109 protein-coding genes and 1 riboswitch (1 of these 110 running past the window's edge) are annotated in these 113,273 nt (G+C 59.6%); of the genes, 49 read left to right on the top strand and 60 right to left on the bottom strand.

What is annotated here, in order from left to right; translation table 11 throughout:
- Window positions 1-63: 63 nt before the first annotated feature.
- The 4 genes from DNK50_RS08305 (at window position 64) to DNK50_RS08290 (ending at window position 3,510) form a co-directional block, all read left to right on the top strand.
- Window positions 64-1,875, top strand: coding sequence for a penicillin-binding protein activator (locus tag DNK50_RS08305; protein ID WP_112193521.1), 1,812 nt, complete (start codon window positions 64-66; stop codon window positions 1,873-1,875).
- Window positions 1,875-2,246, top strand: coding sequence for a YraN family protein (locus tag DNK50_RS08300; protein WP_099584908.1), 372 nt, complete (start codon window positions 1,875-1,877; stop codon window positions 2,244-2,246). The genes DNK50_RS08305 and DNK50_RS08300 overlap by 1 nt, the downstream gene beginning before the upstream one ends.
- Before the next feature lie 92 nt (window positions 2,247-2,338).
- Window positions 2,339-2,932: a phosphoheptose isomerase gene (locus DNK50_RS08295; protein ID WP_007904374.1), complete on the top strand. Its 594-nt coding sequence runs from the start codon at window positions 2,339-2,341 to the stop codon at window positions 2,930-2,932.
- Window positions 2,929-3,510, top strand: a complete 582-nt coding sequence (locus DNK50_RS08290) for a BON domain-containing protein (protein ID WP_032886311.1) — start codon at window positions 2,929-2,931, stop codon at window positions 3,508-3,510. Before DNK50_RS08295 ends, DNK50_RS08290 begins: the two co-directional genes overlap by 4 nt.
- 66 nt (window positions 3,511-3,576) lie before the next feature.
- Here DNK50_RS08290 and DNK50_RS08285 read toward each other — a convergent pair whose 3' ends face one another.
- From DNK50_RS08285 to DNK50_RS08260, 6 genes are all read right to left on the bottom strand, one after another.
- Window positions 3,577-4,341 carry an OmpA family protein gene (locus tag DNK50_RS08285; protein ID WP_112193519.1) on the bottom strand — a complete coding sequence of 255 codons (765 nt, stop codon included), beginning with the start codon at window positions 4,339-4,341 and terminating at the stop codon, window positions 3,577-3,579.
- Between the two features lie 232 nt (window positions 4,342-4,573).
- Window positions 4,574-5,218 carry an MBL fold metallo-hydrolase gene (locus tag DNK50_RS08280; RefSeq protein ID WP_099584906.1) on the bottom strand — a complete coding sequence of 215 codons (645 nt, stop codon included), beginning with the start codon at window positions 5,216-5,218 and terminating at the stop codon, window positions 4,574-4,576.
- A gap of 93 nt (window positions 5,219-5,311) precedes the next feature.
- Entirely contained in the window at window positions 5,312-8,041 is a 2,730-nt protein-coding gene (locus tag DNK50_RS08275) for a LuxR C-terminal-related transcriptional regulator (RefSeq protein WP_112193517.1), read from the bottom strand.
- A gap of 242 nt (window positions 8,042-8,283) precedes the next feature.
- On the bottom strand, window positions 8,284-9,648 hold the full coding sequence (locus tag DNK50_RS08270) for a DUF1329 domain-containing protein (RefSeq protein ID WP_112193515.1): 1,365 nt from the start codon (window positions 9,646-9,648) through the stop codon (window positions 8,284-8,286).
- A gap of 30 nt (window positions 9,649-9,678) precedes the next feature.
- Window positions 9,679-11,553, bottom strand: a complete 1,875-nt coding sequence (locus tag DNK50_RS08265; RefSeq protein ID WP_099584903.1) for a DUF1302 domain-containing protein — start codon at window positions 11,551-11,553, stop codon at window positions 9,679-9,681.
- Between the two features lie 331 nt (window positions 11,554-11,884).
- Window positions 11,885-13,567 carry a fatty acid--CoA ligase gene (locus DNK50_RS08260; RefSeq protein WP_099584902.1) on the bottom strand — a complete coding sequence of 561 codons (1,683 nt, stop codon included), beginning with the start codon at window positions 13,565-13,567 and terminating at the stop codon, window positions 11,885-11,887.
- 251 nt (window positions 13,568-13,818) lie between these two features.
- Between DNK50_RS08260 and DNK50_RS08255 the strand changes: the two genes are divergently transcribed.
- From DNK50_RS08255 to DNK50_RS08245, 3 genes are read left to right on the top strand one after another with little or no spacing between them, the layout of a single operon-like run.
- Window positions 13,819-15,858: a lipase family protein gene (locus DNK50_RS08255; RefSeq protein ID WP_112193513.1), complete on the top strand. Its 2,040-nt coding sequence runs from the start codon at window positions 13,819-13,821 to the stop codon at window positions 15,856-15,858.
- On the top strand, window positions 15,851-16,921 hold the full coding sequence (locus DNK50_RS08250) for a hypothetical protein (RefSeq protein WP_112193511.1): 1,071 nt from the start codon (window positions 15,851-15,853) through the stop codon (window positions 16,919-16,921). The genes DNK50_RS08255 and DNK50_RS08250 overlap by 8 nt, the downstream gene beginning before the upstream one ends.
- Window positions 16,922-16,932: 11 nt before the next feature.
- Window positions 16,933-18,015 carry a hypothetical protein gene (locus DNK50_RS08245; RefSeq protein ID WP_256595575.1) on the top strand — a complete coding sequence of 361 codons (1,083 nt, stop codon included), beginning with the start codon at window positions 16,933-16,935 and terminating at the stop codon, window positions 18,013-18,015.
- Window positions 18,016-18,109: 94 nt separating this feature from the next.
- Here DNK50_RS08245 and DNK50_RS08240 read toward each other — a convergent pair whose 3' ends face one another.
- On the bottom strand, window positions 18,110-18,742 hold the full coding sequence (locus tag DNK50_RS08240) for a LysE family translocator (protein WP_112193509.1): 633 nt from the start codon (window positions 18,740-18,742) through the stop codon (window positions 18,110-18,112).
- Between the two features lie 84 nt (window positions 18,743-18,826).
- Between DNK50_RS08240 and DNK50_RS08235 the strand changes: the two genes are divergently transcribed.
- The 3 genes from DNK50_RS08235 (at window position 18,827) to DNK50_RS08225 (ending at window position 21,666) form a co-directional block, all read left to right on the top strand.
- Complete coding sequence (locus DNK50_RS08235) at window positions 18,827-19,792, top strand: 2-hydroxyacid dehydrogenase (protein ID WP_112193507.1); 966 nt, start codon at window positions 18,827-18,829, stop codon at window positions 19,790-19,792.
- 30 nt (window positions 19,793-19,822) lie between these two features.
- Window positions 19,823-20,821 (top strand): class I SAM-dependent methyltransferase, encoded by a 999-nt coding sequence (locus tag DNK50_RS08230; protein WP_112193506.1) that lies wholly within the window; start codon window positions 19,823-19,825, stop codon window positions 20,819-20,821.
- Window positions 20,822-20,872: 51 nt separating this feature from the next.
- A riboswitch (yybP-ykoY riboswitch) is annotated at window positions 20,873-20,992 on the top strand.
- A gap of 89 nt (window positions 20,993-21,081) precedes the next feature.
- Entirely contained in the window at window positions 21,082-21,666 is a 585-nt protein-coding gene (locus DNK50_RS08225) for a TMEM165/GDT1 family protein (protein ID WP_099587147.1), read from the top strand.
- Between the two features lie 75 nt (window positions 21,667-21,741).
- Here DNK50_RS08225 and DNK50_RS08220 read toward each other — a convergent pair whose 3' ends face one another.
- The 4 genes from DNK50_RS08220 to DNK50_RS08205 all read right to left on the bottom strand — a co-directional run bounded on the left by DNK50_RS08220 (window position 21,742) and on the right by DNK50_RS08205 (window position 23,800).
- The gene (locus DNK50_RS08220) at window positions 21,742-22,560 is read right to left on the bottom strand and encodes a M48 family metallopeptidase (protein ID WP_099587146.1); all 819 of its coding nucleotides are present in this window, start codon (window positions 22,558-22,560) and stop codon (window positions 21,742-21,744) included.
- Window positions 22,561-22,688: 128 nt separating this feature from the next.
- The gene (locus tag DNK50_RS08215; protein ID WP_112193505.1) at window positions 22,689-23,309 is read right to left on the bottom strand and encodes an SOS response-associated peptidase; all 621 of its coding nucleotides are present in this window, start codon (window positions 23,307-23,309) and stop codon (window positions 22,689-22,691) included.
- A 36-nt stretch (window positions 23,310-23,345) separates the two neighbouring features.
- Window positions 23,346-23,606, bottom strand: coding sequence for a putative signal transducing protein (locus DNK50_RS08210; protein WP_112193503.1), 261 nt, complete (start codon window positions 23,604-23,606; stop codon window positions 23,346-23,348).
- An 11-nt stretch (window positions 23,607-23,617) separates the two neighbouring features.
- Window positions 23,618-23,800: a CPXCG motif-containing cysteine-rich protein gene (locus DNK50_RS08205; protein ID WP_099587143.1), complete on the bottom strand. Its 183-nt coding sequence runs from the start codon at window positions 23,798-23,800 to the stop codon at window positions 23,618-23,620.
- Between the two features lie 133 nt (window positions 23,801-23,933).
- Here DNK50_RS08205 and DNK50_RS08200 point away from each other — a divergent pair, with 133 nt between their 5' ends.
- Window positions 23,934-25,097: a 1-acyl-sn-glycerol-3-phosphate acyltransferase gene (locus DNK50_RS08200; protein ID WP_177411508.1), complete on the top strand. Its 1,164-nt coding sequence runs from the start codon at window positions 23,934-23,936 to the stop codon at window positions 25,095-25,097.
- Between the two features lie 33 nt (window positions 25,098-25,130).
- Here DNK50_RS08200 and DNK50_RS08195 read toward each other — a convergent pair whose 3' ends face one another.
- Window positions 25,131-25,388 carry a hypothetical protein gene (locus DNK50_RS08195; RefSeq protein WP_099587141.1) on the bottom strand — a complete coding sequence of 86 codons (258 nt, stop codon included), beginning with the start codon at window positions 25,386-25,388 and terminating at the stop codon, window positions 25,131-25,133.
- A gap of 184 nt (window positions 25,389-25,572) precedes the next feature.
- Here DNK50_RS08195 and DNK50_RS08190 point away from each other — a divergent pair, with 184 nt between their 5' ends.
- Complete coding sequence (locus DNK50_RS08190) at window positions 25,573-25,782, top strand: hypothetical protein (protein WP_099587140.1); 210 nt, start codon at window positions 25,573-25,575, stop codon at window positions 25,780-25,782.
- 56 nt (window positions 25,783-25,838) lie between these two features.
- Here DNK50_RS08190 and DNK50_RS08185 read toward each other — a convergent pair whose 3' ends face one another.
- Complete coding sequence (locus tag DNK50_RS08185; RefSeq protein WP_099587139.1) at window positions 25,839-26,426, bottom strand: YajG family lipoprotein; 588 nt, start codon at window positions 26,424-26,426, stop codon at window positions 25,839-25,841.
- A 194-nt stretch (window positions 26,427-26,620) separates the two neighbouring features.
- Between DNK50_RS08185 and DNK50_RS08180 the strand changes: the two genes are divergently transcribed.
- Window positions 26,621-26,854, top strand: coding sequence for a hypothetical protein (locus tag DNK50_RS08180; RefSeq protein ID WP_099587138.1), 234 nt, complete (start codon window positions 26,621-26,623; stop codon window positions 26,852-26,854).
- Window positions 26,855-27,532: 678 nt separating this feature from the next.
- Window positions 27,533-29,041 (top strand): malate dehydrogenase (quinone), encoded by a 1,509-nt coding sequence (gene mqo, locus DNK50_RS08175; protein WP_112193501.1) that lies wholly within the window; start codon window positions 27,533-27,535, stop codon window positions 29,039-29,041.
- 58 nt (window positions 29,042-29,099) lie between these two features.
- Here mqo and DNK50_RS08170 read toward each other — a convergent pair whose 3' ends face one another.
- The 3 genes from DNK50_RS08170 to DNK50_RS08160 all read right to left on the bottom strand — a co-directional run bounded on the left by DNK50_RS08170 (window position 29,100) and on the right by DNK50_RS08160 (window position 30,583).
- On the bottom strand, window positions 29,100-29,387 hold the full coding sequence (locus DNK50_RS08170; protein WP_099587136.1) for a PA4642 family protein: 288 nt from the start codon (window positions 29,385-29,387) through the stop codon (window positions 29,100-29,102).
- A 92-nt stretch (window positions 29,388-29,479) separates the two neighbouring features.
- The gene (locus DNK50_RS08165; protein WP_112193499.1) at window positions 29,480-29,965 is read right to left on the bottom strand and encodes a hypothetical protein; all 486 of its coding nucleotides are present in this window, start codon (window positions 29,963-29,965) and stop codon (window positions 29,480-29,482) included.
- Between the two features lie 60 nt (window positions 29,966-30,025).
- Window positions 30,026-30,583 carry a hypoxanthine-guanine phosphoribosyltransferase gene (locus tag DNK50_RS08160; RefSeq protein WP_032886291.1) on the bottom strand — a complete coding sequence of 186 codons (558 nt, stop codon included), beginning with the start codon at window positions 30,581-30,583 and terminating at the stop codon, window positions 30,026-30,028.
- 164 nt (window positions 30,584-30,747) lie between these two features.
- Here DNK50_RS08160 and upp point away from each other — a divergent pair, with 164 nt between their 5' ends.
- Together upp and DNK50_RS08150 are read left to right on the top strand one after the other, a co-directional pair.
- Entirely contained in the window at window positions 30,748-31,386 is a 639-nt protein-coding gene (gene upp / locus DNK50_RS08155; protein WP_099587134.1) for a uracil phosphoribosyltransferase, read from the top strand.
- A 2-nt stretch (window positions 31,387-31,388) separates the two neighbouring features.
- Entirely contained in the window at window positions 31,389-32,663 is a 1,275-nt protein-coding gene (locus tag DNK50_RS08150) for a uracil-xanthine permease family protein (RefSeq protein ID WP_112193497.1), read from the top strand.
- 68 nt (window positions 32,664-32,731) lie between these two features.
- Here the strand turns inward: DNK50_RS08150 and hisC are convergent, their stop codons facing one another.
- The 10 genes from hisC to DNK50_RS08100 all read right to left on the bottom strand — a co-directional run bounded on the left by hisC (window position 32,732) and on the right by DNK50_RS08100 (window position 40,788).
- Complete coding sequence (gene hisC / locus DNK50_RS08145) at window positions 32,732-33,784, bottom strand: histidinol-phosphate transaminase (protein WP_112193495.1); 1,053 nt, start codon at window positions 33,782-33,784, stop codon at window positions 32,732-32,734.
- A 3-nt stretch (window positions 33,785-33,787) separates the two neighbouring features.
- Window positions 33,788-35,110 (bottom strand): histidinol dehydrogenase, encoded by a 1,323-nt coding sequence (hisD, locus tag DNK50_RS08140; protein WP_112193493.1) that lies wholly within the window; start codon window positions 35,108-35,110, stop codon window positions 33,788-33,790.
- 128 nt (window positions 35,111-35,238) lie between these two features.
- A complete protein-coding gene (gene hisG / locus DNK50_RS08135; protein WP_099587130.1) occupies window positions 35,239-35,874 on the bottom strand; it encodes an ATP phosphoribosyltransferase in 636 nt (211 codons plus the stop codon).
- 236 nt (window positions 35,875-36,110) lie between these two features.
- Entirely contained in the window at window positions 36,111-37,376 is a 1,266-nt protein-coding gene (gene murA, locus DNK50_RS08130; protein ID WP_099587129.1) for a UDP-N-acetylglucosamine 1-carboxyvinyltransferase, read from the bottom strand.
- A gap of 23 nt (window positions 37,377-37,399) precedes the next feature.
- Window positions 37,400-37,639, bottom strand: coding sequence for a BolA family protein (locus DNK50_RS08125; protein ID WP_099587128.1), 240 nt, complete (start codon window positions 37,637-37,639; stop codon window positions 37,400-37,402).
- Window positions 37,640-37,753: 114 nt separating this feature from the next.
- Entirely contained in the window at window positions 37,754-38,059 is a 306-nt protein-coding gene (locus DNK50_RS08120; RefSeq protein WP_112193491.1) for a lipid asymmetry maintenance protein MlaB, read from the bottom strand.
- Window positions 38,056-38,703 (bottom strand): phospholipid-binding protein MlaC, encoded by a 648-nt coding sequence (locus tag DNK50_RS08115; RefSeq protein WP_112193489.1) that lies wholly within the window; start codon window positions 38,701-38,703, stop codon window positions 38,056-38,058. The genes DNK50_RS08120 and DNK50_RS08115 overlap by 4 nt, the downstream gene beginning before the upstream one ends.
- 11 nt (window positions 38,704-38,714) lie before the next feature.
- The gene (mlaD, locus tag DNK50_RS08110; protein ID WP_003171814.1) at window positions 38,715-39,182 is read right to left on the bottom strand and encodes an outer membrane lipid asymmetry maintenance protein MlaD; all 468 of its coding nucleotides are present in this window, start codon (window positions 39,180-39,182) and stop codon (window positions 38,715-38,717) included.
- Entirely contained in the window at window positions 39,182-39,979 is a 798-nt protein-coding gene (gene mlaE, locus DNK50_RS08105) for a lipid asymmetry maintenance ABC transporter permease subunit MlaE (RefSeq protein WP_099587125.1), read from the bottom strand. Before mlaE ends, mlaD begins: the two co-directional genes overlap by 1 nt.
- A complete protein-coding gene (locus DNK50_RS08100) occupies window positions 39,979-40,788 on the bottom strand; it encodes an ATP-binding cassette domain-containing protein (RefSeq protein ID WP_003171811.1) in 810 nt (269 codons plus the stop codon). The genes mlaE and DNK50_RS08100 overlap by 1 nt, the downstream gene beginning before the upstream one ends.
- A 311-nt stretch (window positions 40,789-41,099) precedes the next feature.
- Between DNK50_RS08100 and DNK50_RS08095 the strand changes: the two genes are divergently transcribed.
- The 10 genes from DNK50_RS08095 (at window position 41,100) to DNK50_RS08050 (ending at window position 48,123) form a co-directional block, all read left to right on the top strand.
- Complete coding sequence (locus DNK50_RS08095; RefSeq protein WP_099587124.1) at window positions 41,100-42,074, top strand: KpsF/GutQ family sugar-phosphate isomerase; 975 nt, start codon at window positions 41,100-41,102, stop codon at window positions 42,072-42,074.
- Window positions 42,075-42,599 carry an HAD family hydrolase gene (locus tag DNK50_RS08090; RefSeq protein WP_058414321.1) on the top strand — a complete coding sequence of 175 codons (525 nt, stop codon included), beginning with the start codon at window positions 42,075-42,077 and terminating at the stop codon, window positions 42,597-42,599.
- An 8-nt stretch (window positions 42,600-42,607) separates the two neighbouring features.
- Window positions 42,608-43,180: an LPS export ABC transporter periplasmic protein LptC gene (lptC, locus tag DNK50_RS08085; protein WP_099587123.1), complete on the top strand. Its 573-nt coding sequence runs from the start codon at window positions 42,608-42,610 to the stop codon at window positions 43,178-43,180.
- The gene (gene lptA / locus DNK50_RS08080) at window positions 43,167-43,700 is read left to right on the top strand and encodes a lipopolysaccharide transport periplasmic protein LptA (protein WP_027604809.1); all 534 of its coding nucleotides are present in this window, start codon (window positions 43,167-43,169) and stop codon (window positions 43,698-43,700) included. Before lptC ends, lptA begins: the two co-directional genes overlap by 14 nt.
- The gene (gene lptB / locus DNK50_RS08075) at window positions 43,700-44,425 is read left to right on the top strand and encodes an LPS export ABC transporter ATP-binding protein (RefSeq protein WP_004372092.1); all 726 of its coding nucleotides are present in this window, start codon (window positions 43,700-43,702) and stop codon (window positions 44,423-44,425) included. Before lptA ends, lptB begins: the two co-directional genes overlap by 1 nt.
- A gap of 197 nt (window positions 44,426-44,622) precedes the next feature.
- A complete protein-coding gene (locus DNK50_RS08070) occupies window positions 44,623-46,116 on the top strand; it encodes an RNA polymerase factor sigma-54 (protein ID WP_099587122.1) in 1,494 nt (497 codons plus the stop codon).
- A 75-nt stretch (window positions 46,117-46,191) separates the two neighbouring features.
- On the top strand, window positions 46,192-46,497 hold the full coding sequence (gene hpf / locus DNK50_RS08065; protein WP_099587121.1) for a ribosome hibernation-promoting factor, HPF/YfiA family: 306 nt from the start codon (window positions 46,192-46,194) through the stop codon (window positions 46,495-46,497).
- 12 nt (window positions 46,498-46,509) lie between these two features.
- Complete coding sequence (gene ptsN / locus DNK50_RS08060; protein ID WP_027604813.1) at window positions 46,510-46,974, top strand: PTS IIA-like nitrogen regulatory protein PtsN; 465 nt, start codon at window positions 46,510-46,512, stop codon at window positions 46,972-46,974.
- Between the two features lie 2 nt (window positions 46,975-46,976).
- Window positions 46,977-47,834, top strand: coding sequence for an RNase adapter RapZ (gene rapZ, locus DNK50_RS08055; protein ID WP_112193487.1), 858 nt, complete (start codon window positions 46,977-46,979; stop codon window positions 47,832-47,834).
- 16 nt (window positions 47,835-47,850) lie between these two features.
- A complete protein-coding gene (locus DNK50_RS08050) occupies window positions 47,851-48,123 on the top strand; it encodes an HPr family phosphocarrier protein (protein ID WP_003216108.1) in 273 nt (90 codons plus the stop codon).
- A 37-nt stretch (window positions 48,124-48,160) separates the two neighbouring features.
- Here the strand turns inward: DNK50_RS08050 and DNK50_RS08045 are convergent, their stop codons facing one another.
- From DNK50_RS08045 to pmbA, 6 genes are all read right to left on the bottom strand, one after another.
- Window positions 48,161-49,054: a ZIP family metal transporter gene (locus DNK50_RS08045; protein WP_112193485.1), complete on the bottom strand. Its 894-nt coding sequence runs from the start codon at window positions 49,052-49,054 to the stop codon at window positions 48,161-48,163.
- Window positions 49,055-49,087: 33 nt separating this feature from the next.
- Entirely contained in the window at window positions 49,088-49,699 is a 612-nt protein-coding gene (locus DNK50_RS08040; protein WP_112193483.1) for a superoxide dismutase, read from the bottom strand.
- 1 nt (window position 49,700) lies between these two features.
- The gene (locus DNK50_RS08035; protein WP_099587116.1) at window positions 49,701-50,129 is read right to left on the bottom strand and encodes a hypothetical protein; all 429 of its coding nucleotides are present in this window, start codon (window positions 50,127-50,129) and stop codon (window positions 49,701-49,703) included.
- 26 nt (window positions 50,130-50,155) lie between these two features.
- Window positions 50,156-51,538, bottom strand: coding sequence for an aspartate ammonia-lyase (locus tag DNK50_RS08030; RefSeq protein WP_112193480.1), 1,383 nt, complete (start codon window positions 51,536-51,538; stop codon window positions 50,156-50,158).
- Between the two features lie 183 nt (window positions 51,539-51,721).
- Window positions 51,722-52,117, bottom strand: a complete 396-nt coding sequence (locus DNK50_RS08025) for a FagA protein (protein WP_099587114.1) — start codon at window positions 52,115-52,117, stop codon at window positions 51,722-51,724.
- Window positions 52,118-52,259: 142 nt separating this feature from the next.
- Complete coding sequence (gene pmbA, locus DNK50_RS08020) at window positions 52,260-53,606, bottom strand: metalloprotease PmbA (protein ID WP_099587113.1); 1,347 nt, start codon at window positions 53,604-53,606, stop codon at window positions 52,260-52,262.
- A gap of 108 nt (window positions 53,607-53,714) precedes the next feature.
- Between pmbA and yjgA the strand changes: the two genes are divergently transcribed.
- Entirely contained in the window at window positions 53,715-54,236 is a 522-nt protein-coding gene (gene yjgA, locus DNK50_RS08015; protein WP_017138246.1) for a ribosome biogenesis factor YjgA, read from the top strand.
- A 45-nt stretch (window positions 54,237-54,281) separates the two neighbouring features.
- On the opposite strand, the gene tldD is transcribed toward yjgA, so the two are convergent.
- From tldD to mreB, 8 genes are all read right to left on the bottom strand, one after another.
- On the bottom strand, window positions 54,282-55,724 hold the full coding sequence (tldD, locus tag DNK50_RS08010; protein WP_099587112.1) for a metalloprotease TldD: 1,443 nt from the start codon (window positions 55,722-55,724) through the stop codon (window positions 54,282-54,284).
- A 16-nt stretch (window positions 55,725-55,740) separates the two neighbouring features.
- A complete protein-coding gene (locus DNK50_RS08005; protein WP_112193478.1) occupies window positions 55,741-56,589 on the bottom strand; it encodes a carbon-nitrogen hydrolase family protein in 849 nt (282 codons plus the stop codon).
- A gap of 63 nt (window positions 56,590-56,652) precedes the next feature.
- Window positions 56,653-60,468 (bottom strand): YhdP family protein, encoded by a 3,816-nt coding sequence (locus DNK50_RS08000; RefSeq protein WP_112193476.1) that lies wholly within the window; start codon window positions 60,466-60,468, stop codon window positions 56,653-56,655.
- Window positions 60,469-60,544: 76 nt separating this feature from the next.
- Window positions 60,545-62,002: a ribonuclease G gene (gene rng / locus DNK50_RS07995; protein ID WP_099587109.1), complete on the bottom strand. Its 1,458-nt coding sequence runs from the start codon at window positions 62,000-62,002 to the stop codon at window positions 60,545-60,547.
- A gap of 70 nt (window positions 62,003-62,072) precedes the next feature.
- The gene (locus tag DNK50_RS07990) at window positions 62,073-62,669 is read right to left on the bottom strand and encodes a nucleoside triphosphate pyrophosphatase (protein ID WP_099587108.1); all 597 of its coding nucleotides are present in this window, start codon (window positions 62,667-62,669) and stop codon (window positions 62,073-62,075) included.
- A gap of 51 nt (window positions 62,670-62,720) precedes the next feature.
- Window positions 62,721-63,209, bottom strand: a complete 489-nt coding sequence (mreD, locus tag DNK50_RS07985; RefSeq protein ID WP_099587107.1) for a rod shape-determining protein MreD — start codon at window positions 63,207-63,209, stop codon at window positions 62,721-62,723.
- Window positions 63,209-64,273, bottom strand: coding sequence for a rod shape-determining protein MreC (gene mreC / locus DNK50_RS07980; RefSeq protein ID WP_194733751.1), 1,065 nt, complete (start codon window positions 64,271-64,273; stop codon window positions 63,209-63,211). The genes mreD and mreC overlap by 1 nt, the downstream gene beginning before the upstream one ends.
- 168 nt (window positions 64,274-64,441) lie before the next feature.
- Entirely contained in the window at window positions 64,442-65,479 is a 1,038-nt protein-coding gene (gene mreB / locus DNK50_RS07975) for a rod shape-determining protein MreB (RefSeq protein ID WP_002555108.1), read from the bottom strand.
- Window positions 65,480-65,689: 210 nt separating this feature from the next.
- On the opposite strand from mreB, the gene gatC reads away from it, so the two are divergent.
- The 6 genes from gatC (at window position 65,690) to DNK50_RS07945 (ending at window position 70,853) form a co-directional block, all read left to right on the top strand.
- Window positions 65,690-65,977: an Asp-tRNA(Asn)/Glu-tRNA(Gln) amidotransferase subunit GatC gene (gene gatC, locus DNK50_RS07970; protein ID WP_003188556.1), complete on the top strand. Its 288-nt coding sequence runs from the start codon at window positions 65,690-65,692 to the stop codon at window positions 65,975-65,977.
- A 16-nt stretch (window positions 65,978-65,993) separates the two neighbouring features.
- Complete coding sequence (gene gatA / locus DNK50_RS07965; RefSeq protein ID WP_112193473.1) at window positions 65,994-67,445, top strand: Asp-tRNA(Asn)/Glu-tRNA(Gln) amidotransferase subunit GatA; 1,452 nt, start codon at window positions 65,994-65,996, stop codon at window positions 67,443-67,445.
- A gap of 10 nt (window positions 67,446-67,455) precedes the next feature.
- The gene (gatB, locus tag DNK50_RS07960; protein WP_099587104.1) at window positions 67,456-68,901 is read left to right on the top strand and encodes an Asp-tRNA(Asn)/Glu-tRNA(Gln) amidotransferase subunit GatB; all 1,446 of its coding nucleotides are present in this window, start codon (window positions 67,456-67,458) and stop codon (window positions 68,899-68,901) included.
- Window positions 68,902-68,998: 97 nt separating this feature from the next.
- Complete coding sequence (locus DNK50_RS07955) at window positions 68,999-69,370, top strand: septal ring lytic transglycosylase RlpA family protein (RefSeq protein ID WP_099587103.1); 372 nt, start codon at window positions 68,999-69,001, stop codon at window positions 69,368-69,370.
- Between the two features lie 59 nt (window positions 69,371-69,429).
- Window positions 69,430-70,476 carry a calcium/sodium antiporter gene (locus DNK50_RS07950; protein ID WP_112193471.1) on the top strand — a complete coding sequence of 349 codons (1,047 nt, stop codon included), beginning with the start codon at window positions 69,430-69,432 and terminating at the stop codon, window positions 70,474-70,476.
- Complete coding sequence (locus DNK50_RS07945) at window positions 70,473-70,853, top strand: carboxymuconolactone decarboxylase family protein (RefSeq protein ID WP_099587101.1); 381 nt, start codon at window positions 70,473-70,475, stop codon at window positions 70,851-70,853. The genes DNK50_RS07950 and DNK50_RS07945 overlap by 4 nt, the downstream gene beginning before the upstream one ends.
- Here the strand turns inward: DNK50_RS07945 and DNK50_RS07940 are convergent.
- From DNK50_RS07940 to kdgD, 5 genes are all read right to left on the bottom strand, one after another.
- Window positions 70,850-71,791: an AEC family transporter gene (locus DNK50_RS07940; RefSeq protein ID WP_112193469.1), complete on the bottom strand. Its 942-nt coding sequence runs from the start codon at window positions 71,789-71,791 to the stop codon at window positions 70,850-70,852. The genes DNK50_RS07945 and DNK50_RS07940 overlap by 4 nt on opposite strands.
- 173 nt (window positions 71,792-71,964) lie before the next feature.
- Entirely contained in the window at window positions 71,965-73,518 is a 1,554-nt protein-coding gene (gene garD, locus DNK50_RS07935) for a galactarate dehydratase (RefSeq protein WP_112193467.1), read from the bottom strand.
- 11 nt (window positions 73,519-73,529) lie between these two features.
- The gene (locus tag DNK50_RS07930) at window positions 73,530-74,894 is read right to left on the bottom strand and encodes an MFS transporter (protein ID WP_099587098.1); all 1,365 of its coding nucleotides are present in this window, start codon (window positions 74,892-74,894) and stop codon (window positions 73,530-73,532) included.
- A gap of 97 nt (window positions 74,895-74,991) precedes the next feature.
- Complete coding sequence (locus tag DNK50_RS07925; protein ID WP_112193465.1) at window positions 74,992-76,437, bottom strand: aldehyde dehydrogenase family protein; 1,446 nt, start codon at window positions 76,435-76,437, stop codon at window positions 74,992-74,994.
- Window positions 76,438-76,491: 54 nt separating this feature from the next.
- Window positions 76,492-77,403 (bottom strand): 5-dehydro-4-deoxyglucarate dehydratase, encoded by a 912-nt coding sequence (gene kdgD, locus DNK50_RS07920; RefSeq protein WP_032886251.1) that lies wholly within the window; start codon window positions 77,401-77,403, stop codon window positions 76,492-76,494.
- A gap of 234 nt (window positions 77,404-77,637) precedes the next feature.
- Between kdgD and DNK50_RS07915 the strand changes: the two genes are divergently transcribed.
- On the top strand, window positions 77,638-78,795 hold the full coding sequence (locus DNK50_RS07915) for a phospholipase (protein ID WP_112193463.1): 1,158 nt from the start codon (window positions 77,638-77,640) through the stop codon (window positions 78,793-78,795).
- A gap of 111 nt (window positions 78,796-78,906) precedes the next feature.
- Window positions 78,907-79,269 (top strand): hypothetical protein, encoded by a 363-nt coding sequence (locus DNK50_RS07910; RefSeq protein WP_112193461.1) that lies wholly within the window; start codon window positions 78,907-78,909, stop codon window positions 79,267-79,269.
- 6 nt (window positions 79,270-79,275) lie between these two features.
- Here the strand turns inward: DNK50_RS07910 and DNK50_RS07905 are convergent, their stop codons facing one another.
- From DNK50_RS07905 to rplM, 8 genes are all read right to left on the bottom strand, one after another.
- A complete protein-coding gene (locus tag DNK50_RS07905; RefSeq protein ID WP_099587094.1) occupies window positions 79,276-80,025 on the bottom strand; it encodes a FadR/GntR family transcriptional regulator in 750 nt (249 codons plus the stop codon).
- Window positions 80,026-80,182: 157 nt separating this feature from the next.
- Window positions 80,183-80,602 (bottom strand): ClpXP protease specificity-enhancing factor, encoded by a 420-nt coding sequence (locus DNK50_RS07900; protein WP_099587093.1) that lies wholly within the window; start codon window positions 80,600-80,602, stop codon window positions 80,183-80,185.
- Between the two features lie 17 nt (window positions 80,603-80,619).
- A complete protein-coding gene (locus tag DNK50_RS07895; protein ID WP_099587092.1) occupies window positions 80,620-81,237 on the bottom strand; it encodes a glutathione S-transferase N-terminal domain-containing protein in 618 nt (205 codons plus the stop codon).
- A 147-nt stretch (window positions 81,238-81,384) separates the two neighbouring features.
- Window positions 81,385-82,161, bottom strand: a complete 777-nt coding sequence (locus tag DNK50_RS07890) for a cytochrome c1 (RefSeq protein ID WP_112193459.1) — start codon at window positions 82,159-82,161, stop codon at window positions 81,385-81,387.
- A complete protein-coding gene (locus DNK50_RS07885) occupies window positions 82,161-83,372 on the bottom strand; it encodes a cytochrome bc complex cytochrome b subunit (protein ID WP_003188526.1) in 1,212 nt (403 codons plus the stop codon). Before DNK50_RS07885 ends, DNK50_RS07890 begins: the two co-directional genes overlap by 1 nt.
- Window positions 83,372-83,965, bottom strand: coding sequence for a ubiquinol-cytochrome c reductase iron-sulfur subunit (gene petA, locus DNK50_RS07880; RefSeq protein WP_099587089.1), 594 nt, complete (start codon window positions 83,963-83,965; stop codon window positions 83,372-83,374). The genes DNK50_RS07885 and petA overlap by 1 nt, the downstream gene beginning before the upstream one ends.
- Before the next feature lie 266 nt (window positions 83,966-84,231).
- A complete protein-coding gene (gene rpsI, locus DNK50_RS07875; RefSeq protein WP_003216038.1) occupies window positions 84,232-84,624 on the bottom strand; it encodes a 30S ribosomal protein S9 in 393 nt (130 codons plus the stop codon).
- A gap of 14 nt (window positions 84,625-84,638) precedes the next feature.
- Window positions 84,639-85,067: a 50S ribosomal protein L13 gene (gene rplM / locus DNK50_RS07870; RefSeq protein ID WP_003171742.1), complete on the bottom strand. Its 429-nt coding sequence runs from the start codon at window positions 85,065-85,067 to the stop codon at window positions 84,639-84,641.
- A 248-nt stretch (window positions 85,068-85,315) separates the two neighbouring features.
- Between rplM and DNK50_RS07865 the strand changes: the two genes are divergently transcribed.
- Window positions 85,316-86,356: an NADP(H)-dependent aldo-keto reductase gene (locus tag DNK50_RS07865; protein ID WP_064450694.1), complete on the top strand. Its 1,041-nt coding sequence runs from the start codon at window positions 85,316-85,318 to the stop codon at window positions 86,354-86,356.
- Between the two features lie 113 nt (window positions 86,357-86,469).
- Here the strand turns inward: DNK50_RS07865 and DNK50_RS07860 are convergent, their stop codons facing one another.
- A complete protein-coding gene (locus DNK50_RS07860) occupies window positions 86,470-87,606 on the bottom strand; it encodes an acyl-CoA dehydrogenase family protein (RefSeq protein ID WP_112193457.1) in 1,137 nt (378 codons plus the stop codon).
- A 220-nt stretch (window positions 87,607-87,826) separates the two neighbouring features.
- On the opposite strand from DNK50_RS07860, the gene DNK50_RS07855 reads away from it, so the two are divergent.
- Window positions 87,827-88,747, top strand: coding sequence for a GlxA family transcriptional regulator (locus DNK50_RS07855; RefSeq protein WP_177411598.1), 921 nt, complete (start codon window positions 87,827-87,829; stop codon window positions 88,745-88,747).
- Between the two features lie 121 nt (window positions 88,748-88,868).
- Here DNK50_RS07855 and zapE read toward each other — a convergent pair whose 3' ends face one another.
- The 3 genes from zapE to DNK50_RS07840 all read right to left on the bottom strand — a co-directional run bounded on the left by zapE (window position 88,869) and on the right by DNK50_RS07840 (window position 92,052).
- On the bottom strand, window positions 88,869-89,963 hold the full coding sequence (zapE, locus tag DNK50_RS07850; RefSeq protein WP_099587085.1) for a cell division protein ZapE: 1,095 nt from the start codon (window positions 89,961-89,963) through the stop codon (window positions 88,869-88,871).
- Between the two features lie 79 nt (window positions 89,964-90,042).
- The gene (locus DNK50_RS07845) at window positions 90,043-91,398 is read right to left on the bottom strand and encodes a tryptophan--tRNA ligase (protein WP_099587084.1); all 1,356 of its coding nucleotides are present in this window, start codon (window positions 91,396-91,398) and stop codon (window positions 90,043-90,045) included.
- A 24-nt stretch (window positions 91,399-91,422) separates the two neighbouring features.
- Complete coding sequence (locus DNK50_RS07840) at window positions 91,423-92,052, bottom strand: alpha/beta hydrolase (RefSeq protein ID WP_112193453.1); 630 nt, start codon at window positions 92,050-92,052, stop codon at window positions 91,423-91,425.
- 147 nt (window positions 92,053-92,199) lie between these two features.
- On the opposite strand from DNK50_RS07840, the gene DNK50_RS07835 reads away from it, so the two are divergent.
- A complete protein-coding gene (locus tag DNK50_RS07835; RefSeq protein ID WP_032886236.1) occupies window positions 92,200-92,637 on the top strand; it encodes a YhcB family protein in 438 nt (145 codons plus the stop codon).
- 96 nt (window positions 92,638-92,733) lie between these two features.
- Here the strand turns inward: DNK50_RS07835 and DNK50_RS07830 are convergent, their stop codons facing one another.
- The 3 genes from DNK50_RS07830 to DNK50_RS07820 form a co-directional block, all read right to left on the bottom strand.
- Complete coding sequence (locus DNK50_RS07830; RefSeq protein ID WP_112193451.1) at window positions 92,734-94,458, bottom strand: ABC transporter ATP-binding protein/permease; 1,725 nt, start codon at window positions 94,456-94,458, stop codon at window positions 92,734-92,736.
- 100 nt (window positions 94,459-94,558) lie between these two features.
- Complete coding sequence (locus DNK50_RS07825; protein ID WP_003171731.1) at window positions 94,559-95,119, bottom strand: response regulator transcription factor; 561 nt, start codon at window positions 95,117-95,119, stop codon at window positions 94,559-94,561.
- Entirely contained in the window at window positions 95,112-96,374 is a 1,263-nt protein-coding gene (locus tag DNK50_RS07820; RefSeq protein WP_099587081.1) for an ATP-binding protein, read from the bottom strand. Before DNK50_RS07820 ends, DNK50_RS07825 begins: the two co-directional genes overlap by 8 nt.
- Before the next feature lie 204 nt (window positions 96,375-96,578).
- Between DNK50_RS07820 and DNK50_RS07815 the strand changes: the two genes are divergently transcribed.
- The 11 genes from DNK50_RS07815 to DNK50_RS07765 form a co-directional block, all read left to right on the top strand.
- Window positions 96,579-97,289, top strand: coding sequence for an SIMPL domain-containing protein (locus tag DNK50_RS07815; protein ID WP_099587080.1), 711 nt, complete (start codon window positions 96,579-96,581; stop codon window positions 97,287-97,289).
- A 188-nt stretch (window positions 97,290-97,477) separates the two neighbouring features.
- Window positions 97,478-100,777: a dermonecrotic toxin domain-containing protein gene (locus DNK50_RS07810; protein WP_162633364.1), complete on the top strand. Its 3,300-nt coding sequence runs from the start codon at window positions 97,478-97,480 to the stop codon at window positions 100,775-100,777.
- A 119-nt stretch (window positions 100,778-100,896) separates the two neighbouring features.
- Window positions 100,897-102,498 (top strand): ABC transporter substrate-binding protein, encoded by a 1,602-nt coding sequence (locus tag DNK50_RS07805; RefSeq protein ID WP_112193447.1) that lies wholly within the window; start codon window positions 100,897-100,899, stop codon window positions 102,496-102,498.
- A 258-nt stretch (window positions 102,499-102,756) separates the two neighbouring features.
- Window positions 102,757-104,385: an ABC transporter substrate-binding protein gene (locus tag DNK50_RS07800; RefSeq protein WP_099587077.1), complete on the top strand. Its 1,629-nt coding sequence runs from the start codon at window positions 102,757-102,759 to the stop codon at window positions 104,383-104,385.
- A gap of 355 nt (window positions 104,386-104,740) precedes the next feature.
- The gene (locus DNK50_RS07795) at window positions 104,741-106,294 is read left to right on the top strand and encodes an ABC transporter substrate-binding protein (protein WP_371926558.1); all 1,554 of its coding nucleotides are present in this window, start codon (window positions 104,741-104,743) and stop codon (window positions 106,292-106,294) included.
- A gap of 170 nt (window positions 106,295-106,464) precedes the next feature.
- Window positions 106,465-107,862: an OprD family outer membrane porin gene (locus DNK50_RS07790; RefSeq protein ID WP_112193445.1), complete on the top strand. Its 1,398-nt coding sequence runs from the start codon at window positions 106,465-106,467 to the stop codon at window positions 107,860-107,862.
- A gap of 79 nt (window positions 107,863-107,941) precedes the next feature.
- Entirely contained in the window at window positions 107,942-109,540 is a 1,599-nt protein-coding gene (locus DNK50_RS07785; RefSeq protein ID WP_099587074.1) for an ABC transporter substrate-binding protein, read from the top strand.
- Window positions 109,541-109,616: 76 nt separating this feature from the next.
- Window positions 109,617-110,627, top strand: coding sequence for an ABC transporter permease subunit (locus DNK50_RS07780; protein WP_003171721.1), 1,011 nt, complete (start codon window positions 109,617-109,619; stop codon window positions 110,625-110,627).
- A gap of 10 nt (window positions 110,628-110,637) precedes the next feature.
- Window positions 110,638-111,549: an ABC transporter permease subunit gene (locus DNK50_RS07775; protein ID WP_003188486.1), complete on the top strand. Its 912-nt coding sequence runs from the start codon at window positions 110,638-110,640 to the stop codon at window positions 111,547-111,549.
- Between the two features lie 10 nt (window positions 111,550-111,559).
- Window positions 111,560-112,528 carry an ABC transporter ATP-binding protein gene (locus DNK50_RS07770; RefSeq protein ID WP_099587073.1) on the top strand — a complete coding sequence of 323 codons (969 nt, stop codon included), beginning with the start codon at window positions 111,560-111,562 and terminating at the stop codon, window positions 112,526-112,528.
- A protein-coding gene (locus DNK50_RS07765) for a peptide ABC transporter ATP-binding protein (protein WP_112193443.1) crosses the window boundary here: on the top strand, window positions 112,528-113,273 show its 5' portion. The gene runs 226 nt beyond the window's last position; the window shows 746 of its 972 coding nt (coding positions 1-746); its start codon is at window positions 112,528-112,530; the stop codon falls past the right edge of the window. The genes DNK50_RS07770 and DNK50_RS07765 overlap by 1 nt, the downstream gene beginning before the upstream one ends.

Below are 113,273 nucleotides of genomic sequence, written 5' to 3'. Positions count from 1 at the left end.
CGCGCCTGGGCCAGTGCTTGGGTACAATTCCACGCTAATTTGATCGGTATCAGGAACACTTACATGATCGCTTGCCTGCGGCTGCTCTCCGCCCTCTGCCTCGCTGCCTTACTGGCGGCTTGCGCCAGCTCGCCCTCGTCCAGCCTTGGCGAACTTCCACGGACCCCGGATGCCAGTATCGAGCAACTGCTCGAACAGGCCACCACCGCCAAGACGCCAGAAAAGGCCGCATTGCTGCGCCTGAGTGCGGCAGACATGGCCTACAAACAGAACAATCCCGGCCGCTCATCGCAGATTCTTGCACAAGTGCCCCTGGATACCCTCAAGCCAGCCGCACAAGTATTTGCCAGCACACTGGCCGCCGAACTGGCCATGGCGCGCAACCAGCCCAAAGCCGCGCTGACGGCCTTGAACCACCCAAGCCTGCAAAGCCTGAAGGATCTGCCGACCGAACAGCAGATCCGCACCGGTACCGTGCATGCCCGCGCTTACGAAGCCGATGGCCAGACCCTCGCCGCTGCCCGCGAGAGGGTCGCGATGGCGCCACTGCTGACTGGCGAGGCCGCCAACAGTAATCACGAAGCCATCTGGACGCTGATTGCCGCACTGCCGGCCGAACAGCTGCAAGCCAGCGGCACCCCGATCCTGGACGGCTGGATCACCCTGGCCCAGGCGGTCAAGGGCGCCGGTACGCTGGAGCAACAACAGGCGGCTATCGACACCTGGCGTGCGCAGAATCCGGGCCACCCGGCCGCCGTGCAGCTGCCTACGCCGCTGACCAAACTCAAGGAACTGGCGAGCCAACCCCTGAACAAGATCGCCCTGCTGCTGCCACAAGAAGGCCCGCTGGCCTCCGTCGGCAAGGCGTTGCGTGAAGGCTTCATGGCGGCTCACTACCAGGCTGAACAAGCCGGCCAGAAGCCGCCGGTGATCGAGTTCTATGACAGCTCGCGCCTGACCTCCATCGACGACTTCTACGCCAAGGCCCAGGCCGCCGGCGTGCAATTGGTTGTCGGCCCACTGGAGAAGCCGCTGGTCAAACAGCTCAGTGCGCGCCCGCAACTGCCGATCACCACCCTGGCGCTGAACTACAGCGAAACCGATCAAGGCCCCGCGCAATTGTTCCAGTTCGGGCTGGCCGCTGAAGACGAAGCCCGCGAAGTGTCGCGCCGTGCCCGTGCCGACGGCCTGCATCGCGCAGCCGCGATGGTGCCGCGTGGCGAATGGGGTGAGCGCGTCTACAAGGCGTTCCGCCAGGACTGGGAAGCCAATGGCGGCACCGTTATGGGTGTCGAGTATGTCGACCAGCCGGTCGCCCTGGCCCAGCAGATTGCCGATCTGTTCCAACTGCGTAAAAGCGAAGGCCGCGCCAAGAGCCTGCAAAGTACCGTGGGCACCGACGTAGCGGCACAACCGTCGCGTCGCCAGGACATCGAGTTCATCTTCCTGGCCGTCACCCCGCAGTTGGCCCAGCAGATCAAGCCGACCCTGAACTTCCAGTACGCCGGCGATGTGCCGGTCTACGCAACGTCCCACGTGTTCAGCGCCAGCGGTGACCGCAACCAGTATCTGGACATGACCAACGTCATGTTCTGCGAAACACCTTGGCTGCTCAACACCACCGATCCGCTGCGTAACCAGGTTGCTGCACAATGGCCGCAAGCCAATGGCAGCCTTGGTCGCCTGTATGCAATGGGCGTCGACGCCTACCGCCTCGCACCACGCCTGGGCCAGCTCAAGGCGCTGCCAGATACACGGGTTGACGGTCTTTCGGGCAACCTGGGTATCAGCGCCAACCAGCGCGTCGATCGCCAGATGCCTTGGGCCAAGTTCGTCGGTGGCGAGGTCCAACGCCTGCCGGACACACCGCGCTGATGCCCGAGCGGACCAGCGCGCAATGCGGCAAGGATGCCGAACTTCAAGCTCTGCAACACTTGCAGCAACAGGGTCTGCGCCTGCTGGCGCAGAACTGGTTGTGTAAACGCGGCGAGCTTGATCTGGTCATGCTTGACGGCGATACAGTAGTATTCGTCGAAGTCCGCTACAGAAAACACGCACAATGGGGTGGCGCGCTCGCCAGTATCGACGGGCGCAAGCGTCAGAAGCTGATACTCGCCGCGCAGTTTTTCCTGCAGAAAGAGCATCGGTGGGCCGACGCCCCCTGCCGCTTCGACGTGGTTGCCATAGAAAGCACACCGTCTGGCAAGGCTGATCTGAACTGGCTCAAAGATGCCTTCGACAGCTGACTCACCGGACATCTTCACCACACACTTTTGCTCTTTGCTTTGCGGGCTGCACATTCCTGTGCCAAACAGCCGCGCTACTTAAGGTCACACAGATGGACATGCAATCCCGAATTCGCCAGCTTTTCCAGGCCAGCATCGACACCAAGCAACAGGCGATGGACGTACTTGCACCGCACATCGAGCAAGCCAGTCAGGTCATGGTCAATGCCTTGCTAAACGAGGGCAAAATGCTTTCGTGCGGCAACGGCGGTTCGGCTGGCGATGCCCAGCATTTCTCGTCCGAGCTGCTCAACCGCTTCGAGCGTGAGCGTCCGAGCCTGCCGGCTATCGCCTTGACGACCGATTCGTCGACGATCACCTCGATTGCTAACGACTACAGCTACAACGAAATCTTCTCCAAGCAGATCCGCGCCCTGGGCCAACCGGGCGATGTCCTGCTGGCGATTTCCACCAGCGGCAACTCGGCGAATATTATTCAAGCGATCCAGGCCGCACATGATCGCGAAATGATTGTCGTAGCATTGACCGGACGCGATGGCGGCGGCATGGCCTCGCTGCTGCTGCCCGAAGATGTTGAAATTCGCGTCCCGGCCAATGTCACCGCACGTATTCAGGAAGTCCACCTGCTGGCGATCCACTGCCTGTGCGATCTGATCGACAGCCAACTGTTTGGGAGTGAAGAATGACCGTTAACCGCCTCGGCCTCTTGGCCATTACGCTGTGCCTCGGCATCAGCGGCTGCAGCACGGCGATCACTGCAACACGTGACACCCCTATTCAGGATGACAAGGGCACCCGCACCTTCGGCAGCAAGATCGACGACTCGTTGATCGAAACCAAGGTGGAAGTCAACGTCGCCAAAGCCGCCACGGATCTGGGCAACGGTGCGTCGCGCATCGTCGTCACCAGCTTCAACGGTGTCGTACTGCTCGCCGGTCAAACCCCGCGGGCCGATCTCAAGGCTCAAGCAGAACAAGCAGCCGCCTCGGTTCAGCGCGTCAAGAAGGTCCACAACGAATTGCAGGTCATGGACCCTATCACCCTGCTGGCCATCAGCAACGACGCGCTGCTGACCACCAAGATCAAGGCACAGATGCTGACCGACAACGCGATCCCTGGCTCGCGGATCAAGGTCGTGACAGACAACGGCATCGTGTACCTGATGGGCTTGCTGACACAGGCAGAAGCCACCCGAGCCTCCAACCTGGTACAGGGTGTATCCGGCGTGCAGAAAATCGTGAAGGTGTTCGAATACATCGACTGATGTAACCGACAGGCACAAAAAAGGGCGCCGTGCATTGATTGCACGGCGCCCTTTTTATTTCGCTGTTTACTGGTACTGCTGGTACGGGTTGCCCTGGAACTGGTTGTTTTGTTGAGGCGCCTGCTGCTGACCGCCGTATTGCTGACCTGGAATTGGCCCAAGGTTGACCTCTACGCGACGGTTCTGGGCGCGACCGTTAACGTCGGCATTGCTGGCAATCGGGTTATCCGGGCCGGCACCTCGTGCGCTCAGGTTGGCACCGTTGACGCCTTGGGAGGTCAGGTAGTTGGCCACGCTCTGCGCACGACGCTGGGACAGGTCCATGTTCAGCTGGCGGCTACCGGTACTGTCGGTGTAGCCCACGATCTGGATGGTGTTCTGGTTGAACTGCTTGAGGGAGTTGGCCAGGTTGTTCAGCGACTGATAGAAGCTGCTGGAGATCGCGTCCGAGTTGGTGGCAAAGGTGATGTTGCCCGGCATGATCAGCTTGATCTGATCGCCTTGGCGCTGCACTTCAACCCCGGTGTTGGCCATGCTCTCGCGCAGTTTCTTTTCCTGTTGGTCGGCGTAGTAGCCGTAACCCGCTGCGCCAGCACCTGCAACCACCGCACCGATCAGTGCGCCCTTGCCACGGTTGTTATGGTCGATGGCAGCACCGGCCAATGCACCGGCCAGAGCACCAAGGCCGCCGTACTTGGCGGTTTTGCTCATACCGCTGGATTCATTATTCGCCTGTCCCTGGCTGCTGCCGTCATAAGGATTAGGTGAAGCGCAGCCGGACAACAGGGCTACGGCGGTGGCGACAACAAGCAGACGACGCGGAGTGAACATGAAGAGAGCTCCTACTTTTGCATTCTGTGGTGCAGAGGACATTGGCAATGGACCAGTGCCGAGTTTTGAACACGACAAATGGCAAAAATTCCGTGACCACTCGCGCAGCTGTAACAAAAGGTTAGCCACATTACCGCTATAGAAAACGTAGCAGACCTCAGCTGAACGCGACCTGCGTATTTGCTACAACAGATTGCCCCTCAGAGAACAACCTCAGCCTGCAGCCATCCCCTCAAGCCCGCACAAATGGATTCTCGCGCATCTCCTCGCCCAAGCGCGTATCCGGCCCGTGACCGGTGACCACCGTGGCGCCCTCGTCCAGCGTGTAAAGCCGCTGTTTGATCGAGCGCACGATAGTGGCCTGGTCCCCACCCCACAAATCCGTGCGCCCCACGCCACGCCGGAAAAGCGTGTCGCCGGCGATCAGCAGCTTGGCATCGGCAAACCAGAAACTCATCGATCCCGGCGTGTGACCCGGCGTATGCAAGGCTACGCCGCAGCCGCAGGCCAATTCTTCGTCATCTTCCAGCCACCGGTCCGGCGACGGCACCGGGGTATAAGGCACGCGAAACATCTGGCACTGCATTTCCAGGTTGTCCCACAGGAACTGATCTTCCTTGTGCAGGTGCAACGTGGCGCCGGTTTTCTCTTTCAACTGGCCGGATGCCAGGAAGTGATCGAGGTGGGCGTGAGTGTGGATGATGCTCACAACCTTGAGGCCCAGCGCATCGAGGCGCGCCAGGATCAGCTCGTGGTTGCCGCCGGGGTCGACCACGATGGCTTTTTTGGTGATGGGATCGCCGATGATAGTGCAGTTGCATTGCAGGGGTCCGACGGGGAAGGTTTCGCGGATGAGCGCGGGCGTTGTGGGTTCCATGGGCAGTCCTCGGGTGCAAATCAAATAGCGCTGAAGTAAACGCACTATTAAAACAGAAGGGGAGAGCTTGCCGCTCCAGCGCGAGTAAACACGCTAGCCAATCAACCTAAGCTCCTGCGCCCGCGCCACCGCCTGGGTGCGTCGCTCCACGCCAAGCTTGCTGTTGATGTGGCTGGCGTGGGTCTTGACGGTGTGCAGTGAGATAAACAGTCGGTTGCTGATTTCCTGGTTGGAGCAGCCTTGGGCAATGAGTTGCAACACGGCCAGTTCCCGGACGCTCAGGGCCTCATGGTTAGGTGACACGTCAGCCGCCACAACGACGGGCAGCAGCACCACAAGGCTCTGATTCAGCACGCCCTGGGGATCCTTGCCAAGTTGCTCGCGCATCCAGTCCGGGTGGTTTTCCAGCAGCCTCTGGAAAGGTTGCAACGCTCCTCCGGCACCGGCCTCAAGCGCTCGCGCCAATACCGGCCGCGCCTTGGCTTCCTGACCGCCGTCCAGCAGCAACTGTGCCTGCTGGGTAAGCGCCATCAAGGCAATCATCTGGCGCCCACTGTCATGGGCCTGTTGCGCCAGTGCGTCGAGCCGTTGCAATGCGGCCTCGGGCTGATGGCGGATGGCATCGAGGGCGGCTTGTTGCAGCCCGATATGTTGCGGCAAATGCGGGTGGAATTCCGGCGCAGCGGCAGCCTGCTCGCCATTGTAGGTCTGCCCCAGCCGCGTCAACCAGGCGTCGGCCAGGTCGGTGCGGCCCTGGGCCAGCCACAGCTCGCATTTGATCAGGGTGATCATCGCCAGGTAGTAGATGGGCGGCACGTCCCAGATATGCATCAAACGTTCGGCCTCGGCGAGCTCGGCGAAGGCTTTGGAGAAGTCATTGCGCCGCCCTTCGAAGCTGGCGATCACGCAATGGCCGATCAGGACGCTGATGTCGCGACAGGCGCGCGCCTCCGCCAGGCCTGCGCGCAGATGGGCGATACCGGCTTCCGGCTGATTGCGCACCAACAGCAGATAACCTTCGTACAACGACAAACGCGCACGTACCGCGTAAAGCCGCTGCGGCGCCAGCCCGTGCAAACGTTGCAGGCCCTGGCGTACTTCATCAAGAGCCCGCAGGATTTCGCCGCGTGCTTGCAATACCCGCGCACGATCGTAATGGGCCAAGGCTTCAAACAACGGGTTGCCGACGCGCTGCGCCAACTCCAGTGATTCGCGGTTCAGCCCACGGGCGCGCCACAAGTCACCATTGGCAATCGCCAGATTGGACAGCGTCGACAGGCACACCAGACGTTGCCCGTAACGCCGTTGCGGCAGACTTTCCAAGGCCTCGCTGCAATAACGCTCAGTCAACTCACGGTCACCCCGGCCACGGGCGATAATCCCGCTCAGCGCCAGCCACTGGGCCAGCATCGACTTTTGCGCCGTGGCCGACGGAGCGGGCAGGAAGCGACTGAGGTAGCCGGACAGTTCTTCCGCAGCATCCAACTGACAGGCCAATCCCAGTGCCCAGCTGTACAGCACGATCAAACGCGGTGTGCTGATCAACAGACTGTCGGGCAAGTCCATTTTCCAGCGCAGCAACATGCCGACATTCTGCTCGGCCAGCAGCTGCTCTTCGGACAGGTTCTGCACCAGGCTGGCCGCAACGTCCAGGTGCCTGGCGCGTAACGCCTGCTCTACCGCCTCGTCGATCAAGCCTTGGCCGTTGAACCAGCGGCAAGCGCGCAGGTGCAGGCTGGCGGCCGGCAGTACATTGCTGCTCGCACGGCGGGTGCGCAGCAGGTCGGAGAATAAATGATGGTAGCGGTACCAATGGCCCTGCTCGTCCAAGGGCACCAGGAAAACCTGGTGGGCTTGCAGGTAACGCAGGATCTCGGCGCTATCATGGGCTTCGCGCACGGCGTCGCACAATTCGCTGCAGAAACGATCCTGGGGGGCCGTATCGAACAGGAACGCCTGCACGTCGGGCGGCAGGCAGTCGATCACCTCTTCCAGCAAATAGTCGCGGATCAGCCCTTCCCCACCGTGCAGGTTTTGCGGCAAGGCGCCTTCGTTGCCAGCTTCGGAAGCCGCCAGCAGCCAGAAGCGCAGTCCCGCCACCCAGCCTTCGCTGCGGCGGATCAGGTTGTCGAGGGCCTCACCGCTCAGGGAACTGCTGTGGCGATCCAACAGCGCCTGGGATTCGGCATGGGTCAGGCGCAGGTCTTGCTCGTGCAACTCCAACAGGTGCCGCGACAGGCGCAAGCGTGCCAGATGCCAGTCCGGGCGCTGGCGACTGGTAACCAGTACCACCAGGCCGTCAGGCAGATGATTGAGGAAAAACTGCAGGCAGCGGTCCAGCACCGGGCCCTGGGCCAGGTGATAGTCGTCCAGCACCAGCAGCAACGGCGCCCGCGTGGACAGATGGACCGCCAGCTCATCAAGCAAGCCATCCAGCCATTCTTCAAAGGCAAAAGGTTGGTGACGCTGGCGCATTTTCAGCAGGCCCAGGGATTGAGCGCCGAGTGCGGGGAAGTACTGCTGCAACCCTTCGAGCAGGCGCTCAAGGAAGCGTCCTGGGTCGTTGTCCCGAGGGTTCAGGCCCAACCACAGGCTTTGCCAGTGGGACGGCAGGCTCTGGCAGAACTCCACCGCCAGCGAACTCTTGCCGAAACCCGCCGGGGCGCTGACCAGCAGCAACCGCCCGTCGAGGCCAGCGCTCAGCCGTTCACACAGGCGGGGGCGCAGCACGTAGCCGTCAGGCAGCGGAGGCCTGTAGAAACGAGCTTCCAGGGTCGGGACTACCACACTGGCAGGCCCATGGATTCGAGACAGATCAGTCATCGCCGGGCTCTTGTAGAAGGCTGTTGTCGGCATTGCAGATGTCCGCAGACTAGCGGTAAAAGCAGCAGGTTTGTAGATCTTTGAAACATTTGCCTGAAAAAGAACTGCGACAAAAAATATCGCGACAAACAAAAAGTGGGAGGGGGCTTGCTCCCGATGGCGGTGGATCAGTCAATGCCCAGGCTGACTGTCACACTGCTATCGGGGGCAAGCCCCCTCCCACATTGGGTTACAGCTGCAGCTTAGCGAACACCGTCCTGGCGCAAAGCCGCTGGAGTGAAGTCGCTGGTGGTGGCGGTGAAGCCGAAGTCATACGCCTGCTTCTCTTCGTTCTTCATGCCCAGGGCCAGGTAGCGGCCGGACTGCAGGTCGTAGAGGGTTTCCAGGGCGTACCACGGTACTTGTTTGTCGTAGTAGTTCTCGGCATGGGCTTCGGCGACGCGCCACAGTTGGCCACGACCGTCGTAGTGATCGATCACCGCGGCTTGCCAGGTGTCTTCGTCGATGAAGAAGTCACGCTTGGCATAGATATGGCGCTGGCCTTCCTTCAAGGTGGCGACCACGTGCCAGACGCGGCGCAGCTCGTAGCGTGTCAGGTCCTGGTTGATGTGGCCGGCCTTGATGATGTCGGCGTACTTGAGCTTCGGATCGTCGATCTTGTAGCTGTTGGAGGCGATGTAGATTTCCTTCTTGCCTTCCAGTTTCCAGTCGTAGCGATCCGGCGCACCGTTGTACATGTCGAGGTTGTCGGAAGTCCGCAGGCCATCGGCGGCAGTGCCCGGCCCGTCATAGGACACTTGCGGCGCCCGGCGCACACGGCGCTGGCCGGCGTTGTAGACCCACGCCGAACGCGGTTCCTTCACCTGGTCCAGGGTTTCGTGCACCAGCAGCACACCACCGGCCAGGCGTGCTGGCGCGGTCACTTGCTGCTTGAAGTAGAACAGCACGTTGCCTGGGTTTTTCGGGTCGAAGTCCTTCATCTTGTCGCGGAACACGAACTGGTCGCGGAAGTACACCAGGCTGTAGGAACCGTTGGTTTGCGGCGTGGCCTGGGTCACCAGGCGGGTCACGCTGCCACCGCGATAACGGGTGATGTGGTTCCAGATAACCTCGACGCCCGTTTTCGGAATCGGGAACGGCACGGCCGTTTCGAAGTTCTCAAGGCCGTTGCCGCCGGACACCAGGTTGGTGGTGGTGGCGTTCTTCTTGATGGAGGCGAACACCTCCGCCGGCACGGTGGCGCCACGATGGGTCGGGTAGACCGGCATCTTGAAGGTTTCCGGGTAACGCTTGAACATCGCGTACTGCCCCGGTGCCAGCTTGTCTTTGTACTGCTCGACGTTTTGCGCGGTGATGGTGAATTGCGGCTGCTCGCTGGCGTACGGGTTGGCGAGGAAACCTTTGGCATCCACTGCACCGGCATTGGTCGGCAGCGGTGACCATTTCGGGATGGTGCCGGCGGCGTTACCAGCCATTTCAGCGCCCATCGGGGTCAGGGAGGTGCCCAGCTTGGCGGCTTCATCCGCCGACACTGCCGCCATGACGTTGCTCGCCAGGATCGACAGTCCAAGCACACCCACGTGCAACAGACTTTTGGTTATTTTCATGTTCTGGTTCTTCCTGAAAATACAGTGTGCTTAGAAGTTCGCGCCGAAGCTCAGGGCGACGAAGTCGCGGTCATTCGACGTGTTGAAGTCGCCACCAAAGAAGTTGGTGTAGGCAAGACTCGCCGTGTAGGTGTTCTGGTATTCAGCGTCCAACCCCAGGCTCACCGCCTTACGACCCTCTTCAAAGTTGCCGCCAGGACCTGGCGAGTAACCACTCACGTCATGGGACCACGCCACGTTAGGCTTGAGGTTCACCCCTGCGAAGACATCCGGGTACTCCCAGATTGCGCGGCCACGGTAGCCCCAGGAAGTGGACGTGGTGAAACCGTCGTTATTGCAATTTGCAGTACGGTTACTGCCGTCGGCGCCAGCACCAGCCCCAGTGATCGTGCCGGTGTTAAGCGCTGCACACAGGGCACCTTGTCCAGGACCATAAACGGGGTCACGCCCGTAACGTGCCTTGTCACGGCTTTCCAGGCCACCTACGTGAGTCACACCCACTTCGCCTACCAACGTCAGGCGGCTTGCCCCCATGACCTGATCGAAAAAGTGCGTAAAGGTTGTCTGGAACTGAGTGATTTCCTTACGACGGTAGCCATTCAGATCCGTGTCGGCAGCCCCTTTAAGCGGAGAAGCTGCACCCAGGCCGATCAACGGCGTGACGCCCGCATAGAGAATGTCGGTTGTGTTGAGCTGCACCGGAGCGTTTGGCCGGTAGCTGAGTTCTCCGCTCCAGGCTGTGCCGGTAGGTAACGTTGTGGAGAAGCTCAAACCATAAAGGCGGATATCCTCGGGGTACTCGACGAAGTAGCTGGAGTTACCCGCGACAATAAGCGGACGAAGGCCCGCCGCTGGCGTAGGTGTCAGAGAGTTGGCCGCTGCATAAGTCGCAGCCGACGCCCCCCGAGCACTGAAAATCGGAGCCCGGCTGTGATAATTCATGAAGTAGGCGCCGAACTCGGTGTCCAACGGCTCGTAGTTATAGTGAAACGCCACGCCGAATTGACCGCTGTCGCGGGCATCGCGATCCGGTCCACGCTTGACCAGCACGCCTTCTTCGTTGACGTTGACCCCAAAGTTATTCAGCAGCGGCAACGCGCCGGGCTGAGTCGCGAGGAACGAACGCTTGCTGAGCAGTCGGAGGTTATCGGTACAGCCATCGGAAATAACATCAGGCTGCGAGAAGAACGTCCCGCAGTTATCCGTAACGGTCTGGTCCCATTCCAACTGATAAAAAGCTTCCGCCGACAAGTTATCGGTCAGGGTTTGCGACACATAGAACATGTTGACCGGAATCAAGCCTTCCTTGATTTCTGCACCCGGACGACGGAATGCGGACACATCAATTGGGTTAACGGAGTTGATGCCGCCGCCAATGAAGGTGCTTTCACCCCAGCTAACGACTTGCTTACCGAACCGCACGTTGCCGGGCTGATCGGCAATGGAATAGTTGTGGTAGATAAACGCATCGAGTATCTGCCCACCGGAAGACTTGGCGCCCTCTTTGCGATTGTTATCGCTGATGTCCTTGAACTCGCGGCTCTCGTCCTTGAGTTCGAAGTCGTACCAGTACTTGCCACGCACAAACACACCGGTATCGCCGTACTTCAGCTCCAGGTCATGAATCCCCTTGAAGATCTTCGAGAACGTTTCGCCACGTTTGAAGTTCAAGTGACCGTCATCGGAGGTCTGGGACAACCCCTTGCCACCGTTGTTGACGCCGATGAGATCCCGGTCAGGCTTGGCTGTCGACCAGCTCGCCCCCACAGAAAGCGACGAGTCAAAACTCCCTTCGATTTCACCGATATTGAAACTGACGCCGAATGCGGGCCCGGCGAGCGTAGAGGCGAGGCTGACGGCCAATGGCAATCTTGCCCGGCGCCAGAACTGGTTTACTGAGGTCATCGACGCTACTCCATGTGCATTATTGTTATGGCAGTGAGTTCTTTTGTGATGCTTGTAACGGCCGGAATACAACGATTCCAATGCCGCCCTGGCAACTGAACCTCCATGGCCCGAAGCGACGCATCCTTGAAAAACTCTGAGTAGGACTATAGCCAGCAGGGGGTACCGCTTGATCCCTCTAAAGTGTGATTCGCATCACCGACCCGTCTGCCACAGCCCTTTCGCCATGTCGGCAAAGGCCGACGCGGAGAGGATGGCTGAAAATCGGCAAATCACAAGTAGAGGCGCAAGATAGAGCATTGCCGTGCCCGAACGGGCACGGCGAGGGGCATCAGAGGGTGGACAGGAAGGTACTGTTGTTGGCCTGCCATTCGATGATGTCGATACGGATACGTTTTTTATCGAGTTTGCCGACACTGGTCTTGGGAATTTCAGTAACAACGGCGATCTGGCTCGGAATCGCCCACTTGCTCAAATGGCCCAATTCCACAAATGGCTTGAGGTGTTCCTTGAGCTCGCGGGCCCCTATCATATGGCCATCATGCACCACCAACAGCGCAAACGGGCGCTCGCCCCACTGCGGATCGGCGATGCCCACCACCGCTACTTCGCGTACCGCCGGGTGACGGCTGACCAGGTCTTCGAGGGCCAGTGAGGAGATCCACTCGCCGCCGGTCTTGATCACGTCCTTGATGCGGTCGCGGATATCGATCACACCAAATGCATCCAGCGTGGCCACGTCGCCGGTGTGCATCCAGCCGCCAGCCCACAGCTCGGCGCCCTTCTGCGGCTCGTTGAAATAACCTTCGCTGAGCCACGGCGCACGCAACACCAACTCGCCCTGGGACTCGCCGTCGGCGGGCAGGAAGTTACCCTCAGTGTCCATGATCGCCGCTTCCACCAACGGTCCGGGCACGCCGGCTTTAATGCGATAGGTGATGCGCTCGTCTTCGCTACCGGCCAACAGCTCTTCGTTGAGGTGAGCGCATGACACCAACGGGCCAGTCTCGGACATGCCGTACGCGGCGGTCAGTTGAATCCCACGCGCCTTCGCCGCCTCATACAGCGAGCGATTGAGTGCGCTGCCGCCGATGACGATTTTCCAGCCGGCAAAATCCACGCCTTGGGCGGCCTTGGCGTTGAGCACCATTTGCAGGATGGTCGGCACGCAGTGGGAGAAGGTGACCTTTTCCTTGCGCCACAGCTCCACCAGGTATTCCGGGTCGTAGCGGCCAGGGTAGACCTGCTTCAGGCCAAGCATGGTCGCCACATACGGCAGGCCCCAGGCGTGCACGTGAAACATCGGCGTGATCGGCATGTACACGTCGTTGGTGCCCAGCAGGCGCACGCTGTCGATGCTGCCCATGATGGTCGCCACGCCGATGGTGTGCAGTACCAGTTGGCGATGGGTGAAATACACGCCCTTGGGATTGCCGGTGGTGCCGGTGGTGTAGAAGGTGGTCGCGACAGAATGCTCGTCGAAATCCTCGAAGTCATACTTGGGGCTGGCGGCGGCGAGCAGGGTTTCGTACTCGCCCACCAGATTCGGCAGCTCGGCAGTCTTTGATTCGCCATCAGTGAGCAGCAGGGTCTTGTCGACGGTAGTGAGCTGCCCGGCGATGGCCTGGTACAGGCCCACGAACTCACTGTTGACCAGCACAAAGCGGTCTTCGGCGTGATTCATGGTGTAGAGAATTTGCTCCGGCGACAGGCGCACGTTGATGGTGTGGATCACCGCGCCGATCATCGGGATGGCGAACATGCATTCCAGGTAGCGATGGCTGTCCCAGTCCATCACTGCCACGGTGTCACCGGCCTTGACCCCGGCTTCGGTCAGCACATTGGCCAAGCGCGCGACCCGTTCGATCAAGGTCGGGTAGGTGTAGCGCAGCTTGTCGCGATAGACGATTTCCCGGGTCTTTTCGTAGCGAGCACCGGACATCAGCAGGCGCTTGATCAACAGTGGATATTGGTATGCACCTTCGGCGGGGGGAATAACACGGGTCTGCAACATACGAATCCCTTTTATGACTGCACGGTCTTGGCTGAACGATCTGCACTGTAGAGCGCTTATGTTTCAGCCAAATCAGCCAAAGGAATGATTTGCAGAGGGGGGGAATGCTAGCGTTGAGCCGCACCAACCCTTTTCTATATACCTTCAGATCAGGAAGTCACCTGCTTTGAAAAGCGAACCTTCCGACATTCGTCACCGATAGCAACTCTTTACGCTTTGGGTTTTCGCCATATCCATTGCTAAGGACCGCCATGTACAACGATCCCATACACCGCACGGACACCCTCAATCCGTACAAGGATTTCATTGGCGGTGAACAGATAAAGCATTGGATCGAGTTCCAGTTGCTGGACGAGCAGGGCGAGCCCTTGGCAAACCTGCCCTATTACGCGAGGAATGAAGCCACTCGCGAGGGTTTTGTACCCGAGTTCGTTGGCTACAGCGATGCCGAGGGCGTGATTCGCATTGAAGGCCTGCATCCGCTGGCCATTACGCTTCTGATGCAGGCCAACCCGCTGGCCGAGCAACTGAAAAACCGTCGCTTGCGTGCCGAACGTGCCGAGCCGCCCCGGCCGGGTATTGGAGACCGCACACCGATGTATGTCCCGCAACGCTCGGGCTTCTCGCCCATCGAGCAGCAGGCGCTCGCTGCCGGGCATGGCTATCACTATTTGCGTATCGGCCAACTCTGCGACAAGTTGCCGACTCTTGACCCGCCTGTGCCAAATCCCGAGCGGCCCCCGGCCTTTCACTTTCCTGAGCCAGGCTGGCGCGGCTTCACCGTCAGCGATGAGGAACTGGACCGTCGCCATGTGCTGGAGGTCTGCCCCTTTCGCGCCTGGTCTCTGGTGTTGCATCACCAGCCTGAGTACAGCCTGGTCAATGCCTACAACCTGGGCTTGATGAGTATTTTGTCGTATAGCAATGGGGATGAGCACGAACTGGGGTCCGTCAAGCAGCTCTTCGAACAGCAATGCCTGGATCTGTCGCGCACACCTAGGGTTTGGGACAACGGCCAGGCTTGGCCCTGTGTCGTGACGGATGTGCCTTTTAGTGATCGTTATGTCACGGTTGAACCCTTGGATACTGGTAAGGCAGATCCACCGGAAGGTCACACTCAGTTGTTTTACGCTATCAGTGCTTCTCAGGTTTTGGTGGCTTGGCGCGGTACTGAAATGGAAGGGGTCGCAGATCTAATTACTGATGCTACCTTTCGTCCTGTGAAGCCCGAGATCGCTGCGGTTTGCGAGCCGAAGGTTCCTTGTCCTGACCTTACTTCTGTGGGCAGTGTGCATCTTGGGTTTCGTGATGCCTTTGAAATGGCGAGACGGGTGTATGCCAAAGATTTGGGCAAGACGATTTTTGAGGATATTGAAAGTAAAAAGCTCTTCATCTGCGGCCATAGCCTAGGCGGCGCACTCGGCCTCATCCACGCTGCCTCGCTGATAGACTATAACCCTCTGCTCTACACCTACGGCATGCCCCGCACCTTCACTCTCCACGCCGTGCAGTTCCTGGGCGACCTATGGCACTTTCGTCATGTCAATGACATGGACGCTATTCCTCGCGTGCCTCCCGAGGCCGCGCTAGACAACTACCTGTATGACATCTACGGCCCTATGGGCCTGCTGGCCGGGTTTAGTTGGTCGCTACGTCAAGCTGCTACCAGCGCCCTGTTCAAGCATGAAGACCCATACAGCCATCACGGTGAGATCGCGTTGTTTCTCCGCACCGAACAACACCAGCAACAAGAATTCACCCCATACCCCGCTTACCGCAGACCTGACGGCTCGCCTTATCGCAGCACGCTCACTTATGAACTGCCGGTAAAAGCCAAGTTGTATTTGGTCCCGAGCCTGAGCGAGGACAGTGATCAGCAGGCTGAGCAGGCCACGCAGCGCCTCAACACCTCCCTGACTGCAGAAAGCCGAGCCAGGTTCTTCCCGCGCTACAGCCTCCCGACGACGTGGCGAATGCCGCGTATTGGCGATCATTACATGTCGCAATACCAACCCTATATCCACAACCAATTACTGGAGTCGATTGACGCCGAGCGCGATCCGTTACTGGAGCGGCAGATAGAAAGGCATAAGTTCGAACAGCAGATAAAGTACTACTACGGGAGCATTCATGCAGACGAATTGGCCCGCAGTCGCATTTTTCTCGACTTGCAGGCTCTGGTAGACCAGGCCCTGCATGTCACCCAGCAAATGGAGGGCGGAGCGGAAGCGCTGCAACGCTTTAATGCCATTGCCGACCCCAAAGCGTATTACGAGAAAATTTATGGTTAAGCCTATCAGTTCGCTAAAAGTCGAAACCGGGTTTACCCGACTGCTCAGTTTCGCGTGTGTGATGTTTTTCAGCCTCAGCGGCTGCCGCCAGGACTACAGCCTGGCGCCGCCGGCCAACAGCGAAACAATAACCGTCACCGTGAAACTGCCCAAGGAACTGAAAACCGAAACCATGTGGGTGATGTATCGCTCGCCCATCTGTAAGAGCATCAGACGCGGCCCCAGCGGCCAACGTATGGAACGGGATGGGCATCAGTCGGTTTACAAGGAACTGGAGCGTCAAGGAGAGAGCGATCTTTACCAGGTGAAGCTGCCAAAAGATGGTGGAGGGGCGTGTCGCTGGCATTTGGCGAATGTGACCTTTGGTGTGGAGTATGCCGATCCAACGCGTTTTGGCGAGAACGTGACTTATGGCGCCGGAGGAGGCGTGGTCGTGATATTTGACTACAACAACCCACCCCGGGGCGGTTTTGGTATCAAAGTTGATGGGGATTTGACGATTAAGAAAGACTACTACCCGTGGATACATGAAAGATTCATAGGTGGGTACAGCAAGACTATAAGTTTGGCGGGCGAGGGTGGTATCTATATTAACTATCATGCATTACAGGCGCGAGAAGTGTATTTCGAGCCTATTTTTCATCCTGCGGTACTGGTTGTTTCAGAAGGGGCAAAAATACACAAAGTTGGAAACTTCATTAAATTCACCTATCCCGACGGCAGCGTCGTAGCTGATGGCCAATCGAAGCCAGACTTCTGGAAACTACAAAGCCTGCGCACAGGACGCGCCCGTGAATGTTTATCGGTTTGGCAATACGAAAGATGTCCAGACCGTCGCCCACGGTTATTACCTGAATGGATTCCGTCCCCTGAAAAGCCTGGTTTCGGGCAGTACCTCATTGTGGATGAGTGGGGTAATGCGCTGCCGATATATGACTATCGACTGGTCGGCGCTGACGGGCGGATTTCCCGTGAAAGGACAACGAATAAGGGGCTCACGCAACCCTTGCCGAGCAGCGTTCATCCCTTGCGCGAAGTTGTTTTCCCTGTTGTATGGAAGTGATGAGGTCGACCATGCCAAGTTCGATTGTCGAGTCCGTGGATGCCGCCAAGCGCAGGCCCATATTGCAGCGCCGGTTAATGGTTTTGTGCGTGATGTTTTTCAGCGTCAGCGGCTGCCGCCAGGACTATAGCCTGGCGCCGCCGGCCAACAGCGAAACAATAACCGTCACGGTGAAACTGCCCAAGGAACTGAAAACCGAAACCATGTGGGTGATGTATCGCTCGCCCATCTGTAAGAGCATCAGACGCGGCCCCAGCGGCCAACGTATGGAACGGGATGGGCATCAGTCGGTTTACAAGGAACTGGAGCGTCAAGGAGAGAGCGATCTTTACCAGGTGGAGCTGCCAAAAGATGGTGGAGGGGCGTGTCGCTGGCATTTGGCGAATGTGACCTTTGGTGTGGAGTATGCCGATCCAACGCGTTTTGGCGAGAACGTGAGCGCTGGAGGAGGTGGCGGTGTGGTCGTGATATTTGACTACAACGACTCACCACGGGGAGGAGCTGATTTCAAGGTTGATGGTGATCTGACGATCAAGAAGGATTACTACCCTTGGGTCGATGAAGAGTTTTTGGGACCTTATAAAAAAACTGTGGGCTTGACCGGCGAGGGCAGCATCTACCTTAGTTATCGGGCTTTACAGGCGCGGCAAGTATATTTCGAACCGGTCATACACCCGGATTTCGTCGTCTATTCGGCGGGGCCAAAGGAAAAAAAAGAGGGAAACTACACCGTTTTCACCTATCCCGACGGCAGCGTCGTAGCTGATGGTCAATCGAAGCCAGACTTCTGGAAACTACAAAGCCTGCGCACAGGACGCGCCCGTGAATGTTTATCGGTTTGGCAATACGAAAGATGTCCAGACCGTCGCCCACGGTTATTACCCGAGTGGATTCCGTCCCCTGAAAAGCATGGTTTCGGGCAGTACCTCATTGTGGATGAGTGGGGTAATGCTCTGCCGATATATGACTATCGACTGGTCGGTGCTGACGGGCGGATTTCCCGTGAAAGGACAACGAATAAGGGGCTCACGCAACCCTTGCCGAGCAGTTTTCACCCCTTACGCGAAGTTGAGTTCCCTGTGGTATGGAAGTGATGAGGTCGACCATGCAGAGTTCGGCTGTCGGGACCGTTCGATTCCGCCAAAAAGAACACCCTAGTCCACCTTAATCTATCGTAGAGAGTTCGACTCACTTCATACTGGTAAACGCCAACTTCACCCCAATCACAATCAAAACCGCCCCCATGGTCCGATCAAACCAATGCCCCATCCGCGCAAACCCGGCGCGCACGCGCTGTTGGCTGAACAGCATGGCCACGAGGCAGAACCACAACGCCGTCGCCACCGCCAGGTACACACCGTAACCCGCCTGTACGGCCAGCGGCGTGTGCGGGTTGATCACCACGGTGAACAGCGACAGGAAGAACAACGTGGCCTTAGGGTTCAAACCATTGGTCACAAAGCCCGCAGTAAACGCGCCGCGTGGTGTGCGCTCGCCCGCTTCACGGTGCAATTCGCCCTCGGCGGCGGGCTTGGCCGGCTGCGCGCGCAGGGCTTTGAAGCCGATATACAGCAGGTACGCGGCCGCCGCCCATTTCAGTGCATTGAACAGCACAATGGACTGGGACACGATCAAGCCGATCCCCAGCAACGAGTAACCCACGTGCAGGAAAATCGCCGAGCCCACACCCAGTGCGGTCCAGGTGCCGGCGCGACGGCCATGGGTCACGCTTTCGCGTACTACCACGGCGAAATCCGGGCCTGGGCTGGCCACTGCCAACAGGTGGATCAGGGCCACGGTCAAAAACTCGGCGACGTACATACTCACTCCATTAAGTAACGGATTATTTCATCTGATAGGCTCGGCAGATTACGCCTTCGAACCCTGTCGCAAAAGGTACAGTTGATGACGAACAATCGCCGCGCCGTCTTCCTTGATCACCCTTCCCTGGACCTGGGGGACCTCGACCTCAGCGGTCTAAGAGACTGCTTCAGCGACCTGCAGTTGTACTCGGACACCACGCCGCAGAATGTGATTGAGCGCCTGCAAGGTGTGCAGGTGGTCATCAGTAACAAGATCGTCCTCAACAGCGAAACCCTGGCGGCCTGCCCGGAACTCAAGTTGATCCTGGTATCGGCCACCGGCACCAACAACGTCGACCTTGAGGCCGCCCGCGCCCAGGGCATCACCGTGAGCAATTGCCAGGGCTACGGTACGCCATCGGTGGCGCAGCATACGATCATGCTGCTGCTGAACCTGGCGACGCGCCTGAAGGACTATCAACGGGATGTGGCCGCCGGCAAATGGCAACAGGCCAAGCAGTTCTGCCTGCTCGACCATCCTATCGTCGAGCTGGAAGGCAAGACCCTCGGCCTGCTGGGCCACGGCGAACTGGGCGGCGCGGTAGCCCGGCTGGCCGAAGCGTTTGGCATGCGCGTACTGCTTGGCGCGATTCCGGGTCGCCCTGCCCGTGCAGACCGTGTACCTCTGGATGAGCTGCTCAGGCAGGTCGACGCCCTTACCTTGCATTGCCCACTCAACGAGCATACCCGCGACTTTATCGGCGCCCGCGAACTCGCACTGCTCAAGCCCGGCGCGTTGGTGGTCAATACTGCACGCGGTGGTTTGATCAACGAACAGGCGCTGGCGGATGCCTTGCGCAGCGGTCACTTGGGCGGCGCAGCCACCGATGTGCTGAGTGTGGAGCCACCGGTCAACGGCAACCCGTTGCTGGCTGATGACATTCCCCGGCTGATCGTCACCCCGCACAATGCCTGGGGCAGTCGCGAAGCGCGGCAGCGCATCGTCGGCCAACTGACGGAAAACGCCCTGGGCTTTTTCAGCGGCGCCCCGCTGCGCGTCGTCAGTTGATAAACTGCGCCCCTTTTCAAGGAGCAGACCATGGATCCGCGCAGTGAAGTACTGCTTCGTCAGGCCGAACTTTTTCAAGGCAACCTGTTGCTGGTGGGCTTGCCCGCCGACGACCTGCTGGGCCGCCTGCCCAACGCCCACGCCTGGTGCTGGCATGCCGGCGATCAGGCAGCGCTTGATGCGCGGTTCCCCGAGCGCAGCCAATTTGGCGTGAACGTGCCGGAGCGTGAGTTCGACGCTGCGGTGATCTTCCTGCCCAAGTCCAAGGACCTCACCGATTACCTGCTCAACGCCGTCGCCGCACGCCTGCCCGGCGCCGAGCTGTTTCTGGTCGGCGAGAAAAAAAGCGGTATCGAAAGCGCCGCCAAACAGATGATCCCGTTCGGCAAACCGCGCAAGCTCGACAATGCACGGCACTGCCAGCTGTGGCAGATCACCGTGGCTAACGCGCCGCACGCGGTGGAACTGGAAAGCCTGGCGCAAGTGTTTGAAGTGCCGCTGGCCGAAGGCCCGCTCAAAGTCGTGAGCCTGCCGGGGGTGTTCAGCCATGGTCGCCTGGACCGTGGTACCGAGTTGCTGCTGGAGCATTTGGACAAACTGCCGAGCGGCCATCTGCTGGACTTCGGTTGCGGCGCAGGCGTGTTGGGGGCTGCGGTGAAACGTCGCTACCCGCACAACAGCGTGACGATGCTGGATGTCGACGCCTTCGCCGCCGCCAGCAGCCGCCTGACACTGGCTGCCAACGGCCTGGAGGCCGAGGTGCTGACCGGTGATGGCATCGATGCTGCACCGATGGGCTTGAACGCGATTCTGAGCAACCCACCGTTCCATGTCGGGGTGCACACCGATTATTTCGCTACCGAGAACCTGCTGCGAAAAGCGGCGAAACACCTGGCAAAAGGTGGCGAAATTCGGCTGGTTGCCAACAGCTTCCTGAAGTACCAGCCGCTGATCGAAGAGCATTTGGGCGTGTGTGCGATCAAGGCTGAGGGCAATGGTTTTCGCATCTACCGTGCCAAGCGCCCCTGATGGCGCTTTGAAAAAGAAGGCTTGCCGAATGGATTTTGCCTAGGCAGAATCCGCTCCGTCCTAGGGGAGTAGTCTCCCACGAGCACCACGCTCGTCCGGCATACGTCAACATACTTGGTCAACAGACCATGGCGTATGCGACCCAGGAGTCCGCACAGACGGACCGGGGTTTGACAAGACCTATGACACGCACACCTTACCCGGGGCGGGAAGGCTGTACGTGTCATAGCCGTGTCGACCCGCCCCTGGAAACTTACCTGATGCTGGATTCATTACTCGTTCCTACCGCAATCGTTGCCTTGGCCGAAATCGGCGACAAGACGCAACTGCTCGCGCTCATTCTCGCTGCTCGCTTTCGCAAGCCCTGGCCCATCATCGCTGGCATCGTCGCCGCGACCCTGGCCAACCATGCGGCCGCCGGTGCCGTGGGTGCCTGGTTTGGCAGTTTCTTCTCCGACGCGGTGTTGCACTGGATCCTCGCGGCGAGCTTCTGCGCCACCGCCCTATGGACCCTGGTGCCGGACAAACTCGATGACGACGAAGCCAGCACCACACGCAAGTTCGGGCCATTCCTGACCACGCTGATTGCGTTTTTCCTGGCGGAAATCGGTGACAAGACCCAGATCGCCACGGTGATGCTCGCCGCGCAGTACCCGGAGCTGTGGCTGGTGATTATCGGCACCACCCTGGGCATGTTGATTGCCAACGTGCCGGTGGTTCTGGCGGGGAATTTTGCGGCGGAGAAACTGCCACTGACGATGATTCGTCGACTGGCGGCGACGGCGTTCTTTGTGTTGGCGATTGTCGCGGTGTACAAGGCCATGCAAAGCAGTGGCTGGATCTAAGGATCCAAGCCTGCAAACCCAATCAAATATGGGAGGGGGACAAGCCCCCTCTCACATTTAGATCCTCATCAAGCCTTAGGACTTCTTGGCCTGCTGGTAGAGCGGCATCACCTTCGGAATCGCCGCCTGCAACGAGGCAATCCGGCTGTCGGACGCGGGGTGAGTGCTCATGAATTCCGGCGGCGAACCTTCCGAAGCCTTGGCCATCTTGTTCCACAGCGTGATGGCAGCGTTCGGGTTGTAGCCGGCGCGGGCTGACAGCTCCAGGCCAATCAGGTCTGCCTCGTTTTCATTGCTGCGGCTGTTCGGCAAAGTCATGCCGTAGTTGGCCACGGTGTCGGCCAGTGCCAGGCTGTCCTGGCCCAAGCCGAACAACGCACCGGCGCCCTGCTTGGCGATCTCGATACCATACGCCTTGGACATTGCCTCACGGCCGTGCTCGCGCAAGGCATGGGCGATCTCATGGCCCATCACCGCTGCCAACTCGTCATCCGTCAACTTGAGATTGTCGATCAATGCGCTGTACACAAAGATCTTGCCGCCTGGCCCGCAGTTGGCGTTCATCTCATCGCTCTTGATCAAATTCACTTCCCACTTCCACTGCGCTGCGTCAGGGCGGAAGGTGGGCGCCTGGGCGATCAAACGCTTGGCGATAGCCTGCACACGCTTGGCGTTGGCACTGGTCTTGTCCAACTGGCCTTTGGTACTGGCTTCACCCAAGGTCTGCTGGTAGGACTGGGCATACATCTGGTCGACTTCCTGACTCGACAGCATGCTGAACATGTACTGCTTGCGCTCAACCCCAACGGCGCCACCGCTGGTGGTATTGACCGACTGACACCCTGCCAGCAACATTGCCGCCGCCAATACGCTTACCGCCACTGTTTTTTTCATCAACACTCGCTCCCTGAAAAACACCCATAAAACATCGCGCGTATCGTAGGCGCTCATTTGTATCGGCGCCAGATACAACAGACGCTTAACCGCTGATTTTCAGATACATCCCACAGCGGCCTTCAGGTTCAGGCCGGCGTCAGGCACTCCGGCCCGTTGAGCTTGGGATCGTTGACCATGTTGGCCAGGACACGCTCGCGCAGCGCGACGGGCTCACTGGCCAGCAAGCTTTGCAGCACATGCAACGGCGTTTCGGGATCAAGCCAGGCGGCCTGCCCAGCCGCGTCCAGGATCAACGGCCGGCGCTGGCTCTGGGCGGCCTGCGTCACCGCAGCAGTGCTCAGCCACACTTGCTCCTGCACCGGATAGGCCTCCCAGATCGCCGCAAAAAACAACGTGGAGCCCTCCCCCGGCGTCAGCCAATAGGGGCGTTTGCGCTGGGTACCGCGCCATTCATAAAAGCCGTTGGCCGGCAGCAGGCAGCGACGCTGGCGGAAGGCTTCGCGGAACATCGGCTGCTCGGCCAGGGTTTCGGCGCGGGCGTGGGCCGGTGTGCGGGAAAGGTCAGTCAGCCAGGGCGGCGTAAGGCCCCAACGGGCGCGGGCCAGGGTGCGCTGGCCGTCGTTCAGGCGCTGGATGAGCACCGAATCATTCGGGGAGATGTTCCACTGGGCCTGCTGGTCGACGGGAAACCCCGGCAAGGCCGCAAAGGCAGGATTCCAGCGAAACAGGGCATAACGTCCACACATGGGGCAACACGACTCTTGGGTAAACCGGCCGACAGCCTAACAGACCAGCACGTCAGGGAAGCTGTCGGGTTCATCGCCGGGCACGGGCTGTGCACCGATGTAGGTGGTGATCAGCTCGCGGGCATCCACGGCCCGGTCGTTGTCCACCTCCAGCCCCAGCAGGCCGAAAATCGGCAGCTCGCCGGTGCCGCCGAGCAAATGCCGCCCCACCAAGTGCGCCTCGATGCCCTCGCTGGCGAGCATTTGTTGCAGCAACTCGCCTTCCATCAGGTTTTCCGGTTCGTAGATTCGCTGCATAGGTTTGCCTGTTATTCGTTTTCGCTGCGGGTTTCGAGCATCCACTCATCACCATGCACCTGCAGGTTGCACGTGATCGGCCTGCAACACACCTGACAGTCTTCTATGTAAACCTGATCACCGCCGGACAAGTCCACCGTCGTCTCGACCTCTTCACCACAATAAGGACAATCGTAGGTCGCAGTTTCCAGCATCGCAGTCTCCCAAGTGACTTGTGCGTATAATCGCCGGTCTATTTACAGGGCTATTGTCCGGCCGGGCCAATTACCCGTACCGCGCCCTGGTATTTCCTTTACTTACCCTAGCCGTTTCTAACAAGAGAGCATGATGGGCGAATTCGATACCATCCGACCTTACAACGACAGCGAAGTCCCGGCAGTGCTGGACCGGCTGTTCAGTGACAAGGCCTTTCTGGACATCCTGACCCACTTCCGCTTCCCGCGCTTTGCCGGCGCCCTGGGCTGGCTGCTCAAGCCGATGATCGCCCGCAAACTACGCCGTGAGTTCGCTGGTGTCACCACCGTGGCGACGCTGCAGGACAAAGTCGAGTATTACGTCGACCATACCATTGACCGGGCGACCGACGGCGTGACCTATAGCGGCGTCGAGCAACTCAAGTCGGGCAGTGCCTACCTGTTTCTGGCCAACCACCGCGACATCGTGATGGACCCGGCCTTCGTCAACTACGCCGTGTACCACGCCGGCCTGCCGACGCCGCGTATCGCCATCGGCGACAACCTGCTGCAAAAGCCGTTTGTCAGCGACCTGATGCGCCTGAACAAGAGCTTCATCGTGCACCGCTCGATCACCGGGCGAAAGGAGAAGATGGCCGCGTTCAACTTGCTGTCGGCCTACATCAACCATTCGATCCGCAACGACTGCCAGTCGATCTGGATCGCCCAGGCCGAAGGTCGTGCCAAGGATGGGGATGACCGCACCGAGTCGGCGATCCTCAAGATGTTCCACGTCAGCCGCAAGGACGAACCGTTTGCCGAGGTGATCCAGTCGCTGAACCTGACCCCGGTGTCCATCAGCTACGAGTACGACCCGTGCGATACGGCCAAGGCCCGCGAGCTGTATATCCGCGCCACCACCGGCACCTACGTCAAGGCGCAGGGTGAAGATGACGTGAGCATTGCGCTGGGCATTACCGGCTACAAAGGCCGCGTACACATCAACTTCGCGCCGCCGATTACCGAGCGCTTCGAAGACACCAAAGTGCTGGCCGTGGAAATGGATCGACAGATTCTCGGCGGTTATCGGCTGTTCCCAGTGCACTACCTGGCGTATGCCCAATGGAGCGACGCCGACCCGCAATTACAGGTGCCAAAGGCGGCCGAGGTGTTCCCGGCGGATGAACTGGCCAAGGCGAAGGCCGAGTGGGAGCGGCGCCTGAATGAATGCCCGGAGGAACACCGGCCATTTCTGGTGGTGCAATATGCGACGCCGGTGCGCAATCAGTATCGGGTGAAGGCCGGAATCCCTCTCTGAACACCGATCAAAAATGTGGGAAGGGGCGGTTTTTTAGATTCGGGTGCTGAGCCAGGATATGGCCAGCCCCAGCCCCAGACAGGCGAAGCCGATCCGGTAAGCCACCCGATGCGCCCGTTCGGTGCGCACATCCAGGAACAGCATGGGCTGATCGATGGCCCGGTCTTCGCTTTGTGCGGTCAACTCGGCCATGGCGCGTTGTTCGCGCAGGCGGGTAATGAACAGAAGCGCCGCACCGGGGCAGGCTACCAATAAAGCCACAGCATTGATCAATAGTGCGGGCAGCGCCATCACAAACCTCAGGAAAACAGTGTCTGGGTATCCGTGCAGATACCTACATAAACGGACAGTGGCCTCCAGCGCCTAAAACACTCCATCCCCCATGGACGGTTAATGTATCCAGTAATTTACAGCGTCACCTGAACGTCACCTTAACAAGCCACTCTGTTGCCCTTCGAACGTTCGGGAGCTTGTCATGCTGCACGCGCACAACCAGGATCGGCTGTATCTGATTGCCCAAAGCGATGAGCAAGAGGCGCTGGTCGGCGGCCTTGCGTTCAACGTGCAGGACCGCCATTGGCTGGTGTATTGCGCCCTTGGCGGGCACCAGCATGCGGACTTGCCGGAGGCCGATCTGTTGACCGGGGTGAGCATGCTGGACTTCTGTATCGACACTGCCGCGTGAAACTGAAGACGAAAAAAAACCGGGCTCATCACTGAGCCCGGTCTTAATCTGGACAGTTACTGCGCGCTGAGCAAGGAACCGATGCTTGGGTCCTTGAACAGGCGGGTCAAGGCGTCACTCAGGACATCGCTGACCAGCTTGGTGTTGGTTTCCTGGTTCGGCGACATGCCGAAGCGCTGGTTCAACGATGCGCCGTAGCGGCCGCTGTAGCGACGGGTACCGGCGGTGACGTCGGACTTGAACGTTGCGCCGATGGCAGCTTCAGTCACGTACAGGCCTTCTTTAGGCGACTGATACTTCAGTTCCGCCAAGGTGATGGTCAGCTGAGGAGCGCCTGGTGCGTTGGCGCTCGGCGTGAAGCCCAGCAGGCGCACGGCCGCTTCGGCCTGGGCCTGCAACTTGGGCAGCACGTCCTGGCCAGTCACCGAGATAAGCGCGGTCTCCGGGTACAGGCCACCGCGAGAGCCCAACGTAGGCGAAGGACGACCATCCACGACACGCACCGACACCGGCTGACCGTGACCTACCGGGGCCAACTGCGTGGTGAGCTTCGGTTGTGGGCTCAGTTGTTGCGGGCTGTTGGCGCAGCCAACCAAGGTCAAACTGGTCACAGTGATCAAACCGAACAACAGGCGTTGCAACATGCGCTTCTCTCCAGAAATCAGGTACCGACAGGCCGGCAGTATAGCGGGGCGCCCCCGCAGGGAACTAGCGTCAGTTACAACCTATGACTCGTCGCCTCGGCAGCGGTTCGCTGTCATTGATATGTCATAGCCGTTACATCGACTCGTCATCCCCACACGGCATGCTTAGCCTCAATCTCAGGAGGGCTCTCGCCATGCAATTTCTCTGGTCACTGTTTACCCGCAAGCCGGCCCTTCGTCAGTTCGCCCGGCTCGATGCACAAGGCCGTTGCCAGGCGTTCAAGGAATGCAGCCAGGCGCCTGTGGGCGACGGTTGGGTGGAAATCGATGAAATCCGCCTGAGCTGGATGCATCACCCGCTCCCCGCCCGTGCCCGTGTAAGCCCACGTCCTGTGCGGTCGCCACGTCACCAGCCGTTGGCCGCCTGACCGAATACCTAATAAAAGTCATAAAACACGCCCATTTCCCTGACGTTCTTCGCTACAATCTCCCCCCGATTATAAGGACGTCTCCTGATCGGGCCTCGCAGCACGTTAATGCCTCGGTATTAACCCCCCAAGAATCGCCCACAGAGAGCCGCCCACACAGATCGAGTGAAGCTGGCGCGCTTGCTGTTTCCTTTGCAAACCACCCGCCTCTACCGAATCTGCCAGAGCTGCCATTGCGCCCGGCCACTGTGCCAGCCCGCGGCAGCCCTTTTTTGAGGTTCACGTCTTCAAAAGAGCGTGAAAAAACGGGTTTTCACAACTTCACAAGAGTGTGGCGAGCAAATGAATAGTTTGGCGTTTGTACAAGCACCATCAGCGTCTGGAACAGCCCAATCACACAGGACCGAGTATTCCTCAATCACCGGAGCTTGAGCCTGTCCGCTACGGATTGATTGCACGAATTGCACGCTTTGACCATAAGTCGAATTGCCACAGGCGCCCATGAATGCGTTCATAGGCGAATGAGGCAGGCAGGAAGCGTGCGCTGACGTTGCAAAGAATTGCGAAACGGACATGGCGATCCTGGCCATGGGTAACCTGGGGCAACACGTGAACCGCCCCGTCACTCCTGGCAGCCATGCCGTCAATTTGGTGCTGCAGATTTTGGAGACGCGTTAAATGGCGCATAACGAAGCAGTCGACGTAGTACTGGTAGGGGCCGGCATCATGAGTGCCACCCTGGCCGTATTGCTCAAAGAGCTCGACCCCGGCCTCAAGCTGGAAGTCGTTGAGCTGATGGATTCGGGTGCCGCGGAGAGTTCCAACCCGTGGAACAACGCCGGTACCGGCCACGCCGGGCTGTGTGAGCTGAACTACACGCCCCAGGCCGCCGATGGCTCCATCGACATCAAGAAAGCCGTGCACATCAACACCCAGTTCGAGGTGTCGAAGCAGTTCTGGGCGTACCTGACCAAAAAAGGCACCTTTGGCTCGTCCAAGTCCTTTATCAGCCCGGTGCCGCACCTGAGCTTCGTGCAGGGCGACAAAGGCGTGTCTTTCCTCAAGAAGCGCTTTGAATCCCTCAGCCAGCACCATGCGTTTTCGGACATGCACTACACCGAAGACCGCGGCGAAATGGCTGAGTGGATGCCGCTGATGATGCCAGGCCGCCCGCTTGACGAAAAAATCGCCGCCACTCGCGTCATGAACGGCACCGACGTCAACTTCGGCGCCCTGACCAACCAATTGCTCGGCCACCTGACCAGCTCCCCGGATGCCCAGGTCAAGTACAGCAAGCGCGTCACCGGTCTCAAGCGCAACGGCGCCGGCTGGACCGTGAGCATCAAGGACGTCAACAGCGGCACCAGCCGTGAAGTGGACGCCAAGTTCGTGTTCCTCGGTGCCGGTGGTGCGGCCCTGCCGTTGCTGCAAGCCTCGGGCATCGAAGAAAGCAAAGGTTTTGGCGGCTTCCCGGTCAGTGGCCAGTGGCTGCGTTGTGACAACCCGGAAGTGGTCAAGCACCACCAGGCCAAGGTCTACAGCCAGGCCGCCGTCGGTTCGCCACCGATGTCGGTGCCGCACCTCGACACCCGCGTGGTGGATGGCAAGAAATCCCTGCTGTTCGGGCCCTACGCCGGCTTTACCACTAAGTTCCTCAAGCACGGCTCGTTCCTTGACCTGCCGATGTCGATTCGTGCCGGCAACATCGGCCCGATGCTGGCCGTGGCCCGCGACAACATGGACCTGACCAAGTACCTGGTCAGCGAAGTGCGCCAATCCATGGAGCAGCGCCTGGAATCCCTGCGTCGCTTCTACCCTGAGGCGAAAGCCGAAGACTGGCGCCTGGAAGTGGCCGGCCAACGGGTACAGATCATCAAGAAAGACCCGAAAAAAGGCGGCGTGCTGCAATTCGGCACCGAGCTGGTCGCGGCCAAGGACGGCTCCCTGGCAGCGCTGCTGGGCGCTTCTCCGGGCGCTTCGGTGACCGTTTCGATCATGCTGGAGCTGATTGAACGTTGCTTCCCGGCCAAGGCTGCGGGTGAGTGGGCAGCCAAGCTGCACGAGATCTTCCCGGCACGGGAGAAAGTCCTGGAGACCGACGCCGAGCTGTATCGCAAGATCAACACGCAGAACAACATCAGCCTGGAGCTGGTGGAACAAAGCAACGAGGCCGAAAGCTACGCTTGAGGCATTGCTGCCATAAAAAAAACGCCCCCCCGGGGCGTTTTTTTATGGCTGGGGAAAATCAGCCGCGGGCGTTTTCGATCAGCTCTATGTACTCAGGCGCATTGCGCTGGTCCTTGATCAGATCAACAAACGTCTGGCCATGCTCATCCTTGCCATCCAGGTCCAGCCCGGCTTCCTTGAAAAAGCCCAGGAACCGCTCGAAATCGTCGATGCGCAGGCCACGGTAGGCCTTGATCAGTTTGTGCAGGGACGGTGAAGTCGCGTCAACCGGCTCGAAGTCCAGGAACAACTTGATCTGATCGTCGCCGATCTCGTCACCAATCACCTGTTTCTTATCTTTACGCATTACCGACTCCAGCCTGCAGACATTTACACGGGATTTGAAGTCTACCTGTGTGACGCAAGCTCCGAAAGCAGTGGAGATCCAAGGTGTTTTGATTATTTGGTGCGGACTGCACCGGTGTGCAGGTCCGCCCAGATATGCCCGTTGGCATAACTGAGGAACTGCACATACACCGTGTCATTGCGCAGCAAATCGACGATCACCCGGTATTGGGCCACCGGATACGACAGCGTCAGCGTCTTGCTCTTGTCATCAAACACCGGCTTTTTCAGGCTTTTGCTTTCGGCATCGAAATTGAGCACCACCTGGCTGATTATCGCGCCTTTGTTCAGGGACTTGCCCTTGAGGCGGATCATCAACGGCGACGTCACCGGGATCGGTTGCTGGTTGGATTGGCGCTGGTTGCCCACCACCACCGCGTACTCGGTGACTTGCAGCAACTGCTGCTGGTCAGGGGTTTCAGTGCGCAGCGTCAGGTCATCCGGCGGCAGGAATTGAGCATGCATCGGCGCCGGAGCGGCGGCCAGGGGCAAACTCAGGGTCAGCGCCAGGACGGCGCACGTGCGAATCAACAGGCTCATGTACAGCTCCAGGCGCGGGGGCCACGCACGATAGCATGACAACCCTGCGCCGGGCCTGGGTCACATGCCTTTGACGGCGTAGATCCCATTGGCGTTGCGCCAGTAGCCTTTATAGTCCATGCCGTAACCGAAGATGTAGCGGTCAATGCATGGCAGACCGACGTAATCGGCTTTCAGGTCCGGACGGGCCTTGCGGTCGTGGTCTTTGTCGATCAGCACGGCGGTGTGCACTTTGCGCGCGCCGGCGTGTTTGCAGAAGTCGATGATCGCGCCCAGGGTGTGACCTTCGTCGAGGATGTCGTCGATGATCAGCACGTCGCGGTCAATGAACGAGACTTCCGGCTTGGCTTTCCAGAACAGGTCGCCGCCGGTGGTTTCGTTGCGATAGCGGGTCGCGTGCAGGTAGGACGCTTCCAGCGGGAATTGCAGGTGGGTGAGCAATTTGCCGGCGAAAATCAGGCCGCCGTTCATCACGCAGAAGACCACCGGATTGGTGTCGGCCATTTCGCGGGTGATGTGGGCGCCGACCTTGGCGATCGCAGCTTCGACTTGCGCTTCGGTGTACAGGCAATCAGCCTCACGCATGATTTGACGGATATGCTCAAGATCAGCGGACATGGCGCTCTCCAAAGGGGTGCTGTGGCAAGAAAAGCGGGCGAAGGTACGCTTCTCATGCGCTCCGAGCAAGCCTTAATGGACTAACGTACTAGATGTCTATAGGACAACACCCTCGGATAGATTAATCTAGGCCGGTTTTTTTGCCCGCCGCCGGAGCCTTTCCCATGCCCACTCGCGAGATCCGCCACCCGCTGATCCAGCACAAGCTCGGCCTTATGCGCCGCGCCGACATTAGCACGAAGAACTTCCGTGAGCTTGCTCAGGAAGTCGGAGCGTTGCTCACTTACGAAGCCACCAAGGACCTGCCGCTGGAAACCTACGAGATCCCCGGTTGGGCCGGTCCCGTACAGGTAGAAAAAATCGCCGGTAAGAAAATCACCGTGGTGCCGATCCTGCGCGCCGGTATCGGCATGCTCGAAGGCGTCCTCAGCCTGATTCCGGGCGCCAAGGTCAGCGCCGTGGGCGTGGCCCGCAACGAAGAAACCTTGCAGGCTCACACCTACCTGGAAAAACTCGTTCCGGAAATCAACGAACGCCTGGCCATGATCATCGATCCGATGCTCGCCACCGGAAGCTCCATGGTTGCCACTATTGACCTGCTGAAAAAAGCCGGTTGCCGGGACATCCGCGCCATGGTGCTGGTCGCCGCGCCCGAAGGCATCGCCGCTGTCGAGAAAGCGCACCCGGACGTGCAGATCTACACCGCGTCCATCGATGAGCGCCTGAATGAACACGGCTACATCATCCCAGGCCTGGGCGACGCCGGTGACAAGATCTTCGGCACCAAGCAGAAGGACGCGTGAGCATGCAGGATGAATTCAACGACCCGCTTTGGCGCCAGATCCTGTCTGGCGCACAAATGCTCTTCGTAGCATTTGGCGCGCTGGTGTTGATGCCGCTGATCACAGGCCTTGATCCAAACGTCGCACTGTTCACCGCAGGCCTGGGCACGCTGTTGTTCCAGGTGGTGACGGGGCGGCAGGTGCCGGTGTTTTTGGCATCGAGCTTTGCGTTTATCACGCCAATCATTCTCGCCAAGGATCAGTTCGGCCTTGCCGCGACGATGGGCGGGGTGATGGCCGCCGGTTTCGTCTACACGTTTCTCGGCGCTGCGGTGAAGATCAAGGGCACCGGTTTCATTGACCGCCTGCTGCCGCCCGTGGTCATCGGCCCGGTGATCATCTCCATTGGCCTGGCCATGGCACCGATCGCCGCTAACATGGCGATGGGTAAAGGTGGCGACGGCGCCGAACTGATCCCCTACAAGACGGCCATGCTGATCTCGATGCCGGCGCTGCTCACCACGTTGATCGTGGCGGTGTTCGGCAAAGGTATTTTCCGCCTGGTGCCGATCATCTCCGGTGTGTTGGTGGGATTTGCCATGGCGTTCTACTTTGGCGTGGTCGACACGGCCAAGATTGCCGCCGCGCCCTGGTTCGCCCTGCCCCACTTCACCGCGCCGGAATTCAACTGGCAGGCGATCCTGTTCATCGTCCCGGTGGCACTGGCCCCGGCGATCGAACACATCGGTGGCGTGATTGCAGTCGGCAGCGTGACCGGTCGCGACTACCTGAAAAAGCCCGGCCTGCATCGCACGCTGCTCGGTGACGGTATCGCCACCACGGCAGCCGGCCTGTTTGGCGGCCCGCCGAACACCACCTACGCCGAAGTGACTGGCGCGGTAATGCTGACCAAGAACTACAACCCGAAAATCATGACCTGGGCGGCAGTGTTTGCCATCAGCCTGGCATTCATCGGCAAGTTCGGTGCATTGCTGCAGAGCATTCCCATCCCGGTAATGGGCGGAATCTTGTGCCTGCTGTTCGGCTCGATTGCTGCGGTAGGGATGAACACACTGATCCGCCACAAGATCGACCTGGGCGAGGCGCGCAATCTGGTGATTGTGTCGGTGACCCTGGTGTTCGGGATTGGCGGGGTATTGGTGGGAACCGGTACAGGTCCGAACGACTTCGGCCTGAAGGGCATCGCCTTGTGTGCGGTCGTAGCGATTGCTTTGAACCTGCTGCTGCCGGGCAATGATGGCTGGAAGAACAAGAAGCCTGACGAACCGCTGCTTTAACTGCCAACGCAAAACCAAATGTGGGAGGAAGCTTGCTCCCTCCCACATTTTTACATCTTCAGTGTGGCTTAGAGCTCACCCAAGCCATCGATCAGCGCCTGGTTCTGCTCCGGCGTACCAATGCTGATCCGCAGGAACTGGGCAATCCGCTCCTGCTTGAAGTGCCGCACGATCACCCCTTGCTCACGCAATTTGGCCGCCAGGCCGGCAGCATCGTGCTTGGGGTGACGAGCAAAGATAAAGTTGGCCGCTGACGGCAACATTTCAAAGCCTTTACCTTCCAGTTGCGCAACCATCTGCTCACGACTGTCGATGACCAACCGGCACGTCCTCTCGAAGTACTCACGATCCTCAAACGCCGCCGCCGCACCGACAATCGCCAGGCGGTCCAGCGGATAGGAGTTGAAGCTGTTCTTGACCCGCTCCAACGCCTCGATCAGGTCCGGGTGGCCCACGGCCAGGCCCACGCGCAAACCGGCCAGCGAGCGCGATTTGGACAGGGTCTGGGTCACCAGCAGGTTCGGGTAGCGATCCACCAGGCTGATGGCGGTTTCGCCACCGAAGTCGATATAGGCTTCATCGACCACGACCACCGAATCCGGGCTGGCCTTGAGGAGCTGCTCCACCGCGTCCAGCGCCAGCACGCAGCCAGTCGGCGCGTTGGGGTTGGGGAAGATGATCCCGCCGTTAGGCTTGGCGTAGTCCGCTACACGAATCTGGAACTGCTCATCCAGTGGCACCGGGTCGGACTGGATGCCGTAGAGGCCGCAGTATACCGGGTAGAAGCTGTAGCTGATGTCCGGGAACAGCAGCGGCAGGTCGTGCTGGAACAGGCCGTGGAAGATGTGCGCGAGCACTTCATCCGAGCCGTTGCCGAGAAACACCTTGCCAGCGTCGACCCCGTAGTACTTGGCCACGGCCTGCTTGAGCAGGTCGCTGTTGGGGTCCGGGTACAGGCGCAGGTTGTCGTTCAACTCGGCCTGCATCGCGGCCAGCGCCTTGGGCGACGGGCCGTAGGGGTTTTCATTGGTGTTGAGCTTGACCAGCTTGGTCAGCTTTGGCTGTTCGCCGGGTACGTAAGGCACGAGGTCCTTGACGAAGGGGCTCCAGAATTTGCTCATGACTTAGTTACCCTTCTCTTCGAGGATTCGGTATTCGGCACTACGGGCGTGTGCGCTCAACGACTCACCACGAGCAAGCACCGACGCGGTCTTACCCAGTTCGGAAGCCCCTTGAGGCGAGCAGAAGATAATCGACGAACGCTTCTGGAAGTCATACACCCCCAGCGGCGAGGAGAAACGCGCAGTGCCGGAGGTCGGCAGCACGTGGTTCGGGCCGGCGCAGTAGTCACCCAGGGCTTCGCTGGTGTGGCGCCCCATGAAGATCGCACCGGCGTGGCGAATCGACGGCAGCCAGGCCTGTGGATCGGCCACGGACAGTTCCAGGTGCTCTGGTGCGATACGGTTGGCCACTTCGATAGCCTGCTCCATGTCGCGCACCAGGATCAACGCGCCACGGCCATTGATCGATTTCTCGATGATCTCGGCGCGGTCCATGGTCGGCAGCAGCTTGTCGATGCTGGCGGCCACCTTGTCGAGGAACTCGGCATCCGGGCTGACCAGAATCGCCTGGGCGTCCTCGTCGTGCTCGGCCTGGGAAAACAGGTCCATGGCGATCCAGTCCGGGTCGGTCTGGCCGTCGCACACCACGAGGATTTCCGAAGGGCCGGCAATCATGTCGATGCCGACCTGGCCAAAGACATGGCGCTTGGCGGTGGCCACGTAGATGTTGCCGGGGCCGACTACTTTATCGACCTTCGGCACGCTTTCAGTGCCATAGGCCAGGGCCGCGACGGCTTGGGCGCCACCGATGGTGAACACGCGGTCGACACCGGCGATGCAGGCCGCAGCCAGCACCAGCTCGTTGATTTCACCGCGAGGGGTTGGCACGACCATCACCACTTCGGTCACGCCGGCCACCTTGGCTGGAATTGCGTTCATCAACACCGATGACGGATACGACGCCTTGCCACCGGGGACGTACAGCCCCGCACGGTCCAGCGGCGTGACCTTCTGGCCCAACACAGTGCCGTCGGCCTCGGTGTAGCTCCAGGAGTCCTGTTTCTGCTTTTCGTGGTAGCTGCGCACACGCGCCGCCGCGACTTCCAGGGCTTCGCGCTGAGGCGCGGTGATGCGCGTCAGGGCCAGCTCCAGGCGTTCGCGGGGCAGAATCAGGTCGGACATGGAAGCAACGTCCAGGCCGTCGAACTGGCGGGTGAAATCCACCAGCGCCGTGTCACCGCGCTCGCGCACGGCCTTGATGATGTCGAGTACTCGCTGATTGACCGAGTCGTCGGACACGCTTTCCCAGCTCAGCAGATGATCCAGATGATGGGCGAAATCCGGGTCGGCAGCGTTGAGTCGGGCAATTGCGGTGGACGTGGTCATAGCGAGGGCCTCAATAGAATTGGCAAAAACTCAGGCGCCCTAAACTAGCAGTCGTTTCCGCTTGGGCACCTGAGAATTCTGGCTATGAGGCGGATAGACGGGCGTAGCTCTTCAGCTACGCGGGTAGGTCAACCGCGGTGTCGAGACTCCACTGCGGTGCGCAGGGTGTCGATCAACGCCTGGATACGAGCGTGCTGCATCTTCATCGACGCTTTGTTGACGATCAGGCGAGAGCTGATGTCGGCGATGAAGTCCTGTGGTTCGAGACCGTTGGCACGCAGGGTGTTGCCGGTGTCGACCACGTCTATGATCTTGTCGGCCAGGCCGATCAGGGGCGCGAGCTCCATCGAGCCGTAGAGCTTGATGATGTCGACCTGACGGCCTTGCTCGGCGTAGTAACGCTTGGCGACATTGACGAACTTGGTGGCCACGCGCAGGCGGCCCTTGGGCTCGACATCACCGACACGGCCCGCGGTCATCAGCTTGCACAGGGCAATGCGCAGGTCCAGCGGCTCGTACAGGCCCTGGCCACCGTATTCCATCAGCACGTCTTTACCGGCGACACCGAGGTCGGCCGCGCCATGCTCAACATAGGTCGGCACGTCGGTAGCCCGCACGATCAGCAGGCGAACGTCTTCCTGGGTCGTGGGGATGATCAGCTTGCGGCTCTTGTCCGGATTCTCGGTCGGCACGATGCCCGCTTCAGCCAGAAGCGGCAAAGTGTCGTCAAGGATGCGGCCCTTGGACAGTGCGATGGTCAACATGGGAAACGTCAGTCCTTCATCAGGCTATTGCTGTCCGGTCGCAAACGGCGCCAGACGCAGATCGAGGCCATGACAGCCTCGATTTGAAACAAATTCAGCATACTGCTTCTTTAATTTGTAGTGAGCGGGCTTGCCCCGCGCTGGGCTGCGAAGCGGCCCTAAAAATCTTGGGAGCGCTTCGCACTCCAGCGCGGGCGGTGCGACGATTCGACAAGCCCGCTCACTACAAACAGCAACTAGCCCGGTACGCGGCGGATTTTAGCGCCGAGCATCTGCAGTTTTTCTTCGATGCACTCGTAACCACGGTCGATGTGGTAGATGCGGTCGATCAGGGTGTCACCTTCAGCGATCAACGCCGAGATCACCAGGCTGGCCGATGCACGCAGGTCGGTGGCCATGACTGGCGCGCCCTTGAGCTTCTCGGTGCCCGTCACGATGGCGGTGTTGCCTTCTACCTGGATCTTCGCGCCCATGCGGTGCAGTTCGTACACGTGCATGAAGCGGTTTTCGAAGATGGTCTCGATCACGGCACCGGTGCCTTCGGCAATCGCGTTCAGCGAGATGAACTGCGCTTGCATGTCGGTCGGGAACGCCGGGTACGGAGCGGTCCGCACGTTAACGGCTTTTGGCCGCTTGCCGTGCATGTTCAGCTCGATCCAGTCTTCGCCGGTGGTGATTTCAGCGCCAGCTTCGCGCAGTTTTTCCAGGACCGCTTCCAGGATGGTCGGATCGGTGTCCTTGACCTTGACGCGACCACCGGTAACGGCGGCAGCAACCAGGTAGGTACCGGTCTCGATGCGGTCAGGCATGACCTTATAGGTGGCGGTGTGCAGACGCTCTACACCATCAATGGTGATGGTGTCGGTACCAGCACCGGCTACCTTGGCGCCCATGGCGTTCAGGAAGTTGGCCAGGTCGACTACTTCAGGCTCGCGCGCGGCGTTTTGCAGGACGCTGCGGCCTTTGGCCAGGGCAGCGGCCATCATGATGTTCTCGGTACCGGTCACGCTGACGGTATCAAAGAAGAAGTTAGCGCCACGCAGGCCGCCTTCCGGTGCCTTGGCCTTGATGTAGCCGCCTTCAACGTCAATGACTGCGCCCATGGCTTCCAGGCCACGGATGTGCAGGTCCACTGGACGCGAGCCGATGGCGCAACCGCCAGGCAGGGCGACTTCGGCTTCGCCGAAACGAGCAACCATAGGGCCGAGTACCAGAATCGACGCACGCATGGTTTTCACCAGTTCGTACGGGGCGATCAGGGTCTTGATGGTGCGCGGGTCGATTTCGACGGACAATTTCTCGTCGATCACCGGCTCAATGCCCATGCGACCGAACAGCTCGATCATGGTGGTGATGTCGTGCAGGTGCGGCAGGTTGGCCACGGTGACCGGGCCATCGCACAGCAGGGTCGCTGCCAGGATCGGCAAGGCAGAGTTTTTCGCACCGGAAATGCGAATCTCGCCATCAAGGCGGGCACCGCCGGTAATAATCAATTTATCCATAAGAATCTCGACGCCTTGGGGGCTCAGGTGCGCTCGGCCCAGGCCGCGCGGCTGAAAAATTTCATAGTGACCGCATGGATGCTGCCATCGGTGATCCACGGGTTCAAATGGGCATAGATCTGCTGCTGACGCTTGACTGGGCTCAATGCCGCCAGTTCATCGCTAATCACGTTCAGCTGGAAATTGCAGCCTTCGCCCTCAACTTCTACGCTCGTATCGGGCAGCTTTCCTTCGAGAAAGCTTTTAACTTCTAGGGCCTGCATGATCAACCTCTATCGGCGCCCAGTGCGCACGGGTCGCACATCATACAAAAAAGCCCCGCGCCTGCGAACCCCGCATAGCAGGACTCTGACGGGGGGCCTCAATGATAATGTGTATTAAGGATGCGCCAGCAGCTCGGTCAGACCCGAAACTTCGGCAATTTCACGCATGTCTTCGGGCAAAGCCCGGATGCTGACCTGCTTTTTCGCCGCTTCGGCGTCACGCATGAAGCACAACAGCAACGACAAACCGACACTGCTGGACTTGGTCACCGCCGAGCAATCGAGCACCAGCGCAGAAGCCGTGCTGGTCTTGATCAGCGCCTGACCCTGCTTGCGCAGGTCAGGCCCGGTGCGGTGATCCAGCACACCGCTGAGGAACAACTCGCCAGCGTCGCCGAGACGAATAGCCGACTCGGTCATTGCGCAGGCTTCCCGGCAGCTTTGTCGGTTTCTTCCTTGGCCTTGGCAACTTCACCGGCCCAACCATTGATGGTCTTGTCCAAGTCGTTGCCATTGCGCTGCATCGCGTCGGCGAACTGATCACGGAACAGCTTGCCAATGTTGATACCGTTGATGATCACGTTACGCAGTTTCCACTCGCCGTTGATCTTCTCCAGGGTGTACTGCACCGGGTAAACGGCGCCGTTGTTGCCCTTGACGCTCATGTTGACGCTGGTGCGATCACCGGATTCGTCACCGGCTGGAGCGACGGTAATACCCTGGTTGTTGTATTCCAGCAGGGCGTTGCCGTAGAACTGGAACAGGCCTTTCTTGAAGTTTTCCTGGAACGTCTGCATCTGCGCAGGTGTTGCCTTGCGCGAGTACTTGACGGTCATGATGCTGCGCGAAATACCCTCGGCGTCCACGACGGGGCCCACAATGGTATTGAGCGCGTCGTAAAACTTGCTCGGATCCTGCTTGTACTGTTCTTTATTGGCCGTCAGGTCAGCCAGCATCTTGCTGGTGGTGTCCTGCACCAGTTCGTGCGCAGAACCTGCCGCGCTGGCCATCAAGGGCAGTGCTGCAAGCAGTACCAGCAGGCCACGTCGCAAGGTAGAGATCATGAACAGATTCCTCATTTGGCGTCTTTATTGACCGTATTGAGCAAAAATTTTCCGATCAGGTCCTCAAGCACCAGCGACGACTGCGTGTCGTGGATGGTCGAACCATCCTTGAGCAGGGCTGTTTCCCCGCCCACGCTGACACCGATGTACTTCTCGCCCAGCAGCCCCGCAGTGAGGATAGATGCAGTGGAGTCGGTCGGCAGATTATCTACCTTCTTGTCCAACTGCATGGTCACTCGCCCGGTGAAGCTGTCGCGGTCCAGATCGATTGCCGTGACCTTGCCGATGGTTACACCGGCCATGGTCACTTTAGCTCTGACAGTCAAACCGGCGATATTGTCGAAGTATGCGTAAAGTTTATAAGTATCGGCGGTGGGGCTGGCCGAAAGGCCGCTGACTCGAAGAGCCAGCAACAGTAAAGCCAGGATGCCAGCCAGCAAGAAAAGGCCGACACCGATTTCCACAGTGCGGTTTTGCATCAGAAATCTCCAAACATCAAGGCGGTCAAAATGAAGTCAAGGCCCAGTACTGCCAGCGAGGCGTACACAACGGTCTTGGTGGTGGCGCGACTGATCCCTTCTGAAGTGGGCTCACAGTCATAGCCTTGGAATACGGCGATCCAGGTCACTACAAAGGCGAAGACGATGCTCTTTATAACGCCATTGAGCACGTCACCGCTAAAGGTCACGCTGTTTTGCATGTTGGCCCAGTAGGAGCCGTCATAGACACCCAGCCAGTCTACCGCCACCCACGAACCGCCCCAGATACCAACCACGCTGAAGATCATCGCCAGCAGTGGCAGGGAGATGAAGCCGGCCCACAGGCGCGGGGCAACAATGTATTTGAGGGGGTCCACGCCGATCATTTCGAGGCTGGACAGCTGTTCGGTGGACTTCATGTTGCCGATTTCGGCAGTCAACGCGGAGCCCGCACGACCGGCGAACAGCAACGCGGTCACCACCGGCCCCAGTTCACGCAGCAGCGTCAGGGCAACCATCTGCCCCACAGCCTGCTCCGACCCGTAGCTGGACAGGATATTGAAGCCCTGCAATGCCAGCACCATGCCGATGAAGACCCCGGAGACCACGATGATCACCAGGGACATCACGCCCACCGAATGCAGTTGCTTGAGCAACAGGCCAAAGCCGCCACCAATGCCACCGCGGCCGAGCAAGGCGTGAAACAGGAAAATCGTCGAACGACCCAGCACCTCGACGATGTCGATGCCCGAGCGACCGAAAAGGCGAACCTTTTCGATAAGAGATGTCTTGCGCATCAGCGCTTCCCCAGAAGATCTGAGCGGTAATCCGCTGCCGGAAAGTGAAAAGGCACAGGGCCATCGGGATCGCCAGTCATGAATTGGCGAATGCGCGGGTTATCGGCGTTCATCAGCTCTTCGGGCGTACCCTGCCCCAGCACCTGGCCATCGCCGACTACATAGAGGTAATCGGCAATGCTCGCGGTTTCTGCGAGGTCGTGGGACACCACGATACTGGTGATGCCCAGGGCGTCGTTGAGCAGACGGATCAGGCGAACCAGCACGCCCATGGCGATCGGGTCCTGACCGACGAAGGGCTCGTCGTACATGAGAATCTGCGGATCGAGCGCAATGGCGCGCGCCAGGGCCACACGACGCTTCATGCCACCGGACAGTTCGTCGGGCATCAGGTCAATGGCACCACGCAAGCCCACGGCCTGCAATTTCAGCAACACAATGTCACGAATCATTTCATCGGACAGCTGGGTGTGCACCCGCAGCGGGAACGCCACGTTCTCGAACACATCGAGGTCGGTAAACAGCGCACCGCTCTGGAACAGCACGCCCATGTGTTTGCGCGCATCGAACAGATCGCTGCGCGACAGCGTCGGCAGGTTCTGGCCGTTGACCCACACTTCGCCGGCGCTGGGGCGCAATTGCATGCCCATCAGCCGCAACAGGGTGGTCTTGCCGCAACCGGACGGCCCCATGATGCCCGTGACCTTGCCACGGGGAATGCGAATATCGACGTTATTGAAGATGCTGCGCGTCCCGCGCTTGAAGGTCAGTCCCTTCAGCTCGACCGCGTAGGCGTTATCGGCACTCATCTAAACTCCTTGGGATGCAGCCTCTCACTCAGACACCACGCATGCGACAAACGTTTGCAACGGCGACGCATATAGATAGCCTCATGGGCTGGGCGGACCGAACTGGCGGCGAACTATATCACTGCTGGTACAACGCGCCCAAGGCCGGAACGGCGCTAGTTCAGTTTCAGGACAGGGAAAAAACGTTGCCGACTGTGTTACTGAGGATCGATCTCAGGAACCCAAAGAACAAAGCCCGACGAACTTGCGTGAGGGAATTGATCATTACCGCTATAATCGCCGACTTTTCGTCAGGCTATACGATTTCAGACATGAGCCAATCCAGCGACCTTATTCAATCCGCACAACGCACCATCCGCCTCGAAGTCGAAGCCGTAGAAGGCTTGCTGGCCCATATCGACGCGGATTTCGTACGCGCCTGCGAGATGATTCTGGCCAGCAAAGGCCGCGTTGTCGTGGTCGGCATGGGCAAATCGGGCCACGTCGGCAACAAGATCGCCGCCACCCTGGCCAGCACCGGGACCACCGCATTTTTTGTGCATCCCGCCGAGGCGAGCCACGGCGACATGGGCATGATCACCAAGGATGACGTCATCCTGGCACTGTCCAACTCTGGCACCACCAACGAAATCGTGACCCTGCTGCCGCTGATCAAGCGTCTGGGCATCCAGATGATCAGCGTCACTGGCAATCCAGAGTCGACGCTGGCCAAGGCGGCCGAAGTGAATCTGAATGTTCATGTGGCCCACGAAGCCTGCCCGCTGAATCTGGCGCCGACTTCCTCCACCACCGCAGCCCTGGTCATGGGCGACGCCCTGGCCGTTGCGCTGCTTGAAGCCCGGGGCTTCACCGCTGAAGACTTCGCATTTTCCCACCCTGGTGGCGCACTGGGCCGCCGTCTGCTGCTGAAAGTGGAAAACGTCATGCACTCGGGCGATGAATTGCCCCACGTCCAACGCGGCACGTTACTGAAGGACGCGCTGATGGAAATGACCCGCAAGGGCTTGGGCATGACCGTGATCCTGGAAGCTGACGGGCGTCTGGCCGGGGTATTCACTGACGGTGACTTGCGCCGCACCCTGGACCGCACCATCGATATCCACACGGCGACCATCGACGCCGTGATGACCCCGCACGGCAAGACCGCCCGCCCTGAAATGCTGGCAGCCGAAGCCTTGAAGATCATGGAAGACCACAAGATCGGCGCCCTGGTGGTGGTCGATAGCGACGACCACCCGGTCGGCGCCCTGAACATGCACGACTTGTTGCGTGCGGGAGTGATGTAAATGACCAGCGACCTGTTGCAACGCGGCAAGAACATCAAGCTGGCGATTTTCGACGTTGACGGCGTGCTGACCGATGGTCGCTTGTACTTCCTCGAAGATGGCAGTGAATTCAAGACATTCAACACCCTCGACGGCCAGGGCATCAAAATGCTGATGGCTGCGGGCGTGCAGACCGCGATTATCAGCGGCCGGAAAACCCCCGTTGTGGAACGCCGAGCACAAAATCTGGGGATTCCTCACCTGTATCAGGGCCGCGAGGATAAACTGGTGGTTCTGGACGAGCTTCTTGGCCAACTCAACCTAAGCTATGAGCAGGTCGCCTACTTGGGCGATGATCTGCCCGACCTGCCGGTCATTCGCCGAGTGGGCCTGGGCATGGCCGTCGCCAATGCGGCGGCGTTTGTTCGCGAGCACGCCCATGGCATCACCTCTGCCCGTGGCGGCGAAGGTGCGGCCCGCGAGTTCTGCGAACTGATCCTGCGAGCCCAGGGCAGCCTTGAAGCGGCACACGCCGCCTACCTATAGAGCGTTTTATGCTGAGTAAAAAGATTCGCAACTTCCTGCTATTCGGGGTCATCGCCGCGCTGCTGCTCGCGGTGGGCTACTGGAATATCAGCCCGGGGCGCTTCCTCGACCAGCCTGCTGCACAGGTCGACGGAGGGGCTATCGACTATTACGCCACCAACGCCTATAGCGTGCAGTTCCTGCCCGATGGCAAGTTGCAGTACGAAATGACCTCGGACAAAGTCGAACACTTGAAGGCCACCGAAGTCACCCTGCTGACCAACCCGGACCTGAACCTGTACCGCGGCACCGAATTTCCGTGGCATGTCACCAGCAAGCGTGGCGAGGTGAACCCTGACGGCACCGAGGTAGAGCTGATCGACTCGGTACGCGTTGCACGCACGGACGCAAAAGACCGCGACACGGTGATTACCAGCAGTCGCATGACCGTATTCCCGCAGAAGCAATATGCGCAGACCGAGCAAGACGTTAGAATCGACGGCGCTGGCGGTGTATCGACTGGCAAGGGAATGAAAGCGTATTTGAAAGAAAGCAGGATACACCTGCTATCGAACGTAAGAGGACAGTATGAGGCTCGTTAAAACTCTCCCTATTTTGCTCGGTTTGGGCGCAGCACTGGGAAGCGTGAGCGCCTGGGCTCTGCCGAACGATAGCCAGCAACCGATCCACATCTCGGCTGACGATGCGCAACTCGATGACAAGCAAGGTGTTGCCACCTATACCGGCGGTGTGATCATCACCCAAGGGTCGATGAAAATCACCGGCAATACCGTGACACTGACGCGCACCCAAGCCGGTGATATCGACGTCGTGACCTCGGTTGGCAACCTGGCTTACTTCGAACAGAAGCAGTCCGCGACCGACACCGGCCCGATGAAGGGCTACGGCAAGACCATCCAGTATCACGCGCAACAGAATCGCATTGTGCTGATCGACCAGGCCAAGGTGCTCAGCCCCGATGGCAACTCCACGGAAGGTGAAAAGATCACCTATGACACCGTGAAACAGATCGCCAACGCCGGCCGCGCCAATGGCAGCAAGGTGACCGCACCGCGTCCGCGTATCGACATGGTTATCCAGCCGAAGAAGAAGGCCGAGTAATGGCAACCCTGAAAGCCCAGCATCTGGCCAAGGCCTATAAAAGCCGTCAGGTCGTGCGCGACGTCAGCCTGTCGATCGACAGCGGCCAGATCGTCGGCTTGCTCGGCCCCAACGGCGCAGGCAAGACCACATGCTTCTACATGATCGTCGGCCTGGTCCAGGCGGATCAGGGTCGCGTACTGATCGACGACCTGGATGTCAGCCACCAGCCAATGCACGGTCGTGCCCGCGCCGGTATCGGTTATCTTCCGCAAGAAGCGTCGATCTTCCGCAAACTGTCGGTTGCCGACAACATCATGGCCATCCTTGAAACCCGCAAGGAACTGGACCGTGACGGCCGCCGCCAGGAACTGGAAAGCCTGCTGCAGGAATTCCACATAAACCACATTCGCGACAACCTTGGCATGAGCCTGTCCGGTGGTGAGCGGCGTCGCGTGGAAATCGCCCGTGCCCTGGCCACTGCCCCCAAGTTCATCCTGCTGGACGAACCGTTTGCCGGCGTCGACCCTATCTCGGTTGGCGATATCAAGCAGATCATCCATCACCTCAAGGCCAAGGGCATCGGTGTATTGATCACCGACCACAACGTGCGTGAGACCCTCGATATCTGCGAAACCGCTTATATCGTCAACGATGGACAACTGATCGCCGAGGGCGACTCCGCTACCATCCTGGCCAATGAACTGGTCAAGGAAGTGTACCTGGGTCACGAGTTTCGCCTGTAAACCCGCCTGTAATAACAAGGCGGTGGCAGGTCGTTTGCCCGATGCGCGGGAGTCAATAAGAACCTCCGGTTTTTTATTGTTACCGCGCTCTAGGCAAAGCCCTCGATATCAGGCATATAATTTGCTTATGTTTGGCGCTCACGCGCCCTGTCGTGGATGGCGCATTGCGCCGGCGAATAAGGTGTTAAGCCCCTGCCATGAAACCATCGCTAGTCCTGAGAATGGGCCAGCAGCTGACGATGACACCGCAGCTGCAACAGGCCATCCGCCTGCTCCAATTGTCGACCCTGGACCTGCAACAGGAAATCCAGGAGGCCCTGGAGTCCAATCCGATGCTCGAACGCCAGGAAGAAGGCGACGACTTCGATAACGCAGACCCGTTGGCCGACAACATCGAGCAAAAACCCAACGCGGACGTGCAGGAACCGTCCTACCAGGAAACTGCCCCTACGGTGGACAACCTGGAGGAAGGCGATTGGAACGAACGCATCCCCAACGAGCTTCCAGTAGATACCGCCTGGGAAGACGTCTACCAGACCAGCGCCAGCAGCCTGCCCAGCAACGACGATGACGAGTGGGACTTCACCACCCGCACCTCCGCCGGTGAAAGCCTGCAGAGCCATCTGCTGTGGCAACTGAACCTCGCACCGATGTCTGATACCGATCGACTGATCGCCGTCACCTTGATCGACTGCATCAACAACCAGGGTTACCTGGACGAGACGCTCGAAGAAATTCTGGAGGCTTTCGACCCGGAACTGGACATTGAGCTGGACGAAATTGAAGCGGTGCTGCACCGCATCCAGCAGTTCGAGCCGGCCGGCATCGGCGCCCGTACCCTGAGCGAATGCTTGCTGTTGCAACTGCGCCAGCTGCCAGCCAAGACGCCATGGCTCGCTGAGGCCCAGCGCCTGGTTACCGACTACATCGACCTGCTGGGCAGCCGCGACTACAGCCAACTGATGCGTCGCATGAAGCTCAAGGAAGACGACCTCCGCCAGGTCATCGAGCTGGTGCAGAGCCTGAACCCGCGTCCGGGCTCGCAGATCGAGTCGAGCGAAGCCGAGTACGTGGTGCCCGATGTAATCGTGCGCAAAGACAACGAGCGCTGGCTGGTTGAGCTGAACCAGGAGTCTGTGCCGCGCCTGCGCGTCAACCCGCAATATGCCGGCTTTGTACGCCGGGCCGACACGAGTGCCGACAACACCTTCATGCGCAACCAGCTGCAGGAAGCCCGCTGGTTCATCAAGAGCCTGCAGAGCCGCAACGAAACCTTGATGAAAGTGGCCACCCAGATCGTCGAGCATCAGCGCGGCTTCCTGGAATACGGCGACGAAGCAATGAAGCCTCTGGTCCTGCACGACATCGCCGAGGCGGTAGGCATGCACGAATCGACAATTTCACGCGTGACCACGCAAAAATTCATGCATACCCCACGGGGTATTTATGAGTTGAAATATTTTTTCTCCAGCCATGTAAGCACCTCCGAAGGCGGCGAATGCTCGTCAACGGCGATCCGCGCGATCATCAAAAAACTGGTTGCTGCGGAAAATCAGAAAAAGCCGTTGAGTGACAGCAAGATCGCTGGTTTACTGGAGGCACAAGGCATTCAGGTCGCCCGTCGAACCGTCGCCAAGTACCGCGAATCCCTTGGGATCGCGCCTTCCAGCGAGCGCAAGCGTTTGATGTGACGGGCGGGCCACAGCGTTCCAGTGACGGGTATTCCTACCCGTCGCTTTATGCACTGGCAACGAAGGAGAAGCTGTATGCAAGTCAACATCAGTGGACACCATGTAGAAGTCACCCCTCCCCTGCGCGAGTATGTCGAGCTGAAGCTGAAACGCCTGGAGGGGCATTTTGACAAAATCACCAACGTGCAAGTCATCATGAAGGTCGACAAGCTTCAGCAGAAAGTTGAGGCGACCCTGCAGATTCCCGGTGGCGAAGTAGTCGCCAATGCCGAGCATGAGGACATGTATGCATCAATTGATGCCTTGACTGACAAGCTTGACCGCCAACTTAAAAAGCATAAGGAAAAGCAGCAGAGCCTTCTTAATGGCACTGGCCGCTAACACCCCCAACCCATGATCCGACTTGAAACCATCCTGACCCCCGGCCGTTCCCTCGTGAACGTGCCGGGCGGCAGCAAGAAGAAAGCCCTCGAACAAATTGCCAACCTGATCAGCAGCCAAGTGCCTGAGCTGGAGATGCAAGATGTCTTCGAGGCTCTGATTGCCCGTGAAAAACTCGGCTCGACCGGTTTTGGCAACGGCATCGCCATTCCTCACTGTCGCCTCAAAGGCTGCGAAACACCTGTCAGCGCCCTGCTGCACCTGGACGCCCCTATCGATTTCGACGCCATCGACGGTGCCCCGGTCGACCTGCTGTTTGTTCTGCTGGTCCCGCAGGCCGCCACCGATGCGCACCTGGAACTGCTTCGGCAGATCGCCAGCATGCTTGACCGCAAGGAAGTACGCGACAAACTGCGCAGTGCCAGCAGCAACGAGGCGCTGTACCAAGTTGTCCTGGATGAGCAAAACGGGCAGTAACCATGCGTTTGATCATCGTCAGCGGCCGCTCCGGCTCGGGTAAAAGCACCGCCCTCAACGTTCTTGAGGACAATGGCTTCTATTGCATCGACAACCTGCCTGCCGGCCTGCTGCCAGAGCTGGCGGAACGTGCTCTGATCCACACCGAGCTGGCGCAACCCCTGGTTGCCGTTTCGATCGACGCCCGCAACCTGCCGAGCCACCTCTCGCGATTCCCGGAATTGCTGGAAGAAGTGCGCGCCAAGCACATCCATTGTGATGTGCTGTACCTCGATGCCGACGAAGAGACGCTGTTAAAGCGCTTCTCCGAAACCCGCCGGCGCCACCCGCTCAGCAGCCCCCACCGCTCCCTGGCCGAAGCCATCGAGGACGAAACCAAGTTGTTGGGGCCGATCATTGACCTCGCCGACCTCAAGATCAACACCACCAGCCTTAACCTGTATCAACTGCGCGATGCCATCAAGCTGCGCCTGCTGAATCAGCCGGAGCCTGGCACGGCGTTTCTTGTCGAGTCCTTTGGGTTCAAACGCGGCATGCCAGTGGATGCGGACCTCGTGTTTGACGTGCGCTGCCTGCCCAACCCTTATTGGAAACCGGAATTGCGTGACCAGTCAGGGCTGGATCTACCCGTAGCCGAGTACCTGGCCGCGCAGCCGGATGTGGAGGAGATGTTTCAGGACATCTCCAGTTACCTGCTCAAATGGCTGCCGCGCTTTGCTGCCAGCAACCGGGCCTATGTCACCATTGCCATTGGCTGCACCGGTGGTCACCACCGCTCCGTATACCTGACCGAGCGCCTGGGCCTGGTACTGCAACAAACCCTCAAGAACGTCCAGGTTCGCCACCGCGACCTCAGCTGAAAGGAACACCTTCGCGATGCCCGCTCTGGAAATTGAAATCATCAACAAGCTGGGCCTGCACGCCCGCGCCTCAGCCAAATTTGTCGGCGTTGCCGGGCAGTTCCCCTGTCAGATCAGGGCAGGGCGTACACCGGAAAGCATGGTCGATGGCAAAAGCATCATGGCAATGATGATGCTGGCGGCCGGTAAGGGCACCAAGATTCACTTGAAAACGGAAGGCGAACAGGAACAGGAAGCGATGGATGCCCTGGTGGCACTGATCAATAACTTCTTTGACGAGGGTGAGTAACCTCACCCTTTGAGGTAGGCGTGAAGCCGCAACGGCTTCACCCCAAGGCAGTATCCATCACCATCATCAAACAAAACCCGATACACAATCCCAGACTGGCGAGTTTTTCATGGCCATTGCGCCGTGACTCAGGGATGACCTCATGGGTCACCACCAACAACATCGCCCCAGCGGCCAATGCCAAACCCAACGGCAACAGCACTTCGGCCAGGCTCACCAACCAGGCGCAGAGCACGGCAAACACCGGCTCCACCAAGCCTGACGCAGCGCCAATCAGAAACGCCCTGGCCCGCGACATGCCTGCCCCGGCCAACACCAACGCAATCACAAGACCTTCGGGCACATCCTGCAGGGCAATGCCCATGGCCAGGCTATCGGCGTCCGGCATGCCACCGCCCGCCGAGACGCCAACCGCCATGCCTTCGGGGATGTTGTGGGCAATGATGGCGAACACGAACAGCCAGATTCGCGGCGGGATCACCGGTTTATCCGGCGTGCCCACCAACATTTCCGGACTGGCGCCGGAGACCTTGCGGTCAACCAGATACAGTCCGAATGCCCCTGCCATGATGCCGAAACTAATCAACCCGCCCGCCCCCCAGGGCGTAAGCCCCAGGCTTTCGGCAGCGGCGATGCCTGGCACCACCAGCGAAAAGGCGGTGGCGGCCAACATCACGCCCGCCCCAAAGCCCAGCAAGGTATCGCTCACGGCCACCGGCATCCGCCGAATCACCAATACAGGAACCGCGCCCAGCGCGGTGCCGAGCGCGCAGATCGCACCGCCCTGCAAGGCGCGCAAGATACGCGGTTGCAGGTCCAGCCAGGCCAGCCCGTGGGCCACCAGCAATGCAGTACCTGCCAGTAGCAGCAGCGAGCCCAGCGCATAACGAAACATCCGCACGCTGCCGATCGCCAGTGTTTCAGTGCCCATAGTCGGCCTTAGATCTTGTTATGGAGGTCAATGTCAGGCCAAAGCAGCCTGATAGCGTGCGGCAACTTCTGGCCAGTTGATAACACTGTAGAAGGCATTGATGTATTCCGGGCGGCGGTTCTGGTAGCGCAGGTAGTAAGCGTGCTCCCACACGTCGAGGCCGAGGATCGGCGTGTTGCCGTTCATCAACGGGCTGTCCTGGTTACCGCTGCTTTCCACGACCAGGGTCTTTTGCGGGGTAACGCTCAGCCAGGCCCAACCGCTGCCGAAGCGGGTCAACGCAGCTTTGGTGAAAGCCTCCTTGAAGCTTTCAAAACCACCGACTTGCTCGTCAATTGCCTTGCCCAGCGCGCCTTCAGGCTTACCGCCCCCCTGAGGTGACATCACCGCCCAGAACAGCGAGTGGTTAGCGTGGCCGCCACCTTGATTGATCACCGCTGCGCGCAGTTTTTCCGGCAGTTGCTGCACGCTGGACACCAGTTTTTCTACCGGCCAGTCGGCGAACTCGGTGCCCTCGACCGCGGCGTTAAGATTGTTGATGTAGGTCTGGTGATGCTTGGTGTAGTGAATTTCCATGGTTTGCGCATCGATATGCGGTTCCAGGGCATCGTAGGCATAAGGCAAGGCAGGCAAGGTGTAAGTCATATCAATGTACTCCGTATTGAGGCGTGGTCGGTTGCGCCGCAGTACCGCCCAGCAAGCGATGGGTGCGCGGGTATTCGCCGTGATCGCTGATGAAATTCAACAGTTCGACGTAAGTCTTGCTGCTCTGGCGCAGGGCCGCTTCCCGCAGTTGCGGGCTCAAGCGCGCGTCCTGCATGGTCTGCAGCAAGCGCTGGTGAATGGCGCAGAGGTACTCGGCGCTTTCCTCAGGCTGATTCAGGCGCAAGTGCAGATCCGCCAGGTTGTGATGTGAAATGACGCAGGCCGCCACTGCTTCGTCGGCATCTGCCCAGCGTTCGAACAACACTTGAGCCAGGGCCAGGGCTTGCAAATAGGCCTCGCGAGCGTCGACCAGTTCGCCCTGCATAAAGCAGCGATTAGCCCGTTCGATCGTGCGTTTCCAGTGCTCCATATGAGCCTCCAAAGCAGAGTCGGTGATTACACGCCGCCGGCCGTAAGCTTTTCCGGATCCAACAGGATTTCCAGTTGGCTACGGGACAAGTCGGTGTGTTCAAGGGCGACATCAATCACTGGACGGCCCTGCTGATAGGCCTTCTTGGCGATTTCAGCAGCCTTTTGGTAACCAATGATCGGGTTGAGCGCGGTGACCAGAATCGGGTTGCGCGACAGCGCTTCCTTGAGCTTGGCCTCATTGACCTTGAAGCTGGCGATGGCTTTGTCCGCCAGCAGGCGACTGGCGTTGGCCAACAGTTCGAGGCTGCTGAGCAGGTTCTGGGCGATGATCGGCAGCATCACGTTCAGCTCGAAGTTGCCGGATTGGCCGGCAACAGTGATCACCGTGTCATTGCCGATGACTTGGGCAGCCACCATGGCAGTCGCTTCCGGGATGACCGGGTTGACCTTGCCGGGCATGATCGAAGAACCCGGTTGCAGGCCTTCCAGCTCGATTTCACCCAGGCCGGCGAGTGGGCCGGAGTTCATCCAGCGCAGGTCATTGGCGATTTTCATCAACGATACGGCGGTGGCTTTCAGTTGGCCGGAAACAGCCACGGCCGTGTCCTGGGAGCCAATCAGCGCAAACAGGTTTTTGCCCGGGGTGAATTTCACATCCGTCAGGCTGCTGAGCTGTTGACTGAAACGCGCCGCGAATTCCGGGTGCGCGTTGATCCCCGTGCCCACCGCAGTGCCGCCTTGGGCGAGGGCCTGCAGGCTTGGCAGCAGGTCTTGTAGATGACCGATATTGGCCTTGAGTTGCTGCGCCCAACCATTGAGTACCTGACTCATACGCACTGGCATGGCGTCCATCAAATGCGTGCGGCCGGTCTTGATGAACGGGTGGACTTCTTCAGCCTTATGCTCGATCACCTGCACCAGGTGCAACAGCGCCGGCAGTGTTTGCTCGTGCAATACCAGCGCCGCACTGACGTGGATGGTTGTAGGAATGATGTCGTTGCTGCTTTGGCCGCAGTTGACGTGATCGTTCGGGTTGACCGCCTCGCCGAGCAGACGGCTGGCGAGGGTCGCAATCACTTCGTTGGCGTTCATGTTGGAACTGGTGCCGGAACCGGTCTGGAAGATATCCACCGGGAAGTGCTGCATGAAGTCGCCTTCCAGCAGACCTTGGGCAGCATCGACGATGGCCTTGCCCTGCCCTTCGCTGATTTGCTTGAGGTCGATATTAACCTTGGCGGCAGCAACCTTTGCCAGGATCAGTGCGCGAATGAACTGCGCCGGCATGCGTTGGTGGCTGATCGGAAAGTTATTCACCGCGCGCTGGGTCTGTGCGCCATACAGGGCCTCGGCAGGTACTTGCAGTTCGCCCATGCTGTCGCGTTCGATACGGGTGTTAGGGTCTGCCATCACTTATTTCCTGTGTCGCGTTGAGGTCTGAAAGCGGGCCAGGCAAGGCGCAGTCCGCTGGTAATGGTTGTTCCCTTGCCAAGGACTGCAACGCAGCCTGGCCCGCTTTCAGACACAACCCGAAGGGCCGGGCCTGCAATAGCGCTGGCCCGGCGCGGCACAGGAAATAAGTGATGGCAGACCCTAATCATCGGAGGATCCTTGCACCAGGTCAGAAACAGAAAGGGAAGGCAGCAATTGGCAGGTCGCCAATTGCCAGGCAAAGGTCTGCCAGCGCTTGAGGCGACAGGCACAGTGGGAGAGTTTTTCCAGATCGCGCAGCGGGCGCCACGCCTGGTCCAGGCAGGTGGATCGCCAATGCCACGGCAAGGCGATATCACTGGCGGTGTCGATCAACAGGCGGAATGACGTTTCGGCGATCGTCCACGGATGGGTTGCGGTGCAACACGCCAGATATCGACCCTCATTGAGGTAATGTTCGATCAGGCGAGGTTCATTGGGATCGAGGCCGCAGCGAATCTGACGACTCATCCAGCGCCAGCTTTCCAGATACGGATCCTCATGCAGGACAGAACTCATGATCCACACTCATTCGGTAATGATATTTATTATTAAATGATATTGAGAATCAAAGCAACGCTGACACAGTAATCCGTTTTCGAGAAGGCATAAAAAAAGCGCGCTATCGACGAGATAGCACGCTTTTTTTGTAACGCGTAGATTAGCTGCCGGCGACAGTCATCCGCTCGATCAATACCGAGCCTGTGCGGATATTACTGCGCAGTTCCAAGTCATTACCCACCGCAACAATCTGCTTGAACATATCGCGCATATTGCCAGCAATGGTCACTTCCTGGACGGCGAACTGGATCTCGCCGTTTTCCACCCAGAAGCCCGCCGCGCCACGGGAATAATCCCCGGTGACCATATTCAGGCCGTGGCCCATCAACTCGGTCACCAGCAGGCCACGTCCCATCCGCCGCAACAGCGCCGCCTGGTCTTCGTCGCCATGGGTCACGAACAGGTTATGCACGCCGCCGGAGTTGGCCGTGCTTGGCAGGCCGAGCTTGCGGCCTGAGTAGGTGCCCAACACGTAGGAAACCAGCTCACCGTTTTCGACGAACGGCTTGGCATACGTGGCCAGGCCATCGCCATCGAACGCCGAGCTGCCCATGGCGCGCATCAAGTGTGGGCGCTCATCGATGGTCAGCCACTCGGGAAACAGCTTCTGGCCGATTGCACCTTCCAGGAACGACGACTTGCGGTACAGATTGCCGCCGGAGATCGCCCCCAGAAAACTGCCAAACAAACCGCCCGCCAACTCCGCCGAAAACAGCACCGGTACTTCGCAGGTAGGCACCGGGCGCGCACCCAGGCGGCTCGCGGCACGCTGTGCAGCGCGCTGGCCAATGCTGACCGGGTCGGCCAGCAATTCACCCTGGCGGCTCACGTCATACCAGTAATCACGCTGCATCTGGCCATTGGCCTCGGCAATCATCACGCAGCTGAGGCTGTGGCGAGTGGACGCATATCCGCCGATAAACCCGTGGCTGTTGCCGTATACGCGACAACCCTGGTGCGTGTTCAATGTGGTGCCATCTGCGTTCTTGATGCGGGCATCAGCGTCGAACGCGGCGGCTTCACAGGTCAGAGCCAGCTCAATAGCCTGCTCAGGCGTGATGTCCCAGGCGTGGAACAGATCGAAGTCCTTCAAGTCCTTGGCCATCAGCGCTTTGTCTGCCAGACCTGAGCTCTCATCTTCAGAGGTGTGCTTGGCAATCGCCAACGCGGCTGCAACCGTCTCGCGGATCGCTTCCGGGCCACTGGCAGAGGTACTGGCCGAGCCTTTGCGCTGCCCCGAGTACAAGGTGATACCAAAGCCTTGGTCGCGGTTGAATTCGACGGTTTCCACTTCCCGCTGACGCACCGACGTCGACAACCCTTGCTCCAGCGACACCGCGACTTCACAGGCACTGGCCCCCTGGCGCTTGGCCTCGGCAAGGATCTGCTCGACTTGTTCCTGAAGTGCCGGTAACGCTTGCGGACCGACGCTTTGGGCTGCACTCATGGTTTTCTCCACTCAAATTCTGCTTTCGGTTAAGGCCATCGAGCGACCGGGCCGGACAAGCGGCCCCCGACTGGTTATCATGGCGGCGTTTCTTTGCGGACTTCCACCATGGTTGATTCTTACGACGACTCCCTCGATGGGGAGAAAAGCAAAACCCAGGTCAAACGTGAGCTGCATGCTCTGGTTGACCTTGGCGAGCGCCTTACAACGCTCAAGAAAGACTTGATTGCAAAACTGCCACTGACCGACGAAATGCGCCGGGCGCTTGCAGACGCACCCAAGCACACCGCGAATATCGCGCGTAAACGGCACATCATGTTTATCGGCAAGCTCATGCGCGATCAGGACACTGACGCCATTCTGGCCTTGCTCGATCAAACCGATGCCTCCACTCGCCAGTACAACGAACGTTTCCATAACCTGGAACGTTGGCGTGACCGCCTGATCTCGGGCGATGACGCCGTGCTGGAGAAATTCGTGTTGGACTACCCGGATGCGGACCGCCAGCAACTGCGCTCCCTGATCCGTCAAGCCCAGCACGAGCAGGCCCATAACAAGGCGCCAGCCACCAGCCGTAAAATCTTCAAATACATCCGTGAGCTGGACGAGACTCAACGCGGACTGCGTTGATGCCCTTCCCCGGGTGGCGATCTTCGCCACCCGAAGCTCCATCCCTTACGACCCCGTGCCACCTACGGTGATCGCATCAATTTTCAGCGTTGGCTGGCCCACACCGACCGGCACCGACTGACCATCTTTCCCGCACATACCCACGCCGCTGTCCAGCGCCAGGTCGTTGCCGACCATCGATACCTTGCTCATGGCTTCCGGCCCGTTGCCAATCAATGTCGCCCCTTTGACCGGCGCGGTAATCTTGCCGTCTTCGATCAGATACGCCTCGCTGGTGGAGAACACGAACTTGCCGCTGGTGATATCCACCTGGCCGCCGCCGAGGTTGGCGCAGTAGATACCGCGTTTTACCGAGGCGATGATTTCCGCCGGGTCGCTTTCGCCACCGAGCATGTAGGTGTTGGTCATGCGCGGCATCGGCAGGTGCGCGTAGGACTCACGGCGACCGTTACCGGTGCGCGCCACACCCATCAGGCGGGCATTGAGCTTGTCCTGCATGTAGCCCTTGAGCACACCGTTTTCAATCAAGGTGGTGCATTCAGTAGGTGTGCCTTCGTCATCGACGCTCAACGAGCCACGACGACCGGCCAAGGTGCCGTCATCGACAATGGTGCAGAGCTTGGACGCAACCATCTCGCCCATGCGCCCGCTATAGGCAGAACTGCCCTTGCGGTTGAAGTCACCTTCGAGGCCGTGGCCCACAGCTTCGTGGAGCAACACTCCAGACCAGCCCGAACCCAGTACCACCGGAAGCGTACCCGCCGGGGCCGGAATGGCTTCCAGGTTCACCAGCGCCTGGCGCAGTGCTTCACGGGCATAGCCCATCGCACGATCTTCGGTGAGGAAATAACGGTAGTCCGTACGCCCGCCGCCGCCATGCCCGCCGCGCTCGCGGCGGCCGTTCTGTTCAACGATCACGCTGACATTGAAGCGCACCAGCGGCCGCACATCTGCCGCCAGGCCGCCGTCAGTGGACGCGACAAGGATTCGCTCCCACACACCGGCCATGCTCACGGTGACCTGTTGGATACGTGGGTCCAGGGCACGGGTGGCTGCGTCGATACGCTTGAGCAGGTCAACCTTTTCGGCACGGCTGATCACTTCAAGTGGGTTATCCGGCGCGTATAACTGGGCCACGTCCTGGGTGCTGAACGCCTGCACCGTGCCATTCTGGCCGGCGCGGGAGATCGAACGCGCCGCACGGGCGGCGAGGCCAAGCGCCTCCAGCGTGATCGCATTGCTGTAGGCAAAACCGGTCTTTTCACCGGATTGCGCCCGCACGCCGACACCCTGGTCGAGGTTGAAACTGCCTTCCTTGACGATGCCGTCTTCCAGGGCCCAGGATTCGGAAATCTGTCCCTGGAAATACAAGTCGGCGGCGTCGATGCCAGGCCCGGCGAGATCGCCCAGCACGGTTTGCAAGCTTTCGATGGTCACGCCACCGGGTGCCAGGAGGTGTTCACTGACTGAGGACAACAACTCGCTCATAGGTTTGGCCTTAAATTCATCGTTCTGAGGCAGGTCGCTGTGCGCCCTGCGAGAAAAAGCGCCGATGGTTGACCACCGGCATGCGCGCCCGTATCGACGCCTGTTCACTGCTATCGCGCTCGGCCAGCAACACCGCTTCGCCTTGATCCTGTTGTGTCAGCACACGCCCCCACGGGTCGACAATCGCGGCATGACCATGGGTTTCCCTTGGCCCCGGATGCACACCGCCTTGGGCGGCCGCCAGCACATAGCACTGGGTTTCAATGGCTCGCGCACGTATTAGCACATCCCAGTGCGCAGCACCGGTCACTGCGGTAAAGGCCGAGGGTGCGGTAATCAATTCAGCTCCCGCCGCACGCAGCTCGCTGTACAGCTCGGGAAAGCGCAGGTCGTAACACACCGTCAGGCCCAAACGGCCGACCGGTGTGTCCGCCACCACCACATTGCTCCCGAAAGCATAGTCGTCGGACTCCCGATAGCGACCCCGGGCATCCGCCACATCCACATCAAATAAATGCAGCTTGTCGTAACGGGCGACGATTTCGCCGCGATCGTCGATCAGCAGTGAGCAGGCATTGGATTTGGCGTGGGGTTGACCGTCAGGCGGCAACGGCAATGTGCCAGCCACTATCCATAAGGTGAGGTCGCGGGCGGCCTGTTTCAACCATGGCAGGATCGGACCTTCGCCCAGAGCCTCGGCGCGACCGATGTCCGCCACGTCGCGGCGACCCATGGCGGCAAAGTTTTCCGGCAGCACCGCCAGCTTGGCCCCGCCCTCGGCGGCTTGTTCCAACAAGCGCCGAGCCTGGGCCAGATTGGCCAGCACGTCGCTCTGGCTGACCATTTGAATTACCGCGAAGGACATGGGCCGACACTCCGTATGGACATTTACCAAAAAAAAGAGAGCCCCATGCTACTCCGCAGGCTCTCAGTTTGGTTTTTCAAATGGCTTGTCGAAGGTGATTTTTGGATCCTTCCACGGCCCTTCCACCTTGTATTGGACGCTGGCAAAACGCGAGACACGGTCACCGATCAGCTTGTCGATCAGGAACAACGCCCCGCCAATGGCGGGCGCGCCGACGATCAGCGCTGCGATCGGCAGGTTGTTGGTCACCGGCAATGTCACCAACAGCTTGGCATCGACGCGATCAGCCACCAGGTCCAAAGTACCGTTGAGTTCCAGGTTGCTCGACGGCCCGGTCAGCGTGATCGGCTCACGAGTGACGAACACACCATCGCTCGCTGCCAGCAGGCCTTTGACCCGGTCGTAACTCAACCCCTTGCCGAGCAGATCGGAGAAATCCAACCGCAGGCGGCGCCCGATGGAGTTGAAGTTGAGCAGGCCGAACACGCGCAGCGCCCGGGCACCCCCTTCCACTTCAACAAACTGACCTTTGCGAAACGCTGCATCCAGGCTACCGGAAAAGCGCTTCGGCCCGACCCAAGCCGGCGAACCCGGCCAACGTCCGTCCACATCCAGATGGAAGTCTTCGCTGGTGACCGTGGGCGCATATCCCCAGCCCTTGAGCACATCGGCGATGTTCTTGCCGTCCAGACGGCCTTTGTACCAACTGCTGCTGGTCCCCGCAGCGCCTTCCCATCCGCCGGCGCCCTTGAGCTGCATGCCCTTCAGGCCCAGGTCCAGATCGCTGAAAGCCAGGCCTTTGGTGGTTGGACGGATTTTCAGCGACCATGCACCCACCAGATCGGGCCCCTGGAACAGTTGCGCAATGGCGATATCCAGCGCCGGAATGTCTTTTGGATCAATGCTGGCCAACGGGTCCGGCGCGTTTTCATCAGCCTGCACCGTCGGGTCCACCGCGGGTAATTTTACGTATTGCAGGTTGACTGCAATCGGCGCGCCCTTGGCATCCGGCAAGCTGACGCTGCCCTTGGCCTGCTGGCTGTCGAACTGCATGCCCCAGGCGGCGGGTTTTCGGTCCAACTGCAGACTGACCTGATCGAACTGAGTGCCCAAACCGGTGAGTTTGCCTATCTTGAAGTCGGCACCGCTGAGCAGTTGCTTTGCACTGCCGCCCGGGTCGTTGCCGGCATACCGGTTGACCAGTTTTTTCCATGGGTCGATGTCCAGCTCCGAGAGCACCCCACGAATACGCAAGCCCTTGGCGGCGGGCAGCACGGCGTCGCCATCGCCGAGGAACAACTCGCCACGGCCATCATTGAATTTGTCCGGCGGCGCGGCAAAGGTGAAATTGGCCAGCTCGCCGTAATCAAACCAGTAGCGGCGCTCGGCGCCCTGCAAGGTCATGCGGAACACGCTGTCACGCCCCTGGCTGGCTGGCATGCCGAACGGCGCCGGCAGGTCCACTGCAACGCCCTTGAGGTTGGAGCTGACCATTAGTTGGCTGTCGGCACCGTCCAGGTTGAGTTGCAACTGGTACGGGATATCGCCGGACACCGGCAACGGCTGGCTGATTTTCAACCAATCCGTCAACCGCTTGACCGTCACCTGCCCCCTGGCGGCGACACGGGTGCTGATATTGCCCGGTTTGCCGTCGGCAAAAATCTGCGCAGTGATCGGCCGATCAAACGCCTGGGCCGTGATTTTCTCGCCACTCAGGCCCTTGGCACTGTCGAAGCGGAAGTTGCCCTTGAGCTGGGTCAGGTCAAGGGTCGGCTCAGCCAGTTGCAGGCGCGCATTGTCGGTCTGGAAATCCACCACGATCTTGGGCTCGATGCCTTTGGCCAGCGGAACGTCCAAGTCCAATTTGCCTTGCAGGTCACCTTCGCCTTTCCAGCCCGCGAAGGTGGAAGCAGTGCCAATCGGCGCTTCCTGGAGAATCTTCAGCCCATCACCCAAGCCGCCGGCAAAACCACCCGTGAGCAGCAGATGGCTTTCCTTGCCGGACGGTGCGTGGGGAATATTGACGTAGATGTCATTGACTTTGGTATCCAGCAACTGACCCTTGCTGGCCAGGATGCGCACGCCGGTCTCTTCGACAAACACCTCACCCTTGACCTTGCTCACATGGGGCCAGCCCGGCTGGAACGCCAATTCGGCGTCATGCACCTTGAAGAACAGGCTGATGTTGCGCGCAGCCGGCAACGCGTCGTGGTTCAGCGAACCCTGGTACTGGAAGAAACCTTGATCCACCGCGCCCTTGAGAATCGCCGTGCGCAGCCACTCATCCAGGGCTGGGCTCAACACCGCTGGCAGGTACTTGGCAGTGAAACGCCCATCGCCGTCGACCATGCCGACCCGCAGGTCCATATAGTCTTCCTGGCTGTGGTCGAAATGCAGGCGGATCAGGAAGTCCGCAGCGATCTTGCCCTCTTCTCCCAGCACCTTGATGTACGGGGCGATCAGGGTGAAGCCTTCTTTGTCCAGCTTCCAGGTCAGGCGCGCATTGGCCTGAAGGTACTGCCAGGGCTTGGCGAAGATTGGATCGAGGTGCAGGGAAAAATCCTTGCTGTCCATGCGCAACTCGCCACCGCCAAGGTCCCCGCTGATGCTGCCGGACACGTTTCGCGCCGCCGGTGCGCCGAAATAGGCGTCGAAGCCGACCCGCTCAAGGTTGGCGGCAAAACTGACTTTTTGATCGGTGGTGTCTTCAGGGCGAAAATCCACCAGCACATTACGTAGCAGGCCGGTGGCCTTCAGATGTTCGAGGGTCTTGGCGAAACCTTCGGGCAGCGGCGCCAGGGCGTTGAGCAACGGCGTGATCGGGGTCAGGTCGAGGCGGTCCGCCTGCAGCTTCCAGACTTCCTGCGCCTTGTCGGTGGCCAGGGTCTGCTGCAATTGCAGGCGCGACTCCCAACGGGTTTCGCCCAGGCTCATCGCCAGCGAATCAAACAGCACCTTAAGGCCGGTATCACTGCGTTGCAGGTAAGCCGTGAGGGCAAGGTTTTCGATGTGCACCGGCTTGCGCTCGGCGTAGCGGCCCTTCAGCTGTGGCGAGTTGAGACGTACCACCGCACTTTGCACAGTGCCTTTGCTCCAGTTCAGCCAGAACTCACCGCCGGCCTTGAACTGCGAAAGTGTCCACTGCTGGGTCAGCCTGGCCGGGATCCACTTGGCCCAGTCGCTCTGCGGCAGGCTGAGGTAGGCCTGAATCTCAGCGTCCTTCCATTGACTGGCACGAATGCGGCTGCGCAGGCTGAGCGCCAGGGGCTGGCCGTCCGGCAAGGTCAGGCGTGCGTCCAGGCGTTGACGGGTGATGCCGGTGTGCAAGCTCAGGCCCACGTAGGTCAATGTGACCGGTGCCTGATCGAACGGTTGCAAGGTGACCTGGCTGTCGAGCAAGGACACGCGCTTGACCATCTGCATGCGCTTGAGTAACTGCTGCGGATCCAGCGGCTGATCGTCCTGCACCGGCAGGCCCTGAAGCGCCCAATGGCCGTCCTTGTCTTCCTTGGCGCTCAGTTGCAGGCCACTGACCTGCAGGTGCGAAAGACGCACCTCACGCGCCATCAGGCTGTCCCAGATAGCCGGCACCACCTCGACCTGATCCAGGCGCAAGGCACTGCTGCCCTCGCCGACCATCACATCATGGGCCAGCAGCACCGGTGCGAAACCGCTCCAGCGCCCTTCAAGGCTGCCGATGTGCAGTGGCATGCCCACCGCCGCCTGGGCCTTGGCTTCGACTTCGGCGCGGTATTCAGCCACCAGCGGGGTCAATTCACGACCCAGGCTCACATACACCGCAGCCAATACCAGCAGCAAGGCACAGAGGCCCAGGCCCCAACGGGTCAAAGCGGCAAAAAAGCGTATCAGACGCTCCATGTCAGGCGACCCTCAAGGCAGTAGGCGGACGGCAGATCAAGGTCTGCCCGTCTCGAAGAAAGAAAGCGAATGGGGATCAGAGCAGCACCACGTCGTATTGTTCCTGGGAATACATGGTTTCAACCTGGAAACGGATCGTGCGGCCGATAAACCCCTCCAGCTCGGCAACGTTACCGGACTCTTCGTCCAGCAGGCGATCGACCACTTTCTGGTTGGCGAGGACTCTATAACCTTCAGCCTGATAAGCCCGTGCCTCCCGTAAGATTTCCCGGAAAATCTCGTAGCAAACCGTTTCGGGGGTCTTCAACTTACCGCGACCCTGGCAACTGCTGCACGGCTCGCACAGCACCTGCTCCAGGCTTTCGCGGGTGCGCTTGCGGGTCATCTGCACCAGGCCCAGCTCGGTTATACCGATGATGTTGGTCTTGGCGTGATCGCGCTCCAGTTGTTTTTCCAGGGTGCGCAGCACCTGACGCTGGTGATCTTCGTCTTCCATATCGATGAAGTCGATGATGATGATGCCGCCCAGGTTGCGCAGGCGCAGTTGGCGCGCAATCGCGGTGGCCGCTTCGAGGTTGGTCTTGAAGATTGTCTCTTCGAGGTTGCGATGACCAACGAAAGCGCCCGTGTTGACGTCGATGGTGGTCATGGCTTCCGCCGGGTCTACCACCAGATAGCCGCCGGACTTGAGCGGCACCTTGCGTTCCAGGGCTTTCTGGATTTCGTCTTCGACGCCATACAGGTCGAAGATCGGCCGCTCGCCGGGGTAGTGTTCCAGGCGGTCGGCAATTTCCGGCATCAACTCGGCCACAAATTGCGTGGTTCGCTGGAAGGTTTCCCGCGAGTCGATGCGGATTTTCTCAATCTTGGGGCTGACCAGATCGCGCAATGTGCGCAGGGCCAGGCCCAGGTCCTCATAGATGACACTTGGCGCGCCGATGGTCTTGATCTGCGCGCCGATCTGGTCCCACAGGCGCCGCAGGTAACGGATGTCCATCAGGATTTCATCAGCACCCGCGCCTTCAGCGGCAGTACGCAGGATGAAACCGCCGGCCTCCTTGATGCCTTCGGCGGCCACGCAGTCGCTGACCACCTTTTTCAGGCGTTCGCGCTCCGCTTCATCTTCGATTTTCAGGGAAATGCCGACGTGGGCGGTACGCGGCATATACACCAGGTAACGCGACGGAATCGACAACTGGGTGGTCAGGCGTGCGCCTTTGGAACCGATGGGGTCCTTGGTGACTTGCACCACCAGGCTCTGCCCTTCATGCACCAGGGCGCTGATGCTTTCTACCGTCGGCCCTTCACGCAGGGAAATTTCCGAAGCATGGATAAACGCAGCGCGGTCCAGGCCGATGTCGACGAATGCCGCCTGCATCCCCGGCAATACCCGCACGACTTTGCCTTTATAGATATTGCCCACGATCCCGCGCTTTTGGGTGCGCTCGACGTGCACTTCTTGCAGAACACCGTTCTCTACCACCGCCACGCGCGATTCCATCGGCGTGATATTGATCAGAATCTCTTCACTCATGGCTGGGTCTCGTTCAGGCGTTTTCACAATAGTGGCCGGTCGCTTAAGGCTGGGCGCTGGTGCAAGGCGTTTAGCGCACGGTAAGGTTTTGCCAACAGGGTATGCCGAATCGGGCAAGCAGTTGCGCGGTTTCGCACACCGGCAGCCCTACAACGGCGGAATAGCTGCCATTGAGACCGGCGACAAACACCGAGCCAAGCCCTTGAATAGCATAGCCGCCCGCCTTGTCCTGGGGTTCGCCGCTGTGCCAGTAGGTTGTTGCTTCTTCGACAGAAATCGCGCGAAAACGTACACGACTGCTTACACATTGGGTTTCACAGCGCTGGCCGTCGGTAAGGGCAATAGCGGTGAGCACTTCATGCTCACGTTCCGCCAAGGCCATCAACATCGCCAGGGCATCGGCCTGGTCAACCGGCTTGCCGAGGATCTGACCGTCCACGATCACTGCCGTGTCAGCGCCCAACACACAGGCGCCCGGCGAATGCTCAAGCGCAGAAAATCCCGCCGCCGCCTTGCCGCGCGCAAGACGCTCGACGTAGGCAACAGCCGATTCATTGGTAAGAGGAGTTTCATCGATAGCGGCGCTGACCACGGTGAAGGGCACACCGATCTGGGTCAGCAGTTCACGCCGTCTTGGGGAGCCCGAGGCCAGATAAAGCGAATTCATTGCAGTCTCTCCCTGTGGGGTTCGATAACCAGGCAGAGCCTCGCAATCCATTCAATTGATTTTATAGCGCCGACTCAACCCACGCAGACCGAAGCTGATCCAGGGCCACAAGAGCGCACTGACCAGGGCTGGCAATACCAGCGCCAGGGTTGGCTGACGGTTACCGGTCAAGGCGCTGAGCCACAGTTGCACCAACTGCGCCAGGCCGAAGATTACCAGGATCACCAGGCACTGCTGCCACATCGGGAACATGCGCAAACGCTGCTGCAACGACAGCACCAGGAAGGTGATCAGGGTCAGGATCAACGCGTTCTGGCCCAGCAAGGTGCCATACAGCACATCTTCCGCCAACCCCAGGAACATGGCCGTGACCATACCCACTTTATGCGGCAGGTTCAGCGACCAGAAGGCCAGCAGCAAGGCCAGCCAGAGCGGTCGCAGGATTTCCATGAATTGGGGCAGCGGGGAAACGCTGAGCAGCAGCCCGACAGCGAATGTCAGCCAGACGATCCAGCCATTGCTCGAATGAGTACCGGCCATTATTCCTCCCTCTGCCGCGTGGTGGCCGGGGCTGCGGCCGCAGGCCTCACAGCAGGCGTCGTGGTGGCGGGTGGTTTCGCCGCTGTCGGTTTCACCGGCGTTGCACTATGGGCCGCTGGTTTGGCCGGCGTGACCACCGGAGCAACTGCCGGAGCAACAGGAGTCGCTACTGCGGGCTTGGGTACGGTCGCAGGAATCACCGGCGCAGTGCCGTTCTTCTTGTCTTCCGCTTCCTGAGCCTGGGCGGCGTCGTTGGCACGCTCTTCCGGCGTGCGGTTGTCGCTGAACACCAGCAGTAGATAGCGGCTACGGTTCAGGGCGGCAGTGGGCACGGCGCGCACAATGGCGAAAGGCTGGCCGGAATCGTGGATCACTTCCTTGACCGTCGCCACCGGGTAACCCGCCGGGAACCGCTGGCCCAGGCCGGAGCTGACCAGCAGGTCACCTTCCTTGATGTCGGCCGTGTCGGCGACGTGACGCAATTCCAGGCGCTCAGGGTTGCCGGTGCCGCTGGCAATCGCTCGCAAGCCGTTACGGTTGACCTGCACCGGAATGCTGTGGGTCGTGTCCGTCAGCAGCAGCACCCGCGAGGTGTAGGGCATCAGCTCGACTACCTGCCCCATCAGGCCACGGGCATCCAGTACCGGCTGACCGAGGACCACACCGTCGCGCTCACCCTTGTTGATGATGATGCGGTGGGTAAAGGGATTCGGGTCCATGCCGATCAACTCGGCCACTTCGACCTTTTCGTTGACCAGTGCCGAAGAGTTGAGCAACTCGCGCAGCCGAACGTTCTGCTCGGTGAGGGCCGCGAGCTTTTGCATGCGCCCCTGCAACAGCAGGTTTTCGGTCTTGAGTTTTTCGTTTTCGGCGACGAGTTCGGTGCGGCTGCCGAATTGGCTGGCCACCCCCTGGTAGAGCCGTTGCGGCAGATCGGTGACCCAGTATGTCTGCATCAACACCAGCGACATCTGGCTACGCACCGGCTTGAGCAGTGAGAAGCGGGCATCGACCACCATCAACGCGACCGAAAGCACGACCAGCACCAGTAAGCGCACGCCCAATGAGGGGCCTTTGGCGAAAAGCGGTTTAATAAGCCGCTCCTCCCAGGCAAATGTTCTCTTTATTCATACGGCATCTAACCGGCCTGGATGCAGATTGAAGAAGATGAACGCCAACAGGCAGCACTGCAAAGTGCTGCCTGCGGGCGAAACATGGAGTAACCAACGATCTTATTCGCTGGAAAGCAGGTCCATGGTGTGTTTATCCATCATTTCCAGTGCACGACCACCGCCACGCGCAACGCAGGTCAGCGGGTCTTCGGCGACGATCACCGGCAGGCCAGTTTCCTGGGCCAGCAACTTGTCGAGGTCGCGCAGCAAGGCGCCACCACCGGTCAGTACCAGGCCACGCTCGGCGATATCGGAGGCCAGCTCCGGCGGCGATTGCTCCAGGGCGCTCTTCACAGCCTGAACGATGGTGGCCAGGGACTCTTGCAGAGCTTCCAGCACTTCGTTGGAGTTCAGGGTGAAGGCACGTGGAACGCCTTCGGCCAGGTTGCGACCGCGAACATCGACTTCGCGCACTTCGCCGCCTGGGTAAGCGGTACCGATTTCCTGCTTGATGCGTTCGGCGGTGGATTCGCCGATCAGGCTGCCGTAGTTACGACGCACATACGTGATGATCGCTTCGTCGAAGCGGTCGCCGCCCACGCGCACGGATTCTGCGTACACCACACCGTTCAGGGAAATCAGGGCGATCTCGGTAGTACCACCACCGATATCCACCACCATCGAACCGCGGGCTTCTTCAACCGGCAGGCCGGCACCGATCGCAGCAGCCATTGGCTCTTCGATCAGGAACACTTCACGGGCACCGGCACCAAGGGCCGATTCACGGATGGCACGACGCTCAACCTGGGTGGACTTGCATGGAACGCAGATCAGCACACGAGGGCTGGGCTGCAGGAAACTGTTTTCGTGAACTTTGTTGATGAAGTACTGCAGCATCTTCTCGCAGACACTGAAGTCGGCGATCACGCCGTCCTTCATCGGACGAATGGCGGCAATATTGCCTGGTGTACGGCCGAGCATGCGCTTGGCCTCGGTGCCGACGGCAACGACACTTTTCTGATTACCATGGGTCCGAATGGCCACAACCGATGGCTCATTCAGAACGATACCGCGCTCGCGCACGTAAATAAGGGTGTTGGCAGTGCCCAGGTCAATGGAAAGATCGCTGGAAAACATGCCACGCAGTTTCTTGAACATGGGGAAAGGACCCTAGGCAACGCGTGGGTAAAAAAGTGCGGCAAACTCTAACAACGACAGGGATTTTGGGCAAGGCGCCAATGTGCTAAATTGGCCGACTTTCTGTGCACCAACCCCCACAATCGCGGCCATATGACCGTAGAAATGCGGTAGTGTTCCGACAATCTAACACACGGACAGCCTCCGTTCTGTTTTCCACTGGAGATTCCCATGGCGCTTGAACGCTCCGACGTGGAAAAAATCGCGCATCTGGCCTCGCTTGGCCTCAATGACGCCGATCTTCCACAGACCACCGCAGCCCTGAACAGCATTCTCGGGCTGGTTGACCAAATGCAGGCCGTGAACACCGACGGCATCGAGCCCCTGGCTCACCCGCTGGAAGCCAGCCAGCGCCTGCGCGCAGACGTCGTGACCGAGCGCAATAATCGCGAGGCCTACCAGTCCATCGCACCAGCGGTCGAAAACGGCCTGTACCTGGTTCCGAAAGTCATCGACTAAAGGGAAAGAGCCTTTCATGCATCACATGACTCTGGCCGAGATCGCCCGCGGTCTCGCCGACAAAACGTTTTCCTCCGAAGAGCTGACCAAGACCCTGCTGGCGCGTATTACTGCGCTGGATCCCAAGGTCAACAGCTTCATCAGCCTCACCGAAGAACTGGCCCTGAGCCAGGCCAAGGCCGCCGACGTACGTCGCGCCAACGGTGAAAACGGCGCACTGCTGGGCGCTCCAATCGCCCACAAAGACCTGTTCTGCACCCAGGGCATACGCACCAGCTGCGGCTCGAAGATGCTCGACAACTTTAAAGCGCCCTACGACGCCACCGTGGTGTCCAAGCTGGCTGCCGCCGGGGCCGTGACCCTGGGCAAGACCAACATGGACGAATTCGCCATGGGTTCGGCCAACGAGTCGAGCTACTACGGCGCGGTAAAAAACCCGTGGAACCTGGAACACGTGCCAGGCGGTTCGTCCGGCGGTTCGGCTGCTGCCGTCGCCGCGCGCTTCCTGCCGGCCGCCACGGCCACCGACACCGGCGGCTCCATTCGCCAACCGGCTGCCTTCACCAACCTCACCGGGTTGAAGCCGACCTACGGTCGCGTTTCCCGCTGGGGCATGATCGCCTACGCATCCAGCCTCGATCAGGGCGGCCCGCTGGCCCGCACCGCTGAAGACTGCGCAATATTGTTACAAGGCATGGCTGGCTTTGATCCACAGGACTCAACCAGCATCGATGAGCCCCTGCCGGACTACAGCGCCAGCCTGAACACCTCGCTCAAAGGCCTGCGCATCGGCGTGCCGAAGGAATACTTCAGCGCCGGTCTCGACCCGCGCATCGCCGAATTGGTGCACAACAGCATCAAGACGCTGGAAGGCCTGGGCGCCGTGATCAAGGAAATCAGCCTGCCGAACAACCAGCACGCGATTCCTGCCTACTACGTGATCGCGCCGGCAGAAGCCTCCTCCAACCTGTCGCGTTTCGACGGCGTGCGTTTTGGCTACCGCTGCGAAAACCCGAAAGATCTCACCGACCTCTACAAACGCTCCCGTGGCGAAGGCTTCGGTGCCGAAGTACAACGCCGGATCATGGTCGGTGCCTACGCCTTGTCGGCGGGTTATTACGACGCGTACTACCTCAAGGCGCAAAAGATCCGTCGCCTGATCAAGAACGACTTCATGGCGGCCTTTGAAGAAGTCGACGTGATCCTCGGTCCAACCACGCCGAACCCGGCCTGGAAGATCGGCGCCAAGACCGGCGACCCGATTGCCGAGTACCTGGAAGACCTCTACACCATCACCGCCAACCTCGCGGGCTTGCCGGGCCTGTCCATGCCGGCCGGCTTCGTCGACGGCCTGCCGGTGGGCGTGCAATTGCTCGCACCGTATTTCCAGGAAGGCCGCCTGCTCAATGTGGCGCACCAGTACCAGTTGAACACCGACTGGCACACTCGCACCCCTACCGGCTTCTGAGGAGAACACTATGCAATGGGAAGTTGTGATCGGGCTGGAGATTCATACCCAGCTCGCCACCCAATCGAAGATTTTCTCCGGTAGCGCCACCACGTTCGGCTCCGAGCCCAACACCCAGGCCAGCCTGGTCGACCTGGGCATGCCCGGCGTTTTGCCGGTGCTGAACCAGGAAGCGGTGCGCATGGCGGTGATGTTCGGCCTGGCGATTGACGCCGAGATCGGTCAGCACAACGTGTTTGCGCGCAAGAACTACTTCTACCCGGACCTGCCCAAGGGCTACCAGATCAGCCAGATGGAATTGCCGATCGTCGGCAAGGGCTACCTGGACATCCCGCTGGAAGACGGCACCATCAAACGTGTCGGCGTCACCCGCGCCCACCTGGAAGAAGACGCCGGCAAAAGCCTGCATGAAGAGTTCAACGGTGCCACCGGCATCGACCTGAACCGCGCCGGCACGCCGCTGCTGGAGATCGTGTCCGAGCCGGACATGCGCAGTGCCAAGGAAGCCGTGGCCTACGTCAAGACCATCCACGCACTGGTGCGCTACCTGGGCATCTGCGACGGCAACATGGCCGAAGGCTCGCTGCGTTGCGACTGCAACGTGTCGGTGCGGCCAAAAGGCCAGGCCGAGTACGGTACCCGCTGCGAGATCAAGAACGTCAACTCGTTCCGTTTCATCGAGAAGGCGATCAACACCGAAGTGCGTCGCCAGATCGAACTGATCGAAGACGGCGGCAAGGTGATCCAGCAGACCCGCCTCTACGACCCGAACAAAGACGAAACCCGCGCCATGCGCAGCAAGGAGGAAGCCAACGACTACCGTTACTTCCCCGATCCGGACCTGTTGCCGGTGGTCATCGAGGACTCGTTCCTGGATGACATCCGCGCCACCCTGCCGGAATTGCCGCCGCAAAAACGCGAGCGCTTCCAAGAGCAGTTCGGCCTGTCGGTCTACGACGCCAGCGTATTGGCGTCCAGCCGCGAGCAAGCCGACTACTTCGAAAAAGTCGTGAGCATTGCCGGCGACGCCAAGCTGGCGGCCAACTGGGTCATGGTTGAACTGGGCAGCCTGCTGAACAAGCAGGGCCTGGAAATCGACGAAGCCCCAGTGACCGCCGAACAGCTGGGCGGCATGCTGCTGCGCATCAAGGACAACACCATCTCCGGCAAGATTGCGAAGACTGTGTTTGAAGCGATGGCCGCGGGCGAAGGCAATGCTGACGAGATCATCGAGAAACGCGGTCTCAAGCAGGTCACCGACAGCGGCGCCATCTCGGCGGTACTGGATGAGATGCTGGCGGCCAACGCCGAGCAGGTCGAACAATACCGCGCGGCAGACGAAGCCAAGCGCGGCAAAATGTTCGGCTTCTTTGTCGGACAAGCCATGAAAGCCTCTAAAGGCAAGGCCAACCCCCAACAGGTGAACGAACTGCTGAAAAGCAAGCTCGAAGGCTGACAGCGGTGAAGGGGCCAAGCCAGATTTCATGCTCGGCTCGGACCTCCTGTGGGAGGGGGCAAGCCCCCTCCCACATTTGATAATGGGGATACCTTGAATGACCCGTTTACTTGGCCTTTTAGCCCTGTTCTCCCTGTTGACCGGCTGCGCCAGCGGCCTCATCAATCCCAACGGCTACGACGAAACCGGCACCGCTTCCTATTACGGCGCCCGGCACCATGGCAAGAAAACCGCCAGCGGTGAACCTTTCAACCAGAACGCCCTGACCGCCGCCCACCGGCAACTGCCGTTCGGCACCCGAGTCAAGGTCACCAATCTCGACAACGACAACTCCGTCGTGGTCCGCATCAATGATCGCGGCCCGCATACCCGTGGGCGCCTGATCGATCTTTCCCGCGAAGCCGCCGAGCAACTCGGCATGCTGCGCAGCGGTACTGCGCGGGTTCGCGTGCAGGCCATGAGCAACTAACCAGGAGGGCTCTGACCATTTTTGGATTATCCACCCTGTCGCCCTGGAGCCTGCTCGAACTGGTCAGCGGCCTTGTGCTGCTGATCGTCGGCGCCGAAATTTTGGTGCGCGCGGCGGTGCGCCTCGCGGCCAGTCTCAAGGTACGGCCATTGATCATCGGCCTGACCATCGTGGCATTCGGCAGCAGCGCGCCGCAGATGACCGTCAGCCTGCAGGCGACCCTGGCCGGCAATACCGATATAGCCGTGGGCAGCGTGATCGGCAGCAGCATCTTCAACATCCTGGTGACCCTCGGCCTGTCCGCGTTGATTATTCCCCTGCGGGTCTCGCGCCAGTTGGTGCGCCTGGATATCCCGGTGATGATCCTCGCCGGCCTGTTGGTGTTTACCCTGGCGGCCAATGAAGAACTGACGCCGGTCGATGGCCTGCTACTGCTGATTGCACTGATCGCCTATCTTGGCGTGCTGCACTACCAGACGCGTCATTCGCGCCGCCCGCGCACGCTGGACACGGTGGCCCGAGCGCCCTGGCTGAGCAGCGTATTGCTGATGCTCGGCGGCTTTCTGATCCTGGTGCTGGCCGGCCACCTGTTGCTCGGCGCGGCGGTGGACGTGGCCAGCGACCTGGGCCTGTCGGAACGCATCATTGGCCTGACGCTGATCGGCGTCGGCACCTCGCTGCCGTGCCTGGCCACTTCGCTGATTGCCGCCCTGCGCGGCGAGCGGGAAATTGCCGTGGGCAACGTGATCGGCAGCAACCTGTTCAACCTGCTGGGCGTGCTGGGGCTGACGGCACTGCTGGCGCCATCGCCGCTGTCGGTGTCGCCCAACGCCCTGGATTTCGACCTGCCGGTGATGCTCGGCGTGGTGGCGCTGTGCCTGCCGGTGTTCTATACCGGTTACCGCGTGACCCGCGCCGAAGGCCTGGTGTTACTGGGGTTGTACCTGGCGTATGGGCTGCATGTGATGGCGTTCACCACCGGCATGCCCCTGGCCACCAAACTCGAAAAATTGATGCTGCATTACATGCTGCCAGCGCTGGTGGTGTTCCTGGTGCTCACCTCGCTGCGCGCCTGGCGCCGCCAACACAAGAGGGAATCGCAATGACCGATCAGAAAAAACCCGGGGTTGAGATGCGTCGCCAGGTCATGGGCGATGTATTCGTCGACCGCGCATTGGGCAATGCCACCGAGTTCAGCCAGCCGCTGCAGGATTTCGTCAATGAACATGCCTGGGGCAGTGTGTGGAACCGCGAAGGGTTGCCGCTGAAGACGCGCAGCCTGATCACCCTGGCGGCGCTGACTGCGCTCAAGTGCCCACAAGAGCTGAAGGGGCACGTACGCGGCGCACTGAACAATGGCTGCACCGTGGAAGAGATTCGCGAAGCATTGCTGCACTGTGCGGTGTACGCAGGGGTGCCGGCGGCGATCGATGCGTTTCGTGCTGCCCAGGAAGTGATCGATACCTACCAGAAAGAAGCTTAGATCCAGCCACCCGCCTGCAACACAAAAATACCGATATTCGTGGTCACCGCCGCCATCAAGGTGGTGATCACAATAATCGCCGCCGCCAGCTCGTGATTACCTTCGGCCGCCCTCGCCATCACGAAACTGGCGGCGGCCGTCGGCGCGCCGAAGTACAGGAACAGAATCCCCAATTCCGGCCCGCGAAAGCCCAGCAGCCAGGCGCCCAGCGTGGCGACCACCGGCAACCAGACCATCTTCATCAGGCTCGCGCTCAGCGCCATATTGCCGCTTTTGCGCAACGCTGCCAGGGACAAGGTGCCGCCAATGCAGATCAAGGCCAGCGGCAAGGTGGTGTCCGCCAGGTATTGCATGGATTTTTCCAGCCAGCCAGGCAGGCCAATCTGAAAATACGCAAACGGCGCCGCCACGATCACGCTGATGATCAGCGGGTTGGCCACCACACTCTTGAAGATGCTCCAGGGGTCGGACTTGATCACCGGGCTGTACACCGCCAGCACAATGGTCGATAGGGTGTTGTAGAACAGGATCACCAGCGCCGCGAGGATTGCACCGAGAGAGATGCCGTAGTCGCCGTACATGCTGGCGGCCAAGGCCAGGCCGATCACCCCGTTATTGCCGCGAAACGCGCCTTGGGTATAGATGCCCCGGTCTTCGCGCTTGCAGCGAAAAATCGCCCAGCCCCAGGCCAACACAAAGCTCACCAGCGTGGCGACGGCGAAATAGATCAGCAGACCCGGCTTGAGCGCCGAGTGCAGGTCGGCATGCAGGATGCCCAGAAACAGCAGCGCCGGCATGGTGACGTTGAACACCAGGGACGAAGCCGTGTGGATAAAGTTGTCGTTGATCCAATTGATGCGCTTGAGCAGCACACCCAGAAACAGCATGGCGAATACCGGCGCGGTGATGGTGAGGGTGGTGAGGAAGATAGCCAGCATGCCGGGGAGAACCTTGGTGAGCGTCGTTAGGTGGCTAATGATAAGCCATACAAACGCGCAGTGCCCGATAGACCACTATCGGGGGCAAGCCCCCTCCCACATTCGACCACATTTCAAAGTTAGAACTCGGTCAAGGTGGGAGGGGGCTTGCCCCCGATGCAGGCGACTCGGTCTCAGGTAATCGGCGCCGGGTTGAACAACGTGATGTCATTGTGCAGCTTGTGATGCTCAGCCCAGGTCTGCTTCTTGCCGCTGGCCACGTCCAGGTAGAAGTGGAACAACTCCCAGCCCAACTCCTCGATGCTCGCGCGCCCGGTGGCAATGCGCCCAGCGTCGATATCGATGAGGTCCGGCCAACGCTGCGCCAATTCCGTACGGGTCGACACTTTCACCACTGGCGCCATCGCCAGCCCATAAGGCGTGCCACGGCCGGTGGTAAACACGTGCAGGTTCATCCCCGCCGCCAATTGCAGCGTACCGCAGACAAAATCACTGGCCGGCGTCGCGCAGAAGATCAGGCCCTTGCTCTTGAAGCGCTCGCCAGGGCCCAGCACGCCGTTGATCGCGCTGCTGCCGGACTTGACGATCGAGCCCAAGGACTTCTCGACAATGTTCGACAACCCGCCCTTCTTGTTGCCCGGCGTGGTATTGGCGCTGCGATCTGCTTCGCCCTTGGCCAGGTAACGGTCGTACCAGTCCATTTCCCTGACCAGTTCCTCGGCCACTTCCTTCGTCTGCGCCCGAGATGTCAGCAAGTAGATGGCATCGCGTACTTCAGTGACTTCGGAAAACATCACCGTCGCCCCGGCTCGCAGCAACAAGTCCGAGGCGTAACCCAGCGCGGGGTTGGCGGTGATGCCGGAAAACGCATCACTGCCGCCGCACTGCATGCCCAGGATCAGTTCGGACGCCGGCACGGTTTCGCGGCGGCGCTGGTCGAGTTTCTTCAGGCGGATTTCGGCCAGTTCCATGATCTGCTCGATCATCTCGGTAAAGCCGTGGCTGGAATCCTGCAGCTTGTACAACCACGGCTCGCTCAGGTCGACCGAGCTGTCGTTGTCGTGCATCACCTGCCCGGCCTGCAATTTCTCGCAGCCCAGGCCGATCACCAAGGCTTCGCCCCCCAGGTTTGGGTTGCGCGCCAGGTTGCGCACGGTTCGGATCGGGATGTAGGCATCCGTCGCGGTAATTGCCACGCCACAGCCGTAGCTGTGGGTCAGCGCCACCACGTCATCGACATTCGGGTACTTGGGCAGCAATTCGTCCTTGATGCGCTTGACCGCATGGTCCAGCACCCCGGTCACGCACTGCACCGTGGTGGTGATGCCAAGGATATTGCGCGTGCCCACGGTCCCGTCGGCGTTGCGATAACCCTCGAACGTAAACCCTTCCAGCGGCGCCTGGGTTTGCGGCACATCAGTGGACAACGGCAAGCTGTCCAGCGGCGGCGCGGTAGGCATGCGCAGTTGATCTTCCTGGACCCAACTGCCGCGTGGAATCGGCGCCAAGGCATAACCGATGGTCTGGCCGTAGCGAATAATCTGACCGCCTTCGGGGATATCTTCCAGGTTCACTTTATGGCTCTGGGGGATGAACTCCACGGTCACCAGGCCGTCCGGGAACTCGGTCCCGGCCGGTACGCCCTGGTCATTGACCACGATCACTACGTTGTCACGCTCGTGCAAACGAATCGAGCGCGGCGAGTCGGCATGTTCAATCAACTGCATCACGGTGCCTCTCAGGAATGCGCTTCGGTTAGGTTGGTCAACTCTGGCCCCTTGCTTGGCGGCTCTTTGAGTACTACACGCTTGATCGGGCCGACGATAACCAGGTAGCTGAACACCGCCACCAGCGCGTTGGCGCCGACGAACACCAGGGCCCATTTGAAGGAACCGGTGGTGCTGATGATGTAGCCGATCACGATGGGCGTGGTGATCGAAGCCAGGTTACCAAAGGTGTTGAACAAGCCGCCGCTGAGGCCGGCGATCTGTTTCGGCGAAGTGTCGGACACCACCGCCCAACCCAGTGCGCCAACGCCTTTGCCGAAGAAAGCCAGGGCCATAAAGCCCACCACCATCCATTCAACGTCGACGTAATTACACGCGATGATACTGCTGGAGACCAGCAGGCCAGCGATGATCGGCGCCTTGCGGGCGAAGGTCAGGGAGTGGCCCTTGCGCAACAGGTAGTCGGAAATCACACCGCCGAGCACACCGCCGATAAACCCGCAGATCGCCGGTAACGAGGCAATGAAACCGGCCTTGAGGATGGTCATGCCACGGTCCTGTACCAGGTACACCGGGAACCAGGTCAGGAAGAAGTAAGTGATGCCGTTGATGCAGTACTGGCCCAGGTACACGCCGAGCATCATGCGATTGGTCAGCAACTGCCGGATGTAATCCCACTTCGGCCCGTCAGTTTTCTTACCTTTGCCTTTGTCCTGGTCCATATCGACCATCGCACCATTGGCGGCGATGTGATTGAACTCGGCTTCGTTGATCATCGGATGCTGGCGCGGGCTGTGGATAACTTTCAGCCAGATCAGCGAGAACACGATGCCGATCACGCCCATCACGATAAACACGTGCTGCCAGCCGAAGCGGTAGACGATCCAGCCCATCAATGGCGCGAACAACACCGTGGCGAAGTACTGCGCCGAGTTGAAGATCGCCGACGCCGTGCCGCGTTCAGCGGTCGGGAACCAAGCCGCGACAATACGCGCGTTACCGGGGAAGGACGGCGCTTCGGCCAGGCCCACCATGAAGCGCAGCATGAACAGCGCAACAACCGCAGTGGAGACGCCAAACTCACCGACGTAGCCTTGCAGCACAGTGAACAGCGACCAGGTGAAGATGCTCAGGGCATAGACTTTTTTCGAGCCGAAACGGTCCAGCAGCCAGCCGCCGGGGATTTGCCCGGCCACGTAGGCCCAACCGAATGCAGAGAAGATATAACCGAGGGTGACCGCGTCGATGCCGAGGTCTTTTTGCAGGCTGGAGCCCGCGATGGCGATGGTGGCCCGGTCGGCGTAGTTGATCGTGGTCACCAGGAACAGCATGAGCAGGATCAAATAGCGGACGTGGGTCGGCTTGGTCGCTTGCATGTAGAAGTACTCCCACTAATTATTTTTTTTGCGGGTAATAGTTATGTGTGTTCAGTGTGGGAGCCGGCAGGCGTCCGGCTCCCACGGGTAGTGCGTGTTACGAGCCGATGTAGCTGGTTTTCACCACGGTGTAGAACTCTTGTGCATAGCGACCTTGCTCCCGCGAGCCATAGGATGAGCCTTTACGTCCACCGAATGGAACGTGGTAATCCACGCCTGCCGTCGGCAGGTTGACCATCACCATCCCCGCCTGGGAGTGGCGTTTGAAGTGGTTGGCGTATTTCAACGACGTGGTGGCAATGCCCGCCGACAGACCGAACTCGGTGTCGTTGGCCATGGCCAGCGCCGCCTCGTAGTCCGCTACGCGCACCACGTTGGCCACCGGGCCGAAGATCTCTTCACGGCTGATGCGCATGGCGGCTTCGCTGTCGGCAAACAGTGTCGGCGCCAGGTAGTAGCCTTCAGTGTCGCAGGTCACCAGGCCGCCACCGCTGACCAGCCGCGCGCCTTCGCTTTGGCCGATGTCGATGTATTTCAGGTCCTGGTCCAACTGAGCCTGGGAAACCACTGGGCCGATGTCGGTACCGCTTTTCAGCGCGTGGCCGACCTTGATCGACTTCATGCGCTCGGCCATGGCCGCGACGAACTGGTCGTGAATCCCGGCAGTCACGATCAAACGGCTGGACGCGGTGCAACGCTGGCCAGTGGAGTAGAACGCGCTCTGCACCGACAGCTCGACGGCCTGCTTGAGGTCGGCGTCGTCGAGGATGATCTGCGGGTTCTTGCCGCCCATTTCCAACTGCACTTTGGCCTGGCGCGACACGCAGCTGACAGCGATCTGACGGCCCACACCCACGGAACCGGTGAAGCTGATGCCGTCGACTTTCGGGCTGTTGACCAGCACGTCGCCAACCACACGACCACTGCCCATCACCAGGTTAAACACGCCGGCCGGGAAACCGGCGCGGGAGATGATTTCGGCCAGCGCCCAGGCGCAGCCCGGAACCAGTTCCGCCGGTTTGATCACTACGCAGTTGCCGTAGGCCAGGGCCGGGGCGATCTTCCACGCAGGGATGGCGATCGGGAAGTTCCATGGGGTGATCAGGCCGACCACGCCGAGGGCTTCGCGGGTGACTTCAACATTGACGCCCGGACGCACCGACGGCACGTAGTCGCCGGACAAACGCAGGCATTCACCGGCGAAGAACTTGAAGATGTTACCGGCGCGGGTCACTTCACCGATGGCTTCCGGCAGGGTCTTGCCCTCTTCACGGGCCAGCAGGGTGCCGAGCTCTTCGCGGCGGGCGAGGATTTCGCTGCCGACTTTATCCAGCGCGTCGTGACGCGCCTGGATGCCGGACGTGGACCAGGCCGGGAATGCAGCACGGGCGGCGTCGATGGCGGCGTTGACTTGGGCGACGTCTGCCTTGGCATATTCACCAATGACGTCAGACAACTCCGAAGGATTGAGGTTGGTGCAGTAGTCGGCGCCGGTTACCCACTCGCCATTGATGTAGTTTTCAAAACGCTTTGCTTGGGACACGAATCTTCTCCTGACGCAAAAGGCCGCTGATTACTCAGCGGCCTTGTTAATGGGTTATTGCGGACCTTGCTTGTCGATCAGCGCGGCCAGGGCTTCGTATTCTTCCGGCAGCAGGTCGGTCAGCGGCGTACGCACCGGACCTGCGTCATAGCCGGCGATTTTTGCACCGGCCTTGACGATGCTCACGGCATAACCGGATTTGCGGTTACGGATGTCCAGGTAAGGCAGGAAGAAGTCGTCGATGATCTTGGCGACGGTGGCGTGATCATCCTTGGCAATGGCGTGGTAGAAGTCCATCGCGGTTTTCGGAATGAAGTTGAACACCGCCGAGGAGTACACCGGCACGCCCAGGGCCTTGTAGGCAGCGGCGTAAACCTCTGCAGTCGGCAGGCCGCCGAGGTAACTGAAACGGTCGCCCAGACGACGGCGGATCGACACCATCAACTCGATGTCACCCAGGCCATCCTTGTACCCGATCAGGTTCGGGCAGCGCTCGGCCAGGCGTTCCAGCAGCGGAGCGGTCAGGCGGCACACGTTACGGTTGTAGACCACCACGCCGATTTTTACCGATTTGCACACGGCTTCAACGTGGGCGGCAACGCCGTCCTGGCTGGCTTCGGTGAGGTAGTGCGGCAGCAGCAGCAGGCCTTTGGCGCCCAGGCGTTCGGCCTCTTGGGCGTATTCGATGGCCTGGCGCGTGGAACCGCCTACGCCGGCGAGGATCGGCACGCTGGTGGCGCAGGTATCAACAGCGGTCTTTACCACTTGGGAATATTCGCTGGCCGCCAGGGAGAAAAACTCACCCGTGCCACCTGCGGCGAACAACGCGGTGGCGCCATAAGGGGCCAGCCATTCAAGGCGCTTGATGTAGCCCGCTTGGTGGAAGTCACCCTGGGCGTTGAAATCGGTCACCGGGAAAGACAGCAGACCGTGGGAGAGGATGGACTTCAGCTCTTGTGGATTCATTATTCGAACACCCTGGGTAAAGACTTTCTGTCGAAAGATTGTTGTTGGTTTTGGTGATGTCGTACGTCATCGTACAACTATAAAAAGATTCGTCAACTGCAATTCATCGGCCTTCACCTGAAACCGTGTTGAGACAGCAGTTCTTGACGTAGGAAATTTATCCTCTATGCTCGCAATATCTGTATATACATACAGTTATTAAGGAAGATTCCTACGACATAGCAAGGAGCTAACATGTCAGGTCTTGATCTCGCAGTACCCGAAAGAACCCAACCGGCCCTGCGTTTCGAAGGCGGCGAACACACCGCCATCGGCGACGACACGCTGTTGCGCTTTACCACCGACGCCCCACCCATTCCCGCCCGGCAAGTCGAACTGCACCTGCCCAACGGGCTGGCACTGAGCTACGGCCAAGTCATTGCCCTGGGCGGTGACTTCTATGGCATTCCCGGCAAGCCGATCAGTGATGGCGCCTCCCCTGCCGAGCGCGTGCAACGCTTTACCGCCGCCTTTAACTCGCTGGCGGTGCTGCCTGCCTCGCGGCAAGAAGCCGGCAAGATCCTCGCGGTGATGCAAAAGGAAATCAGCGCGGTCAACCAAGCCATCAAAGATGGCAAACAACCCCATGAAGCCTACGACGCGTTGGGTGACACGTTGTCCGAAGAATGGAACCGCATCACCGGGGGCGGGAGTGCGGTCTCGGCACTGGTACCGCTGGGGCGTTACCTGAAACTGGCGGCGGACAACGCCGACCACTTCGGCGAATGGGCACTTTCGGCCTACCTGGCAGGGCACACGGCAGCGTTGCAACAGGCGGTGGTCGCTCATCAAACCGGTACCGATCAGGCACTGGAACTGGCCTACGCAATGAACAGTTTTGCTGATCACTTCTTGACCGATCTGTTTTCCGCCGGTCATCTGCGGGTGCCGCGCAAGCAACTGGCAGCGGTGGTCACGCCGGGCGAGCTGGGTTCATTGATCAGTCGCTTCATGCACGATGAAGACAGCAAATTCGGACTCAAGGTGCGCAATGCCATGGGTGACGAGTGGCATGCCTATGGCGATAAACGCTACTTCGACGCCATCGATGCGGCCAATCGCGTACAGGTCAAACGCGCCGTCCAGGCATCCGCCGATGAGATCTTCGAGACCTTCATCAGCGGTGTGGCGCCCTCCCCGGCCAACTTCAAGGCACCGTTGTATGTGCCGGACCTGAATGCAGCACAGAACCCGGCGAATAACTTCTCGCCGCTGTTCAAGCTGGAGGGAGACAAAGTACTGCGTCGCAAGGACGTGAATGACCTGAACGACAAGCACTGGACGGATGATTGGTGGGGGTGGAGTACGTATTTGTTGCTGAAGGATTACAAGCCGAATACGCCCCTGCCTTGACCGCCGCCCGTCGCGACTGTGATTTCTGACAGTTACGCTAAATCTCAATAAAGAGGATAACGCCGCGTAGGAGCCAGGCTCTCTGGCTTCTATGCAGAGGAGTAAACAACTATGTCTTATGAAGCCCCCAGCATGGCTGGCTCCACCTCTTCAAACAATGCCGAAGTGAGGCTGGCGAGCAACCAACTACTCGAATTTTCCATTCCTGAACCCAATGACATTCCGGCCAGCGCAAGCGTATGCCTCATTGTCAGACAGGATCCTGAATTACCGGACTTCAAAAGCGATTTTCAGCCCGCAGGAACGTTCGACGACGACCAGGAAGACTTCGTGAAAACCAGCAACCTCAAGTTTTCCCTGTCGTCCAACGACCTGAAGGGCTATTCCAACAAGACGGTAGAGATTCGCTACCTCATACGCAGCGAGTCGGGGGATTGGGACTCGGAGCCACTCACGGTAAAAATCTTGTCGTGACACCACCTATCCGCGCTGCGCCTCCGCCTCTTCATGGGCATGGCGCAGCCGCTCGCGGCTGTTGGTCAGGTGCAAACGCATGGCCGCCCGGGCCGCATCCGAATCCTGACGGGCGATCGCCTCGTAGATCTCTTCGTGCTCGCGGCTCAGGCGCCCCATGTAATGTTGCTGGTCATCATGGGCCAGGCGCGCTGAATTCAAGCGGGTACGCGGAATGATGCTGGTGCCCAGGTGGGTCATGATGTCGGTGAAGTAGCGGTTACCGGTGGACAGCGCGATTTCCAGGTGGAACGCGAAGTCGGATGCGACCGCATCGCCGGCGTGCGCCGCACTTTCATTCAGGGCATCCAGCGCCGCGCGCATGGCGGCCAGTTGCTCATCGCTGCGGCGCAGGGCGGCCAGGCCAGCGGACTCGACTTCCAGACTGATGCGCAACTCCAGGATCGCCAGTACATCGCGCAATGTCACCACTGTCGCCGGGTCAATGCGGAAACCGCTTGGGCTTGGCGTGTCCAGCACAAACGTGCCGATGCCATGGCGGGTTTCCACTTGCCCTGCGGCCTGCAAACGGGAGATGGCTTCACGCACTACCGTGCGACTGACGCCATGGGCTTCCATGATCGCGGACTCGGTGGGCAGCTTGTCGCCCCGTTTGAGTTCGCCGTCACGGATCTGCTCGGACAGCACCGTGACCAATTCCTGGGCAAGGCTGCGGCGCTTGCGGGGAAGACGAGGGGCGGTGCTGGCGTTTTCCATGTGGGGTCATCTATCTCGGTTGAGTAAAGAGGCATCATAGCCCATGGTGGTTGTACGATCACTGTTCAGTCGCGACTTTCACTTATATCCTGCGCGCAAAAAAATGCCTCGATACAGATCGAGGCATTTTTCCAGCACCCCCGAAGGCGAATGCCGCTTACTTCACCACTTTCAGGCTAGGCCGGCCGCTTGGACGCGGTGGCTCGGCATCCGGTGGTGGCAAATCATCACCGTCTTCGTTTTCGATCGATTCGTCGTCCTCGAAAGGCGACTCCAGATCAAACACCATGCCTTGGCCATTCTCACGGGCGTAGATCCCGAGAATGGCGCCAATTGGCACGTAGAGCGTATGCGGCACACCGCCAAAACGCCCTTCGAAGCTGACCGCTTCATTGTCCATGTGCAGGTGGCGCACGGCACTCGGCGATACGTTCAGCACAATCTGTCCGTCACTGGCAAAACCCTGCGGTACCTGAACCGCAGCAAATTCGGAATTGACCAGCATGTGCGGGGTGCAATCGTTATCCACAATCCACTCGTAGAGCGCGCGGACCAGGTAAGGTCGACTGGAGTTCATCAACGGCTCCTTAAGCCTTAGCGCATATCGCGTTCGACACCAGACAGACTCGCCTGGAAAGCCTCACGCGCAAACTGGCGCTCCATGTAATCAAGCAGCGGCTTGGCGGGCCGCGGCAGTTCAATACCGAGAATCGGCAAACGCCAGAGTATCGGTAATAGGCAGCAATCCACCAAACTTTGTTCCTCACTCAGGAAAAAAGGTTTGTCGGCGAACAGCGGCGAAACACCGGTCAGGCTCTCGCGCAATTCCTTGCGCGCCACGACACGGGCCGCCTCTTTACTGCGCGAATCCAGAATCACATCCACCAGCCCACACCAGTCGCGCTGGATCCGATGGATCAGCAGGCGGCTGTTGGCACGCGCCACCGGATACACCGGCAGCAAAGGCGGATGAGGGTAACGCTCATCCAGGTATTCCATCACCACGGTCGACTCCCACAACGCCAGGTCACGATCGACCAGGGTGGGCAAGCTGCCGTAAGGGTTCACTTCGATCAGCTTTGGCGGATGACGGCCCGCCTCCACAGTGATGATCTCGGCGCTGACACCCTTCTCTGCGAGCACGATACGTACTCGGTGGGAATAGTGGTCGGCGGGGTCGGAGTAACAGGCCAACCGATTGGTCACGCCCATGGCGGTCCTCCTCGCTTGTTGAAATTATCGAAAGCTCAAAAACGAGCGCGCCCAGAAAGCATCTCTGTAACGGCGGTTCAACCCGTCGCTACGTGTTCAGAGATGCCGCTGGGCGCGCAAGATTAACAGCAATTGCTTACGGTTGGATCAATGCACATCCTTCCAATATTCGCGTTTGAGCAGATAGGCGAATACAAAGAAGAAAGCCAGGTAGAGCAAGACGTAAGTACCGATACGCTGGTGCTGCAGTTTGACCGGGTTGGCCGAGTAAGCCAGGAAGGTCACGAGGTTCTTGACCTTCTCGTCGAACTGTTCGTCAGTCAGCGAACCGGGGGTTTCGATCTTCAGTTGATCGCATGCTTCATGAGTCAGAGGCGTGCCAGTCAGCGGATCGTATTGCTTCTTGCCGTCTTCAACGACCTGGATCTGCTTGCATCCTACCACTTGCTTGCCTTGAAGGCCGACCAGAACGTTAGGCATGCCGACGTTCGGGAATACGCGGTTGTTCACGCGGTAAGGGCGCGTCGGATCCTCGTAGAACGACTTGAGGTAGCCATATAGCCAATCGGTGCCGCGCACACGGGCCACCAGGGTCAGGTCAGGCGGTGCCGCACCGAACCAGGCCTTGGCATCCGCCGGTTGCATGCCGATGTTCATGTGGTCGCCAATCTTGGCACCGGTGAACACCAACTTATCCAGCATCAGTTCGTGGGGAATGCCCAAATCATCGGCAACCCGCTCGTAACGCTGGAACTTGGCGCTGTGGCAGCCCATGCAGTAGTTGGCGAAGGTGCGCGCACCGTCCTGCATGGCGGCCTTGTCCGACACGTCGATATCGACTTTTTCCAGCTCCGCGCCGTGCTCGGCAGCGAAAGACAGTAGCGGCAGCGCCGCAAGCATCAATGCAACAAATAATTTTTTCATCAGCCAGTCACCCTTTCCGGAACCGGTTTGGTCTTCTCAAGCCGGGTGTAGAACGGCATCAGAATGAAGTAGGCGAAGTACAGGAAGGTGCAGACCTGCGACAGCAACGTACGCTCGGGAGTCGGTGCCAATACGCCCAACACACCCAGGATCACGAACGAAATACAGAACACCCACAGCCAGATCTTGCTCAGCCAGCCTTTGTAGCGCATGGATTTGACCGGGCTGCGGTCGAGCCAAGGCAACACAAACAGCACGGCGATGGCCGCGCCCATGGCGATTACGCCCATCAGCTTGTCGGGGATTGCCCGCAAGATTGCGTAGAACGGCGTGAAGTACCAGACCGGGGCAATGTGCTCGGGGGTCTTGAAGGCGTTGGCCTGTTCGAAGTTAGGCTTCTCCAGGAAATAACCGCCCATCTCCGGGAAAAAGAACACGATCGAGCAGAACACGAACAAGAACACGACTACGCCGACGATGTCTTTTACGGTGTAGTACGGGTGGAATGGAATGCCGTCCAGCGGGATGCCGTTCTCGTCCTTGTGCTTCTTGATGTCCACGCCGTCCGGGTTGTTGGAACCCACTTCGTGCAGCGCCAGGATGTGCAGCACCACCAGGCCCAGGATCACAATCGGCAGGGCCACCACGTGCAAGGCGAAGAAGCGGTTCAGGGTGATGCCAGAGATCAGGTAGTCACCGCGAATCCACTGGGTCAGGTCGTTGCCGATGACAGGGATGGCGCCGAACAGCGAGATGATCACCTGGGCGCCCCAGTACGACATCTGGCCCCATGGCAGCAGGTAGCCCATGAAGGCTTCAGCCATCAGCGCCAGGTAGATCAACATGCCGAACACCCACACCAACTCGCGGGGCTTCTGGTATGAGCCGTAGAGCAGGCCGCGGAACATGTGCAGGTAGACGACGATAAAGAACGCCGACGCACCGGTGGAGTGCAACAGGCGCAGGATGGAACCGTATTCGACGTCACGCATGATGTATTCGACGGAGGCGAACGCCTCTTCCGCCGAAGGCGTGTAGCTCATCGTCAGCCAGACGCCGGTGACAATCTGGTTGACCAGCACCAACAGCGCCAGGGAGCCAAAGAAGTAGAAGAAATTGAAGTTTTTTGGCGCGTAATATTTGCTGAGATGGTCTTCCCACATTTTAGTGGCGGGGAAGCGCGCATCCACCCAATCCATGAACTTGCTCATCACGCGTTCTCCTTATCGAGGCCAATGACTATGAGGTCGTCAGTTTCGTAGGTATGCGGCGGCACGGGCAGGTTCAGTGGCGCAGGCTGGGACTTGTAGACGCGGCCGGCAAGGTCGTAATGGGAGCCGTGGCACGGGCAGAAATAACCGCCGACCCAGTCCTTGCCCAAGTCGACAGGCGCTACTTCCGGGCGGAAGGTGGGTGAGCAACCCAGGTGGGTACACAGACCAACCAGCAGCAGGATCTCTGGCTTGATCGAACGCGCTTCGTTCTTGGCGTAGGCGGGTTGGTCGGATTTCTCGGATTGGGGGTCAGACAACTGGCCTTCAATCTTCTTGAGATTCCCCAGGATTTCCTCAGTACGGCGAACAATGAAAACCGGCTGGCCGCGCCACTCAGCAATCATCTGCTGGCCTGGCTCGATCTTGCTGACATTCACCTTCACCGGTGCACCTGCGGCTTTCGCCTTGGCACTGGGAAACCATGACCCCACGAACGGGACCGCAGCCCCCACCGCTCCTGCAGCACCCACCACGGATGTGGCTGCTACCAAGAAGCGACGCCGGCCTGCATTCACGCCGTCATTGCTCATTCAGTCCTCTCCCATCAGCTTTTTGGCCTGTTAAATCAGGCGTCTACTAAGTGTTGAATCTTTACTTATAAAAATTTTGTCGGATGGTAATGAAAAGCCCCACGTATGACAAGGGAATTGCCCAGGACTCAGCCTCCAGGCCTTGTAGTATAGGGGGTCTACGGATGTGGCAAGTTGTCACGGCAAAAAATGTGGATAAATCGCAGGCAATAAAAAACGCCCAGCTCCGTGAGGAGGCTGGGCGTTTTTGTGGAACGTAAAGCGAATTAACGCTTCGAGTACTGCGGACGCTTACGCGCTTTACGCAGACCGACTTTCTTACGTTCAACTTCACGGGCATCGCGAGTAACGAAGCCAGCTTTGCGCAGAGCGCCACGCAGGGTTTCGTCGTACTGCATCAGAGCGCGAGTGATACCGTGGCGGATTGCGCCAGCTTGACCACTTACACCGCCACCGATAACGGTGACGTAGATGTCGAACTTCTCAACAGTCTCGGTCAGTTCCAGCGGCTGACGAACTACCATGCGGGCAGTTTCGCGACCGAAGAAATTTTCCAGAGTGCGGTTGTTGATCGAGATGTTGCCAGTGCCCGGACGCAGGAAAACGCGTGCGGTTGCGGTTTTGCGACGGCCAGTGCCGTAATTTTGAGTCGCCGACATAATGAACTATTCCGTTAAAACTTCAGTTCTTGGGGCTGCTGAGCAGCATGAGGGTGTACAGCGCCCGCATAGACTTTCAGCTTGCGAAACATATCGCGACCCAGAGGGCCCTTAGGCAGCATACCTTTGACCGCGATTTCGATCGGGGCTTCAGGCTTCTTGGAGATCAGGCCTTCGAAGTTCGAAGACTTGATACCGCCTGGGAAACCGGAGTGACGGTAGTACATTTTGTCTTGCGCTTTGTTGCCGGTAACACGTACCTGCTCAGCGTTGATGATCACGATGTAGTCACCGGTATCAACGTGAGGGGTGTACTCAGGCTTGTGCTTGCCACGCAGACGGCTGGCGACTTCAGTGGCCAGACGACCCAGGGTCTGACCAGCGGCGTCGACGACAAACCAGTCGCGCTGAACTGTTTCCGGTTTTGCAGTAAAAGTTGTCATTCTTTAATAGCCTCAGGGGCCGCCCTGTAAATTAGACGGCGGATCTTACTGAATAGTGCGTACTTTGACAAGTCAAAGGCAGCCGGATACAGACGCTATCGGGGGCTCGGGTCGGCGCGTCCGTTCAACGGCAAGATTCTTCGGCAGGCGGCGCATCACTTCCACTGCAGAAAGAGGTGGGCAATTATGCAGATTGCGAAAAAAAATTCAACCTGCTTTTATGATTGTTTTCCCCGAAGGAGTACCCGATGGATTATCGACAGCTGGGCCGTACGGATCTGAACGTGAGCGCGATAGCCTTGGGCACCATGACCTGGGGTGAGCAGAACAGCGAGGCAGAGGCCTTCGCGCAGATCGAACGGGCCAAGGCCGCGGGGATCAACTTCCTCGACACGGCGGAAATGTACCCGGTGCCGCCCAAGGCCGACACCTACGCCACCACCGAACGTTACATCGGTAATTACTTCAAAAGCCGTGGTGACCGCGCCGACTGGATCCTCGCCAGCAAGATCGCCGGCCCCGGCAACACCATCGACTACATCCGCGACGGCCACCTGCGCCACAACCGCAAGCACATTGTCGATGCCCTGGACGCCAGCCTCAAGCGCCTGCAGACCGACTGGATCGACCTCTACCAACTGCACTGGCCAGAGCGCAGCACCAACTTTTTCGGCCAATTGAGCTACAAGCACAAGGACGAAGACGACCTCACTCCACTGGAAGAAACCCTCGAAGCGCTGGACGAACAGGTGAAGGCCGGCAAGATCCGCCACATCGGCCTGTCCAACGAAACCCCGTGGGGCACCATGAAATTCCTCGCCCTGGCCGAAGCCCGTGGCTGGACCCGCGCAGTGTCGATCCAGAACCCCTACAACCTGCTCAATCGCAGCTTTGAAGTGGGCCTGGCGGAAGTCGCCATTCGTGAACAGTGCGGCCTGCTCGCCTACTCGCCCCTGGCGTTCGGCATGCTCAGCGGCAAATACGAAGGCGGCGCCCGCCCGGCCAAGGCACGCCTGACCGAGTACAGCCGTTTCAGCCGCTACTTCAACCCGCAGTCGGAAGCAGCATGCAGCCGTTATGTGGCATTGGCGCGGGAACATGGTTTGGACCCGGCGCAGATGGCGCTGGCGTTTGTGACGCAGCAGCCGTTTGTGACCAGCAATATCATTGGCGCAACGTCGCTGGAGCAACTGGACAGCAACATCGCCAGTGCTGATCTGAAGCTGTCGAAGGAAGTGCTGGAAGGGATAGAGGCGATTCAGAAGGATCATCCGAATCCAGCGCCTTGATTGATCTTTGGATCGTTATCGCAGGCAAGCCAGCTCCCACATTTTGACTTGTGAATACATTCAAATGTGGGAGGGGGCTTGCCCCCGACAAGGCCTTCAGCAACACCACACAATCAAAGCGCCCGCGCAATAATCTCCTTCATGATCTCGTTGGTCCCCGCATAAATCCGCTGCACTCGCGCATCCGCCCAGGCCCGCGCGATCGGGTATTCCCACATGAAGCCGTAACCGCCGTGCAACTGCACACACTCGTCGAGCACCTTGCATTGCAGGTCGGTGGCCCAGTACTTGGCCATCGCCGCCGTAGGCACATCCAGCTTGCCCTCCAGGTGCAGCGCCATGCACTTGTCGACGAACACGCGGCCGATCTGAATCTCTGTCGCCATCTCTGCCAACTTGAACCGGGTGTTCTGGAAATCGGCAATCGCCTTGCCGAACGCCTTGCGCTCGCGGGTGTAGGCCAGCGTCCACTGCAACGCCGCTTCGGCTGAGGTGATCGCGCCGATGGCCACGGTCAATCGCTCTTGGGGCAGTTCCTGCATCAAGTAGGCAAAGCCCATGCCCGCCTGACCCAACAGGTTTTCCTTGGGCACCCGCACGTCCTGGAAGAACAGCTCCGAGGTGTCCTGGGCCTTCATGCCCACCTTCTCCAGGCGCTTGCCCTTGGCGAAGCCCGGCGTATCGGCCTGCACCAGAAACAGGCTGGTGCCCTTCGCGCCAGCCTTGGGATCGGTCTTGGCCACGACGATCACCAGTTCGGCCAGATAGCCGTTGGTGATGAAGGTCTTGGAGCCGTTGATTACATACTCATCGCCGTCCAGCACGGCCGTGGTCTTGACCCCTTGCAGGTCGGACCCGGCGCCCGGCTCGGTCATCGCAATGGCGGTGACCATCTCGCCGGAGATCAATTTTGGCAGGTATTTGTGCTTCAGCGCCTCACTGCCGTAATGCAGGATGTAGGGCGCGACGATGTCCGAATGCAGGGAGAAACCAATCCCGGTCAGGCCCAGCCGACTGATCTCCTCGATCACCACCGCGCTGTAGAGAAAGTCCGCCCCCAAGCCGCCATATTCTTCCGGCAGATGGGAACACAACATGCCCGCCTCCCCCGCCTTGCTCCACAGACTGCGGTCGACATACCCCTGTTTTTCCCATTGCCCATGGAACGGCGCGGCGTCTTTTTCAAGGAAAGTGCGCACGCTGTCGCGAAAGAGTTCGTGTTCGGGGCTGAACAAAGTTCTGGGAATCATGGGTCACCTGCGGGGATTGTCGGACAAAGACCAGCCAACAGAGCCTATGCCGCGAAGACGTCACAGGACACTGGACACATGCGACAAAAAATAAGACGATCCAGCCGTCTGGTGACCACTTTCCCCTATAAGAATAAATGAAATTATGTCTAACCAAATCTCCACGCCCCTGCGGCGCGTCAGCATTTTGGCCATTGATCGGGTATTCGCTTCAACCCTCATGCAAGCCAAGGATTTCTTCCACCTCGCGAGCCTGCGTTACGGCAAACAGCAAGGCCTGGGCCTGACGCCGGCGTTCGAAACCCGCCTGGTCAGCCCCGACGGGCAATCGGTGCGCAGCTTCAGCGATGTGATCATGCCGGTAGACGGCGGCCTAGAAGACGCCGACATCATTGTGCTGCCGGCCTTCTGGGATGACTTCGACGCCCTCTGCACCCGCTACCCCCAAGTACTGCCGTGGCTGCGCGAACAACACGCACGCGGCGCCGTGCTCTGCGGCGAAGCCACCGGGGTGTTCTGGCTGGCCGAAGCCGGGCTGCTCGATGGCAAGGAGGCGACTACCTACTGGCGGTTCTTCAATGCCTTCAGCGAACGCTTTCCCAAAGTGCAGCTCAATCAGGACAAGCACCTCACCGACGCCGACAACCTGTATTGCGCCGGCGGCACTACCTCAGCGTGCGACCTTTACATTTACCTGATCGAACGCTTCTGCGGCGCCAACATCGCCCAGGCGGTGGCCCGCGACATTCTCTATGAAGTGCAGCGCAACTATTCGCCGGGACGCATTGGTTTTGGCGGGCAGAAGCTGCACCAGGACGTGATCATCCTGCAGATCCAGCACTGGCTCGAAGAGCACTTTGCCGACAAGTTCCGCTTCGAAGACGTCGCCCGCGAACATGGCATGAGCATCCGCAACTTCATGCGGCGCTTCCAGACGGCGACGGGTGACAAACCGCTGCATTACCTGCAGCGCCTGCGTATCGAGACGGCCAAGGGCCTGCTCTCGGGCAGCCGCAAGAGCATCAAGACCATCAGTTATGAGGTGGGTTACGACGATGCGAGTTTCTTTGCGCGGTTGTTCAGGCAGCACACGGAGTTGTCGCCGAACCAGTATCGCCAGCAGTTCCAGCAGGCTGCGTAAGCAAATGTGGGAGGGGGCTTGCCCCCGATGGCAGTGTGTCAGCCAGTACATCTATCACTGACACACCGCTATCGGGGGCAAGCCCCCTCCCACATTGGATCTCCAGTGCTCTGGAAATCGCTTAGGGTTTGTGTCCGCGCGACAGGAACTCGTGGGACTGCATTTCCAGCAAGCGGCTCAACGTGCGCTGGAACTCAAAGTTCAAACGGCCACCGGTATACAGGTCCTTGAGCTCGACTTCCGCCGAGATGATCAGCTTGACGTTACGGTCGTAGAATTCGTCGACCATGTTGATAAAACGTCGCGCGATGTCGTCGGTGGTGACGCTCATCTGCTCCACGCCACTCAGGATCACCGCGTGGAAGATCTTGCCCAGTTCGATGTAGTCGTTCTGGCTGCGCGGGCCGTCGCACAGTTGGCGGAATTCAAACCACGCCACGTCATCGCAGGTACGCAGCGCGATGATTTCGCGGTTCTCGATCATCAACTTGTCGTTTTCCACCGCCTGGGTGCATTCCGGCGTCAGCGCGCGGAAGCTCTTGCGCAGGCTTTCGTGGGCGGCTTCGTTCAGCGGAAAGTGAAACAGCTCCGCTTGCTCCAGGTGACGCAGGCGGTAGTCGACGCCGCTGTCGACGTTGACGATTTCAGTGTTCTGCTTGATCAAGGCGATGGCCGGCAGGAAGCGCGCACGCTGCAAGCCGTCCTTGTACAGGCCGTCCGGCACGATGTTCGAAGTGGCGACCAGGGTCACGCCGTTCTTGAACAGCTCTTCCATCAGGGTGCCGAGGATCATGGCGTCGGTGATGTCGGAGACGAAGAATTCATCGAAGCAGATGACCCGCGCTTCATCGGAGAAACGCTTGGCGATGATGGTCAGCGGGTTTTTCTCACCCGGCAGGGTCTTCATTTCTTCGTGCACACGCTTCATGAAGCGGTGGAAGTGCGTGCGGACCTTTTCCTTGAACGGCAGCGCTTCGAAGAAGGTGTCGACCAGGTAGGTCTTGCCACGGCCCACGCCGCCCCAGAAGTACAAGCCTTTGACCGGCGTGCGGTCTTTCTTGCCAAACAGCTTGCCGAGCATCCCTGGCTTGCTTTGCGAGGCCGCGACCAGGTCGTCGTACAGGCGCTGCAAATGACGCACCGCCGTTTCCTGGGCCGCGTCATGGAAGAATTCAGGGCGTTTCAGATCAGCTTGATATCGTTCTAGGGGCGTCATAATTTCGTTAGCAAGGCAACAAAAACGGGCCGTCACTGTAACGACGGCCCCGGATAATGGCAATCAACCCTTGGTCGGGTTAATCCTCGATGGGGGTCAACGCAATGCGTAATGCCTGCACGGCCGCATCGCGGGTCGCGCTGTCGGCGAACTGAGCGCTGTCGGCCACGGCCGCACCGTCCAGCCAGACGCTGAAGCCCAGGGCCTCGGGGCGCACGTCCAGCATCACACCACTTTGCAATTGCTTGGTTACCGCGCCAGCGGCTTTGCCGTCGGCAAAGTTGCGCGACAGCAGCAGTTGCTCACCATCGGCAGCCAACAGGCGGAAGCGGAAGCTGCCGTCGTCTTCGCGAAAGCTCACAAAGCGCGCAGCTTTTGCGGCTTTCTTCTTGGTGCTGACCGGCGCCGCAGCCTGCTCGACGAACGAACGCAAGCCCACCGCTTCACGCAACTCGGCGAGGAACGGCGCCGCTACGGCACGGGCCTTCTTGGCGCCGACCAGCAGCAGGTCTTCCATGTCCGACGGGCGCGACATCAGTTGATGGTAGCGCTCGCGGGCTTCGCCCAGTTGGCCGTCCAACAGTTGGAACAGACGGCTCTTGGCCTCGCCCCAGCCCAGGCCTTGCAGCAGTTCGCCGCGGAATTCTTCTTCCTGGGCCTTGGTCGCGAATGCCTGGTACAAGGTGAACAGGTGCGAGTTGTCCGGGTCCTTGGCTTCGCCCGGCGCGCGCGAGTCGGTGACGATCCGCGAGATGGCGTCTTTCATGTCCTTGGCGCTGGTGAACAACGGGATGGTGTTGTCGTAGCTCTTGGACATCTTGCGGCCGTCCAGGCCCGGCAAGGTGGCGACGCTTTCTTCGATCAACGCCTCGGGCATGGTGAAGAATTCTTTGCCATTGCCGAACAGGTGATTGAAACGCTGGCCGATGTCGCGGGCCATTTCCACATGCTGGATCTGGTCACGGCCGACCGGCACTTTGTGGGCGTTGAACATCAGGATGTCCGCCGCCATCAGCACCGGGTAGCTGTACAGGCCCATGGTGATGCCCGCATCCGGGTCCTCGCCGGTTTCCACGTTCTTGTCCACCGAGGCTTTGTAGGCGTGGGCGCGGTTGAGCAGGCCCTTGGCGGCTACGCAGGTCAGCAGCCAGGTCAGCTCGGGGATTTCCGGGATGTCGGACTGGCGATAGAAGGTCACCCGGTTTACATCCAGGCCGCCGGCCAGCCAGGTCGCGGCGATTTCCATACGCGAGCGCTGGATGCGCTGCGGGTCATCGCATTTGATCAGGGCGTGGTAGTCGGCCAGGAAGTAGAAGGAATCGGCATTGGCGTCCTGGCTGGCAAGGATCGCCGGGCGGATCGCACCGGCGTAGTTGCCCAGGTGCGGCGTGCCGGTGGTGGTGATGCCGGTGAGGATACGGGTACGCGTCGTCATGGGTAATCGCTTATCAGACTGCTATCAATTCGAGAGGCGCGGCAGCACCAGATCCTTGAGATCGGTGAGCTTGCCATGAAAAAAGTGTCCGCATTCTGCCACTTTCAGAAGCGTATGGGGGCGATTCAGGGCGGCGGACCAGTCGTAGACGGTCTGTGGGTCGACCACTTCGTCGGTTTCCGGCTGGATCACGGTCAACGGGCAGCCTTGGGGCAGCACATCGGTCTCGCGCAGGCGCATCACAGCAGCGGCGACCATGAACAGATGGGCGAGTTTTTCGCCCTTGGCTTCCAGGCGACCACCGAGGCTGGCGGCCACATAACCACCGAAGGAAAAACCGAGCAACGTCATCGGCAGGTCGGGGTGTTTTTCCCGCAGCCAGGTGGCGGCCGCTTCGGCATCGTCGACTTCGCCGGTGCTCATGTCGTGGGTACCGGCACTCGCGCCGACACCACGGTAATTGAAACGCAACGTAATCAAACCAGCATCGCGGGCGGTGCGTTGCAGGGTCGAAACGACTTTATTGAGCATGGTCCCGCCCTGCACCGGGTTAGGGTGGCAGATCAGCGCCAGGCCACGTGGCTCGGGGTGATCCAGGTACAGGGCTTCCAATTGGCCTACCGGGCCATCGATCAAAACGGGGGTTTCACGCATGAGCAAGGAATGAACTCCGTGACCTCTCAAAGGGTCGACTCGTCTAGCTAAAAGTCTGTGCATGGCATCATTGCGAGCTTAATCGCGGTATACAGCGCAGGTTTGAGCCGTTAACGTAAAGCAAAGCCGTTTATAGAGGAAGGACTCGTGGAACACTCGCTCTTAGTTTGGTTGTTGCCGACTCTTGCCCTGGTTGCCGGTGTCGCCATTGGTTTCCTGGTTGCTCGCTTGCTGCCGAATGCCGCGCCTAACCGCACGCAGCGTCAGTTGGATGACATTCAGGAACGTTTTGACAGTTATCAGAACGAGGTTGTTACCCACTTCAACAGCACCGCCAACCTGGTCAAGAAGCTCACTCAGAGCTATCAGGAAGTACAGGATCACCTCGCCGATGGCGCTAACCGCCTGGCCCTCGACGACATCACCCGTCAGCGTCTGCTGGCCGCGTTGCATTCCGATGCACCGCAAACTCCACGGGAACGCCTCACCCCTCCCCGGGAAAACCAGGAGCCACCACGGGACTACGCGCCAAAAACGCCGAACGCCCCAGGCATGTTGGATGAGCATTACGGCTTGAAGAAGTAAGTCTATTCAAGCAATACAAAAAGCCCGGCTGATCAATGATCAGCCGGGCTTTTTTGTGGGAACTCACTCTCCAGATCACATTGACCGAGTCAGGTCTCAAGCCAGGGGTTGTTCCTGAAGCAGCCCACCCTCGATCCGCACATGCCGCCCGTGGAAACGCTTGAGGCTGCTGCGATGCCCCACGCTGACGATGCTCAGCCCCGGCAACTGGTCGATCAACGCCTGGTACAACGTCGCCTCATCCTCTTCATCCATGGCCGACGTGGCTTCGTCCATGTACAGCCACTGCGGCGCGAACAGCAACGCGCGGGCGAAGGCCAGGCGCTGCTGTTCGCCCGGTGAGAGCATGCGCTGCCAATGGTTGGCTTCGTCCAGGCGCGAGATGAGGTGCGGCAAGCGGCAGGTCTCCAGGACCTGTGCATAACGTTCTGCCGGATAGGCGCCATCCGCCTGTGGATAACTCAACACCGCCTTCAACGTGCCAATCGGCAGATACGGCTTTTGCGGCAGGAACAGATAACGCTCGGCTGGCAATCGAATATTGCCGTGGCCGTTGGGCCACAGGTTGCCCATCGCCCGCAGCAGGGTTGACTTACCGCTGCCGGAGCGACCACTGAGCATCAAGCGCTCGCCCTCGGCCACCGTCAGGTTGGCGCCTTGCAGTAAATGGCGACCGTCCGCCAGATCCAGGTTCAGATTGCTCACCTGCAAATCCCCGCCCTGCTGCTGCAACGCGATGCCCATGGCGCGGGTTTCGTTTTCTTCCATGGCCTGGCCGAAGCTCAGCAGGCGGTCACAAGTGGCACGCCAACTGGCGAGCACGGTGTAGGCGTCGACAAACCAGCTCAGGCTGCCCTGCACACTGCCAAACGCCTGGGCCACCTGCATCAGCACGCCCAGTTCGATCTTGCCGGCAAAGTAACGCGGTGCCGCGACCACAAAGGGAAAGATAATCGCGATCTGGGAATAACCGCTGGTGAAAAAACTCAGGCGCTTCTTGACCTGCATGATGCTCCAGAAGTTGCTCCACACCCGCCCGAACCGCGCACTCAATTGCTGGTGTTCATTGGGTTCGCCATTGAACAGCGCGATGCTTTCGGCATTCTCCCGCACCCGCACAAGGCTGAAACGCAAGTCGGCTTCGAAGCGTTGCTGGCGGTTGCTCAGCCCGATCAACTTTCGACCGATCAAGTGCGTCAACCAACTGCCGACCACCGCATACACCAGCGCGGCCCAGAACATGTAGCCCGGAATCGTGATGCCCCCCACCTCGATGCTGCCGGACACACCCCACAGAATCACCGAGAACGACACCAGGGTCACCAAGTTACTGACAAAACCCAACCCCAGAGTCAGCGTACCATTGGTAAACGCGTTGAGGTCTTCGGAGATCCGCTGGTCAGGGTTATCGGTATAGCCGCCGTATTCCAGGTGGTAGTAGTTCTTGTGGCCCAGCCACCGAGCGAAATAGGTTTCCGTCAACCAGCGACGCCAGCGGATGGTGAGCATTTGCTGCAGATAAGAGGTGAACACACCGGTCACAATCGCCACCACGGCGATCACGCTGAAGTACATCAGCAGGTGGGTGAAGGCGTCGTAGTCTTTGTGTTCGAGGGCGTTGTAGAAGTCGCGGTTCCAGCTGTTGAACCACACAGAGACGGCCACGCTGAACAGCGACAGGCCCAACACGACCAACAACAGCAGCCAGGCCTGGCCCTTCTCTTCACTGCGCCAGTAAGGGGTGATCAGCCGCCACACCCTGGGTAGGAATTGCCCGCGCACAGCATCGTTGACCGCAGAGTACTCAGCGTTCTGATTCATGGTTCAGGCTCGTTAGGAAAGAGGAGACAGGTGTTTGAACCGATCATAGTTGATCGGTTCAGGGCTCCGTGCGGCCTGAAGCGGGTTGTTCAGCCTAGGTTCAGCGTCGTACCGGACGCTTCTGCAATTTGCGCTGCAGGGTGCGGCGGTGCATGCCCAACGCACGGGCAGTGGCGGAGATATTGCCTTCGTGTTCGGTCAGCACACGCTGGATGTGCTCCCACTGCAAACGGTCCACCGACATCGGGTTTTCCGGCACCAGGGTGTCGAGGTCGGCGTGTTCGGAGAGCAACGCCGCCAGCACATCATCCGCGTCCGCCGGCTTGCACAGGTAGTTGCAGGCGCCGCGCTTGATGGCCTCAACGGCGGTGGCGATGCTGGAGTAACCGGTGAGGATCACCACGCGCATTTCCGGGTCGAGTTCCAGCAGCTTGGGCAGCAGCACCAGGCCGGAATCGCCGTCCATTTTCAGATCGAGCGCGGCGTAGTCCGGCAGGTCGGCCTGGGCGATGGTCAGGCCTTCTTCGGCGGAGCCTGCGGTGCTCACGCGGAATCCACGACGGCTCATGGCGCGCGCCATCACGCGGGTAAAGGTGGCGTCGTCATCTACCAGCAGCAGGTGCGGCAGTTCTTCGCCTTCGACTTGGATCTCGTCACTCATCGATATCTCCTCGTGCGACACGGGGCAGGCGCAGCTCGGTGAGCGTGCCACCTTCCTCATGACTATAGAGTTTCACTGAGCCGCCCGCGCGGGTCACGCTGGCCTTGCTCAAAAACAGGCCGAGGCCGAAGCCTTTGCCCTTGGTGGTAAAAAAGGGTTTGCCGATTTGCTCGGCAATGGCCAGCGGCACGCCGGCGCCGTGGTCACGAATGCTGATGGTCACGTTTTCCGCGTCCCAGTCCAACTGCACGCCCAGGCCTTCCGGGCAGGCGTCGGCGGCGTTGTTGAGCAGGTTGAGCAGCGCCTGGGTCAGGTCCGGCGGCGGCGCCATGCGCGGCACGGTGCCCTGCCCCAGCAGGTGGAATCGGTAGCTGGCTTCAGGCCGCATCAGGTGCCAGCGGTTGAGCGCTTCGTCGAGCCACCGGGTCACGTCCTGCATGTCGACCGCCAGGCGGCGATTGGCTTCGGCGGCGCGCACCAACTGCTGCAAGGTCTGCTTGCACTGCTTGACCTGCTCGCGCAGCACGCCGAGGTCTTCTTGCAGCGCCGGATCATGATGATCCTGGACCATTTCGTTGAGCAGCACGCTCATGGTCGCCAGCGGTGTGCCCAGCTCATGGGCGGCCCCCGCGGCCTGGGTGGCGACGGCCAGCAATTGCTGGTCGCGCAGGCCCTCTTCACGGCGTATGGCGCGCAGTTCTTCCTGGCGGCGCAGCTCTTCGGCCATGCGTGCGGCGAAAAAAGTAATGACGGCGGCCGACAGCGCAAAGCTCAGCCACATCCCGTAGATCTGCAGGTTTTCCCGGGCGATGGGGAACGTTTGCAACGGGTAGAACCGCGCCAGCAGCAGGGTGTAGAGGGTCAGGGCGATGCCCGAGAGCACTACCGAATAGCGCCACGGCAAGGTCACCGCCGCGATAGTCAACGGCACCAGGTAATAAGACACAAACGGGTTGGTGGAACCGCCGGAGAAGTACAGCAACACACTGTGGATAAACAGGTCGCAGGCCAGTTGCAGCGCATATTCAAGTTCGGTCACCGGCCACGTGGTACGCAAGCGAATAGCCGTGAACACGCACAGCACGGTGGAGAAGCCCAGGGTCACGCCCAGTTGCAGCCACGGCAGCGGCAGCAGGTCGAACCAATAGGCAAGCCCGACCGAACCGGCCTGTGCGGCCAGTACCAGGGTACGGATGAACGTCAGGCGCCAGAGGTTCTGGCGGGTGGCGGAAGTCAGTTTTACGGCGGCGAGCATGAGCTCTCCCGATGAGCGCTGCAGGCGGATCGGCAGGAGTATAAACGAAGCCGACCTGCTGGCACGGCGCGTGTGGCTCTTTGCCGCAGGCCGGCAAACGACCGTTCGTCGGCGCCACGAACATTTGTAGGTGATGTGTAAACCCGAAGAACCCGATGCGTGCGTCTACAGTCATACCGATACGAACACCCCTAAGGAGCTTCCATGTCTCGTTTCACTCACAGTGCAGTCGTCTTCACCCTCAGCGCCGCGACCTTGGCCAGCCTTCCAGCCATGGCCGCCGACGCACTGAACTACAATCAGATTTCCTTGCGCGCCGAGGTCAGCCAGGAGGTGGCCCGCGACAAGATGATCGTTACCCTCTACACCGAATCCCAGAATGCCGACCCGGCCAAGCTCGCCGCCGAAATCACCACCACGATGAACAAGGCCCTGGGCCAGGCCCGTGAAGTGAAGGCCGTGACCCTGCGCCAGGGCAGTCGCAACAGCTACCCGATCTACGACAACAAGAACCAGAAAATCACCGGCTGGCGTGAACGCGCCGAACTGCGCCTGGAAAGCGCGGACTTCCCGGCCCTGTCCAAACTCACCGGCGAGTTGCTGAACACGCTGAAGATGGAAAATATGGACTTCGCCATCGCCGACACCACGCGCAAGACCAGCGAAGATGCCCTGCTCAAGGACGCGGTTGCCGCCTTTAAAGCCCGTGCACAACTGGCCACCGATGCGCTGGGCGGCAAGGGCTACAAGATCGTCAATCTGAATTTCAACACCAATGGTTATCCACAGCCCTACGCCCGTGGCGGGATGATGATGAAGGCCGCCATGATGGATTCCGCGCCGACGCCTGAAGTGGAAGCCGGCACCAGCCAAGTCAGCATGAGCGCCGACGGGGTGATCGAAGTCTTGCAATAATCTCCTTACCCCAAAAAAAGCGCAGTCCTTGCAGGATTGCGCTTTTTTTCGGCAATTCGCTACCCAATCACGTTATATCCAGCAGCATATCCGTTGGAATCAACCACTCGGTTTTCGATACACAAATAGTGCCGCAGCCAACAGGGAGTGCTGACTCGGCATCTATTTAGATAACGAGAACTGAAACCATGCCCCTAACAGCCAGTAACGCCAACGTTGTCGCACAGCTCCATCTCCCCCGTTTATCGACCGAGCCGCCATCACGGGCCGCCCCCCCTATTGTCCAGGCGCCAATAGCCGAACCCAGCCTGACGGCCGCACCTCACGAAGCAGCCCTCCTTGAGGCTTACATCGGCGCAGTGCAAAGCAAAGTTTTGGGCAAAACACCAGAGCTTATAAAAGTCCCACCCTTGAGCGTTATGGGCCAGTGGCTGGGGGTGTATCGCGCGCAAGTGGAGCACCCTGTCGTTCAAGGCTGGATGCAGGAACAGAAGATCGACCAGAGCGCCTTGCTCACCGTCAACCCCCGCAAAGGCACCCTGACCGCCACCGTAGAAGGCCAACTGAAAACGTTCTCCCTCACCGATAACTCAGGCTGGGGGAACGTCAGCGGCCCGTTGCTGGAGGCCGCCAAAGTGATTGCGCCGGGCACTGCTGAACGGTTGCAGATACGATTTGGCGACGATTACATACAAGTCGCCGCGGGGGTGGTCGCCAACTTCCAGGGCACGCCCCTGCCGTCATCATTGCGCCAGGCCAGGGCGCAAATCAGGCAGTTGGAAGAGCAAAAAGGCTTTAACCCCATCGCGCCGGATGATCGCGTGCGCCCGGCGCAGAGCCGCTCGGCACACGCCCTCGAAACGCTCAAACTCAACGCCCAGACGTATTACACCCAAGCGCCTCAAGCATTGGCCTACAAGCACCTGGCGACAGAGGTTGCCGGCGCCCTGCCAAACGTGCGCGCCCATGCAAAAATCTGGGCGGAGTCCGTCATCTTCAAATTAACCGGCGAACATGTGGATGCCGATACCCTGTACTTGAACCGTTTCAATGGCGCGCAAAGCGCTTCGACCGTCACAGGCTGGGAGCACCTGAACGAGGAGCCGACCTCCTCACTCCGCCTGCCGGACGCATTGTTGAAGAACTTTTCTGAAAACGATTGGACCCCAGGCAACCTCGACTCTGAGGCAGGCATCTACACCGACGGCCCCGGGAAGAGCCAAGCAGGGGGTTATGGCGCGCACAACCAATACCGTGTGGCGCCCTCCGACCTCATGCATGCCAGTTGGCAAACTGACTTCCAAACATTGATGACAAAAAAAATCGACGAATTCTGGAACACCCGCAGTTCGGACTACCAGACATCGATCAAAGGCGAGTTCGCCTATCAGGCCCGAAAACAACTGAAGACTGCTCAAGCCCGGCCACCTGCCGAGCAGGCACTGCAAGCTCCGGAGCATCGCTTCAGCCGTGAAGACTACCGCTTGGTCATGGGCGCGATGTCCAACGTTCCAATCGACGAAAATGCACCACTCACTGTCGAACAGCTCAGGGCCGAAGCCCCGGTAAAGGGTGTCGTGCAGGCGCACGCGTTCAATATCAAGGGTTTCTTGTCTAACGACATCGTGCGATTCAGTGCCGACGATGGCGGCAGGCAAGTCCTCTACATCCCAGGCGCCGAGCCGGCGTTTCTGCGATTTGACTCCCTTGAGAAGCTGGATCAATGGGTGATCGATCAAGCCAAGGCTCCCAAAAAGCGCGCGGCCCTGCTCGCTCATTTCCCATTGATCAGCCGCCAGGACCATGAGGCAGGCACCATTGAGCGCTTGGCAAAAGTGTTCATGCCCATCTTGGCGCTGGCCAATGTCGGCACCAAAACAGAAGGTCTGGACACAACGCTCGAAAAACTCGCCACTGGAAAGCTGAAAGACCCGACGTTCGATGGTGATGGATCGCATATCGAAGGCGATGTCTTCGCCAGCATGACCTCCGCGAGTAAAGCGCGAATGACCAGCGATGCCGACGTCATGATCAAGTCCAACAGCGAGGTGACGCGGGACATATGGCTTAACGACATTACCGTCGCAGCTGGCTTGCTGGCCAAGCTGGCCCCCATCGCTGCGCCCGTTGCGGCCGCCGCAGTCGTGGCGGGAGTGACCGAACTGGCGCTGGGTGCAGAAAAACAAGCCTCCGGCGATACGCTGGCTGAACGCAACGACGGTGCGTCCAAGGCGTTTGATGGGTTGTTGAACACCTTGTTCTCGGTCGGTGCCAGTGGCCCAGTCGAGGATCCGTTTGTTCCGCCAGAAGAAAAACCGTACACGCCCATCCCAGGCACGCGCCCTCGGGTTGAAGCGCCGCAAACCGTATCTGTTCCCAACCGCTTGCAGCCAAGCCAGGCGGGCAGCATCCGCCAATACGCGGTGCCGGACGGCGAACGGCTGATTGAAAATGCTGTGCGTAACGCCAAGGGAATCTACCAGGCGAAAGATGCAGCAACCGGTGCTGATCGTTGGTTTGTCCCCTACACAGACACCTCCGGGATTCGCCAGATATATGAGATAAAAAGCGACTTCAAACTGAGCAATGATTATGTGCAGATCATTGATCCAGATACCGGCAAGCCGGTAATGACGGTGCACGCCACTGGAGATGGCGAGTGGGCCCGAGCCTCAGCCGATGGCGGGGCGCGCTGGCCCTGGAATCGCCCTCCATCTCCGACACCCAGCAACCACTCAGCGGGCTCATCCAGCTTTTCAGAGCGTTTTGTCGAAAGCGATGGATCGAAAATCGAGGGTGCAGAAAAGTTCGACGACTACCTGAACCTCAAGGAAAACACCGACTATCAATTCACTGACAGCGTTTATGAGGATGGCTCAAACATCAAGCGCAAGCTCATTGCTTCGTGGCAAGTCGATGATGGTGCGTTTAGCGTCACTGAGGGCGAACGCGCCCAGCCCACAACATTCTCAGACAGCCAGTACTCTTCCAGCTTTGCACCCGATCTGAATCGTGAACGCTACAGCGTGATCACAAAACAACCGAATGGCGAACTGCGTACTGACCTCGATTACCGAGGGGACACGTTTGAGGACACCGTAGGACAACGGATCGCAACACTGGAAAAAACGATTCCGAACCCGGAACTTCGAGCCCGCGTCTCCGAGGTAGCCCACCAGGGAAGTTCGTTCCCCGCTCTTGTCGAATTGATGCCTCCAGCCCTTAAAGAGGGATTCTCCGTGGCCGCAAGGGAGAAAGACTTCATCATCACTTATGACCCGGACGGCGGCGCTCATAGCGTCAAGGCTATTACCCGATGGCAACTCAGACAGGTCACCGATGATGGGCTAATCAACGCTAATGACCTGAATATTGTCAGCACCAGAACCTTCACGATACGTGAGAACAATGATCTGACCGGTGACGTGTTCACGATCGACCCCAAGGCACCCACCAAGATAGAGGTCTCGACACCTTCACTGATGTGAGCCCCTGAACCCGTAGATAAAGCGATTTAACCTATCTAGCGCGCCATAAACGGCGGTAACCTCGGGTTATCGCCGTTTGCATTCAGGCAGTCTTCTGCCTCGCCACTTCAGGGGTCTCCATGGAAAGAATCGCCTTCAAACCGCTCCTCCTTGCCGCCGGCCTGCTGGCCTTTATGCCGATGGCCCACGCGGCCAGCACCCTGGTTTACTGCTCCGAAGCCAGCCCCGCCGGCTTCGATCCCAGCCAGTACACCAGCGGCACTGATTTTGATGCGTCCGCCGAAACCGTGTTCAACCGCCTGACCCAGTTCAAGCGCGGCGGCACCGAAGTCGAGCCCGGCCTGGCGACGAGTTGGGACGTTTCCAAAGAGGGCCTGACGTATACCTTCCACCTGCGCGAAGGCGTCAAGTTCCACACCACCGACTTCTTCACGCCAACCCGCGACTTCAATGCCGACGACGTGCTGTTCACCTTCAACCGCCTGCTGGATGCCGAGAGCCCGTTTCGCAAGGCCTACCCTTCCGAGTCGCCGTACTTCACAGACATGGGCCTGAACACCACGATCAAAAGCGTCGATAAACTCGACGAACACACCGTGCGTTTCAACCTGAACAACGTCGATGCGTCCTTCGTGCAAAACCTGGCCATGAGCTTCGCCTCGGTGCAGTCCGCCGAGTATGCCGCGCAGTTACTCAAGCAAGGCAGCGCCTCGGACATCAACCAGAAACCGGTGGGCACCGGGCCGTTTGTGTTCAAGCGCTACCAGAAAGACTCGCAGATTCGCTACGTGGCCAATAAACAGTATTGGAAACCCGAGGACGTGAAGCTCGACAACCTGGTGTTCGCCATCACCCCGGATGCCGCGTCGCGCCTGCAAAAGCTCAAGGCTGGCGAATGCCAGGTCAGCGGCTACCCGCGCCCCGCTGACATCGACGTGATGAAGCAAGACCCGAACCTGCGCGTGTTGCAACAAGCCGGTTTCAACCTGGGCTTTCTGGCCTACAACGTGACCCACCCGCCACTGGACCAGCTCAAGGTGCGCCAGGCCCTGGACATGGCCATCGACAAGCCGGCGATCATCAAAGCCGTGTATCAAAGCGCCGGACAATTGGCGCAGAACGCACTGCCACCGGCGCAGTGGTCTTATGACCCGACGATCAAGGATGCACCCTACGATCCCACCAAGGCGCGGGCGCTACTAAAAGAAGCAGGGGTTGCACCCGGTACCACCATCAACCTGTGGGCCATGACCGTACAACGTGCGTCCAACCCGAATGCGCGCATGTCGGCACAGATGATCCAGCAGGATTGGGAAAAAGTCGGCATCAAGGCCAATATCGTCAGTTATGAGTGGGGCGAGTACATCAAGCGCGCCAAAAACGGCGAGCACGACGCCATGATTTACGGCTGGACCGGCGACAACGGCGACCCGGATAACTGGCTCGGCGTGCTCTACAGTTGTGCTGCGGTCAAGGGCAGCAACTATGCGAAATGGTGTAACCCGGCCTACGACAAGCTGGTGCAACAGGCCAAGGTCAGCAGCGACCGCGAGCAGCGCATCAAGTGGTATCAACAGGCGCAAAAAATACTTAAGGAACAAGTACCTATAACGCCTATTGCGAACTCGACGGTTTTCCAGCCCCTGCGCAAGGAAGTCAAAGACTTCAAGATCAGCCCGTTCGGCTTGACGCCCTTCTACGGCGTGAGTCTAGATAAGTAACAGCTGCGCCCCAACCGAGTGCGCCAGACGCCTCGGCTGGGCTTTTTTGGTGCGCCATCCGCACCGAAAAAACCCTCTAAATAGATACAAATATGTCGAAAGTTTCATAATTGCGACATTCCTGTACGTTCGTACCACTCTTTCCGGCCTGCAGTGGTTCAGCATCTTGCAATGGGTATGGCGCCTGCATAAGTATCCGCAGGCCGACTCACGAGGTCGCCCTCACCACCAAAAATGACAACAAATCATGAGGCCAACATGCTTAAACACGCAGTCCTTCCGTTATTAGTGAGCGCTGGCCTTATGGCCGCGGCCCCTTTCGCCCAAGCGGCGACTAACCTGGTGTTCTGCTCCGAAGGGAGCCCGGCCGGTTTCGATCCAGGCCAGTACACCACCGGAACAGACTTCGATGCTTCGGCCGAAACCATGTTCAACCGTCTGAGCCAGTTCGAACGTGGCGGCACCGCCGTGGTTCCTGGCCTGGCCACCAGCTGGGACGTATCCCCGGATGGCCTGACCTACACCTTCCACCTGCGCGAAGGCGTCAAGTTCCACACCACCCCGTACTTCAAGCCGACTCGTGAATTCTCGGCTGACGACGTGCTGTTCACCTTCAACCGGATGATCAATAAAGACGATCCTTTCCGTAAGGCCTACCCCACTGAGTTCCCGTACTTCACGGACATGGGGATGGACACCAACATCAAGAACATCGAGAAAGTCGATGCCCACACCGTCAAGTTCACCCTTGGCACCGTGGACGCCGCTTTCATCCAGAACCTGGCGATGAGCTTCGCGTCGATCCAGTCGGCCGAATATGCCGCCCAGTTGCTGAAAAACGGTACGCCCCAGGACATCAACCAGAAGCCGGTCGGCACTGGCCCGTTCGTGTTCAAGAGCTACCAGAAAGATTCGAACATTCGCTACACCGGCAACAAGGACTACTGGAAACCTGAAGACGTGAAGATCGACAACCTGATCTTCGCCATCACCACCGACCCGTCGGTGCGTATCCAGAAGCTCAAGAAAAACGAATGCCAGATCACCCTGTTCCCTCGCCCGGCCGACCTCAAGGCGCTGGGCGAAGACAAGGACCTGAAACTGCCGAACCAGGCCGGTTTCAACCTGGGTTATGTGGCCTACAACGTCATGGACAAGGTCAAGGGCAGCGACCAGCCCAACCCGCTGGCTGACCTGCGCGTACGCCAGGCGCTGGACATGTCGGTGAACAAGCAGCAGATCATCGACTCCGTGTACCAGGGCGCCGGCCAACTGGCCGTCAACGCCATGCCGCCGACCCAATGGTCCTACGACACCACCATCAAGGACGCCGCCTACAACCCCGAGAAAGCCAAGGCGCTGCTCAAGGAAGCGGGCGTCAAGGAAGGCACCGAGATCGTGCTGTGGGCCATGCCGGTTCAGCGTCCGTACAACCCGAACGCCAAACTGATGGCTGAGATGCTGCAGAACGACTGGTCCAAGATCGGCCTGAAGGTCAAGATCACCAGCTACGAGTGGGGCGAGTACATCAAGCGTTCCAAAGGCGGCGAGAACCAGGCCATGATCATTGGCTGGAGCGGCGACAATGGTGACCCGGACAACTGGCTGAACGTGCTGTTCGGCTGCGATTCCCTGTCCGGCAACAACTTCTCCAAGTGGTGCGACAAGAAATTCGACGGCGTCGTGAAAGAAGCCAAGGCCACATCGGATGTCGCCAAACGCACCGAGCTGTACAAGCAGGCGCAACATATCCTCAAAGATGCAGTCCCGATGACACCTATCGCGCACTCGACGGTGTATCAACCCATGCGCAACACCGTGCAGGACTTCAAGATCAGCCCGTTTGGCTTGAACTCCTTCTACGGCGTGAGCGTCAGCGGCAAGTAAGGATCATTGACGGCGACGTTTCATAACGTCGCCGTTATTGCATCCGCCTGGCCCTTAGGAAAATGAGCACGTTCGCAGTCGATGCTTCCTACAGCAAAAAACCGCGACACCTGACTCCGTTGCCTACAGGGTCAATCCGATTTGGCGCATTTACTCTGAAGTCCGCGGCTCATAACGTCGTAGGACAGCAGAGGCTCCAACTCGAGAAAGGCACTTGCTGTGTGTGGGATCAGCGTTGTCCCCCAGGCCTTGCGCCTGGGTGATTGTTCGCTGATGACAATTACAAACAAGGATCGGGATCGTCATGCGCCATACCACCGTTCTATCCGCCATTTTTGGCACCAGCCTGCTGGCCATGGCCACCATGGGTCACGCCGCCGACAAGAAGAGCCTGGTGTTCTGCTCCGAAGGCAGCCCGGCAGGTTTTGACACCGCGCAATACACCACCGCCACCGACAACGACGCAGCCGAGCCGCTGTACAACCGACTTGTCGAGTTTGAAAAAGGCGCAACCAACGTAGTGCCTGGCTTGGCCACCAAGTGGGATATTTCCGAAGACGGCCTGACCTACACCTTCCACCTGCGTGAAGGGGTGAAATTCCACAGCAACAAGGAGTTCAAGCCGACACGCGACTTCAACGCCGACGACGTGCTGTTCACCTTCAACCGCATGCTGGACCCTGATCACCCGTTCCGTAAGGCCTACCCCACCGAGTTTCCGTACTTCAACGGGATGAGCCTGAACAAGAACATCGCCAAGGTCGAGAAAACCGACGAACACACCGTAGTGATGACCCTGAACACGGTCGACGCCGCGTTCGTGCAAAACATCGCCATGAGCTTCGCCGCGATCCTGTCGGCCGAATACGCCGAGCAGTTGCTCAAGAGCGGCAAGCCCAGCGACATCAACCAGAAACCGATCGGCACCGGCCCGTTCGTGTTCCAGCGCTACCAGAAAGACTCGCAGATACGTTACGTGGGCAACAAACAGTACTGGGACCCGAGCCGCGTTCAGCTCGATCAACTGATCTTCGCCATCAACACCGACGCCTCGGTGCGGGTGCAGAAGCTCAAGGCCGGCGAATGCCAGGTGACCCTGCATCCGCGTCCGGCTGACGTCGATGCGCTCAAGGCCGACCCGAATCTGCAACTGCTGACCAAGCCTGGCTTCAACCTCGGCTACATCGCCTACAACGTGCGCCACAAGCCCTTCGATCAGCTCGAAGTGCGCCAGGCGCTGGACATGGCGGTGAACAAGCAGAGCATCCTGAACGCCGTGTACCAGGGCGCGGGGCAACTGGCGGTCAACGCCATGCCGCCGACCCAATGGTCCTACGACGACACCATCAAGGACGCCGCCTACAACCCGGAAAAAGCCAAGGAACTGCTCAAGGCTGCCGGCGTCAAGGAAGGCACCGAGATCACCCTGTGGGCGATGCCGGTGCAACGGCCGTACAACCCCAACGCCAAGCTGATGGCTGAGATGCTGCAGAGCGATTGGGCCAAGATCGGCCTGAAAGTGAAGATCGTCAGCTACGAATGGGGCGAGTACATCAAGCGCACCAAGAACGGTGAGCACGATATCAGCCTGATCGGCTGGACCGGCGACAACGGTGACCCGGACAACTGGCTGGGCACTCTCTACAGCTGCGACGCCATCGGCGGGAACAACTACTCCATGTGGTGTGACCCGGCGTATGACAAGCTGATCAAGCAAGCCAAGGTCGTCACCGACCGCGAACAACGGACTGTTCTCTACAAACAGGCGCAGCAGTTGCTCAAGCAGCAAGTGCCGATCACGCCTGTCGCCCACTCGACGGTCAACCAGCCGTTAAGCACCAAAGTCGAAGGTTTCAAAGTGAGCCCCTTCGGCCGCAACGTGTTCTCGGGCGTCAGTATTACCCCATAAGAAAATAACCGGATTGCAGGAGAGCGAAGTCAGCTCTCCGGCAAACGTGCAGCCATTTATTGGGAAATTTCCTACGGCAAACGTTTGCAAGTGCCTGAACGAGTTACACACCAATAGTCGGTTCACCTAAAAAGACCGGCATAAAAAAGAGAACCAAAGGAGCTTCACCCATGAAACTGAGCAGCAAAGCGCTTCTGGCCCTGGCCATCAGCAGCATCACGGCTACCGCCTATGCTGAGCCCGTCAGCCAGGACTTCGTTCCGACCACACTGGCCGGCGCCAGCGCCCAAAGCGAGGCCAAAGGTTTTATCGAAGATTTCAGCCTGGGCGGCACCACGCGTAACTGGTACTCCCACGAAAGCAAATACCGTGGCGGCACCTTTTCCTACACAAAACACGGTAAAACTGAAACCGACCGTAACCGCACCAACTGGGTACAAGGCACAATCCTCAACGCCAGCTCGGGTTTCACTCAGGGCACCGTGGGCGTGAAGACCGAAGTGGCGCTGTACAACGCCCTCGTTTTGGATCGTAGCAAGCGTGACATCAAGGGCGGCTCCAACCGCACACTGGCCGACTCGGATGGCAACGCCGTAGACCAGTGGAGCAAACTCGGCCTGGCCAACATGCAGTTCCGCGTATCCAACACCACCCTGACCGCCGGCCGCCAGAACTTCAGCAGCGGCATCGTCGACACCATCGGCAACCGTGCGCTGCCGTCCAGCTTCCAGGGTGTGAGCTTCAACAGCGAAGAGTTCAGCAACCTGTCGTTCCAGGGCGGTATCTTCGATCGCGTTTCGCCACGGACCGAGCAAAGCCTGACGAAATTCGTCTCCGAATACGGCAATGGCCAGAAAACCGACAAGGTCAAGACCCTGGGCTTCAACTACCAGCCGTTCAAAAGCCTGAAAACCAGCCTGTTCGCGGCTAACGTCGAAGACTTCTGGAACCAGTACTACTTCGGTGCCACCCACGAATTGGGTGACGCACAGACCCTGGCGCTGACCACCGGCCTGAACTACTACAAGACCACCGACACCGGCAGCAAGAAGATGGGCAACATCGACAACGATACCTACTCGTTGTCCCTGGGGCTGACTCACCAGGCTCACACCCTGACCTTCGCGTATCAGGAAGTGAACGGTGACGAGTACTTCGACTACCTGCACGAAACCAACGGCATCTACCTGGCCAACTCCCTGACGTCCGACTTCAACAGCCCGAACGAGAAGTCCTTCCAGGTGGCCTATGCCATCAACATGGCCGAATACGGCGTGCCTGGCCTGAAGTTCAATGTCTACTCGGCACGCGGCTGGGGCATCGACGGTACTCACTACAACGGCACCGCCTATGGCGAAGCTGGCAAGTCACGCAGCGACTTGCGCTTGATGGATGGCGAGAAACACCAGGAATACGGTGTAGGCGCGGCTTACGCCGTGCAGAGCGGGCCACTCAAGGCCACCGCGATTCGTGCGACTTACGTCGAACACCGTGGCAGCGCTCAACAGGCTGACGGCAACATCAAAGAGTTCCGCCTGGTCACCACCATTCCATTCAACATTCTTTAACTAGCGCCAGGTAGACGGCGGGCTCAGGACGAGCCCGCCGTCTACGCTTGTCTGGTCCATCGATTGCAGAGGGCTCTGAATGAAAATGCTACCGCTACAAGCCGCCATGGCTGCCGCGCTGTTGAGCGTGGCTGTCGGCATTTCAGCCAAACCGCTGGTGGTCTGCACCGAAGCCAGCCCGGAGGGTTTTGACCCGGTCCTGTACACCACCGCCGTCACCGCCGATGCCGCCGCTGAAACCATGTTCAACCGTTTGGTGGACTTCAAGCCCGGCACCACCGAAGTAGTGCCTGCACTGGCCAAAGACCTGCCAGAGATCAGCGCCGATGGCCTGACCTACACGTTCCACCTGCGTGAAGACATCAAGTTCCACACCACCGACTACTTCAAACCCACGCGCAACCTGAATGCCGACGACGTGCTGTGGAGCTTCCAGCGCCAGCTGGACCCGAAACACCCGTGGCACAACAAGTCCGTCGTGGGCTACCCCTACTTTGAAAGCATGGGTTTCAAGGAACTGCTCAAGAGCGTAGAGAAGACTGACGATCACACCGTCGTCTTTACCCTGACCCGTCCTGAAGCACCGTTTCTGGCCGACCTGGGCATGGCGTTCTCGTCGATCCATTCCGCCGAATACGCCGACCAGTTGCTCAAATCCGGCAAGACCGATGACCTGAACGCCAAGCCGATCGGCACCGGGCCGTTCATCTTCACGCGCTACGCGAAGGACGCCCAGGTACGCTTCAAGGCCAACCCGGAGTATTTCCGTGGCAAGCCGGCGGCCGATCCGCTGATCCTGGCGGTCACCACCGACAACAATGTGCGCCTGCAGAAGCTCAAGGCCAACGAATGCCAGATCGCGCTGTTCCCCAAGCCCGATGACATTCCAAGCATCCGCAAAGACCCGAACCTCAAGGTCGACGAACTGGCGGCGATGACCACCAGCTACACCGCCATGAACACCACCCATAAGTACATGAGCGATGCACGGGTCCGCCACGCGATCAACATCGCATTCGACAAGGCCGGCTATACCGAAGCGCTGTTCGGCAAAGGCAATGCTGTGGTGGGCACCGGCCCTTATCCACCGACGTTGCTGGGGTTCAACACCAACCTGAAAAACCCGCCCCGTGACCTCGACAAGGCCCGCGCCCTGCTCAAGGAAGCCGGCGTACCGGAAGGCACTGAGTTCACCCTGTTCACCCGTAACGGCGGCGGCCCGACCAACCCCAACCCGATGCTCGGCGCCCAGCGCATGCAGGCGGATCTGGCGCAGGTTGGCCTGAAGGTCAATATCAAAGTCATGGAATGGGGCGAGATGCTCAAGCGCGCTAAAAACGGCGAGCACGACATGGTCTCGGCTGGCTGGGTCGGCGATAACGGCGACCCGGACAACTTCCTTACGCCCAACCTGAGTTGCGACGCTGCGAAAAACGGCGAAAACTACGCCCGCTGGTGTAACAAAGAGTTTCAGGCCCTGATCGACAAAGCCCGCGCAATTGATGAACCCGCGGCTCGGGCTGCGCTCTATGAACAAGCACAGGACGTTTTCGAAAAAGACCAACCATGGCTCCCCATGGCTTACCCGAAACTGTTCACCGCCATGCGCAAGAACGTAGAAGGCTTTACCCAAAGCCCTCTGGGTACAAATAACTTCGCCACTACCCAGGTGAAGTAAATAAGAGAAACGCTCGGCACCGCCCACTGGGACGGTGCCGAACCTGCCTAACCGGCTGATTGAGGTACACAACAAGATGTTTAGTTTTATTGCCCGCCGACTGGGGTTATTGATCCCCACGTTTTTCGGCATCACGTTGCTCACGTTTGCGTTGATTCGCATGATCCCTGGCGACCCCGTCGAAGTCATGATGGGCGAGCGGCGCGTCGACCCCGAGATGCACGCACAGGCAATGGAGCGCCTTGGCCTTAACAAGCCGTTGTATGCGCAATACCTGGACTATGTCGGCAAGCTCGCCCAGGGCGACCTTGGCGAATCGCTGCGTACCCGTACCAGCGTGTGGACCGAATTCACCGCCCTTTTCCCGGCGACCCTGGAACTGTCCATGGCCGCCCTGTTGTTCGCCGGTATCCTGGGCCTGTTGGCCGGGGTGATCGCGGCACTCAAGCGAGGATCCCTGTTCGACCATGGGGTGATGGGCATCTCCCTGGCGGGGTATTCGATGCCGATCTTCTGGTGGGGCCTGATCCTGATCATGTTTTTCTCGGTGAGCCTGGGCTGGACCCCGGTTTCCGGGCGCATCGACCTGCTCTACGACATCGAGCCGCGCACCGGCTTCATGCTGATCGATACCCTGCTGGCTGACGAGCCGGATGCATTCTGGGATGCGCTGCACCACTTGATCCTGCCGGCCATCGTGCTCGGCACCATCCCGCTGGCAGTGATCGCACGGATGACCCGTTCATCCATGCTCGAAGTGCTGCGTGAAGACTACATCCGTACTGCCAAGGCCAAAGGCCTGTCGCCGGCGCGCGTGGTATTCGTACACGGCCTGCGTAACGCGCTGATCCCGGTGCTCACGGTGGTCGGCCTGCAAGTCGGCACCCTGCTGGCCGGTGCGGTCCTGACCGAAACCATCTTCTCGTGGCCCGGCATCGGCAAATGGCTGATCGAAGCCATTGGCGCGCGGGACTACCCGGTAGTGCAAAACGGCATCCTGTTGATCGCCTGCCTGGTGATCCTGGTGAACTTCGTGGTGGATATCCTCTACGGCTTCGCCAACCCACGTATCCGTCACCAGCGCTGAGATCATGACCATGACCACACCTACTCAAGTGTCAGCAGTCGATCAAAGCCTGCTGTACCCGTCCCCGTACAAAGAATTCTGGCAAGCCTTCTCCAAGAACAAAGGCGCGGTTGCCGGCCTGCTGTTCATGTTGCTGATCGTGTTCTGCGCGATCTTCGCGCCGTGGGTGGCCCCGCATAACCCGAGCGAGCAATACCGCGACTTCCTGCTCACCCCGCCGGCCTGGCTGGAAGGCGGGCAGATGCAGTTCCTGCTCGGCACCGACGAGTTGGGCCGTGACCTGCTCTCGCGCCTGATCCAGGGCTCGCGCCTGTCGCTGCTGATCGGTTTGTCGTCGGTGGTGATGTCGCTGATCCCGGGCATCCTGCTGGGTCTGTTCGCCGGGTTCTTCCCGCGCCTGCTTGGCCCAACCATCATGCGCCTGATGGACATCATGCTGGCCCTGCCCTCGTTGCTGCTGGCCGTTGCCATTGTCGCAATCCTCGGCCCTGGCCTGATCAACACCGTGATCGCCATCGCTATCGTGTCGTTGCCGTCCTATGTGCGTCTGACCCGCGCGGCGGTGATGGGCGAGCTGAACCGTGACTACGTGACTGCCGCCCGCCTCGCCGGCGCCGGCCTGCCACGCCTGATGTTCATCACTGTGCTGCCCAACTGCATGGCGCCGCTGATCGTACAGGCCACCTTGAGTTTCTCTTCCGCGATTCTCGATGCCGCCGCGTTGGGCTTCCTCGGTCTGGGCGTTCAACCGCCAACCCCTGAGTGGGGCACCATGCTGGCTTCGGCCCGTGACTACATCGAACGCGCCTGGTGGGTAGTGAGCTTGCCTGGTTTGACCATTTTGCTCAGCGTGCTGGCAATCAACTTGATGGGTGACGGCCTGCGCGATGCGCTGGACCCGAAACTCAAGAACGCCGCCTGAGGAGATTCCCATGTCACTGTTAGAAATCAAGAATCTCAACGTACGCTTCGGCGACAAGACCGCCGTGCCGGTGGTCGATGGCCTCGACATTTCGGTCGACAAGGGCGAAGTCCTGGCGATCGTTGGCGAGTCCGGCTCGGGTAAATCCGTGACCATGATGGCGCTGATGGGCCTGATCGAGCACCCCGGCATCGTCACCGCCGACGCCCTGAACTTCGACGGCAAGGACATGCTCAAGCTGAGCAACCGCCAGCGCCGCAAGATCGTCGGCAAAGACCTGGCGATGGTGTTCCAGGACCCTATGACCGCACTGAACCCCAGCTACACCGTGGGTTTCCAGATCGAAGAAGTGCTGCGCCTGCACCTGAAAATGTCCGGCAAGCAAGCGCGTAAACGCGCCATCGAACTGCTCGAAAAAGTAGAAATCCCAGGTGCGGCCAGCCGCATGGACGCCTACCCGCACCAACTGTCCGGTGGCATGAGCCAGCGCGTGGCAATCGCCATGGCCATTGCCGGCGAGCCGAAACTGCTGATCGCGGATGAGCCGACCACTGCACTGGACGTGACCATCCAGGCGCAAATCATGGAGCTGCTGCTGGCCCTGCAAAAAGAACAGAACATGGGCCTGGTGCTGATCACCCACGACCTTGCCGTCGTGGCGGAAACCGCCCAGCGCGTGTGCGTGATGTACGCAGGCCAAGCGGTGGAAGTCGGCCAGGTGCCGCAACTGTTCGATATTCCGGCGCACCCTTACAGCGAAGCATTGCTCAAGGCGATCCCGGAACACAGCCTCGGCGCCACGCGCCTGGCCACGCTGCCGGGTATCGTGCCCGGCCGCTATGACCGCCCACAGGGCTGCCTGCTATCGCCGCGTTGCCCGTATGTGCAGGAATCCTGCCGCGCCCAGCGTCCCGGCCTTGATCCGAAAAGCAACAGCCTTGCGCGCTGCTTCTACCCCTTGAACCAGGAGGTGGCGTAATGGCCGTCGTTCTTACCGCCCGCGACCTCACCCGTCACTACGAAGTGTCCCGTGGCCTGTTCAAGGGCCACGCCCTGGTGCGCGCGCTCAATGGTGTGTCGTTCGAACTGGTAGCCGGCAAGACCCTCGCCGTTGTGGGCGAGTCGGGTTGCGGCAAATCCACCCTGGCCCGAGCGCTGACACTGATTGAAGAGCCGTCGTCCGGCTCGCTGAAAATCGCCGGCCAGGAAGTCGCCGGCGCCGACAAGGCCCAGCGCAAGCAACTGCGCAAAGACGTGCAGATGGTGTTCCAGAGCCCGTACGCTTCGTTGAACCCACGCCAGAAAGTCGGCGATCAACTTGGCGAGCCGCTGTTGATCAACACCAACCTGTCCGCCGCCGAACGCCGCGAGAAAGTGCAGGCGATGATGAAGCAAGTGGGCCTGCGCCCTGAGCACTATCAGCGCTACCCACACATGTTCTCCGGTGGTCAGCGCCAGCGCATCGCCCTGGCCCGCGCCATGATGCTGCAACCCAAAGTGCTGGTGGCGGACGAACCGACCTCGGCGCTGGACGTGTCGATCCAGGCGCAGGTGCTGAACCTGTTCATGGATCTGCAGCAGGAATTCAACACGGCCTACGTGTTCATTTCCCACAACCTGGCGGTGGTGCAGCACGTTGCCGATGACGTGATGGTGATGTACCTCGGCCGCCCGGTGGAAGTGGGCCCGAAGGAAGACATCTACGCCCGGCCTTTGCACCCGTA

The organism is Pseudomonas sp. LG1E9, from assembly GCF_003290225.1.
Taxonomy (GTDB): Bacteria; Pseudomonadota; Gammaproteobacteria; order Pseudomonadales; family Pseudomonadaceae; genus Aquipseudomonas; species Aquipseudomonas cyclaminis.
The sequence above is the reverse complement of the archived record's forward strand: the minus strand, read 5'-3'. Positions and strand labels throughout refer to the sequence as shown.

Excerpts from the sequence above, each read along its gene's own strand:
- DNK50_RS08305 (WP_112193521.1), top strand. The coding sequence starts at position 64 with ATGATCGCTTGCCTGCGGCTGCTCTCCGCCCTCTGCCTCGCTGCCTTA.
- DNK50_RS08300 (WP_099584908.1), top strand. The coding sequence starts at position 1,875 with ATGCCCGAGCGGACCAGCGCGCAATGCGGCAAGGATGCCGAACTTCAA.
- DNK50_RS08295 (WP_007904374.1), top strand. The coding sequence starts at position 2,339 with ATGGACATGCAATCCCGAATTCGCCAGCTTTTCCAGGCCAGCATCGAC.
- DNK50_RS08290 (WP_032886311.1), top strand. The coding sequence starts at position 2,929 with ATGACCGTTAACCGCCTCGGCCTCTTGGCCATTACGCTGTGCCTCGGC.
- DNK50_RS08285 (WP_112193519.1), bottom strand. The coding sequence starts at position 4,341 with ATGTTCACTCCGCGTCGTCTGCTTGTTGTCGCCACCGCCGTAGCCCTG.
- DNK50_RS08280 (WP_099584906.1), bottom strand. The coding sequence starts at position 5,218 with ATGGAACCCACAACGCCCGCGCTCATCCGCGAAACCTTCCCCGTCGGA.
- DNK50_RS08275 (WP_112193517.1), bottom strand. The coding sequence starts at position 8,041 with ATGACTGATCTGTCTCGAATCCATGGGCCTGCCAGTGTGGTAGTCCCG.
- DNK50_RS08270 (WP_112193515.1), bottom strand. The coding sequence starts at position 9,648 with ATGAAAATAACCAAAAGTCTGTTGCACGTGGGTGTGCTTGGACTGTCG.
- DNK50_RS08265 (WP_099584903.1), bottom strand. The coding sequence starts at position 11,553 with ATGACCTCAGTAAACCAGTTCTGGCGCCGGGCAAGATTGCCATTGGCC.
- DNK50_RS08260 (WP_099584902.1), bottom strand. The coding sequence starts at position 13,567 with ATGTTGCAGACCCGTGTTATTCCCCCCGCCGAAGGTGCATACCAATAT.
- DNK50_RS08255 (WP_112193513.1), top strand. The coding sequence starts at position 13,819 with ATGTACAACGATCCCATACACCGCACGGACACCCTCAATCCGTACAAG.
- DNK50_RS08250 (WP_112193511.1), top strand. The coding sequence starts at position 15,851 with ATGGTTAAGCCTATCAGTTCGCTAAAAGTCGAAACCGGGTTTACCCGA.
- DNK50_RS08245 (WP_256595575.1), top strand. The coding sequence starts at position 16,933 with ATGCCAAGTTCGATTGTCGAGTCCGTGGATGCCGCCAAGCGCAGGCCC.
- DNK50_RS08240 (WP_112193509.1), bottom strand. The coding sequence starts at position 18,742 with ATGTACGTCGCCGAGTTTTTGACCGTGGCCCTGATCCACCTGTTGGCA.
- DNK50_RS08235 (WP_112193507.1), top strand. The coding sequence starts at position 18,827 with ATGACGAACAATCGCCGCGCCGTCTTCCTTGATCACCCTTCCCTGGAC.
- DNK50_RS08230 (WP_112193506.1), top strand. The coding sequence starts at position 19,823 with ATGGATCCGCGCAGTGAAGTACTGCTTCGTCAGGCCGAACTTTTTCAA.
- DNK50_RS08225 (WP_099587147.1), top strand. The coding sequence starts at position 21,082 with ATGCTGGATTCATTACTCGTTCCTACCGCAATCGTTGCCTTGGCCGAA.
- DNK50_RS08220 (WP_099587146.1), bottom strand. The coding sequence starts at position 22,560 with ATGAAAAAAACAGTGGCGGTAAGCGTATTGGCGGCGGCAATGTTGCTG.
- DNK50_RS08215 (WP_112193505.1), bottom strand. The coding sequence starts at position 23,309 with ATGTGTGGACGTTATGCCCTGTTTCGCTGGAATCCTGCCTTTGCGGCC.
- DNK50_RS08210 (WP_112193503.1), bottom strand. The coding sequence starts at position 23,606 with ATGCAGCGAATCTACGAACCGGAAAACCTGATGGAAGGCGAGTTGCTG.
- DNK50_RS08205 (WP_099587143.1), bottom strand. The coding sequence starts at position 23,800 with ATGCTGGAAACTGCGACCTACGATTGTCCTTATTGTGGTGAAGAGGTC.
- DNK50_RS08200 (WP_177411508.1), top strand. The coding sequence starts at position 23,934 with ATGGGCGAATTCGATACCATCCGACCTTACAACGACAGCGAAGTCCCG.
- DNK50_RS08195 (WP_099587141.1), bottom strand. The coding sequence starts at position 25,388 with ATGGCGCTGCCCGCACTATTGATCAATGCTGTGGCTTTATTGGTAGCC.
- DNK50_RS08190 (WP_099587140.1), top strand. The coding sequence starts at position 25,573 with ATGCTGCACGCGCACAACCAGGATCGGCTGTATCTGATTGCCCAAAGC.
- DNK50_RS08185 (WP_099587139.1), bottom strand. The coding sequence starts at position 26,426 with ATGTTGCAACGCCTGTTGTTCGGTTTGATCACTGTGACCAGTTTGACC.
- DNK50_RS08180 (WP_099587138.1), top strand. The coding sequence starts at position 26,621 with ATGCAATTTCTCTGGTCACTGTTTACCCGCAAGCCGGCCCTTCGTCAG.
- mqo (WP_112193501.1), top strand. The coding sequence starts at position 27,533 with ATGGCGCATAACGAAGCAGTCGACGTAGTACTGGTAGGGGCCGGCATC.
- DNK50_RS08170 (WP_099587136.1), bottom strand. The coding sequence starts at position 29,387 with ATGCGTAAAGATAAGAAACAGGTGATTGGTGACGAGATCGGCGACGAT.
- DNK50_RS08165 (WP_112193499.1), bottom strand. The coding sequence starts at position 29,965 with ATGAGCCTGTTGATTCGCACGTGCGCCGTCCTGGCGCTGACCCTGAGT.
- DNK50_RS08160 (WP_032886291.1), bottom strand. The coding sequence starts at position 30,583 with ATGTCCGCTGATCTTGAGCATATCCGTCAAATCATGCGTGAGGCTGAT.
- upp (WP_099587134.1), top strand. The coding sequence starts at position 30,748 with ATGCCCACTCGCGAGATCCGCCACCCGCTGATCCAGCACAAGCTCGGC.
- DNK50_RS08150 (WP_112193497.1), top strand. The coding sequence starts at position 31,389 with ATGCAGGATGAATTCAACGACCCGCTTTGGCGCCAGATCCTGTCTGGC.
- hisC (WP_112193495.1), bottom strand. The coding sequence starts at position 33,784 with ATGAGCAAATTCTGGAGCCCCTTCGTCAAGGACCTCGTGCCTTACGTA.
- hisD (WP_112193493.1), bottom strand. The coding sequence starts at position 35,110 with ATGACCACGTCCACCGCAATTGCCCGACTCAACGCTGCCGACCCGGAT.
- hisG (WP_099587130.1), bottom strand. The coding sequence starts at position 35,874 with ATGTTGACCATCGCACTGTCCAAGGGCCGCATCCTTGACGACACTTTG.
- murA (WP_099587129.1), bottom strand. The coding sequence starts at position 37,376 with ATGGATAAATTGATTATTACCGGCGGTGCCCGCCTTGATGGCGAGATT.
- DNK50_RS08125 (WP_099587128.1), bottom strand. The coding sequence starts at position 37,639 with ATGCAGGCCCTAGAAGTTAAAAGCTTTCTCGAAGGAAAGCTGCCCGAT.
- DNK50_RS08120 (WP_112193491.1), bottom strand. The coding sequence starts at position 38,059 with ATGACCGAGTCGGCTATTCGTCTCGGCGACGCTGGCGAGTTGTTCCTC.
- DNK50_RS08115 (WP_112193489.1), bottom strand. The coding sequence starts at position 38,703 with ATGATCTCTACCTTGCGACGTGGCCTGCTGGTACTGCTTGCAGCACTG.
- mlaD (WP_003171814.1), bottom strand. The coding sequence starts at position 39,182 with ATGCAAAACCGCACTGTGGAAATCGGTGTCGGCCTTTTCTTGCTGGCT.
- mlaE (WP_099587125.1), bottom strand. The coding sequence starts at position 39,979 with ATGCGCAAGACATCTCTTATCGAAAAGGTTCGCCTTTTCGGTCGCTCG.
- DNK50_RS08100 (WP_003171811.1), bottom strand. The coding sequence starts at position 40,788 with ATGAGTGCCGATAACGCCTACGCGGTCGAGCTGAAGGGACTGACCTTC.
- DNK50_RS08095 (WP_099587124.1), top strand. The coding sequence starts at position 41,100 with ATGAGCCAATCCAGCGACCTTATTCAATCCGCACAACGCACCATCCGC.
- DNK50_RS08090 (WP_058414321.1), top strand. The coding sequence starts at position 42,075 with ATGACCAGCGACCTGTTGCAACGCGGCAAGAACATCAAGCTGGCGATT.
- lptC (WP_099587123.1), top strand. The coding sequence starts at position 42,608 with ATGCTGAGTAAAAAGATTCGCAACTTCCTGCTATTCGGGGTCATCGCC.
- lptA (WP_027604809.1), top strand. The coding sequence starts at position 43,167 with ATGAGGCTCGTTAAAACTCTCCCTATTTTGCTCGGTTTGGGCGCAGCA.
- lptB (WP_004372092.1), top strand. The coding sequence starts at position 43,700 with ATGGCAACCCTGAAAGCCCAGCATCTGGCCAAGGCCTATAAAAGCCGT.
- DNK50_RS08070 (WP_099587122.1), top strand. The coding sequence starts at position 44,623 with ATGAAACCATCGCTAGTCCTGAGAATGGGCCAGCAGCTGACGATGACA.
- hpf (WP_099587121.1), top strand. The coding sequence starts at position 46,192 with ATGCAAGTCAACATCAGTGGACACCATGTAGAAGTCACCCCTCCCCTG.
- ptsN (WP_027604813.1), top strand. The coding sequence starts at position 46,510 with ATGATCCGACTTGAAACCATCCTGACCCCCGGCCGTTCCCTCGTGAAC.
- rapZ (WP_112193487.1), top strand. The coding sequence starts at position 46,977 with ATGCGTTTGATCATCGTCAGCGGCCGCTCCGGCTCGGGTAAAAGCACC.
- DNK50_RS08050 (WP_003216108.1), top strand. The coding sequence starts at position 47,851 with ATGCCCGCTCTGGAAATTGAAATCATCAACAAGCTGGGCCTGCACGCC.
- DNK50_RS08045 (WP_112193485.1), bottom strand. The coding sequence starts at position 49,054 with ATGGGCACTGAAACACTGGCGATCGGCAGCGTGCGGATGTTTCGTTAT.
- DNK50_RS08040 (WP_112193483.1), bottom strand. The coding sequence starts at position 49,699 with ATGACTTACACCTTGCCTGCCTTGCCTTATGCCTACGATGCCCTGGAA.
- DNK50_RS08035 (WP_099587116.1), bottom strand. The coding sequence starts at position 50,129 with ATGGAGCACTGGAAACGCACGATCGAACGGGCTAATCGCTGCTTTATG.
- DNK50_RS08030 (WP_112193480.1), bottom strand. The coding sequence starts at position 51,538 with ATGGCAGACCCTAACACCCGTATCGAACGCGACAGCATGGGCGAACTG.
- DNK50_RS08025 (WP_099587114.1), bottom strand. The coding sequence starts at position 52,117 with ATGAGTTCTGTCCTGCATGAGGATCCGTATCTGGAAAGCTGGCGCTGG.
- pmbA (WP_099587113.1), bottom strand. The coding sequence starts at position 53,606 with ATGAGTGCAGCCCAAAGCGTCGGTCCGCAAGCGTTACCGGCACTTCAG.
- yjgA (WP_017138246.1), top strand. The coding sequence starts at position 53,715 with ATGGTTGATTCTTACGACGACTCCCTCGATGGGGAGAAAAGCAAAACC.
- tldD (WP_099587112.1), bottom strand. The coding sequence starts at position 55,724 with ATGAGCGAGTTGTTGTCCTCAGTCAGTGAACACCTCCTGGCACCCGGT.
- DNK50_RS08005 (WP_112193478.1), bottom strand. The coding sequence starts at position 56,589 with ATGTCCTTCGCGGTAATTCAAATGGTCAGCCAGAGCGACGTGCTGGCC.
- DNK50_RS08000 (WP_112193476.1), bottom strand. The coding sequence starts at position 60,468 with ATGGAGCGTCTGATACGCTTTTTTGCCGCTTTGACCCGTTGGGGCCTG.
- rng (WP_099587109.1), bottom strand. The coding sequence starts at position 62,002 with ATGAGTGAAGAGATTCTGATCAATATCACGCCGATGGAATCGCGCGTG.
- DNK50_RS07990 (WP_099587108.1), bottom strand. The coding sequence starts at position 62,669 with ATGAATTCGCTTTATCTGGCCTCGGGCTCCCCAAGACGGCGTGAACTG.
- mreD (WP_099587107.1), bottom strand. The coding sequence starts at position 63,209 with ATGGCCGGTACTCATTCGAGCAATGGCTGGATCGTCTGGCTGACATTC.
- mreB (WP_002555108.1), bottom strand. The coding sequence starts at position 65,479 with ATGTTCAAGAAACTGCGTGGCATGTTTTCCAGCGATCTTTCCATTGAC.
- gatC (WP_003188556.1), top strand. The coding sequence starts at position 65,690 with ATGGCGCTTGAACGCTCCGACGTGGAAAAAATCGCGCATCTGGCCTCG.
- gatA (WP_112193473.1), top strand. The coding sequence starts at position 65,994 with ATGCATCACATGACTCTGGCCGAGATCGCCCGCGGTCTCGCCGACAAA.
- gatB (WP_099587104.1), top strand. The coding sequence starts at position 67,456 with ATGCAATGGGAAGTTGTGATCGGGCTGGAGATTCATACCCAGCTCGCC.
- DNK50_RS07955 (WP_099587103.1), top strand. The coding sequence starts at position 68,999 with ATGACCCGTTTACTTGGCCTTTTAGCCCTGTTCTCCCTGTTGACCGGC.
- DNK50_RS07945 (WP_099587101.1), top strand. The coding sequence starts at position 70,473 with ATGACCGATCAGAAAAAACCCGGGGTTGAGATGCGTCGCCAGGTCATG.
- DNK50_RS07940 (WP_112193469.1), bottom strand. The coding sequence starts at position 71,791 with ATGCTGGCTATCTTCCTCACCACCCTCACCATCACCGCGCCGGTATTC.
- garD (WP_112193467.1), bottom strand. The coding sequence starts at position 73,518 with ATGCAGTTGATTGAACATGCCGACTCGCCGCGCTCGATTCGTTTGCAC.
- DNK50_RS07930 (WP_099587098.1), bottom strand. The coding sequence starts at position 74,894 with ATGCAAGCGACCAAGCCGACCCACGTCCGCTATTTGATCCTGCTCATG.
- kdgD (WP_032886251.1), bottom strand. The coding sequence starts at position 77,403 with ATGAATCCACAAGAGCTGAAGTCCATCCTCTCCCACGGTCTGCTGTCT.
- DNK50_RS07915 (WP_112193463.1), top strand. The coding sequence starts at position 77,638 with ATGTCAGGTCTTGATCTCGCAGTACCCGAAAGAACCCAACCGGCCCTG.
- DNK50_RS07910 (WP_112193461.1), top strand. The coding sequence starts at position 78,907 with ATGTCTTATGAAGCCCCCAGCATGGCTGGCTCCACCTCTTCAAACAAT.
- DNK50_RS07905 (WP_099587094.1), bottom strand. The coding sequence starts at position 80,025 with ATGGAAAACGCCAGCACCGCCCCTCGTCTTCCCCGCAAGCGCCGCAGC.
- DNK50_RS07900 (WP_099587093.1), bottom strand. The coding sequence starts at position 80,602 with ATGAACTCCAGTCGACCTTACCTGGTCCGCGCGCTCTACGAGTGGATT.
- DNK50_RS07895 (WP_099587092.1), bottom strand. The coding sequence starts at position 81,237 with ATGGGCGTGACCAATCGGTTGGCCTGTTACTCCGACCCCGCCGACCAC.
- DNK50_RS07890 (WP_112193459.1), bottom strand. The coding sequence starts at position 82,161 with ATGAAAAAATTATTTGTTGCATTGATGCTTGCGGCGCTGCCGCTACTG.
- DNK50_RS07885 (WP_003188526.1), bottom strand. The coding sequence starts at position 83,372 with ATGAGCAAGTTCATGGATTGGGTGGATGCGCGCTTCCCCGCCACTAAA.
- petA (WP_099587089.1), bottom strand. The coding sequence starts at position 83,965 with ATGAGCAATGACGGCGTGAATGCAGGCCGGCGTCGCTTCTTGGTAGCA.
- rpsI (WP_003216038.1), bottom strand. The coding sequence starts at position 84,624 with ATGTCGGCGACTCAAAATTACGGCACTGGCCGTCGCAAAACCGCAACC.
- rplM (WP_003171742.1), bottom strand. The coding sequence starts at position 85,067 with ATGACAACTTTTACTGCAAAACCGGAAACAGTTCAGCGCGACTGGTTT.
- DNK50_RS07865 (WP_064450694.1), top strand. The coding sequence starts at position 85,316 with ATGGATTATCGACAGCTGGGCCGTACGGATCTGAACGTGAGCGCGATA.
- DNK50_RS07860 (WP_112193457.1), bottom strand. The coding sequence starts at position 87,606 with ATGATTCCCAGAACTTTGTTCAGCCCCGAACACGAACTCTTTCGCGAC.
- DNK50_RS07855 (WP_177411598.1), top strand. The coding sequence starts at position 87,827 with ATGCAAGCCAAGGATTTCTTCCACCTCGCGAGCCTGCGTTACGGCAAA.
- zapE (WP_099587085.1), bottom strand. The coding sequence starts at position 89,963 with ATGACGCCCCTAGAACGATATCAAGCTGATCTGAAACGCCCTGAATTC.
- DNK50_RS07845 (WP_099587084.1), bottom strand. The coding sequence starts at position 91,398 with ATGACGACGCGTACCCGTATCCTCACCGGCATCACCACCACCGGCACG.
- DNK50_RS07840 (WP_112193453.1), bottom strand. The coding sequence starts at position 92,052 with ATGCGTGAAACCCCCGTTTTGATCGATGGCCCGGTAGGCCAATTGGAA.
- DNK50_RS07830 (WP_112193451.1), bottom strand. The coding sequence starts at position 94,458 with ATGAATCAGAACGCTGAGTACTCTGCGGTCAACGATGCTGTGCGCGGG.
- DNK50_RS07825 (WP_003171731.1), bottom strand. The coding sequence starts at position 95,119 with ATGAGTGACGAGATCCAAGTCGAAGGCGAAGAACTGCCGCACCTGCTG.
- DNK50_RS07820 (WP_099587081.1), bottom strand. The coding sequence starts at position 96,374 with ATGCTCGCCGCCGTAAAACTGACTTCCGCCACCCGCCAGAACCTCTGG.
- DNK50_RS07815 (WP_099587080.1), top strand. The coding sequence starts at position 96,579 with ATGTCTCGTTTCACTCACAGTGCAGTCGTCTTCACCCTCAGCGCCGCG.
- DNK50_RS07810 (WP_162633364.1), top strand. The coding sequence starts at position 97,478 with ATGCCCCTAACAGCCAGTAACGCCAACGTTGTCGCACAGCTCCATCTC.
- DNK50_RS07805 (WP_112193447.1), top strand. The coding sequence starts at position 100,897 with ATGGAAAGAATCGCCTTCAAACCGCTCCTCCTTGCCGCCGGCCTGCTG.
- DNK50_RS07800 (WP_099587077.1), top strand. The coding sequence starts at position 102,757 with ATGCTTAAACACGCAGTCCTTCCGTTATTAGTGAGCGCTGGCCTTATG.
- DNK50_RS07795 (WP_371926558.1), top strand. The coding sequence starts at position 104,741 with ATGGCCACCATGGGTCACGCCGCCGACAAGAAGAGCCTGGTGTTCTGC.
- DNK50_RS07790 (WP_112193445.1), top strand. The coding sequence starts at position 106,465 with ATGAAACTGAGCAGCAAAGCGCTTCTGGCCCTGGCCATCAGCAGCATC.
- DNK50_RS07785 (WP_099587074.1), top strand. The coding sequence starts at position 107,942 with ATGAAAATGCTACCGCTACAAGCCGCCATGGCTGCCGCGCTGTTGAGC.
- DNK50_RS07780 (WP_003171721.1), top strand. The coding sequence starts at position 109,617 with ATGTTTAGTTTTATTGCCCGCCGACTGGGGTTATTGATCCCCACGTTT.
- DNK50_RS07775 (WP_003188486.1), top strand. The coding sequence starts at position 110,638 with ATGACCACACCTACTCAAGTGTCAGCAGTCGATCAAAGCCTGCTGTAC.
- DNK50_RS07770 (WP_099587073.1), top strand. The coding sequence starts at position 111,560 with ATGTCACTGTTAGAAATCAAGAATCTCAACGTACGCTTCGGCGACAAG.